The organism is Streptomyces sp. NBC_01092 (assembly GCF_045039535.1).
In the GTDB taxonomy this organism is placed as follows: Bacteria; Actinomycetota; Actinomycetes; order Streptomycetales; family Streptomycetaceae; genus Streptomyces.
On the sequence record NZ_CP108659.1, the window covers coordinates 6,200,991 to 6,315,455 of the forward strand.

Sequence of the window (114,465 nt, forward strand, 5' to 3'; positions counted from 1 at the left end):
GGCCGGGTCGACGTGCGGTTCACGCCGCACAATCACGGGCCGGGCGCGGTGCCGGACTCCATGGTGCGGATCGGCTGGTCGCAGCCGCTGGCGGACGGGCAGACGCTGCCCGTGGGGTGTGCGCGGGAGGGGGAGCGCGCGGTGCTGTGCCGGACCGGGGCCCTGGGTGCGGACGACGTGGGCGAGCGGATCGGTCTTCAGGTACGGCTGCAGGGCGCGCCGTCGGAGGTGCTGCTGGAGTTCGACACGGTGGCGAGCGACGGGGCGGTGGCGGTGGACGAGGACCGGGTGGACGAGCGGCAGCGGGTGCTGGTGCTGGACACGGGGGACACGTACTACTTCTGACGCCCGCCCGGTGCCGCCCGGCGCCGTCCTGCGCCACCCTGCGCTTATGCGTCGGGGCCGTCGGCGTCGTAGCGCTCGCGGGCCCGGTGGACCTCGTCGAAGTGGGTCTCCGCCCAGGCCTTCACGGCCGTCAGCAGCAGGGCCAGGTTCTGGCCCAGCACGGTCAGCTCGTAGTCGACGCGGACCGGGACGGACGGGGTGACGGTGCGGGTGAGGAGGCCGTCGCGTTCGAGTGAGCGCAGGGTCTGGGTCAGCATCTTGGGGCTGACGCCCGCGATCTTGCGGCCGAGGTCGCTGTAGCGCATGGGGCCGGCGGCGAGGGCGGCGACGACCAGGCTGACCCACTTGTCGCTGATGCGGTCCAGGAGCTGGTTGGTGGGGCAGCTCTTGACGAACGCGTCGTACTCGATACGGGCCTGCTCGCGTCGCTGGGCCGCCGTCGTGGTCGCCATGGCTCACCCCTGGGGTAGGTACGCACTCTCAGGTAACTACTTACGAATGGATAGTAACTCTTCCTAGGGTCGTTCGCAGTGGCCGGGAGAGCGTCCCGCCCACACGCTGACGAACAAGGAGAGTCGCTGTGCGTGCTGTAGTGGTGAATTCGTTCGGCGGGCCGGAGGCCGTGGAGGTCGTGGAGACCGACGTGCCGGAGCCCGGTGCGCGACAGATACGGATCAAGGTCTCGGCGGCCGCGCTGAACCCCGTGGACGCGGGTGTGCGGGCCGGTGGCTTCGGAGGTGCGGGGCAGCGGATCGGGTTCGGCTGGGACGTCGCCGGGACGGTGGACGCGGTGGCCCCGGGGGCACCGTGGAGTGTGGGCGACCAGGTGGTGGCCCTCCACTACGGGCCGGTCAAGCCGCTGGGCACCCATGCGGAGTACGTCGTCGTGGACGCGGACGCCGTCGCGGCGGCCCCGGCGACGGTGGACGCCGTGCACGCGGCGACGCTGCCGCTGAACGCGCTCACCGCCGCGCAGGCGCTGGACCGGCTGGAGCTGGAACCGGGGCAGTCGCTGCTGGTGACGGGGGCGGCGGGTGCGGTCGGCGGGTACGCGGTGCGGCTTGCCGCGCACCGGGGGATACCGGTCAGCGCGCTGGCGCGGGAGACGGACGAGGAGTTCGTACGGTCGCTGGGGGCGGTGGGGTTCACGGCGGGCGATGTCGAGGCGGGCAGCTTCGACGCGGTGCTGGACGCGGCGTTCCTGGGGGAGCCGGCGCTGGAGTGGGTGCGGGACGGGGGTGCCTACCTGGGCGTCATTCCGCATGCTGAGCCGGCGTCGGTGCGGGGGGTGCGGACCGGGGCGGTCGAGGTGAGTGCCGATGGGGCGCGGTTGGCGGAGCTTGTGCGGTTGGTGGAGGACGGGGTGCTGACGACTCGGGTGGCGGAGACGTTCTCGCTCGACGACGCGGCGAAGGCGCATGCGCGGCTTGCGGAGGGTGGGGTTCGGGGGCGGTTGGTGCTGGTGCCGTGAGGGTCGGTGCCGGTGGGGTGGGTACTCCGCGGCCCGGGTTGGACGCGGCTGGCTACGCCGGTTCCACTCCCTGTGCGTAAGTCGTCGGCGGTACCCCCACCGTTGCCGTGAAGTCGCGGACCAGGTGGGCCTGGTCGGCGTAGCCGAGGTCGGCGGCGAGGGTGGCCCAGTCGACGTCGCTGCGGGTGCCGGCGCGTTCCAGGGCCTCGTGGATGCGGTAGCGCAGGATGCACCACTTGGGGCTGACGCCGACGTAGGTCGAGAAGAGCCGCTGGAGTGCCCGTACCGACAGGCCCTGTTCCTCGGCGAAGTCGCCGACGCGGCGGACCGTGCGGTCGGCGCGGATGTGCCGGACGAGGCTCATGGCCTGGTCGGCCTGGGGGTCCGGGGCGCAGGGGAGGGCCAGGAGGAAGGTGTTCAGGGCAGCCACGCGGGCGTGGTCGTCGGCCGGGGTGACGATCGTGCGGGCGGTGTCGGCCGTGGCCGGCGGGAACACCTCATGGGCGGGCAGCGCGCGGCCCGTCCAGCGGGACACCGGGGCCTCGGGGGCGTACGGGCGGAATCCGCCGGGCCGGAACTTCACCCCGCAGACCCGGCCCCGTCCGGTCAGCTTCCGGGTGTACAGGCCCAGCGCGACGCCGGTGACCTCGGCGTACGGCGGTCCCTCGTCCTCGTCCCACTGGAAGGTGAGATTGACGGCCGGGTGCGGGACGACGTGGGAGGCGTAGGGCAGGGGCAGGTCCCAGTCGATGAGCCAGTACCACTCGACGTACCGGCGCAGCGGCTCGGCGGGCTCGTGCCGGCGGAACCGTACGCGGTTCAGCAGCCCGGACGGGTCGACGATCCCGCGGGTGTCGTGGCGGGGTGCCTCCATGGCCGGATCGTACGTCGGGATTCGCCGGGCGGGGCGTCGCGTTTCTTCAAGAAGGGGCGGGGGCGGATTTCCTACGGTCGAGGCATGGATACGAACGGTGTGAAGACGTACGACATCGGTGAGCTGCTGGCGATGGCGCGCGAGCGGGCGGTTCCGGTGGTGCGCGGCATTCCCGACGAGACGCTCGCCGCGCCCACGCCCTGCGCGGAGTACGACGTGAAGGCCCTGGTCAATCACCTCTTCCAGGTGATCGTGCAGTTCCAGCGGCTGGCCGCGAAGGAGGCGTCGGACTTCGGCGACGCCCCCGACCGGGTCGCCGACGGCCCCGAGTGGCGCGAGCGGCTCGCGGACGAGGCGGACCGGCTGGTGGCGGCCTGGTCCGCGCCCGGTGCCGAGGACGGGACGACCGGCGCGTGGGACATGCCCGCGCGGCTGGTCGGCTCGATGGCGCTGCTCGATCTGACCGTGCATGTGTGGGACCTGGCGCGGGCCACGGGCCAGGACTACCCGGGTGCCGACGAGGCGGTCGTGGCGGAGCTGGCCGGCGCGGTGGACACGCTGGCGCCGACGGCCAGGAAGATGGGGGTGTTCGGGGAGCCGGTGGCGGAGCCCGAGGGTGCGTCCGGGTTCGAGCGGCTGCTCGCCCGGACCGGCCGGGATCCGCACTGGCGGTAGTCATGGCGGGCCGGGAATAGTCCCTGGCCGGTCGCCGTTCTCCGGGTATAGTTGAACCGTCAACAATCTGGAGGATGAGCGACCATGCAGTTCGGGATCTTCAGCGTCGGCGACGTGACACCGGACCCCACCACGGGCCGTACGCCGACCGAGCGCGACCGCATCAAGGCCATGGTCGCCATCGCGCTGAAGGCCGAGGAGGTGGGTCTCGATGTCTTCGCCACGGGTGAGCACCACAACCCGCCCTTCGTGCCCTCGTCGCCGACGACGATGCTCGGCTACATCGCGGCGCAGACGGAGCGGCTGATCCTCTCCACCTCCACCACCCTCATCACCACCAACGACCCGGTGAAGATCGCCGAGGACTTCGCGATGCTCCAGCACCTGGCCGACGGCCGGGTGGACCTGATGATGGGCCGCGGCAACACCGGCCCGGTCTACCCCTGGTTCGGCCAGGACATCCGCGAGGGCATCAACCTCGCCATCGAGAACTACGCCCTGCTGCACCGGCTGTGGCGCGAGGACGTCGTGAACTGGGAGGGCAAGTTCCGTACGCCGCTGCAGGGCTTCACGTCCACGCCGCGGCCGCTGGACGGGGTCGCGCCCTTCGTCTGGCACGGCTCGATCCGCTCCCCGGAGATCGCCGAGCAGGCGGCGTACTACGGCGACGGCTTCTTCCACAACAACATCTTCTGGCCGGCCGACCACACCAAGCGGATGATCGACCTCTACCGGTCCCGGTACGCCCACTACGGCCACGGCACGGCCGAGCAGGCCATCGTGGGGCTCGGCGGTCAGGTCTTCATGCGGAAGAACTCCCAGGACGCGATCCGTGAGTTCCGGCCCTACTTCGACGACGCCCCGGTCTACGGGCACGGCCCGTCGCTGGAGGAGTTCACCGAGCAGACCCCGCTGACGGTCGGTTCCCCGCAGCAGGTGATCGAGAAGACGCTGAGCTTCCGCGAGTACGCCGGTGACTACCAGCGCCAGCTGTTCCTGATGGACCACGCCGGGCTGCCGCTGAAGACCGTCCTGGAGCAGATCGACATGCTCGGCGAGGAAGTCGTACCGGTGCTGCGCAAGGAGTTCGCCGCCGGACGCCCGGCCGAGGTGCCGGACGCGCCGACCCACGCTTCCCTGCTGGCCGAGAAGGAGTCGGAAGAGGTGACCGTCGCATGAAGCTCGTCGTCGTGTCCGCGGGGCTGAGCGTCCCGTCCTCCACGCGGTTGCTGGGAGACCGGCTGGCCGCGGCGGTGGTGGGGCGCAGTGCCGACACGGTGGACGTCGAGGTCGTCGAGCTGCGCGACCTCGCCGTGGAGATCGCGCACAACTTCACCAACGGCTTCCCCGGCCGGCGTCTTGCCGCCGCGATCGACGCGGTGACCTCGGCGGACGGGCTGATCGTGGTCACGCCGGTGTTCTCGGCGTCGTACAGCGGGCTGTTCAAGTCGTTCTTCGACGTGATCGAGAAGGACGCCCTGGCGGGTATCCCGGTGCTGATCGCCGCGACCGGCGGTACGGCCCGGCACTCGCTGGTCCTGGAGCACGCGCTGCGTCCGCTCTTCGCCCACCTGCGGGCCGTGGTCGTCCCGACCGGCGTGTACGCCGCCTCGGAGGACTGGGGCGCGGAGGGGCTGGACGGGCGCGTCGAGCGGGCGGCGGGGGAGCTGGTGGGGTTGATGCAGGGGCTGTCGGGAGTCAGGACGGCCGCCGCGGACGACCTCACGGTGGTGCCCTTCGCCGAGCAGCTGGCCGCGCTGAACAGCCCGTCCGGCGATTGAGGACGAGGCCGTTCAGGCCGAAAAGGGGGTCTGGGGGCGGAGCCCCCAGGGGCGGCCGTGTGAGGGTGTGAGCCCAGTAAGAAGGGCAACTGCAGCGCAGCCCACCCGGCCGAACCGCCGGAGGCCTTGGCAGACTGAACCCGTGTCCCAGACTGTTCTCCTCGCCGAAGACGACCGCGCCATCCGCCACGCCCTGGAGCGCGCGCTGACCCTGGAGGGCTATCAGGTCACCGCGGTCGCCGACGGCGTCGAGGCGCTGGCGCAGGCCCACCGCACGCCGCCGGACGTGCTCGTCCTGGACGTGATGATGCCCGGCATCGACGGACTCCAGGTCTGCCGGGTGCTGCGCGCCGAGGGCGACCGCACCCCGATCCTGATGCTGACGGCGCTCGTGGAGACCCAGGACCGCATCGCGGGCCTGGACGCGGGCGCCGACGACTATGTGGTGAAGCCCTTCGACGTGGAGGAGGTCTTCGCCCGGCTGCGCGCCCTGCTGCGCCGCACCAGCGAGACGAACGGCGCCGCCCCCGTCGACGTACCGAAGCAGGCCCCCGAGACCACCGGCCGGCTGATCGAGGCGGCCGGGCTGCGGATGGACCCGCAGGCGCGGCGGGCCTGGCGGGGCGGGCGGGAGCTGGAGCTGACGCGGACCGAGTTCGAGCTGCTGGAGCTGCTGGTGCGCAACGCCGGCATCGTCCTCGACCACTCCACCATCTACGACCGTATCTGGGGCTACGACTTCGGTCCCGGCTCCAAGAACCTCGCCGTCTACGTCGGCTATCTGCGCCGCAAGCTCGACGATCCCGGCGCGCCGCAGCTGATCCACACGGTGCGCGGGGTGGGTTACGTGCTGCGGGAGGACTGAGTGGGCGGCCCCGCGCGCCGTCGGCTCGCCCGGCTGCTGACCGGACGGCGGCGGACCGGGCTCGTCTCGCTGCGCTCCACCTTCGCCGTGTCCTTCGCGGCCGTGACCGCCGTGGTCACCGTCCTCGTCGGGCTGCTGTCGTACACCGCCGCCGCCCGCCTTGTACGGGTGGACCAGGAGTCCGTGTTCGACGAGGTCGTGCAGGACCTGCGCGGCGAGGTGCGCCAGCGGCCGATGCTGCCGGAGGACTTCTCCTCCTCGGCGCCGGGCCACGATCTCGTACGGCCCGCCCGTACCGATGTGCAGGTGCTGGGCCCCGATGGTGCCGTGGTCGACCCGGGGCGGCCCGGGCTGCCGGTCACGGGCGCCGACCGGCGGATCGCGGCCGACGGGACGGCCGGGCGGATGGTCCAGCACCGGGACGTCGACGTCGGCAGCGACGTCTACCGCGTCGCCACCGTCGCGCTCGGCGGCGGGCGGGGCGCGGTGCAGATCGCGCAGGAGTTCAGCGACACGGAGGACCTGCTGCGGGCGCTCCAGCAGCGGACGCTGCTGCTGATGTCGGCCGTGGTGACCCTCGCGGGGCTCTTCGGCTGGTGGCTGGCCCGGCGCATCACCCGCCGCCTGGTCGTCCTCACCGACGCGGCCGAGGACGTCGCCCGCACCCGGCAGCTCGGCATCCAGGTACCCGTCACGGGCTACGACGAGGTCGGCCGCCTCGGCCGGGCCTTCGACCGCATGCTGGGGCGGCTGGCCCAGTCGGAGGAGGACCAGCGGCGCCTCGTGCAGGACGCGGGCCACGAGCTGCGCACGCCGCTTACCTCCCTGCGTACGAACATCTCCCTGCTGCGCCGCATCGACGAGCTGCCGCCCGAAACCCGCGGCGAGCTGGTGGCCGACCTGGGCCAGGAGGCGCGCGAACTGACCGACCTGGTCAACGAGTTGGTCGATCTGGCGGCCGGGCAGTCCGACACCGAGCCGGCCCAGCGGGTGGACCTCGCCGACATCGCCGAGGACGTCGCGGTCGTCGCACGGCGGCGGACCGGGCGCCGGATCCTCGTGCGCGCGAGCGGGGAGACGGCGACGCAGGGGCGGCTCGGGATGCTCCAGCGGGCGGTGACCAACCTCGTCGACAACGCGGCGAAGTTCGACCGCGACGGCACCGCGCCGATCGAGATCAACGTCGCCGGCCCGGCCCGCCCGGGCACGGTCCGCGTAGAGGTCCTCGACCGGGGGCCCGGCATCGCCGAGGACGACCTGATTCGCGTCTTCGACCGCTTCTACCGCGCCGCCGACGCGCGTTCCCTGCCCGGGTCCGGGCTGGGCCTGTCGATCGTGCGGGAGGTGGCGCTGGCGCATGGCGGGGCGCCGTTCGCCTTCCGGCGGGACGGGGGTGGGACGGCGGTCGGGTTCACGGTGGGTGGTTCGGGTTGACGGGAAACTCCCCCAAGCTCTTCGAGCAGGGGACCCCCAGACGGGCTGGAGGGTGCGGGCCTGCGTCGAGAGGTGACGACGGCCAGGGGCCTACCGTGTGGCCGAAGCGGAGCACCATCGAGGGGAGGAGCGGCATCGTGCTGAGTGACGTGGAGCGCGCCGTACTGGCGGAGATCGACGACGCCGGGATCGGGCGGACGCTGCTGGAGTTGATCTCCGTGCCGAGTGTGACCGGCAGTGCGGCCGAGTCGGAGCTCCAGCATCTGCTGGCCGGGCGGCTGGAGCGGCTCGGTCTGGACGTCGACCTGTGGTCCATGGACCTGGACGCGCTGCGTGCGGACCCCGCTTTCCCGGGGACGGAGGCCGAGCGGGACGAGGCCTGGGGGCTGGTCGGCGTGACGGAGGACGGCGGCGACGGGCCCACCTTCGTGATGCAGGGCCACGTGGACGTCGTACCGCCCGGGGATCTCGACGCCTGGGACGGCGATCCCTTCGTGCCGAGGGTGGTCGGGGACGTCGTACACGGGCGCGGTGCCTGTGACATGAAGGCCGGGCTGGTGGCCCACCTCGCCGCGCTCGCGGCGATACGGGCCGCCGGAGTGCGGCTGCGCGGGCGGGTCGGCGTGCACTTCGTGGTGGGCGAGGAGGACGGCGGACTCGGCGCCTTCGGCACGCTGCGGCGCGGCCACCGCGGCGACGTCTGCGTCATCACCGAACCGACGGGCGGCGCGCTCGTCACCGCCAACGCCGGTGCGCTGACCTTCCGCCTCGCCGTGCCCGGCAAGGCGGCGCACGGCAGCGCCCGCGACCAGGGTGTCAGCGCGATCGACGGGTACCTGCCGTTGCACCGGGCGCTGGCCCGGCTGGAGACCGAGCGCAACCGGGACCCGCATCCGCTGATGGCCGAACACCCCATCCCCTACGCCCTGTCGGTGGGCACCGTGCGCGCCGGGGACTGGGCGAGCAGCGTGCCCGATCTGCTTGTCGCCGAGGGCCGGTTGGGCGTACGGCTCGGCGAGGACCCGGCGCAGGCGCGGGCCGCGTTCGAGCGGTGCGTCGCCGAGGCGTGCGCCGCCGATCCGTGGCTGCGGGACCATCCGGCGACGGTGACCTGGCCGGGCGGGCAGTTCGCCGGCGGCCGGCTGCCGGAGGGGCATCCGCTGCCGGAGCTGATCCGCGGCGCCCACGCAGACACCGGGGGAGCCGCGGACCCGCGCGAGTGCGGGGCGCCGTACGGCAGTGATCTGCGCCTGTACGCCGGGGCGGGGATCGCGACCTTGCAGTACGGGCCGGGGGACATCCGGGTCGCGCACAGCGAGCGGGAGCGGGTGTCGGTCGCCGAAGTGGTGGAGGTGGCAAGGACGTTGGCGGTGACGGTGCTGCGGACGGTCGGCACGAAGTGAGCCGGGACCCTGAGAGGGTCCTGTGCTCGTCCGTATGAAGTCCCGTGAAGGCAGTCACTGTTGGCCCAGGGCTCCGTACACTCCGTGACCGTGTTGACGTTGAAGGCCGGGCACGAAGTCGCCGGCCGCTACCTCCTCAGGGAACCCATCGGCAGGGGCGGGATGGGCGTCGTGTGGCAGGCGTGGGACGAGACGCTGAAGCGGACCGTCGCGGTCAAGTGCGCCCGCCCGGACGACGAACAGGCCGCCAGGAGACTCAAGAAGGAGGCGCAGTACGCCGCCCGGCTGCACCATCCGAACATCGTGCCGGTCTTCGACTTCGTCGAGGAGCCGGAAGAGGGGTCCGGCCAGGGGGCCGGCCAGGGGTCAGGCCAAGGGCCCGGCGGCGGATCCGGTGAGTCCACCTGCTGGATCGTCATGGAGTACGTCCCCTCCCGCAGCCTCGCCCAGCTCGTCGCCGAATCCGGCCCGCTGTCGCCCGAGGACGCCGGGTCCGTCGGCTGCCAGATCGCGGCCGCGCTGGCGAAGTCCCATGCCGAAGGCGTGGTGCACGGCGATGTCACGCCGGAGAACATCCTGGTCACCGAGGACGGCGTCGCCCGGCTGACCGACTTCGGCATCGCACGGGCCCTGTGGAGCGACGTCACCCAGACGCACACGCTCACGGCGGGCGTGGTGCGCGGCAAGCCCAAGTACCTCGCGCCCGAACTGGCCAAGGGCCGGCCCGCCGACGAGAAGGCCGACGTGTTCTCCCTCGGCGCCAGCCTGTTCGCCGCGGTCGAGGGCCACTCGCCGTACGGCGAGGTCGACCACCCGATGGCCTACGTCGCCCGCGCTGTCCAGGGCCACCTCGAACCCGCCGAGCGGGCCGGCCTGCTCACCACCCCGCTGACCGCGCTGCTGGAGCTGGACGCCCGTCGCCGCCCGGACGCCGCCGAGGCGCACCGGCTGCTGACGCGGGCCGCCCCGCCGCCCCCGGAGATCCAGGGCAGGCTGCACGACCAGCACACCCTGCACCTCGCCTCGCTCACCCTCCGGCTGCCGCGTGCCGTACGGCGTCGGCGGCGCCCGCTGGCGATCACGGCGGGGGCGCTGGCCGTAGCGGCCGCGGTCACGGCGGGGATCCTCGTCGCCACGTCGGGCGGCGACCCGGACGACACCCCCCGCGCCCCTGACGCGAAGCCCCCAGCCACGGCCGCCGCGCAGGCCGGCGCCATCGGCGACATCCGTACGGCCAACCCGTGCGGGCTGCTCGACGCCGCCTCGCTGAGCCGCTTCGGGGACACCGAACTCGACCCGGACTACGGCGAGTTGGACCGCTGCGACGTGCTCGTACTCGGCGCCGACGGGGACGAGCTCGCCGGTGTCGAGGCCAACTTCCTCAGTGAGGCCCGGGAGTTCGACGGCGGCCTGTCCGTCCGGCGGGTCGGCAGCGTCCAGGTCGCCGGCTTGGCGCGCGTCGGCGACCACTGCGAGCGGTACATCCGGACCTCCGACCGCCGGGGGATCATCGTCCGCGGGGAGCGGCGGGAAGCCGGCGCCCCCGATCCCTGTGCCCTGGCCGACGCCGCCACCGACTACGCGGTCACGGTGCTGGACCAGGGCCCGGTGCCCCGGCGCGCGGAGTCCTGGCCGGCCACCTCGCTCGCCCGCCTCGACGCCTGCAAGCTGCTCGACACCGCCGCGCTGAGGCGCGTACCGGACCTGGGGACCCGGCCGTCGGACTACGGGTTCGCCAACTGGGACTGCGAATGGGCGAGCGCGGACGGCGACAAGGCCTTCGTGGAACTGTCGTTCACCCGGGACAACCAGCTGGAAGACAACGGACGGCCGACGTCCGTCGCCGGAACGACGAGCTATGTCTCACCGGAGGAGGAGGGCGAGGGCAGCTGCGTCGTGTACGCACCGCACCGGACGTACACCAACTCCGTCGGCGACCGCACGACCGAGCTGTTCCGGCTGACCGTACGCGGGCAGCGGCCGGTCGAGCAGGAGTGCGCCACGGCCGAGGCCCTGTCTGCCGCCGCGGTGAGGAACATCGCCGCGCAACTGCCGGAGGGGACATGATCGTTGGCCAACGCCCCATGAACAACGGCCACACCCGTCCCGTCCCCGGCGGTGGCCGTGCCCTGCCGCCCACCCACGGCAGCCTCGCCCGGGGCGCCTCGGCCCCCGTCCCCGGCACGCTCTTCGCCCTCGCGCTCGGCGGTGGCATGGCGCTGGGCCCCGGCGAGGGCCGCGAGGTGCTGTTCGGGCGCAACCGGCCCGAGGTGCACATCTGTCTGGGCGAGGACGACCCCCAGGTCAGCCGCCATCACGGCACCAAGCTGGACGGCACCTGGGGCTGGACCCAGGCCCGCGCCAGGGCGACGTACGACGACCAGGGCGAGCCCCAGCGGATGATAGGCGTGAGGTCCTCAGTCCGTCGGGGGCTGGGTGCGCCGGGCGTACGCGCGGGCCGCGCGCGCCCGGTCGCCGCAGCGGGTGGAGCACCAGTGGCGGCGGCCGTGGCGCAGCAGGTAGCGGTTGCAGGGGGGTGAGCCGCAGGCCGTGAGGCGTTCGGCGTCGGGGGAGGTGAGCAGGTCGGCGGCGTCGGCGGCGAGGGTCGCCAGGGCGTGGTCGACGATCTCGGTGGTGGGGTGCGGGGCCGCGCGGTAGGGGCCGCCCTTCTCGTCCCACTGGAGCAGCGGAGCCGTGGGCACCCTGGTCAGCGCGTCGTTCACGGCGTTCAGCGCGGCCGGCAGCGCGGGCAGCGCCGCGACCCGTGAGTCGAACAGCGACCGGATCTGTTCCCGCAGCGCCCGCAGTTGCGCCGCGCACATCTCCCGCATCCCGGCGTCGACGGGAGCGAGGTCGCGCTCGACGAGCCACTCGTTCGCCGCGGCCGCGGTGCCGAGCTGATCCACGAACTGCCCGCCCGGCAGCGCGATGACGCTGTTGGCGAGGGCGAGCGACGGGTACTGCTCCGCGCCCGGCGCGGGCGGAATCGGCGGCTCGACGGTCTCCTTCGTGGCTCTCATGGCGCTCATGCCTCTCATGGTACGGAGTGCGGGAATCCGTGAGAGCGAGCCCGGCGCGACTCCGGGGGTCGCGCCGGGCGGGGGGAGGGAGGCTCGGCTCACATGTGCACCACCGGTGCCGCGGCCGCGGCCGCGTCGGTAGCCGGTGCGCCGCGCCGGTAGAGGACGACGCTGACGACCAGGCCGACGGCGAAGAAGACGGCCGACCACCAGTAGGCGGTGGAGTAGGCCTCCAGGCCGGCCTGCGCCTGGACGGCGGGGTCCCTGGGGTCGTGGCCGGCCAGGTAGTCGGTGGCGGCGCCGGTGGCCAGGGTGTTGAGCAGGGCGGTGCCGATGGAGCCGCCGACCTGCTGCATGGCGTTGACGGTGGCCGAGGCGACCCCGGAGTCCTTCGCGTCCACACCGGCGGTGGCCAGGCTCATGGCGGGCGCCATCACCAGGCCGAGGCCGAGGCCCGCCACGATCAGCGGGGGCAGCACGTCGGAGGCGTAGCCGCTGCTCAGGTCGAGGGCGGTCATCCAGACCATGCCTGCGGCGGCCAGCCCCATGCCCAAGGGCACGACCGGCTTGGGGCCGATGCGGGGGATCAGCATGCTGGAGGCGAGCGTGGAGGTCAGCATCAGCGAGGCCACCATCGGCAGGAAGGCCAGGCCGGTCCTGATGGGCGAGTAGCCGAGGCTCTGCTGGAGGTAGTAGGTCAGGAAGAGGAAGACCCCGAACATGCCGGCGCCGCTGATCAGGACGGAGACGAAGGAGGCGCCGCGGTTGCGGTCCAGCAGGATCCGCAGCGGCAGCAGCGGGTGCGCGGCGCGCGTCTGCCACCAGGTGAAGGCGGCGAGCAGTACGGCGCCGGCGGCCAGGTAGCCCCAGGTGGCGACCGAGCTCCAGTCGTGGCTCTCGGCGTTGGAGAAGCCGTAGACCAGGCAGAACAGTCCGGCGCCGACGAGGGCCGCGCCGGGGATGTCGATGCTGACGCCGCGGTCGCGGGTGGTGCGCCGGAGCAGGACGGCTCCGCCGGCGAAGGCCACGGCGGCGAAGACGAGGTTGACGTAGAGCGTCCAGCGCCAGTCGAGGTGCTCGGTCAGGACACCGCCCAGGAGCAGGCCGATCGCGCCGCCGGCGCCGGCGATGGCGCCGTAGACGCCGAAGGCCTTGGCGCGTTCCTTGGCGTCGGTGAACGTCGTGGTCAGCAGGGACAGCGCGGCCGGGGCGAGCAGCGCGCCGAACAGGCCCTGTGCGGCGCGGGCGACGACGAGCATCTCGAAGCTGCCGGCGGCGCCGCCCAGAGCGGAGGCCCCGGCGAAGCCGACCAGCCCCACCAGGAAGGTCATCTTGCGGCCGAAGAGGTCGGCGATACGGCCGCCCAGCAGAAGCAGGCTGCCGAAGGCGAGGGCGTAGGCGGTGACGATCCACTGCCGGTCCCCGTCGGAGAACCCCAGGTCCTTCTGGGCCGAGGGGAGCGCGATGTTCACGATCGTGCTGTCCAGCACGACCATCAGCTGGGCCACGCCGATCACGGCGAGGATCCACCAGCGATTCCGGGGTGGTGCCTCGGCGGGCGGGAGGGGTGAGGTGCTGACGGGGGTGTCGGTGGAGGGGTGGGACATGACGGGCTCCGCTTCACGAGGGTGTCCGGCGAGGGTGGGGATGCTGCTCCGGCCGCCCTGACGGCTGTCAGATTCCCCTGACATCTGTCAGATTAGCTTCCGTCTGACAGGTGTCAAGTAAACTGTCGGCGACCCCGGAGGCTCGGGGCAGGCAGTGAGGGAGGCAAGGTGGGCGCGAGAGCCGAATCCGCTCGGCGGCCGGGACGCCCCGGCGCGGACACACCTGCGGTGCCGGAGGAGGAGAGCATCCTGCAGCGCGGGCTCGAAGCCTTCGCCGAGCTGGGATACGACCACGCCTCCGCGCGGGAGCTGGCCCGCCGCCTCGGCGTCAGCCACAACTTCATCAACGACCGCTACGGCTCCAAGGCCGCCTTCTGGCGCGCGGTGGTCGACTACGTCCTCGGGGGACACCTGGGCCGCATGCCCGAGGTGGATCCCTCGCTGGACGACGTCGAGCAACTGCGGCTGATCATCACCGGCTTCTACCAGGGCGCGGTGGACTCACCGCTGGTCGGGCGGCTCTTCGTCGAGGAACTCAACCGCGACACCGAGCGGTTGGACTACCTGTACGAGCGTTACATCACGCCGATGCTGGAGATCCTCGCCCCCAGCATCGAGCGGCTCGTGGCCTGCGGACGCATGGCGCCCATCCCGATGGACGTGCTGTTCTTCGCCGTCATCCCGCCGGTCTCCGGAATGGTGGAGGTGCCCCTGGCCCGGCGCCTGGGCAGGCCCGAGCACCCCTCGCCGGAGCAGCAGACCGCCACGGCCGAGACGCTGGCCGCACTGGTGGTCAACGGGCTGCTGGCGAGCGGGCCGGTGGCGCGGAGCTGACGTATCCCGGGTGGGGTCAGGAGGCGGCCGGCCCCCGCCCGACCCCGAGGACGTCGAGCATCGCCCGGGTTGCCGGGCTGGGGTTGAAGCGGCTCCACACCAGGTGCTCCAGGCGATGCGGCCCGTCCAGCACACGGACCAGCGCCAGTTCGGGATCGCCGGCCGCCAGGGGGCGGACGTATGCCGACGGGAGCAGCGCGATGCCGAGCCCGCGCGCGACCAGCCGGGAGATCAGCTCGACGACGCCGGCCTCGTAGGCGACGTCACGGACCAGGCCCGCCGCGGCGAAGGCCTGGTCGGACTGGGCGCGGGCGGGCGTCCCGGCCGCGAAGTCCACGAAGGTCTCCTCGGCGATCTCCGCCAGCGTGACCCGGGACGCGCCCGCGAGCCGGTGCCCGGCCGGCACAACGAGGGCGTGCTCGTCGTGATCGAGGACGAGGGCCTCCACGCCGGACGGCCGCTCGCCCTCCGGCAGGCCGAGGAAGGCGATGTCCAGTTCCCCGTCCCGCACGGCCGCGGCCAGCTCGTCACTGCGTCCGGAACGCAGGACGACGCGCACGTCGGGATACCGGGCGCGATAGCGCTGCAGCAGCTCGGGTACGTCCACGGCGGCCGTCGTGACGATCACGCCGACGGCGAGCCGGCCCCGCACCACCCCGGTCGCGGCGGCGGAGTCGGCGACCGCACGGTCGGCAGCGGCCAGGCACTCGCGCGCGGCGGCCACGAACGCGAGCCCGGCGCTGGTTGGTTCCACCCGGCGACTGGAGCGGGCGAACAGCTTGACCCCGAGCTCCCGTTCCAGACCGGCGATCCGGTGGCTCAGGGACGACTGCACCACAAAACACCGCTCCGCGGCACGGGTGAAGTTACGGGTTTCGGCCACGGCGACGACGTAACGCATCTGCTGGAGATCCACGGATGCATGGTTTCTGCTCATGGCTGCCATGACAACCATGCGTTGGAGTCATGAGGGCAGGCTGCGGAGACTGCTTCTCATGCATCCCTCGACCGAACGGTCATCGGGCCCGCCGCGGATCTCCCGCACGCAGCCACTGGCAACCGTCGCACTGACCGCCTTCGCTCCCGCGGCCTGGGGCACCACCTACGCCGTGACCACGGAACTCCTCCCGCCCGGCCATCCGATGTTCGCCGGGCTCGTCCGCGCCCTGCCCGCCGGGCTGCTGGCGCTGGCGATCACCCGCGTGCTGCCGCGCGGCGACTGGTGGTGGAAGGCCGGTGTGCTCGGCGCGCTGAACATCGGCACGCTGTTCCCCCTGCTTTTCCTGGCGGCCGAACGACTCCCCGGCGGTGTCGCTGCCACCCTCGGCGCGACCCAGCCGCTGCTGGTCGCGGGCCTGGCCATCGGGGCGCTGCACGTCCGGCCGACGGTCTGGCGCTGGGTCTGGGGGGTGCTCGGCCTGGCGGGCGTCGGCCTCGTGGTGCTCGGTCCGGAGGCCCGGCTGGACACCGTCGGGGTGCTCGCCGGGCTCGGCGGTACGACCGCGATGGCCGCCGGGACCGTGCTCACCAAGCGGTGGGGCCGGCCTCCGGGCGTCGGTCCCCTGACCCTCGCCGGTTGGCAACTGACCGTCGGCGGCGCGCTGTTGCTCCCGCTCACCCTCGCGATCGAGGGGGTGCCGCAGCGGATCGACGCCGGGGCGGCGGCCGGATACCTGTGGCTCGGCAGCGTCGGCGGGCTGATCGCGTACACGCTGTGGTTCCGCGGCATCGGACAGCTGTCGGTGGGCGCGTCCGCACCGCTGGTGCTGCTGTCTCCGCTGGTCGCGACCGTCATCGGCATCGCACTGGGCGAGTCCCTGAGCCTGCCCCAGTCCCTCGGCTTCGCCCTCGCCCTGGCCGCGTTGCTGGCGGCACAACTCGAATCCCCGACGGTGCCGGCGCGGGTGCTGATGCGGGGTGGGCGGGGCCTGGGGAGTCGGGGGCGGGGGGAGCGGGTTGGGGGAGGGCGGGTTCGGTGACGGTGGGGCGGGCTGGGGCGGGGTTCGGTGACGGTGGGTTCGGTGTCGGTGAGGTTGGGGGCGGGGGTTCGGTGACCGTGGGTTCGTTGGCGGCGGGGGAAAGGACGGCAGGCTCGATGACGGAGACTTCGACGACGGCGTTGGAAGTGGCCACGGGTTCGACGGCCGCGGAGGCGGCGACCACAGCTTCGGCGACGGCGGGTTCGACGACGGCGGTTTCGGTGAAGCCGCGCATGACGATCGCCGTGCTCGGCGCCACTGGCATGGTCGGCAGCCGGGTGATCGCCGAGGCGGCTGCACGTGGACACCGGGTGCTCGCCCTGTCCCGGAACCCCGGGGCCTTTCGGCATCCCCGGGACGGCGACCCGAACGTGACCCCGCTCGCGGTCGGCGCGAGCGACCCGGACGCCGTACGCGAGGCACTCTCCACCGCCGCCCCGACGGGCGCCCCGGACGCCGTCGTCCTGTCCGTGCGGACCTTCCCGCCCGACAGCGAGTTCCTGGTCGACGCCACCCGCACGGTGCTGGACGCCGCCGCCCGCCTCGGCACGCGCGTGCTGGTGGTCGGCGGTGCCGGCGCCCTGCGCAGCCCCGAGGACCCCGACCTGCCGGTGGCCGGCAACCGGGCGTATGTGCCCGCCGAGTACCGGGAGGTGGCGCTCGCCGGAATCGCCCAACTGAGAACCTGCCGGGCCCACGCCGACGCCGACTGGGTCTACCTGAGCCCGCCCGCCCTGCTCGAACCCGGCGAGCGGACCGGCCGCTACCGGCGGGGCACCGACACCTTGCTCACGGACTCGGACGGCCGATCGTGGATCAGCGCGGAGGACCTGGCAGTGGCGCTGGTCGACGAAGTCGAGACCCCCGGCATGGAGCGCCACATCACGGTCGTCCACCGGACCTCTGGCCGCTCAGGGAATCAGAATGCCGACCAGCAGGGCGAAGGGCAGAAAGATCAAGGGAACCGACATCAGCCAGCCCATGCGCGAGGACGTTCGTGAGCCGATGAGGAGGCAGAACGGCCCCATGAGGAGCAGGTAGAAGAAGAACACCGGAAAGACGATGAAACCCGCACCCGACCCCAAAGCGCCCTCCCCGGCTCCGGTATGTCTCTCGTCCCCGCACCTCGTAATTTGAACACGTTCAAATGCGACCTGTCCAGGACGCCGGCGCAACACAAGGGGCGGGGAAGGTGCGCCAAGGGCTCGCGCCGTCCAGCCGGGCAGCCTGGTCGATGCTCGGCGGGATCGAGCGGCAGAACGTGTGGAACTGGTATATCGAGAAGGCGTTGGCGATCAAGTCGGATGTCCGGGCGGCCTGTTGTGCAATCAGACCGCCCCGCAAGCCACATGCTGCGGACCAGTACGACGGCCGATGGCCGAGGCGTCCGGCAAGCGCTGATGGAGTGTCGTGGACGGATATCACAGGGAGGTACCGGTGCCGCAGCATCAGATGACGGACGAGCAGTTCCAAGACGCAATGTTGATCTGGAGCCATCACCAGATGGGCCACAGTCCGCGTCCGTGCTCGGCGGCGATCGGCCTGGGCAGCCACGATCTGGGTGTGGCCACTACTGCCGCTGATCTCTACCGCGCCGGCCTTTTCCCCGTCGTGGTGTTCAGCGGCGGCAACAGCCCCACAACCCGTGCCCGTTTCCCGCGAGGCGAGGCCGTCCACTACCGCGAGCACGCGCTGAGCCAGGGCGTGCCGGACGACGCGATCCTGGTCGAGCCGAAGGCCGCGAACACCGGCCAGAACATCACCTTCTCCAGAGAGTTGTTGGCCGAGGCCGGCGTGGAGGTCGAGTCGTTGCTGTTGATCTCCAAGCCGTACATGGAGCGCCGCTCGTACGCGACGTGCCGCAAGCTCTGGCCCGAGGCGCAGATCGTGTGCGCCTCCGAGCCGCTGGAGCTGGAGGACTACATCAAGTCCATCGGCGACGAGAAGCTCGTCGTCGACATGCTCGTCGGTGACTTGCAGCGGGTGATCGAGTACCCGAAGCTCGGCTTCGCTGTCGAGCAGGACGTACCGACGGATGTGTATGACGCATACGAGCGGCTTGTGCATGCTGGCTTCGACAGCCGACTCGCCGCTCTCTGATGGCGGTTCAGTCCCGAAGGTCTTGGACCATCACCGCGAACAGCGGTGAGTCGGCGAAGGGCTGCCGTTCGCCGACCTTCTTGTATCCCCACGACTCGTACAGTGCCTGCACTTTGGGGTGGTCCACGTCGACCAGAAGTACGGCGAGGTCTTCGGCGCGACCCTTCAACAGCGCTTCGTGCAATCGCTCGGAGATGCCCTGCTTGCGCCACCGGGGGCGCACCATGACCTCGGACACTGAATACGTGGAGGTGCTGCCCTCGCTTGGTTCGTACCCGCAGTCGCGCCACCACTCCCGACCGGATGTGGCCGGTGCGCCGTAGGCGAACCCTGTCGGTTCGCTTCCGTCGTACGCCACGACGCACGTGAAGCCCTCTGCGCTCGACCAGTGGTCGACGAACCAGTCGAAGCGCTGGTTGAACGGGTCGTCCATGTCGTCGGCGTAGGCGTCGGCATGGACGTCGATGAGCAACTGCCGGAAGCCCCCGGGGAGGTTTCCGTGCCGGAAGTGACGTAGGTCAATCACGCTCGACTCCATTCGGCTCGCAGGCGGTCCGACCAGTCTCGTGCGTAGGTGATAGAAGGGGCCAGGGTGAAGAGGTCCCGGTGGAAGTCGCCGATGAGGGTGCGCATACGGCCAGGGAGAGGATCGCCATCCATGATTGTGAAGACATCGGTGGCCGTGGCGATGGCTTCTTCGGCGTCTCCTTGATGGAGTTGGGCCAGGGCGAGTTGGGCGGTCGCCAGTGCCCTGTTGCGGCGGAAGCCGGGCGGGATCTTGGCCAGGGCGCGGTGTGCCATGGCTTCGGCGTGGGTGTGGCGTCCGCTGCGGTTGTTGACGATGGCACCGAGATGGTCGAGTTCAGCCTGACCGTAGAAGGCTGTCCAATGCGGACGTTCCCGCTCGCTGGCCTTGGCGAAGGCTTCTTGGGCTGACCCGAGCGAGCGAAGGGCGTTACGGCTCTCGCCGAGCGCCGAGTAGGCGAGAGCTGAGCGAACACGCCCCAGTGAATCGAAGAAGGGGTCCCTGCGGGCCGCCGTAGAGGCTTGTGCGGCCTGAGCTGCTGCGAGGGCTTCGTGCCAGTTGTGTCGTTGTGCGGCGAGGATCGCCAGGCTGACCCACACACTCATCTCCGTCGGCCCGTCCTGAGAGAGGCCGGCATACGTGGCGGATTCGTTCAGGTATCGCTGTGCCTGTTCGAGATTGCGGGCGTCGGTACAGGACCAGGCCGCCGCATCGGTGTACTCGGCGGCCAGCGTGTACAGGGCGCGGCGCACGCGTTCGCTGGCGCAGCGCTGCTGCAACTCAAGGGCGCTGTCGCGCCCCTTGAGGGCGGCTTTCTCCAGGTCTGCGTGGCCACCTTGATGCTGGTCGGCCGCGACAAGGGCGTTCAGTCCGGCGGCGACCCGAGCCACATCTGACATGCCGACGGCGCGGCGCTGGGCGACCAGGGGAACCGCGGGCGGCTGCGGTCCCGGTGGCCGAGGCAATGAAGGTGCGACGCCGCACAGGGTCCTCCTGCGGGTGGTGCATGGTGCGTGGTGCGCTGAACCCTAAGTCCTTGACTGGGCACCCGAACACCCGCTCCAGCGCCGCGCATGTACGGCCGATGGGGCGGCGGGACGTTCCGTTGAGCAGGTTGCGGACGGTGCGGGCGGAGACATCGCCGGGCCTGCCGGTGATCTCTGCCAGCGCAGTGTTCATCCGACCAGCCAATTCATCCTGGGTGAGCCCGAGTTCCTCCATCCGGCTCTTGAGGATGGCGTTCGCTCCCATGCCACCGACCGTAGACCGGCAGTCACCGACCGAACCAGACCCCAGGTCACGGGAACGCAAAGTCTTCCGGTTCGGGGCGGCCGGTGGGAGCTCGACCCTTCCTGTTCCTCTCGGGCCACAGGCCGTTGACTCGGTATCAGCCCGTCGAGGGCCTGATTCCCCGTCCTCGACGGCTTGGAGGAGAGCCCGCCCCGGCGCCACCCCGTCGCGGGGGCGGGCGTCCGCCCCGGAGGGATGTTCCTGTGACCATGACCGCAGCCCGACCTACTGCGACCGGTACCCCCGGTTATACGGAGACGATGCCGTGCGAGCCGGAGTCCGCTCGCCGGGCCCGCACGCTCGTCTCCGCCGCCCTGAGCACTTGGGGCATAGGCGAGTTGGCTGAGGCTGGGGTGCAGATCGTGGCCGAGCTGGTCAACAACGCCATCGACCACACCCGGTGCCGGAACGTCCGTGTCCTGGTCACGCGTCCAACCCAGGGCGTGGTGCGGATCGGCGTCGCCGACACCTGCAGTGAAGGCCCCGAGCTGGGCAGCCCCGACGACGACGCCGAGGAGGGGCGCGGCCTGCTCCTGGTCGAGGCCCTCAGCTGGAGATGGGGATACGACCGAAAGCGCTGGGGCAAGGTCGTGTGGGCCGAGCTGGAGGTCCCGGCGAAGTGCTGAGGCGCCGCGTGTCCTTACGGCTGATGAGGGCCGATGAGTTGGTGGACGACCCCAGCCCGGAGGCGTACGTGGAACTCTCCTCGATCCCATCGGCTCGATGGATGACCTCGGCGTCGCGGAATTCGCTGAGCCCCTCCGCATGACCCCCGCGGACCTCCTCCGGCTGCACATGGAGTCCTACCTGGCGCTTGGAGCAATCCGCGCCGAAGCCATGCGGGCGGAGATCGCTTGGCAACCTGATCCCCTCCCGCGAGGCCGGTGCTTCACAACTCCCGCTGGGCGACTCGGTGTCCGAGGTGTCGGGCGGGCAAGCAAGGCAGTCGATACACAGCCACCTTCCGCAGCGAAAGGAAGACCGTGTTCAATCACATGGACCGATTCCCCACTGGCAGCCCACTGCCGCAGGGCCATCTGACCGTCGCTCCCTGGGGCCTTCGCCGCATCGCCCCGTACCCGCCCGTCGAGGCTCCCGACTACGCGAGGGTGGAACTGGACCCGGCCACGCAGACCGCCCGTTACCTCGACGCATCCGGGGCGCCGACCATGGCACCAGGGCACGGCACCTCCTCCGGCACGAACCCGGCGACCGGCACGACAGGTCAGGGCGACCGCAACAGCGATTCCCCGGACAGCGACACCGGGAACGACACCGACCAGTGACGAACGACGAGCGTCCGGTCCTGGTCGTCACCAACCTCGACGACCCGACCGCGGACACTGTGATCGCTGAGCTGCACGACCGGGGCGTCCCGGTCGTGCGGTTCGACTCCGGAGACTTCCCCGCCACCCTTTCGTGCTCGGCCGCCATCGGCGAGACCGACAGCTGGCGAGGAAGATTGCAGACACCGAGCCGACGGGCGGAGCTGGGTTCGGTGCGCTCAATGTATTACCGGCGCCCGTCCGGGTTCACGTTTCCGCACCTCGACAGGCAGGACGAGCGGTTCGCTGTGGCACAGGCTCGCTACGGGCTCGGCGGCATTCTGACGTCACTGCCCGGCTGCCTGTACGTCAACCACCCCCACCGCATCGGCGACGCCGAGTACAAACCGGCAGGTCTTGCCGCCGCGGCGGCGGCAGGCTGCGTACTGACACCCACGCTGATCACCAACGTGCCCGACGATGCCAGGGCGTTCATCAAGAAGCACGGCCCTGCCATCTTCAAGCCGATCTCAGTTCCGCTCTATTTGGTCGACGCCAAGGCCCAGACTGTCCCCGTGACCGAGGTGACCGGTGACGAGATCGACGAGGCTGTCACGGGCACCATGCACCTCTTCCAGAAGCGTGTGGGCAAGGCTGCGGACGTCCGGGTCACGGTCATCGGCGAGCAGACCTTCGCGGTGCGGATCGACTCCGGCCTCCTCGACTGGCGCACCGACTACGGCACCCACACCTACACGCCCGTGACCGCACCGCCCGCAGTGGAACGAGCGATGCGTGCCTATCTTCGTCACTTCGGGCTCGTTTTCGGGGCGTTCGACTTCGCCCTGACCGACTCCGGCGAGTGGATCTTCATCGAGTGCAATCCTTCCGGACAGTGGGCATGGCTGGAGCCGCCGACCGGTCTGCCGATGGCAGCCGCACTCTCCGACCTCCTGGAAGGAGGACTTCATGGCCAGTGAGCCCGGTATCGAGACGGCCGCAGCCGGTCTCCGGCGGCAGTTGGCGGACCTGCTGGAGAAGGACCGCCGGCTGCTGTCGCCGCAGTGGCGGGCCGCCGTCGAGAGCGTGCCGCGCCACGCGTTCATCCCCCGCTTCTACCGGGAGGGCGACGCCCCTGGTGTCACCGCCTGGGAGCCGGTCACACCGGAGGGCGTCGGTCAGGAGGAGTGGCTGCGGCTCGTCTACTCCGACGAGACGTGGATGACCCAGTTCGACGGCCAGGACGTCGACTGGACCGATCCGAAGCCGATCAGCAACGCGGCTCCCACCTCGTCGTCGACGCTGCCGAGCCTCGTGGTGCGGATGCTCGAAGACCTGGATGTGCACGAGGGCATGAACGTGCTGGAAATCGGCACGGGCACCGGCTACTCGACAGCACTGATGTGCCACCGGCTCGGCGACGAGAACGTGACCTCGATCGAGACGGACGAAGGTGTGGCACGTCGAGCTCGAAAGGCCCTCACCACGTGCGGCTACCATCCTCGCCTGCTGGTGGGGGACGGCCGCGCCGGCTACCTCGACGGGGCCCGCTACGACCGGCTGATCGCCACATGCGGTTTCCGCAACATCCCTCCGGCCTGGCTGGAGCAAGTGTTGCCCGGCGGCGTCATCCTCACCACTCTGCGCGGCTGGCTGCGTTCCCTGGGGCTGGTGAAGCTCACCCTCACCAGAGACAGCGCGAGCGGGTGGTTCAGCGAGGACGGGCCGAGCTTCATGATCGCCCGCCAGCAGGACGCTCCCGAGAGCTTCGGTATGGTGCCCGATCCCGAAGACGGAACGACGCGGAAAGCCACGTACGGGCCGGATGTCCTCACCAGCTCCGGTCCAGGCTTCCTGGCGCAGCTCGCGGCGCCGGACGCGCGCTTCTTCTCCATGCCGGTCGAGGGCGGAGCGATCAGCACGTTCGTCCTGGACAGCGTCACCGATTCCTTCGCCGTGCTCGCTCCCACGGACAACGGCTGGCAGGTCCGCCAGGGTGGTCCGCGTCGGCTCTGGGACGCGGTCGAGTCGTCGGTAGCCATCTGGGAGGAGTACGGCTCACCGAGCACCGCTGCGTTCGGCGTGACGGCTTCCCGCGATGCCCAGGTGGTCTGGCTCGGGAATCCGAACGGCCCGCAGTGGCCATTGCCCTCTTGAACCCGGACCGTCTGCAGCCCGCCTGAGGCACGAAAAGGGCGGGACCCGACAGTCCCGCCCGCTCCTACGAACCCCAGCTCAGGGCCAAACAAGGCAATAAGGCTGATGCCCAGCCTCATGCAACCGATGGCTGAAGTCCTGCCACTCATGCAGCAGTTGGTACACATTGAACGCGTCCCGGGGCCCGCCCCGATCCGGCACCGTCGACCAGATGAACGCGGCCGCGCCGACCGCTTCCTCTCCTATGCCCCGCAGCGGGTCGACGACCGTCATCGGGAGCTTGACGACCGCGTAGTCGGGGTGCAGGACGACAAGCTCCAGCGGGGGCACCTTGTGCAGGGGCACGCCCTCGATGCCCGTCAGCACCATCGCCGCCATGGTCTCCGGCTTGATCTTGGTGAACATGCCGTTCATGCCGAGCTCGTCGCCGCCCAGCTCCTCGGGACGCATCGAGATGGGGACGCGGGCCGCGGTGGCGCCGTCCGGCGCGCCGAAGTACTTGTACGTCACCCCCACCCGACCACCATTCCTGCTCCCTGCCCGAAGACGGTCGACCTGGCCGTCGATCCGCCGGTCGAACTGCTCGTGCTCACTCGGTACACCCGTTGCATCTGGCATACCTGGTACAACGTGTCCCTGGCGTGCTTCGTTCGAATCCTCCGCGTCGCGCCGGTGCTTTCCCCCTCGGGCACGTCGAGGACCCAGGTCATCAGTCCCCTCGCCCAGTCCGCCACCGCGATGCATATCTCCACCCGACTGCTTTTCTAGGACGCGCAGGCCCCGCCGCGCAACCCGATCATCGTGTCAGTGACCTCCCCCACGGCCGCCCGCCGAAACGTGCGCTGAAACACCTGTCCGCGGGATCTTTTCAGTCCCCGACCACCACGCCCCGCATGAGCTGTGTGTATCACGTCCAGTCTCGCAGATTCACGGAGAGGTGACGGCGGGGAAGGGCGGGACGGGAGGGGCGGGGGCCAGGGGCCGGGGGAGGATCAGGGGAGGGACGGGGGAGGACCGGGGTAGGACCGGGTGACCGGTTCCCCTGGCGGTAGCGCCCCGCTGTCGTCGTCGCCCGCTGGCCTACCCTGAGGAGGTCACTGGCAACCGGAGTCCGAGATCATCGGAGTAGGTCAGAGAAGGTCGGAGTAGTCGCAGGCCATGAGCGAAGCGCCCTCTTCAGGAACGCCCTATCCATACGATGCGCCTGCCTCGCAGGCTCTGTTCGACCGTGCGGCCGCCGTCACGCCGGGCGGCGTGAACTCCCCGGTGCGCGCCTTCCGTGCCGTGGGCGGTACGCCCCGGTTCATGGTGTCCGGCACCGGTCCGTACCTGACCGACGCCGACGGGCGTGAGTACGTCGACCTCGTCTGCTCCTGGGGACCCATGATCCTCGGGCACTCCCAGCCGGACGTGATCGCCGCCGTCCGGGACGCGGTGTCCCGCGGTACGTCCTTCGGTACGCCCGGTGAGGGCGAGGTCGCGCTCGCCGAGGAGATGACCGACCGGATCGCCCCGCTGGAGCAGGTGCGGCTCGTCTCCAGCGGCACCGAGGCCACCATGTCCGCCATCCGGCTCGCCCGCGGGTTCACCCGGCGGACCAAGGTGATCAAGTTCGCCGGCTGCTACCACGGGCACGTCGACTCGCTGCTCGCCGCGGCCGGCAGCGGCGTGGCCACCTTCGCCCTTCCCGACACGCCCGGCGTCACCGGCGCCCAGGCCGGCGACACGATCGTGCTGCCGTACAACGACCTGGAGTCCGTGCACGAGGCCTTCCACCGCCACCCCGGTGAGATCGCCTGCGTCATCACGGAGGCCTCGCCCGGCAACATGGGCGTCGTCCCGCCGCTGCCCGGCTTCAACCAGGGACTGAAGGACGCCTGCCACAAGAACGGCGCCCTGTTCATCTCCGACGAGGTCATGACCGGCTTCCGGACCAGCCGCGCCGGCTGGTACGGCGTCGACGGGGTCGAGCCCGACCTCATGACGTTCGGCAAGGTGATGGGAGGCGGCTTCCCCGCCGCGGCCTTCGGCGGTCGCGCCGATGTGATGGCCCACCTCGCGCCGGCCGGCCCCGTGTACCAGGCGGGCACCCTGTCCGGGAACCCGATCGCCACCGCCGCCGGACTCGCCCAGCTGCGGCTCCTCGACCAGGCCGCCTACGACAAGGTCGACGCGGTGTCGCAGACCGTCCAGACCCTCGTCACCGAGGCCCTCACCAAGGAAGGCGTCGCGCACCGGCTGCAGAACGCCTCCAACATGTTCTCGGTCTTCTTCACCGACCGTGAGGTCCGCAACTACGAGGACGCCAAGCGGCAGGAGTCCTTCCGCTTCACCGCCTTCTTCCACTCGATGCTGGCGCAGGGCGTCTATCTGCCGCCCTCGTCCTTCGAGTCCTGGTTCGTGTCCACGGCACACGACGAGCAGGCGGTCCAGCGCATCGCCGACGCCCTCCCGGCGGCGGCCCGAGCGGCGGCGGAGGCCACGGCGGCATGACCGACAACCCCATCACCGACAACCCCATCACCGACAACCCCATGACCGAGAGCGCCGTGAACGAGAGCACCATGAACGACGGCGCTCCGACCGACGACGGCGACATCACCGTCGTGCACGTCCTGCGGCACGGCGAGGTGGCCAACCCGGACGGGATCCTCTACGGCCGTCTCGCGGGCTACCACCTGTCCGAGCTCGGCCGGCAGATGGCCGACCGGGTCGCCGAGCACCTCGCCCCCCGCGACGTCACGTACGTCTGCGCCTCCCCGCTGGAGCGGGCGCAGGAGACCGCGACGCCGATCGCCAAGGCGCACGGGCTGGACCTCGCGACCGACGGCCGTCTCATCGAGGCCGGCAACGTCTTCCAGGGCAAGACCTTCGGCGTCGGCGACGGCGCCCTGAAGAAGCCGGCGAACTGGAAGCATCTCGTCAACCCGTTCAGGCCGTCCTGGGGCGAGCCGTACGTCGAGCAGGTCATCCGCATGATGGGCGCGCTGGACGCCGCCAAGGACGCCGCGCGCGGGCACGAGGCCGTGCTGGTCAGCCATCAGCTGCCGATCTGGATCGTGCGCAGCTACGTCGAGCGGCGGCGGCTGTGGCACGACCCGCGCAAGCGGCAGTGCACGCTGGCGTCCCTGACGACCTTCACGTACCAGGGCGACAAGATCGTGTCCGTCGGCTACACCGAGCCCGCCATCGATCTCGTGCCCGCCCACCTCCGCGCCGGCGCCAAGCCGGTGAAGGGGAAGGACAAGGCCTTCGGCGCCTAAGACACGTTTGTGACATTTGTTGCGAATCCTCCGTGATCAGGAGGAACCTCCTCGTTCGTCGTGCCCTCTGACTGGGTGACCACCAGAGCAAGCACGACGGACGGGGCAGCAATGCGCAACTTCAGCCGAAGGGGAGCCATCGGGCTCGGTGCCGGAGCGGCCGCCGGCCTCGGACTCGCGGGGTGCGGCACCCTCACCTCGTCTGACGGTTCGAACGGGTCATCGGGTTCCGGGGATGGCGCAGGAAACAAGCCGGGCCCCCAGACCGACCGCGCCCGCCCCATAGGCGACGGCTCCACCTCCTACACCGGCAAGCAGCCCCATCAGCCCGGCAAGCCGGAGCCGTTGGAGCCCGGCCAGGAGCCGCCGCAGTTCGTGATCTTCTCCTGGGACGGTGCCGGCGAGGTCGGCAACGGCCTCTTCCCGCGCTTCCTGGAGCTCGCCAAGGAGAACGAGGCGCACATGACCTTCTTCCTCTCGGGGCTGTATGTGCTGCCCGAGAGCAAGAAGCGGCTCTACGACCCGCCGAACAACCCGCGCGGCGCCTCCGACATCGGCTACCTCACCGACGACCACATCAAGGCGACCCTGAAGGGCGTCCGCCAGGCCTGGCTCGACGGCCATGAGATAGGCACCCACTTCAACGGCCACTTCTGCGGCGGCACCGGCACCGTCGGCAACTGGACCCCGAAGCAGTGGCGCAGCGAGATCGACCAGGCCAAGTCCTTCGTCAAGGAGTGGCGGACGAACTCCGGCTGGACCGATCTGCCGTCCCTGCCCTTCGACTACGACAAGGAGCTCGTCGGCGGCCGCACGCCCTGCCTCCTCGGCCAGGACAACCTGCTGCCCACCGCCCGCGAGCTCGGCTGGCGCTACGACGCCTCCTCGCCCGGCGGCCGTCAGGTGTGGCCGACGAAGAAGCAGGGGCTGTGGGATCTGCCGTTGCAGCAGATACCTTTCCCCGGACGTTCGTTCGAGGTCCTGTCCATGGACTACAACATGCTCGCGAACCAGTCGGTCAACTCCACGAACGCGCCCAGCCACAACTACCCGGGCTGGCGTGAGCAGTCGGCGCAGGCGTACATCCAGGGATTCGAGCGGGCATACGAGTCAAACCGTGCACCCTTCTTCATAGGCAACCACTTCGAGCAGTGGAACGGCGGCATCTACATGGACGCCGTCGAGGAGGCACTCAAGCACATCGCGCGGGAGAAGGAGAAGGGCGGCGACGTCCGGCTCGTCTCCTTCCGGCAGTTCGTGGACTGGATGGACGCACAGAAGCCGGACGTTCTGGACAAGCTGCGCACTCTGGAGGTCGGACAGGCGCCCGCCGGCGGCTGGAACGCCTTCATGAAGGGCGGCTCCACGGGCTCGCCCTCCGGCTCCTCCGCGAACTCCGCGGACAGCACCCAAAACGCCGCCTGAAATGCGCGTTTAGGTCCGGGAGGGGGGTGCGCAAGATCCCCGGAACGGACATGCGAAACTTTTCACATGAGTGCCGCCAGTCGCGCCCGTAGCCGTACCGCCCTGCTCTCCGTCACCAGCGCCGCAGTCGCCGCGCTGACCCTTTCCGCGTGCAGTTCGGGCGGTACGTCCGGTGGCGGCGGCGACACCAACTTCGTCACCGGCAGCAACGGCATCGACACCGCCGCGCAGGGCAAGCGCGCCACGGCGCCCGAGCTGTCCGGCCAGACCATCGACGGCAAGCAGCTCAGCACCGCCGACTACAAGGGCAAGGTCCTCGTCATCAACGTATGGGGATCCTGGTGCCCACCCTGCCGGGCGGAGGCGAAGAACTTCCAGACCGTCTACGAGGACGTCAAGGGCCAGGGCGTCGAGTTCGTCGGCATCAACACCCGGGACACCAGCACCACCCCGGCGAAGGCCTTCGAGAAGGAGTTCGGGGTCAGCTACCCGAGCCTGTACGACCCCACGGGCAAGCAGATGCTCCGCTTCGGCAAGGGCACGCTGAACCCGCAGGCGATCCCCTCCACGCTCGTCATCGACCGGCAGGGCAGGATCGCGGCCCGCGCGCTGATGCCCCTCGGCGAGGACACCCTGCGCAGCATGATCAAGCCCGTCCTCGCGGAGAAGTGACGTGAGCGCACTGACCACGCTCGCCGAGGGCGCGGGCTACAACGGCACCGTGATGCACGGCGCCCTGCTGCTCGCGCTCCCGATCGCCGTGCTGGGCGGCCTCGTCTCCTTCTTCTCCCCGTGCGTCCTGCCGCTCGTCCCGGGCTATCTCTCCTACGTCACCGGAGTCAGCGGCACCGACCTGGCCGAGACCCGGCGCTGGCGGATGGTCGCCGGTGCCTCCCTCTTCGTGCTCGGCTTCACCGTCGTGTTCGTCTCCGGCGGGGCGCTGTTCGGCTACTGGGGCTCGACCCTCCAGGAGAACCGGGACGTCCTGAACAAGATCCTCGGCGTCCTCATGATCCTGATGGGCGTCTTCTTCATGGGCATGATGCCCTGGCTGACCCAGCGGGAGTTCCGCTTCCACACCAGGCCCGCCACCGGACTCGCCGGCGCCCCCCTCCTCGGTGCCTTCTTCGGCATCGGCTGGACGCCGTGCATCGGCCCGACCCTGTCCTCCGTGCAGACCCTCGCCATCAACGAGGCCAGCGCCGGACGCGGCGCCATACTGACCGTCGCCTACTGCCTCGGTCTGGGCATTCCGTTCGTCGTCACTGCCGTAGCCTTCCGCAAGGCGCTCGGCGCCTTCGCCTGGATCAAGCGCCACTATGCCTGGGTCATGCGGATCGGCGGCACCATGATGATCGTGACCGGTGTGCTGCTGCTGACCGGTGCCTGGGACCGCATCGTGCAGGAGATGCAGGTCTGGTCCAACGGCTTCACTGTGGGGATCTGATCGATGAGCAACACGACCGACAAGGCCGCCCCGGCCGCCCCCGAGGGCCAGGACGAGGAGCTGGGCGCCGCCGGCTCCCAGCTCTCCACCGCCCCCACCGAGGACGCACCCAACCTGCCCTCCCTGGGCGTCATCGGCTGGGCCCGCTGGTTCTGGCGGCAGCTCACCTCGATGCGGGTCGCACTGCTGCTGCTCCTGCTGCTGTCGCTCGGCGCGATCCCCGGCTCGCTCATCCCGCAGAGCGGCATGGACGACACGAAGGTCGCCGAGTTCCGCCAGGCGCACGAGACGCTCGCCCCGGTCTACGACAAGCTCGGCCTCTTCAACGTCTACAGCTCGGTGTGGTTCTCCGCGATCTACATCCTGCTGTTCGTCTCCCTCATCGGCTGCATCGTCCCGCGTACCTGGCAGTTCGTCGGCCAGCTGCGCGGCCGTCCGCCGGGCGCCCCGAGGCGCCTGACCCGGCTGCCCGCCTACACCACCTGGCGCACCGAGGCCGAGCCCGAGCAGATCCGCGAGGCCGCGCTCACCCTGCTGAAGAAGCGCCGCTTCCGCGCGCATCTCGCGGGTGACGCCGTCTCCGCCGAGAAGGGCTATCTGCGCGAGGTCGGCAACCTCGCCTTCCACATCGCGCTGATCGTGATGCTGATCGCCTTCGCTTGGGGCCAGCTGTTCAAGTCCGAGGGCAACAAGCTGGTCGTCGAGGGCGACGGGTTCTCCAACACGCTCACCCAGTACGACGACTTCAAGTCCGGCAGCCTCTTCTCCCAGGACGACCTGGACCCGTTCAGCTTCACCCTGAAGAACTTCAAGGGCACCTACGAGGCGACCGGCCCCAACCGCGGCACCCCGCGCACCTACGAGGCCGACCTCACCTACAGCGTGGGCGCCGAGGGCAAGGACGAGAAGACCACCGTCAAGGTCAACGAGCCGCTGGAGATCGGCGACTCGAAGGTCTATCTCGTCAGCCACGGCTACGCCCCCGTCATCACGGTCCGCGACGGCAGGGGCAAGGTCGTCTTCCACGACGCCGTGCCCCTCCTCCCGCTGGACGGCAACGTCACCTCCACCGGTGCGGTCAAGGTCATGGACGACTACCGCGACGCCAAGGGCAAGTGGGACCAGCTGGGCTTCCAGGCCTTCTTCCTGCCCAGCTATGTCAAGGGCAACGAACTCTCCTCACAGTTCCCCGCGCTGCTGAACCCGGTCCTGAACCTGGAGGCCTACCACGGCGACCTCGGTGTCAACGCGGGGCTGCCGCAGAGCGTGTACCAGCTCAACAAGAAGAACCTGAAGGGCTTCAAGGACTCCAAGGGCGCGCAGCTCCGGGAGAACCTGAACCCGGGCGAGACGATGAAGCTCCCGAACGGCGCCGGCTCGATCACCTTCGAGAAGGGCATCAAGGAGTGGGCCGGCTTCCAGGTCGCCCGCCAGCCCGCCAGTGGGTGGGCGCTCGCGGGCTCGCTCGCCGCGATCTTCGGCCTCGCCGCCTCCCTCTTCATCCAGCGCCGCCGCGTCTGGGTGCGGGCCACCACCGGCACCGACGGCGTCACGGTCGTCGAGATGGCTGGCCTCGGCCGCAGCGAGTCCGCCAAGGTGCCCGAGGAGCTCGGCGACCTCGCCGGGATCCTGTACGAGCAGGCGCCGGGGGCTCCCGACCCCGACGACGACCCCGCAGATTCCGAAGCTTCCCCCGACCCCCAAGTCGTACCCGCTGAAGGGGCTGAGAAGTGACTCTCGCCGCCGCAACCGATCTGGCCGCCGCCACCAACGAGAACCTCGCCAGTATCAGCAACACGCTGATCTACTCGTCGATGGCCGTCTACACCCTGGCCTTCTTCGCCCACATCGCCGAATGGCTCCTCGGCAGCCGAAGCAAGGTCGGCCGCACGGCCGCCGCGCTCACCCCGGCGAAGGCCGCCAAGGCCGCCGCGCCCGCCGTCACCGTGAAGAAGGGCGGCTCCACCGCCGTACTGGAGCGGCCTAAGGTCGTCGTGCGGGCCACGGCCGGGCAGCGGGACGTGCCGGACGGGCCCGGCGCGCATGGCGGGGACGAGCAGGGCGACCTCTACGGGCGTATTGCCATCTCCCTCACCGCCCTCGCCTTCCTGATCGAGTTCGGCGGTGTGCTCACGCGGGCTCTGTCGGTGCAGCGGGCGCCGTGGGGCAACATGTACGAGTTCAACATCACCTTCTCCACGGTCGCCGTCGGGGTGTACCTGGCGCTGCTCGCGCTGAAGAAGAACGTGCGCTGGCTCGGGCTGTTCCTGATCACCACGGTCCTCCTCGATCTCGGCCTCGCCGTCACTGTCTTGTACACCGCCAGCGACCAGTTGGTTCCCGCCCTTCACTCGTACTGGCTGTACATCCACGTCTCCACGGCGATCTTCTGCGGCGCGGTCTTCTACGTCGGCGCCGTCTCCACGCTGCTCTACCTCTTCAAGGACAGCTACGAGAACAAGCTGGCAAGCGGTGGCACCCCGGGCCGCTTCGCCAACTCCGTCCTCGACCGGCTGCCCGCCGCGGCCTCCCTCGACAAGTTCTCCTACCGCGTCAACGCCGCCGTCTTCCCGCTGTGGACGTTCACGATCATCGCGGGCGCGATCTGGGCGGGCGACGCCTGGGGCCGCTACTGGGGCTGGGACCCCAAGGAGACCTGGTCCTTCATCACCTGGGTCGCCTACGCCTGCTACCTGCACGCCCGCGCCACGGCCGGCTGGAAGGGCCGCAAGGCCGCCTACCTGGCCCTCATCGCCTTCGGCTGCTGGCTCTTCAACTACTACGGCGTCAACATCTTCGTCTCCGGCAAGCACTCGTACGCCGGGGTGTAAGTCCCCTGCCGCGAAGGCCGGTTCCTGTGACCTGTGTCATGGGAACCGGCCTTTGTCGTGCGGACAGGTAGGGGAAGTGGATACGAATCTGCGGAAACGCATCCGCGCGGGGGATCACGGCGCATTCGCTGAACTCTTCGACGCGTACGCACGCTCCGTCTACAACCACGCCTTCCGGCTCACCGGGGAGTGGTCGACGGCCGAGGACGTCGTCTCGCTGACCTTTCTGGAGGCCTGGCGGCTGCGCGAGCGGCTCGACGAGGAGGGCGGCTCCCCGCGCCCCTGGCTGCTGGGCATCGCCACCAACGTCACACGCAACCTCCGCCGCGCGACCCGCAGACACGTGGCCGCCGTCGCCCGCCTGCCGCGCGACGAGGCGGTACGGGACTTCGCCGACGAGGTCGCGGACCGCATCGACGACGCCGCGCAACTGGCCCTCGTACGCACCGCGCTGGCCGAGCTGAGGCGGGCCGAGCGTGAAGTGCTGGCGCTGTGCGTGTGGGCGGGGCTGGACTACCGGGCGGCCGCGGAGGCGCTCGGGGTGCCCGTCGGGACCGTACGGTCGCGGCTCTCTCGTGCGCGGACAAAACTCGCGAAATATATGGAACCGCCTTACCAGGACGGACAGATGAACGGTGACCGCGGCACCGCGGTCAGGCCCATCAGGGAGGGAAAACGATGAACCAGCTTCCCGAACACGACCTTCCGCCGGGCCGTCACCGACTCCTCAAGGAGCATCTGATGGCCGAGATCCGGCGCGAAGAAGAACCCGCACGCCCCGGCGCCAAGTGGCTGCGCCCCGCGCTCGCCGCGGCCGCCGTCGTCACCGCGGCCGCCGTCACCTTCGTCGTCCTGCCGTCGTCCGGCTCGGGCGGCGGTGCGAGCGCTCAGCAGCCCGCCAAGACCGCCGTGTCGGTGCTGGAGGACATCGCGCTGGCGGCCGAGGACGCGGGTGGCGCGTACGGCGAGATCCGTGACGACCAGTTCGTGTACGTCGACAGCAAGGTGTCGTACTCAGGGTCCGAGGCGGGGAAGCCGACGGTGATCCAGCCGCTGCACCGCTCGGAGCAGTGGACGTCTGTGGACGGCACCCGCAAGGGGCTGGTCCGGGAGGCCGGACGCGGGCACTGGCCCACCGACGCCGACCCGGCCCCGGGCAAGCCCGGCTACGACGTCTCCACCAACTACCGCCACCTCGCCACGCTCCCCACCGACCCGGACGAGATGTACGAGTGGCTGGAGAGGGTGGGCCCCGGCAACAGCGGCCAGGAGCTTCACCAGGCCATGTTCGTGCTGGTCGGCGACCTGATCCGGGACGCATTGGTGCCGCCGGAGCAGGCGGCGGCGCTCTTCCGTGCGGTCGCGCGGATCCCCGGCGTGAAGGTGGTGGAGAACGTCGTGGACGCCGCCGGCCGGCGTGGCGTCGCGATCACCCGGGACGACCCCGACAACCCGACCCGGGACGAGTGGCTCTTCGACGCGAAGACCCATGAGTTCCTCGGCGAGCGCGCGGTGGCCACCGACGACTACTCGGACATCAAGAAGGGCCAGGTCACCAGCAATACCGCGATCCTGGACCGGGCGATCGTCGATCGCGCAGGTCAGCGCCCGTAACAGGTGCGTTTCGGCCCCGGCGGGGTCAGGCTGGTGTCATGACCGGTTCCATAGAACAGGGCATCAGCCAGACCCACGGGAACACGCACGTCCTGCACTTCCTGGTGCGGCTTCCCCGGTCCACGGACGCGGTCTGGCCGTGCCTCGCGACCCCGGAAGGGCTCACGTCCTGGTGCACTCCGGTCGACACACTCGAACCGCGCCTGGGCGGCGAGGTCGACCTGCGCGACTTCGGCAGCGGGCAGATCACCGCCTGGGACGTGGACCGGGTCGCCGAGTACACGGTGGACGGCGGCCGGATCCGGTTCCACCTGGAACGGGACGGCGAGAAGGGCGCCGCGCTCCGCTTCACCCACGAGTTCCAGGGCGAGGCGGAGACGGAGCAGCGCTGGCGGGCCCGCTTCGAGAGGCTGATCGAGGTGCTGGAGAACGGCTCCTGAAGGGCCCCTCGGCTACTTGACGGTCGAGGCGATGACGTCCCGCAACCGCTCCACGTACAACCGCATGTTCTTCTGCGCGACATCGGTGTCCGGGTAGCGGCTGGCGAGCCACAGGCCCTCGTGCAGCCGGGTCACCCAGGCGCACACCTGGTCGCCGTACGACACCCTGATCAGGCCGTACGCCTTCTGCTCGGTCCACTGACCGGATCCGGCGATGCCCCGGGTGTCGACGTAGGAGACGATCGAGTACCGGTCGGGTGACGTGGGGCGGAAGTCCGCGCCGAGCAGGTGGAGCACCCGGGCGAGCGGCATGCGGGCCAGATGCCGGCCGGCGTGCAGGGCGGCGCGCACCGTGCGCAGGGCGCTGGGCAGGTCGTACGCCTGCTCCACGGGGATCTCGATGGGTGCGCCGCCGACGTACCAGCCCACGGAGTCGGACCAGCGCGACTTCGCCCGGGTGTGGAACGGCACGACGGTGCGGTAGACGGACTGTCCGCCGATCTCGTGGAGGATCAGGGCGGTGGCGGCCAGGACGCCGACCGAACTGCCGCCGTAGGGACGGCAGTACGCCTCGAACGCGGCGGCGGTGTCCGGGCCGGTGAGCTCCTCGCGCAGGAGTTTCTGGGCGGGCAGCGGACCTTCGGGGTCGAGGCCGAGGTCGACGGGGAAGTTCGGCAGCCTGCCGTCGCAGCGGCGGATGAACTCCCGCCAGCGCGCGACGATCTCGTGGCTGTCGTCGATCCGGTCGGCGTCCGTCCGCTCGATCTCGCAGAAGTCGACGTAACTGCTGGCCGGCGCCGGTTCCAGGGCCTCGCCCGCGAGCTGCGCCCCGTAGAGCTCGTGGATCTCGGCGGGGATGCGGTGGATGGAGTGGGCGTCGACGTTGCTGTGGTCGAAGGCCATGTACACGCTGGTGGAGTCGTCCCGGACGACGGCCGTGTAGATCAGGTTGGGCCAGCGCAGCGCGTCCGCCGTGACGTCGAAGCGGTCCTGGAGGTGGCGGACGAGGGCGGCCGGGTCGGTGAAGTCGCCGACCTCCGTGCGGTGCAGGGACACGGCGTCGGCGTCGAGCGTGAACCGGCGCATCTCGTCGCCGGATTCGCCGGACCAGCGGAACCCGCTGCGCAGCGTCTCGTGCCTGAGCGTCCAGCCGCGCAGGGCCACCTCCAGCGCTTCGAGGTCGGCCCGGCCCGGGATGTCGAAGGCGGTACCGAGCCAGGTCGGTACGAACAGGCCGTCCTCGCGCACGGACCGGGCGGTCCTGATGTGCGACTCCTGGATGTACGCAGGTGGCCGTGAGTCCTCCGGCAGGCCTGACGCCGTCGCGACAGCCGCCGGACTGAACGTCCATTCGACGAGTCGTCCGGGCCGGACCTCGCAGCGCTGGATGTCAGTCATTCGCACGGGCGGCTCCATTCGCGGCGGGGGACACACCCGAAAGGGTGGTATCCCGCCCAACGAGGCAACCCTTCCTCAGAAACGGTTCGGTGATCGGCCGCGGGCTCAGTCGACGGTGATCGAGTCCAGTTGCCGGCGCAGGTACACATGCGAGTCGAACGGCTCGTACGCCACCCGGCCCACCGGAGCCGGCACGGACTCCACGAGCGTGCCGGGCGTGCACTCGCCGAAGTACACGAGCGACATCAGCTCCTCGGCGGGCGCGTCCGCGGGCGGCGGCAGCACCCGGTGCCGGCCCGACCGCCACCGGTCGCCGGTCCAACGGGCCATCAGGTCACCGATGTTGATGGTGAACGCCTCCGGGTCGAACGGAGCGTCCTCCCAGCCGCCGTCGTCGGTGTAGACCTGCAGGCCGCCCCTGCCCGCCTGCCGGTCGAGGATCGTGACCGTGCCGAAGTCGGTGTGCGGGCCGATGCGGAACTGGCCGGGCTCCGGCTCACCGAGCACCTCCCGCGCCGGATACCAGTTGATGTTGAAGCCGTACGTCGGGTGGTCCATGTGCCGGGTGAAGAAGTCGGGTTCGACGCCGAGCGCCTCGCCGAGCAGGGAGAGGAGCCGGTTCTCCAGCTCGCCCATCCGTGCGAGGTACTCCTCGCACAGCGGCCGCAGTCCGGGCACCTCGGCCGGCCAGACGTTCGGCGCGTACCACTCGGCGTTGACCGCCGGGTCGTCGAAGGGTTCGTGCGTCGCGAAGCTCAGCGACTCCTTCAGGTCCGGCGGGGTCTCGGTGCCCTCCGAGTACCCGTTGGCCTCCGCGCCCGGCCCGAGCCAGCCGCGTCCGCCGACCTTCACCGCGTACGCCTGCTTGGCCTCGGCGGGGAGCGTGAAGAAGGTGCGCGCGGCCTCGCGGATGCGGGTGCGCAGGGACGGGTCCACGCCGTGGCCGGTGACCAGGAGGAACCCGGCGGTCCGCAGGGCCTCGTCGACGGTGCGGGCGATGGCGGTACGGGCCTCGGCGTCGCCGTTCAGCCAGGGCCGGAGGTCGATCGTGGGGATGCGGGGGGTGCGGGGGGTGCCGGGGTTACGGGGGTGGTCACTCACCGATGTCCTCGTTCCACAGGTCGGGATGGTGCTCGATGAAGGCACGCATCATGTCGATGCACTCGGGATCGTCGAGAAGCACGATCTCCACACCATGCCCGGCCAGCCAGTCGTGCCCGCCGTGGAAGGTGACCGCCTCACCGATCACCACCCGGGAGATGCCGAACTGGCGGACCAGGCCGGAGCAGTACCAGCAGGGGGAGAGAGTGGTGACCATGGTCGTGCCGCGATACGAGCGCCGGCGTCCCGCCGCCCGGAACGCGGCCGTCTCCGCGTGCAGAGAGGGGTCACCGTCCTGCACCCGCCGGTTGTGGCCCCGCCCGAGCAGCTTCCCGTCGGCCCCGTACAGCGCGGCACCGATCGGAATGCCACCCTCGCCGAGCCCGGCGCGGGCCTCCGCGAGAGCGGCCCGGAGCCACCCGCGTGCCTCTGACTGATCCATGCCCTCACTCTCCAGCGGCGGGGCGGTCGCGGGCAACGGCGGGAAGGGGCGAGTCGGCTCGGCGGCGAGGCGTGACGCGGCGCTCGCCCCTTCCCGCCGTTGCCCGTGTGGGCGTCACCGACAACGCCGGCGCCGGGCACGCCCCCGGTAATTCGGTGGCGGGCCTGTGGTGTCCAGGTGTTGTGTGGCGTGGCCCGGTGATCGCCAGGAACGCCGGGGTGGGGAGGGTCGATGGTGTGGAGGGACCGGGCTTGGCGGATTGCCGAGTTGCGGCAGAGGGGTGTCGCGTTGGCGGCGTTCGTGGGCGCGTGCCGTGGGCGTGACGACGAACGGGCCCGGGAGGCAAGGGAGTTGGCGGCGCGGGTGTGCGCGCTCGCGTATGACGGGGGAGACCTCGAAGCGGCCGAGGACGTCGTCCTGACGCTGGAGGAGTGGGCGGACGAGCTCGTGGACCACCCGTACCATCCCGGCGTGCCCCGCCCCGACGAGGCGGACAGGCTGACGCGCGACCACCTCAAGGATGTGCTGCGCGACGAGCTGACCACCCCGGCCCGCGACTGGATGTCGGGCACCCAGCTCTCCCTGGACGTCGACTTCAACGCCCTGCGACGGACGCGCGGCCTGGACCGCCGGATACGCGAGGACGCCTTCTACGCCTATGGACGCGGCACCATGGCCCTCGACCTCGGCCATCGCGCGGCCGCGCGGCGTGAGGTGGCGCGGCTGCGGGAGCTGAGGGACACCTACGCGAGCTAGGGCACCTGCCCGATGCGCTGGGGGGCGGCCTCTCCTTCCCCCTTCGCGGGCCAGGCGCCTTCCCCCTACGCGGGCCAGGCGCCCCCGCCCGTCACGGCGGCTACCCGCCGACCCGCAGCAACAGCTTCGCTCGCGTTGAGGGTGACGTGCCCGGCGCGCCCGGTCAGGGCTCGTCGCGCTTCTTCTTGTCGTCGTCGTCCTCGTCCAGCGACTTCAGGAACTCCGGGTTGTCGTCCGGCGCGACCCACTGCTGCTGCCGGCGGTCCCGTACGCCGGACCAGCCCTCCGCGGCGGGGCTGCGCTTCTTGCCCGCGATCAGCCAGGAGATCGAGCCGACCAGCGGGAACACCAGCACGAGGATCGCCCACAGCGGCTTGGGCATGTGGCGGATGTCGTCCTCCTTCGTGCTGATGCAGTCGATGAACGCGTACACGCTCAGCGCCAGTGGCACGAGGAACATCAGCACCCGGAGCATGGGCCCTCTCAGCGAAACGGTCGGCGGACCGGGGGCACGGCCCCCGGGTCAATGGCCAGGGTAGCCGCTCGGGGATACTTGACCCCATGGCTTACGACGATCTTCGTTCCCTGCTCAGGGCGCTGGAGCGCGAGGGCGACCTCAAGCGCATCAAGGCCGAGGTCGATCCGTATCTGGAGGTCGGGGAGATCGTCGACCGGGTGCAGAAGTCCGGCGGTCCCGCGCTGCTCTTCGAGAACGTGAAGGGCTCCTCGATGCCCCTCGCGATGAACGTCTTCGGCACCGACCGGCGACTGCTGAAGGCCCTGGGGCTCAAGTCCTACGGCGACATCTCCGACAAGATCGGCGGGCTGCTCAAGCCCGAGCTGCCGCACGGGTTCGTCGGGGTGCGCGAGGCCTTTGGGAAGCTCGGCTCGATGACGCACGTGCCGCCGAAGAAGGTGAAGTCGTCCGACGCGCCGGTGCAGGAGGTCGTGTTGCAGGGCGACGAGGTCGACCTCGACCGGCTGCCGGCCCTGTTCACCTGGCCCAAGGACGGCGGCTCCTTCTTCAACCTGGGCCTCACCCACACCAAGGACCCGGAGTCCGGCGTACGGAATCTCGGTCTGTACCGCCTCCAGCGCCACGACAAGCGCACCATCGGCATGCACTGGCAGATCCACAAGGACAGCCGCAACCACTACCAGGTCGCGGCGAGGAGGGGCGAGCGGCTGCCGGTCGCCATCGCCTTCGGATGTCCGCCCGCCGTGAGCTACGCGTCCACCGCCCCGCTCCCCGGTGACATCGACGAGTACCTGTTCGCCGGCTTCGTCGCCGGCAAGCGGATCGAGATGGTCGACTGCAACACCGTCCCGCTCCAGGTCCCGGCGCAGGCCGAGGTCGTGCTGGAGGGGTGGCTGGAGCCGGGGGAGATGCTGCCGGAGGGCCCCTTCGGCGACCACACCGGCTTCTATACGCCGCAGGAGCCGTTCCCGGCCCTGAAGATCGACTGCGTGACCATGCGGCGCCGACCCCTGCTCCAGTCGATCGTCGTAGGCCGGCCGCCGACGGAGGACGGCCCCCTGGGTCGTGCGACGGAACGCTTCTTCCTCCCCCTGCTGAAGATCATCGTCCCGGACATCGTGGACTACCACCTGCCGGAAGCCGGCGGCTTCCACAACTGCGCGATCGTCTCGATCGACAAGAAGTACCCCAAGCACGCCCAGAAGACGATGCACGCGATCTGGGGCGCGCACATGATGTCCCTGACCAAGCTGATCGTGGTCGTCGACTCCGACTGTGACGTGCACGATCTGCACGAGGTCGCCTGGCGGGCCCTCGGCAACACCGACTACGCCCGCGACCTGACGGTCGTCGAAGGTCCCGTCGACCATCTCGACCATGCCTCCTACCAGCAGTTCTGGGGCGGCAAGGCAGGCATCGACGCGACGAAGAAGTGGCCCGAGGAGGGCTACACCCGCGACGGCGGGTGGCCCGACATGGTGGAGTCCGACCCGGAGACGGCGGCGAAGGTCGACCGCCGCTGGAAGGAGTACGGCCTGTGAGCAGCGCCTCCGCCGCGATCCCGCAGCCTGGACGGACGAAGGCGTTCCTCCGCCTCGTCATGATCGAGCACTCGGTGTTCGCGCTGCCGTTCGCGTACATCGCCGCGCTGACGGCGATGTTCCAGCTCGACAGCAATATCCACTGGGGGAGGCTGCTCCTGGTGACGATCTGCATGGTCGGCCTGCGCACCTTCGCGATGGCCGTGAACCGGATCATCGACCGCGAGATCGACGCGCGAAACCCCCGGACCGCGCACCGGGAGCTGGTCACGGGCGCGATGTCCGTACGGCACGCCTGGACCGGCGCCCTGATCGCCCTGGTGATCTTCCTGGGCTCGGCGGCCCTGCTGAACCCGCTGTGTCTTGCCCTCGCCCCCATCGCGGTGATCCCGATGGTGGTCTACCCCTACGGCAAACGCTTCACGAACTTCCCGCAGGCCATCCTGGGTCTCGCCCAGGCGATGGGCCCGGTCGGCGGCTGGCTGGCCGTCACCGGAACCTGGTCCTGGGACGCGGTGATCCTCGGCCTCGCCGTCGGCATCTGGATCGGCGGCTTCGACCTGATCTACGCCTGCCAGGACGTCGAGACCGACCGCGAGATCGGCGTCATGTCGGTCCCGGCACGCTTCGGCATCCCGGCGGCGATCTGGGGAGCCCGGGTCTGCCACACCGTCACCACGGCCCTGTTCGCCTGGTACGCCGTGGCCACGGACGCGGGTGCCTTCTTCTGGCTGGGTCTGCTGATCGTCGCGGGCGCGTTCCTGTACGAGCACTCGATCGTCCGCCCCCATGACCTGTCCCGCCTCAACCGGGCGTTCTTCAGCGTCAACGGGTTCATCGGGATCGCCCTGTTCGTGTGCGCGCTGCTCGATCTGCTGGTGCGCGGACTGACCGTCTAGTGGTGAGCGGACCGACCGTCTAGACGGGCAGCTCCGCACGCGGGTCGGCCTCGCGGCGGCGGAACACGAACGCCGCCGCCACCCCCGCGACCAGCCCCACCAGATGCCCCTGCCAGCTGACGCCGGACTGGGTCGGGGCGAGGCCCGCCAGGATGGAGCCGCCCCAGACCGCGGCCACCAGCACGCCGGCCAGCACGCCGAGCGGGCGCCGCTCGACGAACCCGGTGACCAGCAGGAAGCCGAAGAGGCCGAAGATCAGGCCGGAGGCGCCTGCGGTGTTCGTGCCGGACGGGGATATCAGCCACACGCCCAGCCCGTCCGCGACGATGATCAGCGCACACAGCGCGGCGAACCGGCGTATGCCCCCGAGCGCCGCGAGGAACCCCAGGACCAGCAGCGGCACGCTGTTCGCGGCGACATGGGCGAAGCCGAAGTGCATGAAGGCGGCCGGGACGACGTCCACCAGCTCGGACGGGGTGCGCGGGACGATGCCGAAGCGGTCCAGCGCGTGTCCGCTGATCACGTCGGCCACTTCCAGCAGCCACAGCAGCGCCACCCAGCCCAGCATCAGCTTGGCCGCGGTCAGCGCCCGCTCACCTCGCGACCACTCGCGCTCAGCACTCCACACACCCGGCATGGCAACCCCCACCGACCAACTCGTCCCCAAACGGGAACGCCTGGCCCCCCTTGGTCGGTTCCCACCCCGCCACGCCGGATAGGCTCGGTGTCGTGAACCCAGTCAAGCCAGGAGAGACGGCGCGTACGCCTTGGATCGTAGGGGTGTCCGGCGCTTCCGGCACCCCATACGCCGCGGCCGTCCTGCGCGCGCTCCTCGCCGCCGGGGAAAGCGTCGATCTGGTCGTCAGCCGGGCGTCGCGGCTCACCCTGCTCGACGAGACGGGGATCTCGTTCCGGGACGGCCACTGGCAGGACGACCTGCGGGAGTGGCTCGCGCGCGGCGCCGACGGCAAGCCCGGGACCTTCGACGTGGACATCGAGGACGTCCGGTACTGGAACGCCGGGGACCTCGCCGCCGGACCGTCCTCGGGGTCGTACGCCACGAAGGGCATGCTGATCGTGCCCGCCTCCACCGCCTGCGTCGCCGGGGTCGCGCTCGGGCTGTCCAAGGACCTGCTGCAGCGGGCGGCGAGCGTGACCCTGAAGGAGGGGCGCGGGCTCGTCGTCACCGTCCGGGAGACGCCCCTGAACGGGCAGACGCTGCGCCACCTGGTGACACTGGACGACGCGGGCGCGACCGTCGTGCCCGCCTCGCCCGCCTTCTACGCGGGGGCCACGCACATCCAGGACCTGGTGGACTTCGTCGCCGGACGCGTCCTCGACGCGGCGGGTGTCGAGCACCGGCTCTACCGCCGCTGGAAGGGCGAACTGGGCGGCGGCGCCCGTTCCACCTGACCGGCACGCCGCCGCAGCACGCGGTACCAGCAGAACCCATCACTTCAAGGCTCAGTTCAGCAAGTACGTCAGACCTCTTCAGCGGAAGGCTTCGAATCGCATGGACGCGGTGGACAGGCAGCTCATCCAGGCCCTGAGGGAGAACGGCCGGGCCTCCTACGCGGAGCTGGGACGCCTCGTCGGACTGTCGGGTCCCAGCGTCACCGACCGCATCAACCGGCTGGAGGCGGCCGGCGTCATCACCGGCTACCGCGCCACCGTCGACGCCGCCTCGCTCGGTCTCGGCGTCACCGCGCTGATCGGCATCTCGCTGTCCGACGCCACCGACCACGAGGACGTGGCGAACCGCCTGCGGGACCTGGGCGAGATCGAGGACTGCTGGTTCATCGCGGGCGACGACTCGTACATGCTCAAGGTGCGGGCGGCGGACGTGGACGGCCTGGAGAAGATCATCCGACGGCTCAGCGGGACGACGGGCGTGTCCCGGACCCGTACCACCATCGTGCTCTCCACGAAGTGGGAGAACCGGGTGGGCGAGCTGCCCGAGGAGTACTAGGCGCGTAGCGCCGTCCGGGGGGCGCCGCCCGTCCGGAGGGTGGGGGAAGTACGGTTTACGAAGGCTGTCTGAGAGAGGTGTACGCATGGACGTCGGGCTCAAGCGCGAGCTGGAGGAGAAGGTCCGCTCCGGTGAGCGGCTGACCCGCGAGGACGGCATCGCGCTGTACGCGTCGGACGACCTTGCATGGCTCGGCGGTCTCGCCCACGAGGTACGCACCCGCAAGAACGGCGACGTGGTCCACTTCAACGTCAACCGTCACCTCAACATGACCAACGTCTGTACGGCCTCCTGCGCGTACTGCTCCTTCCAGCGCAAGCCGGGCGAGAAGGACGCGTACACGATGCGCATCGAGGAGGCCGTCAAGCTCGCCAAGGCGATGGAGTCGGACAACCTCACCGAGCTGCACATCGTCAACGGCCTGCACCCGAACCTGCCGTGGCGCTACTACCCGCGCTCGCTGCGGGAGCTGAAGGCGGCCCTGCCGCATGTGTCGTTGAAGGCCTTCACCGCCACCGAGATCCACCACTTCGAGACGATCAGCGGGCTGAGCGCGAGCGAGATCCTCGACGAGCTCATCGACGCGGGGCTCGAATCCCTCACCGGCGGCGGCGCGGAGATCTTCGACTGGGAAGTGCGTCAGCACATCGTGGACCACCGCACCCACTGGGAGGACTGGTCCCGCATCCACCGCCTGGCGCACGAAAAGGGTCTGAAGACCCCGAGCACCATGCTGTACGGCCACATCGAGGAGCCGCGTCACCGCGTCGACCACGTCCTGCGCCTGCGTGAGCTCCAGGACGAGACGAACGGCTTCCAGGTCTTCATCCCCCTGCGCTACCAGCACGACTTCGTCGACATGAAGGACGGCAAGGTCCGCAACCGCCTCCAGGCCCGCACCCAGATGGCGACCGGCGCCGAGGCCCTGAAGACCTTCGCGGTCTCGCGTCTGCTGTTCGACAACGTCCCGCACGTCAAGGTCTTCTGGGTCATGCACGGCGTCCAGACCGCCCAACTGGCCCTCCAGCACGGCGCCGACGACATGGACGGCTCGGTCGTCGAGTACAAGATCACCCACGACGCGGACAACTTCGGCACCCCGAACAAGCTGACCCGCGAGGACCTCCTGGACCTGATCCGGGACGCGGGCTTCCGCCCGGTCGAGCGCAACACGCGCTACGAGATCATCCGCGAGTACGACGCCCCGGACCCGCTGCGCCGCGAGTCCCCGCAGCCCATGCGCGTGTGATGCGACCGACATGAGGACGCGGGGCCCGTAAGGCATACGCTGGCCCTGTGTCCCTTACTTTCACTCTCGACCCTGCCGTCACCCCCACCCTTCGTGACGGCATCCTCGATCTGTGGACGGATGTCTCCAACGCGGGCGGAGCCGTCGGGTTCGTGCCGCCGGTGGCGCGCGAGGAGATCCGGCCGGAGCTGGTTCGGCACTTCGTGGCGATGGCCGAAGGGCGCTGCCGGCTGCTGGTCGGGCACGGCGAGGCCGGCGAGGTCGCCGCGACGGCGTTCTTCACCTTCAACACGCACCGGCTGATGAAGCACTGGGTGTGGCTGTACACGGTGCAGGTGCACCCCCGGCACCAGGGCAAGGGCTACGGCCGCGACCTGCTGGCCGCCGCCGAGGAGTCGGCCCGCACCTTCGACGGCATCGACGCGATCCGGCTCACCTGCCGGGCCGGCCTCGGCCTGGAGCGCTTCTACGGCTCCTGCGGCTACAAGGAGGTCGGCCGGATCCCGGACGCCATCCGGGTCGCGCCGGGCGACGACCGCGACGACGTGATCATGCTGCTGCCGCTCCACCGGACCCCGTCCTGACCCCCTTGCAGGATCGGCGGCCCTCCGTGCTTCACTGGGCAGTGGCCCTTTTTGGAATCGGAAGAGTGGATTGAGATGCTCCGCTACACACTGATGCGCCTCGGGATCTTCGTGGGCTGCCTCGTGGTCGTCTGGGGCCTTGTCTACTCCGGCGTCGCCCCGCGCGGCCTCGGTGACTCCAACGGCATGTGGATCGTCCTGCTCTCCCTGGTGCTGTCGGCCCCGATCAGCTTCGTCGTCCTGCGGGGGGAACGCGACCGCGCCTCCGCCGGGATCGTCCAGCGCGTCGACCGTATGAAGGCAAACCTGGACGCGAGCCGCAGCCAGGAGGACGTGGCCGACGACACGACCCGCGCGCAGGGCCAGACCTCCTAGGGCCTGTCGTTTGGATCATCCTGGCGTCGCGGGGCCTGGCACGGACTCCCCCGAGCTCTTCGAGCAGGGGGGACCCCCAGCCGCGTTGTCGTCGGTTGCCGACGTCCCCCAGCCTTCGGCCGGGAGGTGCCCCCACCGCGTCGACTCCCTCCTCCGCCTTGCAGCTGCACACACCAGGCCCCGCTCGGGTCGGCTGAAAGGCGCAGCTTCTCTCAGCCGGCCTGATCCAAACGACAGGCCTAGCGCGCCGCAAGCCGCCCCGGCGCGTACCGGCGACGAGACCTGTCGGTAACCGCGCAGGCCAGCCCCTTACGCTTGTCCGGATCCACGTCGGTGGAACGGCTGTTCGCACCGGCATTCGTGACGTAAGGGGGAACCGTGGCACGAGCGCGCGCGCAGGCGGAAAAGAGCGCACGACGCGTTGCCGAGGCCGTCGTGACCGGAACCGATCCGCGGTCGGCCGCGCAGGACGAACTGCGCCGGCAGATCGGCGGACGGGGGACACGGGGAGACGGCGGCGAGGAGTACGACCTCCAGGGCCAGGGCATCGACCCGGCCGACTTCCCGGCCGCCCGGGAACAGGGCGGCTCCACGGCAACCGTCATGCGGCAGAAGACCGTGCCGCTGGACGAGGCCGGGGAGGCGCTCGGCCGCAGCGAGCAGGTGCGCGAGGGCACCGGGACGGTGCACGCCATCTGCCCGATGGTGATCCCCAAGGGCCGCTCGATCTTCTCCATGCTGCCGGTGCTGACGCTGCTCCTGCTGGGCGCGGTCGGCGCGGGAATCGTGGCGGCGTCCGGTGCGGACGTGCTGACCAACCCGCTGTTCGGCGTGCACTACTGGGTCATCGCGGTGTGCGCGATCGCCTTCGTGTGGTGGCGCCAGGGCATGGTCATGGTCCCCGACGGCTGCCAAGCGATGATCACCCGCTTCGGCAAGCTGGAGAAGGTCGTCGGACCGGGCCGCATCGTGCTGCTGAGCCCGTGGAAGCGGGTGTCGTACATCGTCAACACCACGATCGAGTACCCGTTCAACGCGCCGGTGCGCGAGGCACCGACCAAGGGCGGCGTGAAGGCGTCGATCGACCTGTTCATCCAGTTCCGGATCAGCGACCCGACCGAGTTCGTCTACACGCTGGGCGCGGTGCGCGGCTTCGAGGAGAAGCTGAGCAACGCGGTGAGCGAGACGATCCGCACCCTCGTTTACGAGCAGGAAGCCGCCGGCATCTACGACATGGTCGGCGAGGACACCGGCCGCCTGCTGGACCTGCTCAACCAGCAGTTCCGCCCGGCCGTCGAGCTCACCAACGCCAACATCACCCACGCCGAGCCCTCCGACCAGCGCTACCGCATGGACCTGGCGGCGCCCGAGATGGTGCGCGTGGCCAAGGAGGCGTACACGCACGAGTACGCGCTCCAGCTCCGCAAGGAGCAGGACGAGGGTGACCTCACCCGCGAACTCGCCTCCAGCCACGAGACGCTGTCCGCGATCCAGGCCGACATCGCCCAGTACCAGGCGCAGATGGACACGGCCGTGGAGCGCGAGACCAACCGCGCCGAGGCGCTCGCCCGCCAGCGCTACGTACAGGCCGAGTCGGAGGCGAAGGCCAACGCGGCCCTGCTGGAGGCGCAGGCCCTCGACATCCGCGCGGTGACCACGGCCCAGGCGCCGGAGATCCTCGAGTACCGCTACCAGCAGCAGGTGCTGGACACGCTGGAGCAGGTCGCCGACCACCTGCCGCGGCTGGTGCGCATCGGCGGCGCGACGGACGCCGGCGGCGGCGCCGGCATCGACTTCCTGGAGCTGGCCCGCGAGTTGGTCGGCGAGCGCGGCACGGAACTCTTTACCGACGCGGACATGGCCGCCGTACGGGAGCGTCTCGGCGAGGTGTCCGAGCGGATCGCCGCGCGCGAGACGGAGATCGGCGTGCTGCTGGCGGCGGACCGGCCGACGGTGCCGCAGGTGCCCGAACAGCCCGAATCGACCGACAGCTCCGACGGCTCCGGCAGCCCCGACAGCTCCATCAGCTCTGACGTCTCCGAGGGGGCCGACCAGTGAGCACCGCCCGTTCCTCCCACCGCCGGTCGGTCATCTCGGAGAAGGTCGCCCCCTGGAGCGACATCGCGCGGCTGCTGCGCGGCGGCGAGGCCGACACCCTGATCCCGGTCATCATCCCGCGCCACCGGCGCCGCCTGTGGTGGATGCTGCCGCTGTGGCTCGGCGTCTACGCCCTGCTGATGGGCCTGATGCTGACGCTGGGCGCGGTGGACTCCGAGTCGGTCGCCGGGGACCTCGCCTACGGCACCCTGGCCACCCTCTCCTACATCGGCGGCGCGCTCCTGCTGGTGATCGGCGCGCTGTGGTGGTGGCGCTCCTCGATCGTCGAGATCGAGCAGGGCACCAACGGCGTGCTGACCCGCTACGGCGCCGTCACCCGCACCCTGGACGCCGGCCGCCACTACCTGTGGCACCCCTGGTCCAGGGTCGACTTCGTCGTCGACACCGCCACCGAGATCCCGTACTCCGCACCGGTCATGGCCTGCCCGACGCAGGAGAACGTGCCGCTGCGCTCCATCGAGTTCTTCCTGAAATTCCGCATCAACGACGCCGTGCTGTTCGTCCGCACGATCGGCGCGGGCAACTTCGACCTGGTGCTCTCCAGCGCCGTACAGGACGCGATCCGGCAGCGGGCGCGCAAGATGCGCACCGAGCGGGCGTACGACCTGCGCGGCTCGGACGTCGCCGACATGCAGGAACTGCTCAACCGTCAGCTGTCCGGCTACGGCGTGCGCATCACCGGCTCCAACATCCCGGACGTGCAGCTGCCGGCGCAGTACCAGCAGCACCTGGCCACCCGGGAGCGGGTCGCCAAGGAGCGCACGGCGTACGAGCAGGAGTGGGGCCTGATCCGCAAGCGCCGGATCGACCAGCTGGGTATGGACATCGAGCGGGCCAAGAAGGTGCGGGACGCCCGGATCGTCGAGGTCAGGGCCGCGCTGAACCGGGCCCGTGAGGAGGTCGCGCAGCTGCTGGAGGAGCAGGAGACCAACGCCCAGCGGGTGCGGTTCGAGATCGAGACGCGGGGCCGCAGCGGCCTGATCGCCGCCGAGAACGAGGCCCGCGCCCAGCGTGCCCTCGCCAAGGCCTACCGCGACAACCGCGCCGTCCTGCAGTACGAACTCGCCCGGCGTCGCCTGGAGGTGGGCGCGAAGCTCGCCGGCAGGGCCCCGCAGCCGGTCGTCGTACGGACCGACGGCACGAACGCCGACACCTCGGCCCTGTCCACCCTGCTCGCCGCGCAGTTGCTGCCCCGGATGACGGCCCTGCCGTCCGGGGACGGGCAGCAGTGGGCGGACCGGGTGGCGCGGTTCGCCGACGACGTGAGCGGCGAGGAGTAGCGCAGCGGTTCGCAGCGGGCCGGGTGGGATCTGCCTCCCGGCCCGTACGCTGAGCGCCATGGGTGCCGTGAAGACCAAGCGGATGCCGCGGGCCGTCCGTGAGCAGCAGATGCTCGATGCCGCCGTGCTGACCTTCGGGCAGCGCGGGTACATGGCCGCGTCGATGGACGAGATCGCCGAACTCGCGGGCGTCTCCAAGCCGTTGGTGTACCTGTACCTGAACTCGAAGGAAGACCTCTTCACGGCCTGCATACGCCGCGAGGCGGCCGCCCTCACCGCCGCCGTGCGGGCCGGCGTGCGACGCGAGCTGCCCGCGGACCGCCAGCTCTGGGAAGGCCTCGGCGCGTTCTTCACGCACACCGCGCAGAACCCGGACGGCTGGTCCGTCCTGCACCTCCAGGCCCGCACCCACGGCGAGCCGTTCGCCTCCGAGGCCGCCGCGATGCGCGCGGAGATCGTGGCGTTCGTGACCCAGCTGATCCTCGCGGCCGCCCGGGAGGCGCACCGCGACCCCGACCTCCCCGAGAGCGAGGTCGCAGGTCTCGCCGAAGCCCTGGTCGGCGCCGCCGAGTCGCTCGCCGCCTGGGCCAACGCCACGCCGGGCGTGACGGCGAGAGCGGCGGCGGCGACCTTGATGAACTTCGCCTGGTCTGGGCTGGGCAACCTCATGGACGGCCGGCGCTGGACGCCGCCGGACGCCGCTCACGAAGTGAGCGGATAGACCTCCCCGGCCAGGTGCAGCCGGTCCGCGCCGCTCCGCAGTTCGAACCGACCGCCCTCCGCGGCGTACGTCACGGTCCCCGGCAGGAGCACCGGCGCCCTGAACTCCGCCTTCACTTGCGCCCGTTCGGGCACACCGTGTGCGGCGAGACAGCGGGCCACCGTCCACATGCCGTGCGCGATGGCACGCGGAAAGCCGAACAGGCGGGCGGTGAAGGGGTGCAGGTGGATGGGGTTGCAGTCACCCGAGGCGGCACCGTAGCGACGGCCGACATCCCCGGCGATGCGCCATTCGGCGACGTCGGGCAGCGGCTTCCCCGCCTCCCGAGCGGACTCGGGGGCCTGGTGCCGGGTGCGATGCCGGGCCAGATAGGTGCTTCTCGACTCCCATACGGTCTCCTCGCCGGCCCGTATCGCAGTGCTCACGGCGGCCTCCGTACCGCGCCGGTGCGGCGTCAAGCCGTCGACGCGCACGGTGAGTTCGTACTCCCCGGTGGCCGCCACGGGCCGGTGCTGGGTGATCGAGATCGACGTGTGGACGAGACCGAGCAGCGGCAGCGGAAACTCCCGGCTGCTCATCAGCCGCATCGCCAGCGGAAAGCCCAGCACATGCGGGTACGTCACCGGTAGGGCGTCCTCCCCGGTGGGGAACCCGCACACCCGCTCGTACGCGGCGAGCCGGGCGAGGTCCACCCGCAGCCCCGGCAACACGAGCCGGGTGCGCGGGAACTCCGCGTCGGGGCTCGGGCGTTTGAAGGGTGACAGCAGGGCGCCCCGGGTGAGCAGGGGCGGAAGGGAAGGAGCAGCGGTGAGCACGAGATCCATCAGGCCCCCAGCAGGCTCTGGCCGCATACGCGTACGACCTGGCCGTTGACGGCCCCGGAGCCCGGATCCGCCAGCCAGGCAGTCGTCTCGGCGACATCGACCGGCAGCCCGCCCTGCGCGAGGGAGTTCATCCGGCGCCCCGCCTCCCGGATGAACAGCGGGACCGCCGCGGTCATCTTCGTCTCGATGAAGCCGGGCGCCACCGCGTTGACCGTCACCCCGTGCTCGGCGAGCGCGCGCGGAGCCAGGGCACGGACCAGGCCGACCACGCCCGCCTTGCTCGCGCCGTAGTTCGTCTGGCCGGCGTTCCCGGCAAGCCCCGCGATCGACGCCGTCGCCACGATCCGGCCGCCCCGCCTCAGGGCCCCGCTCGCCAGCAGCGCGTCCGTCGTGCGCAGCACGCTCGCGAGGTTGACGTCCAGGACCGAACTCCAGCGCTCGGCGGGCATGTTGACCAGCCGCCGGTCGCGGGTGATCCCGGCGTTGTGGACCAGCACGTCAAGGCCGTCGGGCAGCGCGGCCGCGATGCGCTCGCCCGCGTCGGGGGCGGTGATGTCGAGCGCGAGGGCGGTTCCGCCGAGCCGGTCGGCCAGGCGCCGCGCGTCCTGCTCGGCCTGCGGCACGTCCAGGACGACGACCCGGGCACCGTCCCTGGCCAGCGTCTCGGCGACCGCCGCACCGATGCCGCGCGCGGCGCCGGTGACCAGGGCGGTGTGGCCGGTCAGAGGGTGGTCGGGGTCGTCGGACGCGGCGCCGGTGACCGGTGCCGGACCCACCTCGACGACCTGTCCGCTGACGTAGGCCGACTTGGGTGAGAGAAGGAAGTCCAGCGTCGACCGGGCGGCGCGCGCGTCCGTCAGCCGGACCAGATTCACCGTTCGGCCGCGGCCGATCTCCTTGCCGAGCGAGCGCGTGAAGCCCTCCAGGGCCTGCTGGACGGCCGCCTGGTGGTGGTCGGCGGGGTCGAGGGGCGCGCCGAGGACGACGACGCGGCCGCTGTCCGCGACCGACCGCACGACCGGGTGCAGGGCGGCGTGCACCTCGGACAGCGACTCGACGTCCCGGACTCCGGTGGCGTCCAGCAGGACGGCGGCCGGCTGCTCGGCGGCGCACGTGAGGTCCAGGCCCGTGCCGGCGAGGTCGAGGTCCGACTTGCCGGCGGTGAGGAGGAGCCGGTCGCCCTCCAGGGCGGGGCGCTGCGGCGACCAGCGTCTGAGGGCCGTCGGCTGGGGCAGCCCGAGGCGGCGGGTGAGGAAGCGGCCGGGCGCCGTGCCGGTGAAGCTGAGATAGCGGTCGGCCATGGCCCACTCCCAGTGCGATCCAGTACTGACTCCGGAGTAAGGTTACCGGAGGTAATCCCATGCTGTACGTGAGGAGTGGGTGGAGATGAGCTCCCTGTTGGCGCCGGCGGTCCGGCGCGTCGCGATCATCGGCGGCACCCGGGTCCCCTTCGCGCGCTCCGACGGCTCGTACGCCACCGCGTCCAACCAGGACATGCTCACGGCCGTGGTCGACGGCCTCGTCGAGCGGTACGAGCTGGGCGATCCGGGCGCGGTCGGGGAGTTCGTCGCCGGGGCCGTCCTCAAGCACAGCCGCGACTTCAATCTCGCCCGCGAAACCGTCCTCGGCTCGAAGCTGGACGCGCGCACGCCCGCGTACGACATCCAGCAGGCCTGCGGCACGGGACTGCAGGCCGTCATCGCCGCCGCCAACAAGATCGCGCTCGGTCAGACCGACTCGGCGATCGCCGGTGGCGCGGACACGGCGAGCGACGCGCCTCTCGGCGTCAACGACGAGCTGCGACGCATCCTGTTGGAGGCGCGGCGGGCCAGGTCGCTCGGCGGTCGGCTCAAGGCACTCGCCCGCGTACGGCCCTCCCACCTCGTCCCGGACATCCCGCGCAACGCCGAGCCGCGCACCAAGCTCTCCATGGGCGAGCACGCCGCCGTCACGGCACGGGCGTGGGGCGTGACGCGCGAGGCCCAGGACGAGCTGGCGGCGACGAGTCACCAGCGGCTGGCGGCGGCGTACGAACGCGGCTTCTTCCAGGACCTGGTGGTGCCCTTCCGGGGGCTGGACCGGGACCAGAACCTGCGCCCGGGCTCGACACCGGAGAAACTCGCCGCGCTGAAGCCGGTGTTCGGCCTGGACAGGCCCGAACCGACGATGACGGCGGGCAATTCGACGCCGCTGACGGACGGGGCGGCGCTCGTGCTGCTGGCGAGCGAGGAGTGGGCGCAGAGCAGGGGGCTGGAGCCGCTGGCCTACCTCACCGCCTACGAGACGGCCGCCGTGGACTTCGTGCGGGGCGATGTGGCGGACGGCGAGGACGGGCTGCTGATGGCACCGGCGTACGCCGTTCCGCGCATGCTGGAGCGGGCCGGACTCGCCCTCGCCGACTTCGACTTCGTCGAGATCCACGAGGCCTTCGCGTCCCAGGTGCTGGCCACGCTGGCGGCGTGGGAGAAGCGGGGGCTCGACCCCGTGGACCGCGCCCGCCTCAACGTCACCGGCTCGTCCCTGGCGACCGGTCACCCCTTCGCGGCGACCGGCGCGCGGATCGTGGCGACACTGGCCAAGTCGCTCGCTCAGAACGGCGGTTCGGGGCGCGGGCTGATCTCGGTCTGCGCGGCCGGCGGACAGGGCGTGACGGCGATCCTGGAGCGGAGGTAAGGATGGGGTGAGACGAAGCTGAGTACTCCTCACATAACCCCCGAGGTTGCACATCCCCGGCCCCGGACCACCGCCGAACCCGCACAACCCCCACACGCGCGAGCCGTACGATCGCCTGCCTAACCAGCGGTAACCCTTTTCCGCCGGCCTCCGCAGGTGAACGCCACGGTGCGCGAGGTACGTACGTCATGCAGCAAGCGTTCCCTCGCTGCACGCCCGTCGCAGGAGCCGCCCGTGTCCACCTCGCTTCCCTCCTTCGCCCCCTCGGCGGCCTACGACGACGCTCCCGGACCGCACCTGGTACAGCCCGAGACGCGGCGGCTGGACGGCGTCGTCAGGGAGGCGTACGTACCGCCCTTCGCGCCGCCGGTCACCCACGGCTCCCTCGCGGACCTGCCCTTCGACAACGCGGACGCGGCTCCCGACGCCGTGGTCCTCAGCCGCAAGGGCGAGGACGGGCGCTGGGCGGACGTCACGGCGGCGGAGTTCGCCGACCAGGTGCAGTCGGTGGCGAAGGGGCTGATCGCCGAGGGGCTGGTGCCCGGGGACCGGATCGCCGTCATGGCGCGCACCCGCTACGAGTGGACGCTCCTCGACTTCGCCGCATGGGCGGCCGGGCTGGTGACCGTCCCCGTCTACCCGACCTCCTCCGTCTTCCAGACCCGCTGGATCCTCCAGGACTCCGGCGCGGTGGCCCTGGTCACCGAGACCGCCGCCCAGGCCGCCGCCCTCGGCCCCGAGCTGGACCGGGTGCCCGACCTGCGGCACATGTGGGTGATGGACAAGGGCCATGTGGAGCGCCTGGAGGAGTTCGGCGCGCAGCAGCCGGACGGGGAGGTCGGCGTGCGGCGCGGCATGCTGGTGCCGGACACGCTGGCGACGCTCATCTACACCTCGGGCACGACCGGGCGCCCCAAGGGCTGCGCGCTGACGCACGCCAATTTCTTCGCCGAGGTGGACAACGCGATCGAGCTGCTCTACCCGATCTTCAAGGCGCGGACCAGCGAAGAGGCGTCGGTGCTCCTCTTCCTGCCGATGTCGCACGTCTTCGGGCGGATGGTGGCGGTGGCCTGTGTACGGGCCAGGGTGCGCCTCGGCCACGCGCCGAGCCTGAAGGCGGAGGACCTGCTGCCGGACCTCGCCGCCTTCCGCCCGACCTGCCTGCTGACCATCCCCTACATGCTGGAGAAGATCTTCAACTCCGCCCGCGCCAAGGCCGAGACGGGCGGCCGTGTCTCGTCCTTCGACCGCGCGGCATCGGTCGCCGAGCGCTACGGCGAGGCGCTGGAGGCCCGCGCGTCCGGGACCGGCGGCGGCCCGAACACGGCCCTCAAGACCGCCCGCGCCTTCTACGACCCGCTGGTCTACCGCCGTATCCGCAACGCGATGGGCGGCCGCGTGAGGTACGCGATCTGCGGCGGCTCCCCGCTCGGCCGGCGCCTCGCCGCGTTCTACGCCGGAGCGGGCATCGAGATCTACGAGGGCTACGGCCTCACGGAGACGACCGCCGCGGCCACCGTCACGCCCCCGCTCAAGCCCCGCCTGGGCACGGTCGGCTGGCCGCTGCCCGGCACCCGCGTCCGCATCGCCGCCGACGGCGAGATCCTCATCGCCGGCGACCAGGTGCTGCGCGGCTACTGGGACCCCTCCGCGGGCGGCGTCGTCCCGGCGGCGGCGGACGGCTGGCTGCCGACCGGGGACATCGGCGCCCTGGACGACGAGGGCTATCTGACGATCACCGGCCGCAAGAAGGAACTCCTCATCACGGCGGGCGGCAAGAGCGTGGCCCCGGCACCCCTGGAGAACTGGCTGCGCTCGCACCCCCTGATCTCCCAGTGCATGGTCCTGGGCGACCGCCGCCCCTACGTCTGCGCGCTGATCACCCTGGACATGGACGGCGTCACCCACTGGCGCCGGATGAACGGCAAGCACTCCGTACCCGCCGAACTCCTCGTGGACGACCCCGAGTTGAGGGCGATCCTGCAACGAGCGGTGGACGAGGCGAACAAGCTGGTGTCCCGGCCGGAGTCGATCCGCCGTTTCGCGATCCTGCCGACGGACTTCACGGAGATGGCGGGACATCTGACGCCGTCGATGAAGCTGCGGCGAGAGGCGGTCATGCGGGACTTCGCGACCGAGGTGGAGGAGCTGTACGCCAAGTAGCGGCGGGCGTGGCCGACGGGACGCGGAACCGTGAACGGAGCAAACGGTTGCAGTCTCGTTACGACAACCGCTTGACGTGACATGCCGTCCCCGCGTTGGCTACCGCCACACCGGGTAGCAACGCCGCTCCTCAGCTCGGAAGGCCCAGTAGTGAACGCTCGCACCCCCCGTATCGCCGCCGTACGCCGTGTCGGCACAGCCCTGCTCGCCTCCGCCTCGGCGATGTCGCTCACCGCGTGCGGCGTCATCGACGGCATCGGGGGCGGTGACAGCTCGGCGTCGCCGGAGAAGGGTGACGACATCACGGTGGGCCTGCTGCTGCCCGACAAGGACACCGCGCGCTTCGAGAAGTTCGACTACCCGCTCATCAAGAAGGAAGTCGGCACCCTCACCGACGGCAAGGGCAAGGTCGTCTACGCCAACGCCGAGGCGAGCCCCGAGAAGCAGAGCGAGCAGTTCCAGCAGATGATCGACGACCAGGTGGACGTCGTCCTGGTCGACGCCGTGGACGCCAAGGCCATCGCCTCGGGCGTGCAGAAGGCGAAGGACGCGGGCATCCCGGTCATCGCCTACGACCGCCTCGCCGAGGGGCCCATCGACGCGTACGTCTCCCACGACAACGAACTCGTCGGCGAGGTCCAGGGCCGTTCCCTCGTCGAGGAACTCGGTGACAAGGCGGCGAGCAGCAAGGTCGTCATGATGAACGGCGACCCCGCCGACCCGAACACGGACCGGTTCAAGGAGGGCGCCCTCGCGGAGCTCGACGGCGCGGTGAACATCGTCAAGAAGTACGACACCACGAAGTGGTCGCCCGACGTCGCCAAGGCCAACATGGCGAAGGCGATAGCCGCCGTCGGGCTCGGCGACATCGGCGCCGTCTACTCGGCGAACGACGGCATGGCCGGCGCGGTCATCGACGCGCTCAAGGAGGCGGGCGCGAGCAAGATCCCGCCGGTGACCGGGCAGGACGCGAACCTGGACGCGGTGCAGCGGATCGTCGCGGGCGAGCAGTTCATGACCGTGTACAAGCCCTTCCTGCAGGAGGCGACCAACGCCGCGAAGATGGCCGTGTACAAGGTGCAGGGCCGCGACCTGGAGTTCGACTCGCTGACCCAGGAGTCGGTCGACAGCCCCACCGAGGACGACATCCCGGCACACCTGGTGGCGGTGGTCGCCCTGACGAAGGCCAACATCGAGGAAACGGTGATCAAGGACGGCGTCTACACCGCCGACCAGATCTGCACCTCCGCGTACAAGGCGGACTGCGAGCAGCAAGGCCTGGAGTAGTCAGCCCCGGCGGCCCGGGGCGCGGTGACTCTCCACCAGATCCGCGAACGCCCGGGCCGGCGGGCTGAGCGCGTCCCAGCGGCGGACGGCCCAGCCCACGGGCAGCGGACGCAGCGCGGGGAGGGGGATCAGGCGCAGGCCGCCGTCGCCGGGGACCGCCAGCCCCGGCAGCGCGGGCACGACCGCCCGCCCGACTCCCAGCTCGGCCAGCAGCAGCGCCGTGTCCCAGTCGGCGACGCTGGTGTCGTGCGCGAACCGCACACCCAGCTCGGCGCAGGCGGCGTCCAGATGAGCCGCGGAGGCGGAGTTCGGCGGCAGCCGGATCAGCCGTACGCCGTCCAGGTCGGCGCCGGCGTCGACGTACGGCCGCTCGGCGAGCGGATCGTCGGCCCGCAGCGCCAGCACCCACGGCAGCTCCACCACCGGCCGCTGCTCGATGCCGCGCACCGGCGGGCCGAGGGTGATCCAGGCCAGGTCGAGCGTGCCGTCGGCCAGCGCGTCGAAGCTGCCCCGGCCCGAACTCACCGTCCGGAACTCCAGGTTGACCCGGGGATGCCGGCGCCGGTACGCGACGACGGCCTCCGACATGAAGTGCCGTACGGTCGTCGCGCCCGTCGCCACCCGCACGTGCCCGCTCTCGCCGTCGACGAGATCCCGCAGCCGCCGTACCGCCAGGTCCAGCCCGGATATCCCCTCCGCGGCCGCGGCCTCCAGCACCCGTCCCGCCTGCGTCGGCACGACTCCCCGGGGCTGGCGCTCCAGCAGCGCGACGCCGGTCTCCCGCTCCAGCCGCTTCACGTGCTGGCTCACGGCCGACTGTGTGCATCCCAGCTCCCGCGCCACCGAGCTGAGACTCCCGGCCCGGCACACGGCCACGAACACCCGCAGGTCATCCAGGGTCATGAGACCCAAGTAAACACTTGGGTACGGCGACAAATCCCAAGGATTGACTGGGCTTTGCCCGATGTACGACGATCCTGGACGGGCCCGGGCGGCAACCCGCTCCTCGCCCCCGCCGGAGTCCGGACCATGGCGGGGAGGGAGCGGGTGCCGACCCAAACACGTACGACTCGGACCACAACTCCCTTGCCCGGCGCTTGACTTCACCGGGCATTCGCGTCACATTCGCATTTCTGACACACCCTCAGAAATGTGGAGCCGTCCAGGCGGGAGCTGCCTCCATGACCACCAGCGCGCACCCTTCCAGGAGACACGTCCTCGCCGGCGCCGCCGCGGGTACGGTCACGGCCTCCCTCGGAGTGACGGCCGCTCATGCGGCGGACGTGCCTCTTCTCGGTACCTACGACGTCGTGGTGATCGGCTCGGGCGCCGCCGGCATGACCGCCGCCCTTACCGCCGCCCGGCAGGGCCTGAGCTGTGTGGTGCTGGAGAAGGCGCCCACCTTCGGCGGATCCGCGGCCCGGTCCGGTGCCGGGATCTGGATCCCCAACAACTCCGTGCTCCTCGCGGCGGGCGTGCCGGACACCCCCGCGAAGGCCGCCGCCTATCTGTCCGCCGTCGTGGGCCCGGACGTGCCCGCGGACCGGCAGCAGGCCTTCCTCGCCCACGGCCCGGCGATGCTCTCCTTCGTCATGGCCCACAGCCCGCTGCGCCTGCGCTGGATGGACGGGTACAGCGACTACTACCCCGAGCTGCCCGGCGGCCTCCCGAACGGCCGTTCCGTCGAACCCGACCAGCTCGACGGCAACCTCCTGGGCGCCGAGCTGGCGAACCTGAACCCGCCGTACATGGACGTGCCCGCCGGGATGGTCGTCTTCAGCGCGGACTACAAGTGGCTGGCCCTGGCCGCGGTGAACGCCAAGGGGGCCGCCGTCGCGGCGCAGTGCCTCGCACGCGGTACGGCGGCCGCCCTGCGCGGGGAGAAACCCCTGACCATGGGCCAGTCGCTGGCGGCCGGGCTGCGGCTGGGGCTGCGCTCGGCGGGAGTGCCCGTGTGGCTCGACACGCCGCTGACCGACCTGTACGTCGAGGGCGGCGCCGTGAGCGGGGCGGTCGTCACCCGGGACGGCGCTCCCGCCCTGGTGCGCGCCCGCCGCGGGGTGATCGTCGGCTCGGGGGGCTTCGAGCACAACGCGGCCATGCGCGAGCACTACCAGCGTGCGCCGATCGGCACGGACTGGACGGTCGGCGCGAAGGAGAACACCGGCGACGGCATCCGGGCCGGGCAGCGGCTCGGCGCCGCCCTCGGTCTCATGGACGACGCCTGGTGGGGCCCGGCGATCCCGCTCCCCGGCCAGCCGTACTTCTGCCTGGCCGAACGCACCCTCCCCGGCGGCCTGCTGGTCAACGCCGCCGGCGCCCGCTTCGTCAACGAGGCCGCCCCTTACAGCGACGTCGTCCACACGATGTACGACGTCAACGACACCAGCCCGGCCATCCCGTCCTGGCTGATCGTCGACCAGCACTACCGCAACCGCTACCTCTTCAAGGACGTCCTGCCGACCCTGCCCCTGCCCGGCGCCTGGTACGACTCGGGCGCCGCGCACAAGGCCTGGACCCTGGACGCGCTCGCCGCCTCGATCGGCGTCCCGGCGGCAGCGCTGCGGACCACGGTGGACCGCTTCAACTCCCAGGCGCTGAAAGGCAAGGACCCCGACTTCCAGCGCGGCGACAGCGCCTACGACCACTACTACACGGACCCGTACGTGCTGCCGAACTCCTGCCTGGCCCCGCTCTGGCTGCCCCCGTACCACGCCTTCCGCATCGTCCCCGGCGACCTCGGCACCAAGGGCGGCCTGCTCACGGACGCCCGCGCCCGGGTGCTGCGGGAGGACGGCTCGGTGATCCGGGGGCTGTACGCCGCCGGCAACGCGAGCGCGGCCGTCATGGGGCACAGCTATGCGGGCGCGGGCTCGACGATCGGCCCGGCGATGACGTTCGGGTACATCGCGGCGAAGGACCTGGCGGGGGTCCTTTAGGCCGCCGGTTTCCGGGCGATCAGGAACGCCTGCTGAGACGTCTCGTCGAGCGCCGGGTCCGCCTCGCGCACCGTCCGGGAGACGAGGGCGAAACCGGCACCCGTCAGCAGCTCGGCCATGTCCTCCGGCCGGCGCCGCTGGAAGGTGAGCGCGACCGGGTGGCCGAACGGCCGGTCGTGGTGCCGGTGCTCGTCACCGGCCTGGAAGGCGACGAGCAGCGGCGCGCCCGGGGCCAGCACGCGGTGGAACTCGGCGAAGAGGGCCGGGAGCCGGTCCACGGGCGTGTGGATGGACGAGTAGAAGGACATGGCGCCGGCCAGTGTGCCGTCGGGCAGGTCCAGCTCCAGCATCGAGCCCTGCTCGAAACGCAGCCCCGGGTTCTCGCGGCGGGCGATCGCGAGCATCGACTCCGACAGATCGACCCCGAACATGGGCAGCCCCAGCGCGGCGAGGCGCGCGGTCGTCCGACCGGGACCGCAGCCCAGGTCGGCCACCGGGCCGTCTCCGTCGACGAGTTCGGCGAACACCGCCAGGACCGCCCGCTCCACGGGCCTGCTCTTCAGCTCGTCCTGGAAGAGGGTCGCGTAGTCCTCGGCGATGGCGTCGTAGAAGGTGCGGGTGGTGGTGAGGAAGTCGGCTTCGGTCATGGCCGGGGACCCTAGCGAAGCCGGTGACTATTCGCCGCTCTCCTCCGGCTCACCCGTCCGCGTCCGGCCGACCCCGATCGCCGTCCCGACGGCGCTGCCCAGCGTCATGCCCAGGGCGAGCCCGAGCGCCAGGTTGTCGAAGATGAACATTCCGAAGACGAGCCCGATGCTCGTGCCGAGGGCAAGGCCGACCGACAGGCCCATCGCCAAACTGTTGTCGGCGGGAGTCCCGCCCTCTGCCCCGTTGTTGTTCTCGTTACTGCTTGTCACCTGGGCATTCTCCCATGGGGCGCCTCACGCCAACCCCGCCGCCCGCAGCAGCGCGGTGGCCCCGGCCGCCCCGAGCACCACCACCGGGAACGGCGCCCCGCGCCACGCCAGTGCACCCGCGACCAGCACCCCGATCGCCCGCGCCCACCCCGCGAAGCCGCCGCCCTCCGTGAGCCCGCCCGTCGCCAGCAGCGCGACCAGCAGCACCACCGCGGCGGCGGCCAGCAGTTCCTGGACACGCGCGGGAAGGGCGACCCGCCCGTGCAGCACCGGGCCGACCAGCCGGAAGGCATACGTCCCCACCGCCAGCGCCAGAATCATGGCGACCGTGGCATTCACGCCGAGACCTCCTTACGGCCGTACAGGACCAGTCCCGCCAGCGCCAGCACCACCGGTACTCCCGCCGGGACGGCTGGCGTCACCGCCAGGGCCAGCGCGGCGCCGATCAACGCGCACCGCCGTATGCGGGCGTCCGTGCGCAGAGTGGGCAGGACCAGTGCCACCAGGACGGCCGGGAAGGCGGCGTCGAGGCCGTACGTCGCCGTGTCGCCGAGCGCTGTTCCGGCGAGCGCCCCGGCCAGGACGCCGGTGTTCCAGGCGGCGAACAGGCCGAGCCCGTTCACCCAGAACGCCGCCCGGCGCCGTACCGGATCCGGCTGGGCGAGGGTGAAGGCGACCGTCTCGTCGGTGACGAGGTGGGCGCCGAGGAGGCGGGCGGCCCGGCTCCGGCCGCCGATGACGTCGGCCACGGCGAGGCTGAAGGCCGCCGTGCGCGTGTTCAGCAGCAGTCCGGTGGTCACCGCGGCGAGCGGCCCGCCCCCGGCCAGCAGCACGCCGACCGCGCTGAACTGCGCCGATCCCGCGTACACGATCAGCGACATCACCACCGGCACCCAGACGGGCAGCCCGCCGGCCACCGAGATCGCGCCGAAGGAGATGCCGACGACACCGCTGGCCAGCCAGACCAGTGCGCTGTCGCGGACCAGGGGTGCCATCATCGGTGTTCGGAGTGGCGAACGCATGTTTTCCAGAATGAACAAGGGTCGACCGTTCGTCAAGACGAACGAACGTACCTGTATAGCGAACAACGGGAGGGAACCAGGATGAGCGAGCCGCTCACGTGGATCGCCGCCGCCCTGCGCCGCGAGCGCACCCGGGCCGGGCTGTCGCTGTCGGAGCTGGCCAAGCGGGCCGGGATCGCGAAGTCCACGCTGTCCCAGCTGGAGGCGGGCAGCGGGAACCCCAGCGTGGAGACGCTGTGGGCGCTGGGTGTCGCGCTCGGTGTGCCGTTCAGCGCGCTGGTGGAGCCGCCGGCCACGTCGGTTCACGTGATCAGAGCCGGCGAAGGGCCCACCGTCGCGTCGGAGCGGGCGGACTTCGTGGCCACCCTGTTCTCCGCGAGCCCGCCCGGCGCCCGCCGGGACCTCTATCACCTGAGCGTGGAACCGGGCCCGGCCAGGGAGTCGGAGCCACACATTCCGGGGTCCGTGGAGCATCTGATCGTCAGCACGGGGCGGGTGAAGGCGGGGCCCCTGGGTGAGGAGGCCGAGCTGGGGCCCGGCGACTACATGACGTATCGCGGGGATGTGCCGCACTCGTACGAGGCGCTCGCGCCCGGGACGACGTTCGTGCTGGTCATGCAGCACATCTAGCCCTCGCGAGGGGATGCAAAGGCAGGAGCCCCGTTGCCTTGCGGCACGGGGCTCCTTGGGTACTGCTATTAGTTCCGGATCAAAGCACCAGGCTCCGAGACCGAATGATCAGACTGATCGAACTGATCAGACGGGGGTGACGTTCTCCGCCTGCGGGCCCTTCGGGCCCTGGGTCACGTCGAAGGAGACCTGCTGGTTCTCCTCCAGCGAGCGGAAGCCGCTCGCGTTGATCGCGGAGTAGTGAACGAAGACGTCGGGGCCGCCGCCTTCTTGGGCGATGAAGCCAAAGCCCTTTTCGGCGTTGAACCACTTCACGGTTCCGGTAGCCATAAGCCCTCCTTGGGCCCAAAGGGTTGCCCTGCTCCAGAACCCTGCAAGTGTGAAAACAAGTGCTGCACAACTGCATACGTCTGAAAACGACGAGAGCCCGCGGTTACATGCTCCGCAGGCTCTGTACTGCAAGGGAAACCAAACTGCAACTTGCGGCGAGCCTAGCACGTGGGCAGCCGAAAGCAATAGAGGTCAAGATCACGCCACTCGGACGTTTGAAGGGCCCGTTTCGGGTTGACGGGGGAGTCATATGTGTCGGGACGACGGAGTGGATCCGACACCAGGGTGACGAGAGGTTGTGACGCTGGTGTCACGCCCCTGAAGGATGCACGCTACCCCATGGGGTCTACTGTCGCGATGTGGACAATTCTCGCACCCGGCCGCGCGTAGGCCACATCCAGTTCCTGAACTGCCTGCCCCTGTACTGGGGGCTCGCGAGAACAGGCACCCTGCTCGACTTCGAGCTGACCAAGGACACGCCGGAGAAGCTGAGCGAGCGGCTGGTGCGGGGCGACCTCGACATCGGCCCGATCACCCTCGTCGAGTTCCTCCGCAACGCCGATGACCTGGTCGCCTTCCCCGACATCGCTGTCGGCTGCGACGGTCCGGTGATGTCCTGCGTGATCGTCTCGCAGGTCCCGCTGGACCGGCTGGACGGCGCCCGCGTCGCCCTCGGCTCGACCTCGCGCACCTCGGTCCGCCTGGCCCAGCTGCTGCTCGCCGAGCGCTACGGCGTCCAGCCCGAGTACTACACCTGCCCGCCCGACCTCAGCCTGATGATGCAGGAGGCGGACGCGGCCGTACTCATCGGAGACGCGGCGCTGCGGGCGAACCTGCTGGACGGGCCGCGCTACGGCCTCGACGTGCACGACCTCGGCGCCCTCTGGAAGGAGTGGACCGGCCTGCCCTTCGTCTTCGCGGTCTGGGCCGCGCGCCGGGACTATCTGGAGCGCGAGCCGGTCATCACCCGCCAGGTCCACGAGGCGTTCCTGGACTCCCGCAACCTCTCCCTGGAAGAGGTCGGCAAGGTCGCCGAGCAGGCGGCCCGCTGGGAGGCCTTCGACGAGCAGGTCCTGGAGCGGTACTTCACCACCCTCGATTTCCGGTTCGGCGGCCCGCAGCTGGCGGCGGTCGCCGAGTTCGCCCGAAGGGTGGGGCCGACCACCGGATTTCCCGCGGATGTGAAGGTGGATCTGCTCCAGCCGCACAGCGCGGGGTGACGCGGGCGTGCCGCGGGGGGATTCCGCACTAATCTGCTGACGGTTCCTACGGGGGAGGGTGGACGTCCATGCAGCCGCTCGGAGTTGACGAGCCCACGATCGTCGGGCCGTACCGGCTGCTCGGCCGGCTCGGGTCCGGCGGCATGGGGCGGGTGTACCTGGGGCGCAGCGCGGGCGGCCGTACGGTCGCGGTCAAGATCGTGCACCCGCACTTCGCCCTCGACGAGGAGTTCCGCGCCCGCTTCCGCCGCGAGGTGGACGCGGCCCGCCGGGTGGGCGGCGCGTGGACGGCGCCCGTCCTCGACGCCGACCCGGAGGCAGCGGTGCCCTGGGTGGCCACCGCCTACGCGGCGGGACCGTCGCTGACGTCCGCGGTCGCGGACTCGGGCGCGCTGCCCGCGCATTCGGTACGGGCGCTGGGGGCGGGGCTCGCGGAGGCGCTGGCGGCGGTGCACGAACTGGGCCTTGTGCACCGGGACGTGAAGCCGTCGAACGTCCTGCTGACGCTGGACGGCCCGCTGCTGATCGACTTCGGCATCGCGAGGGCCATGGACGGTACGGCGTCCCTGACGTCGACCGGCGTCTCGATCGGCTCCCCCGGCTACATGTCGCCCGAGCAGATCCTCGGCAAGGGGGCCACGGGCGCGGCGGACGTCTTCTCGCTGGGCGCCGTGCTGGCGTACGCGGCGACCGGGGAGCCGCCGTTCACCGGGGACTCGTCGGCGGCGCTGCTCTACAAGGTCGTCCACGAGGAGCCCGAACTCGACGCGCTGGACGGCGAGTTGCGGGAGCTGGTGGCGGCCTGCCTGGCGAAGGATCCGGGTGCGCGGCCCGCTCCGGGGGACGTGGCCCGGCGGCTCGCTCCGGACGGTGCGGCCCGGCTGGTCGCGGGCGGCTGGCTGCCGGGGACGCTGGTGGAGCAGGTCAGCCGGGGTGCTGTGCGGCTGCTGAACCTGGAGGCGGGGCCCGACGTCGCGTCAGGGCCAGTGGCGTTCAGCGCACCTTCGGATGGGGTGCCCGAGACGGCGGGGGCGGACGCTCGCGCGGCGACTGCCGGGGAGTTCGGGCCGCCGCCGGTGATGCCGGCGCCCCGGACCGAGGCTCCTGCCGCCGAACCTGAACCCCGTGACGCCGTGCCGGCGGCAGAGGACCGCCCCGGCAAGCTCTCCCTCTCCGTCGCGGCGGCCTCGACGCCGGGGGAGGGCGGTCGCGGACGGAGGATGAGCTGCACTGTGGCGCTGGCGGTCGCGGGCGCGTTGGCGGCGGTGACCGTGGGGTCGGTGTTCGTGTTCGAGCTGTTGCCGGACGACGGCGACGGCAACGCGGGCAGCTCCGACACCGGCGCCTACTCGCCGACACCCACGGCCAGTTCGAGCAGCGCCGACGGCGCCGGAACCGCCGTCCCCGAGCGTTACCTCGGCACCTGGGAAGGCAAGGCCACCGTCCTGGACGGCGCCCTGTCGGCCGGTACCTTCCGGCTCACCGTGCACAAGGCCGACGTGGGCGACGAGGTGGGCACCCTGCGCCAGACCGACCTGCTCGGCGGCGTCTGCAACGACGTACTGACGCTGAAGCAGGTGACGGCCAAGGAGCTCGTCGTGACGTCCGTGGGCCGCAAGACCAACCACGGCGGGTGCAACCCGACACCGCACACCGTCCGCATCGCAGCGGCCGGCGACGACCTCGTGTACCGCTCGGAGAGCGATGACGAGGGCAATCCCGTGGCGCGGCTGTCGAAGGCCGAGTAGGAAAGGCCGAGTAGGGATGGACACGCTCGTCGTGATCGGTGTCGCCCTGCTGTGGGGCGCGGCCGCGGGGGCCCTGCTGCCGCGGGCCGCCTACCGGTTCTCCGTCGAGGCGGAGGAGGAGTGGCGGGAGCTGTGTCCGGGCGGACATCGCGTCCCGGGATGGCTCGGGAGGGCACGTTGCCCGCAGTGCGCCACGACGTACGGCCCCCGCACCGTGCCCGTCGCCCTCACCACCGCGCTGCTCTGCGCCGCGCTCGCCGCCGCGACCGACACCCGTCCCGAACTGGCCGTCTGGCTGCTGCTCACTCCAGTGGGCGTGCTGCTCGCGCTCGTCGACCTCCGGGTGCGGCGGCTCCCCGACGTGCTGACCCTGCCGCTCGCAGGCGCCGCGCTCGGGCTGCTCGGGGTGGTCGCGCTGGTGCCGGAACACGCGGGTGACTGGCCGACGGCGGTGTGGGGCGCGCTCGCACTCGGCGCCGGATACCTCGTCCTGCACCTCATCAACCCGGGCGGCATGGGATTCGGCGATGTGAAGCTCGCGCTCGGGGTGGGCGCGGTGCTGGGCTGGTACGGCTGGGCGACCGTCATGCTCGGCACCTTCGCCGGGTTCCTGTTCGGCGCGCTCTACGGCGGTGTCCTCGTCGCCCTGCGGAAGGCGGGACGGAAGACGGCGATCGCGTTCGGGCCGTTCATGATCGCGGGGGCGTACGCCGGGCTGCTGATCGGCGCGTACACGGCCTGACCTCAGGTCCGCGAAAACGCTGGCGTAGGCTGGTCCGGTCCGTCTCATCCCCTTTCGAAAGGGCCGCCCGGTGACCGAGAAGGCCGACCTCCAGTCCGTGCTCGACCGTGCCGCTGCGGGCGGGCGGATCAGCCCCGAGGAAGCGCTCGACCTCTACCGCGACGCCCCGCTGCACGCGCTGGGCGCCGCCGCAGACGCCGTACGCCGCCGCAGGTACGCGGGCACCGAGCACATCGCGACGTACATCATCGAGCGCAACATCAACTACACGAACGTGTGCGTCACGGCGTGCAAGTTCTGCGCCTTCTACGCCGCCCCCAAGGACACGGCCAAGGGCTGGACCCGCGACCTGGACGACATCCTGCGGCGCTGCGCCGAGACCGTCGAACTCGGCGGCACCCAGATCATGTTCCAGGGCGGACACCACCCGGACTTCGGCGTCGAGTACTACGAGAAGCACTTCGCGGCCATCAAGAAGGACTTCCCGCAGCTCGTCATCCACAGCCTGGGGGCGAGCGAGGTCGAGCACATGGCCCGGATCTCCGGTGTGTCGGTCGAGGAGGCCATCACCCGGATCCACCAGGCCGGCCTCGACTCCTTCGCGGGCGCCGGCGCCGAACTGCTGCCCGCGCGGCCGCGCAAGGCCATCGCCCCGCTGAAGGAGAGCGGTGAGCGCTGGCTGGAGATCATGGAGATCGCGCACGGGCTGGGCGTGGAGTCGACGTCGACGATGCTGATGGGCACGGGCGAGACCAACGCCGAGCGCATCGAGCACCTGCGGATGATCCGTGAGGTCCAGGACCGCACGGGCGGCTTCCGGGCCTTCATCCCGTACACCTACCAGCCCGAGAACAACCACCTGAAGGGCCGCACGCAGGCCACGATCTTCGAGTACCTGCGGATGATCGCCATCGCGCGCCTCTTCATGGACAACATCGCCCACATCCAGGGCTCCTGGCTGACCACCGGCAAGGAGATCGGCCAGCTGTCGCTGCACTACGGCGCGGACGACCTCGGCTCGATCATGCTGGAGGAGAACGTCGTCTCCTCCGCCGGCGCCAAGCACCGCTCCAACCGGATGGAGATCATCGACCTCATCCGCAAGTCGGGGCGGGTGCCGGCGCAGCGGACGACGACGTACGAGCACATCGTGGTCCACGACGACCCGGCGAACGACCCCGTCGACGAGCGGGTCGCCTCCCACATCTCCTCGACGGCGATCGAGGGCGGGACCGCGCACCCCGAGCTGAAGATTCTCGCCTCCAACTGACCTGCCTGTGCTGACGATTCACGCGGATTCGAGGGGGCGGGCGCTCGCCGTCAAGGGCGCGTGGATCGCCGACGCGGGGGAGTTGCCGGAGCTCGTCGCCGCGTATCCGGGGGCGCGGGTGCGGCAGTGGCCGGGCATCCTCACGCCCGGGCTGATCAACCTCCACGGCAACGAGCTGCTGGAGGAGGCGTACCATCCCGATCCGCGCGAGGCCGACGAACTGGGCACCGAGCCGCTGACCGGCGACGCGCTTGCGGCCCTCGCCATGGACGACGCCCGCTGGGGTGCGAGCGCCCGGCGCGGGGTCCAGCGGATGCTGGCGCACGGCACGGTCCGCGCGGCCTGCGAGGAACTGCGCAACCGCGCGGTACGCGACGCCGTGCACCGCTCGGGGTTGGCGGTCATGGGCAGGATCGGCCGCCCCGGCGGAACCCCCGCGCTCGACCCGTACGACGCCGGGTTGCCCGTGGAGTTCGCGGCCGAGCGGGCGCGTGACTCCGCCGCGCGGTTCGCGGTGTTCGACGTACGGGACGAGGCCGAGCTTGCGGAGCGCGGGGCGGGGACGTGCGTGGCGACGGTGGCGGACGGACGGATCGTCTATCGCCGACGGTGAGACAGCGCCCTGTCTTTCAGGGGCGCGGGGCTGTGTCGATATGCGGCTCCGCCGCGTGGGCGTGATCAACCACGAACGACCCGCGGCCCGCGTACTGCATTCGCACCCGAGCTCACCCGGAAAACGCCTCGGCGAACGCCCCATTCTCCTGGTCGACTCCGCTGCAGTTCGTCAGCGCGTCATCCGAAGACGAATCGTCACCACACTCCTGATCCCGGAACGTCGCCCACATCGACACCCATCCGATCCTTTTCTCGTCGGCGAATTCCCGCACCTGCGCCGCGTCATCGAGTGAGAACGTCTCGTTGTCGACATCGTTCGTGCCGAGCATCGACGTCAACGCCATCGCCTTCCACGCGGTCGCGTCCGACGTACCGAAGACCTCCTTCAGCTGAGTGTGCGTGGCCTTCGCCGAGGTGAGCGCGTAGTCACCCATGTCACCGGTGTACGACTCGCCGTAGTTCATCGTCATGATGTTCACCGTGGAGACCTGAACGTCATGCTCGTTGGCGGACTCCAGCAGCGCCACGCCGTCGTCGTCCAGACCGGACGGCATCACCGGCAGCGTGAAGGAGACCTCCAGGTCGCTCCGCTCCTTCTGCAGCAGCGCGATCGCCTCCGAACGCAGGTCCACCGACTCGGAGTCGGTCAGCTCGTCGCCCTCGATGTCGAAGTCGGCCTGCGAGGAACCCGCCGCGTCCAGCGCCTTCCCGTACGCCTGCGCCAGCGCCGACGCGCTGTCGCAACTCGCCGCCAGCTCCTTGCCGGAGGCCCCGCCGAAGGAGACGCGGACGGTGGCACCGCCCTGAGTGAGCTTGGAGATACGGGACTTCACGGCCGAGTCCGAGAGGGCGGTGGCGCCGTTCCACTTGGGCGTGCAGTCGCTGCCGTCCGAGATGACGAAGGCCAGGTTGTACGTCGCCGGGGAGCCGGCGGAGTCGTTGGCGGACGCGGCGGTGGCGCTGACGTAGGGGGCGTACGAGGTGCTCGCCGAAGCAGACGTGGGCGTCGGCGACTGCGGTGCCGCGTCAGCCGTACCGTCGGAGCCCGCGGAGCACCCCGTGGTCAGCGCGAGCAGGCAGGTGAGTCCGGCCGCCGATTTCCCTGAGTACGTTTGCATGCTGGAAATCTCTCACCTTTGCGGGGCCGTTGCCGAAAACTCTCAGGGAGCGCACAGGTTAAGGCGTTTCTCATATGCGTCTCACATGGATACCGAGTTTGTGGCACATAAAGGCTCCCTAACATCCAGGGAATGCATTCCGAGCCTGCCATCGAAAACCGCGCCGCCGAACCTCGTGTGCGCGGTCGCCGCCGCAAACGCGGCAACGGGTCCGCCGACGGGCCCGTGTTCGTTGACAACTCCGGACGCCGCTCCAAGCTGCTGCGGCGCCTCGGCGTGTTCCTCGGCGTCGCCTGCCTCGGCTACGCGGTCGTGCTGGGCATGGCCTTCATGGGCGTCGGCACCTCGCTGAGCCCGTCCCAGCTGCTGCCCTTCGCCAACGGCCAGGGCGGCCCCGGCGGCGCGGGCCCGGGCAGCGAGCCCCAGGGCGGCCGCGGCAACCCGGTCGCCCCGCCCAGCGGCACCCCGTCGGCGCCGCCCTCGGGTGCCCCCGCACCGACTGCGTCCGCCGACGCGTCCGCCAACTGACCGGAGCGCAGCCCCCTCATGACTACGACGACGCCCTCACGTCGCCGCCGCCGCGCCCCCACCCGGATCGAGCGGGTGGCGGGGAAGGCCGCGGCCCTGCAAAAACCACGGGTCATCCTCGCCGGACTGCTGCTGCTCGCGCTGACCAGCGTCATGCTGCTCGACGGCTATCTGCGCGCCGAGGTCGGCGGCGACCAGCGGGTGCGCACCGGGGCCAGCGCCGGCAACGTCCCCGACAAGGTCCTCGACGGCGGTCCGATCCTCACCTTCCGGGGCGGTCAGGCCACCACCGTCTCCGTGCCGGAGAAGACGATCGCGCTCACCTTCGACGACGGCCCGAACCCCACCTGGACGCCGCAGGTCCTGGCGATCCTGAAGAAGTACGACATCCCGGCCACGTTCTTCGTGGTCGGCTCGATGGTCTCGCGCTACCCGTCGATCGTCGGCGACATGGTCGAGCAGGGCAACGAGGTGGGCATCCACACCTTCACGCACGTCGACCTGTCGTACCAGAGCGACGCCCGCATCAGGCGTGAGATGACGCAGACCCAGCTCGCGCTCGCGGGCGCGGCCGGCATCACGACGACCCTGTTCCGGGCGCCGTACTCCTCAGAGACGGACGCCATCGACAACTACAGCTGGCCCGTCTACAAGAAGCTCGGCGAGGACGGCTACACCAGCGTCTTCGTCGACACCGACAGCGACGACTGGAAGCGGCCGGGCGTCTCGAAGATCATCAAGTGGGCCACTCCGGAGGACGGCGAGGGTGCGTCCGTCCTGTTCCACGACGCGGGCGGCGAGCGGTCGCAGACGATCAAGGCCCTGCCGGCGTACATCGAGAAGATGAAGGCGAAGGGGTACACCTTCACCACGATCAGCGGCGCGATCCAGGAGGAGGAGTCGGCGGGCGGCGGTCAGGCCGGCGGCGCTCGGGCCGGTGCCGGAGGCATGGGGCCGTCGGGGATGTCGGGGACGGCGAACCTGCAGGCCGCCCACCGCGAGGCGTCGGGCACGACCCTCTACGAGGGCAAGGCCCTGATCGGAGCGGTGGCCGTCGCCGAATGGACGGTGCCCGTGCTCTCCGTCGGTCTCCTCGTCGTCGGTGTCGCCGTCATGGGCCGCTTCGGCATGATGCTGCTCCTCGCCCGGCGCCACTACCGGCAGCGCAACAAACGCCGGTTCAGCTGGGGGCCGACGGTGCACCAGCCCGTGAGTGTGATCGTCCCGGCGTACAACGAGAAGGAGTGCATCGCCAACACGCTTGAGTCGCTGTCCAAGAGCACCCATCCGATCGAGGTCATCGTGGTCGACGACGGCTCGACCGACGGCACCTCCGAGATCGCCCGGAACGCCGCCCACGAACTCGGCATGACCAACGTCCGCGTCATCCGCCAGGAGAACGCGGGCAAGCCGGCCGCGCTGAACAACGGTGTGCGCAGCGCCAGTTACGACATCGTCGTGATGATGGACGGCGACACGGTCTTCGAGCCGGACACCGTACGGCAGCTCGTGCAGCCCTTCGCCGACCCCGAGGTCGGCGCGGTCGCCGGCAACGCCAAGGTCGGCAACCGCAACACGATCATCGGCGCCTGGCAGCACATCGAGTACGTGATGGGCTTCAACCTCGACCGGCGCATGTACGACCTGCTGCGCTGCATGCCGACCATCCCGGGCGCCATCGGCGCGTTCCGTCGCGAGGCGGTCCTGGAGGTCGGCGGCATGAGCGAGGACACCCTCGCCGAGGACACCGACATCACGATCGCGATGCACCGGGCGGGCTGGCGGGTCGTCTACCAGGAGCACGCGCGCGCGTGGACGGAGGCGCCCGGTTCGCTGAAGCAGCTGTGGTCGCAGCGCTACCGGTGGTCGTACGGCACCATGCAGGCGCTGTGGAAGCACCGCAGGTCGCTGACGGACAAGGGTCCTTCGGGCCGCTTCGGCCGGGTCGGCATGCCGCTCGTCGTCATCTTCCAGATCGTCACGCCGGTCTTCGCGCCGCTCATCGACGTGTTCACCGTCTACTCGATGATCTTCGTCGACTTCAAGGCGGCCCTGTTCGCGTGGCTGGCGGTGCTCGCCGTGCAGCTGTTCTGCGCCGCGTACGCCTTCCGCCTCGACCGTGAGAAGTACCGCTACCTGCTGATGATGCCCCTGCAGCAACTCGCCTACCGGCAGATGATGTACCTGGTCCTCATCCACTCCTGCATCACCGCGATGACGGGCGGCCGCCTGCGCTGGCAGAAGCTGAAGCGCACCGGCGAGGTCGGGACGCCGGCAGGGGTGAGCTGATGAGCTGGGAGCAGCAGGGGTACCAGCCACAGCAGCCGCAGCCGTATCAGCAGACGGGCTATTCCCAGCCGTATCAGCAGCCGGGCTACCAGGAGGGATACGGTCAGGGGTACGGGTACTCGGGGTATGCGCCGGAGCCGTATCCACAGGAGTATGTGGAGTACGCGCAGGGAGCGTCACAGGCGACTGCCCCGTTGCCGGTGAGGGAGCCGGAACCGGAGCCTGAGCTCGCGGTTGGGGCGCCTCCCACAGACGCCGAGGCGGAGGAGGAGAAGCCTCCGCCTCGGCCCCCGGGCCGCGACCGCTACTTCGACACCCTGCGCGCCGTCGCCCTCGTCCGCGTCGTCACCTACCACACCTTCGGCTGGGCCTGGGCGGGCATGGTCTTCCCCTCGATGGGGATCATGTTCGCCCTGGCCGGCACCCTCATGGCGAAGTCCCTGGAGCGGCCCGCGCTGAAGGTGGTGCGCAGCCGGATGCGCCGGCTGCTGCCGCCGTTCTGGTTCTGGGGCTTCTTCGTGGTCGTGGCGATGCTGATCCACGACTGGATGCCGGGCCGGCAGATCGTCTACTGGATCGTGCCGCTCGGCGACCCGCCGGGCAACGCGTGGGCCGAGCAGGCGTGGGAGATCCTCTGGTACCTGCGGACGTACCTGTGGTTCGTCCTGCTCTCCCCGCTGCTGCTGAAGGTCTTCCGCCTGGCCCCGGTGCCGGTGCTGCTCCTGTCCTTGTCGCCGGTCCTGATCCTCCACTTCGCCTGGGATCCCCCGGACGACCGCTTCGGCAGCGCGCTCACCGACCTGGCGACCTTCCTCTTCTGCTGGATCCTCGGCTTCGCGCACCGCGACGGCGTGCTCCAGCGGCTCAGGCCGTTCGCCGTCGTCGTCCTCTCGCTCGCCGCGATCGGCTACGGCGGCTGGTACGCCTTCACCCACCAGGCCGAGACCGGCTCCTACGACCTGGACGACATCCCGCTCGCGCAGGCCTTCTGGTCGGCGGGCTTCGTGACGCTGCTGATGTACGCGAAGGCGTTCTTCCGCATCGACTTCGCCTGGCTCACCCGCTTCCGTCGCACCGACCGCCTCGTCACGGTCTTCAACTCCCGTGCCGTGACGATCTACCTCTGGCACGAGATCGCCCTGATCCTCGCCGTCCCGCTGATCGACCAGTTCTGGAACGTGCCCGCGTTCGAGAAGTACCTGCCGCTGGAGAGCCAGTGGTTCATGTTCGGCGTCGGCTGGATCCTGATCGCCGTCTTCGTGCTGCTGTGCGGATGGGTGGAGGACGTGGCCGGGAAGAAGAAGCCGAGGCTCCTCCCTTGAGGCCGTACTGCCACGTGGTGCGGTGCGGCCGTACTGCCACATGGCGCCTGCGGCCGTACTGCCACAATGGGCCCGTGACCCGCGCATCCCTGGACAAGCAGCCGCACGAAGTCGCTTCGATGTTCGACAACGTGGCGGAACGGTACGACCTGACCAACGACGTGCTGTCGCTCGGCCAGGACCGCAGATGGCGGGGGGAGGTCGCGAAGGCCGTCGACGCCCGCCCCGCGCAGAAGGTCCTCGACCTGGCCGCCGGTACGGCCACCTCCTCGCTGCCCTTCGCGCAGACCGGCGCGTACGTCGTGCCCTGCGACTTCTCCCTCGGGATGCTCCGGGTCGGCAAGCGCAAGCACAGCTGGCTGCCGTTCACGGCGGGCGATGCGACGAGGCTGCCGTTCAAGGACGACACCTTCGACGCCGTGACGATCTCCTTCGGACTGCGCAACGTCCAAGACTTCGACGCCGCGCTGCGCGAGATGTACCGGGTGACGCGGCCCGGCGGCAGGGTCGTGATCTGCGAGTTCTCGCATCCGACCTGGGCGCCCTTCCGCACGGTCTACACCGAGTACCTGATGCGTGCCCTGCCCCCGGTCGCGCGCAAGGTGTCCTCGAACCCCGACGCGTACGTCTACCTCGCCGAGTCCATCCGCGCCTGGCCCGACCAGCCGGCCCTGGCGGAGCGCCTGCGCAAGGCGGGCTGGTCGAAGGTGGCCTGGCGGAACCTGACGGGCGGGGTCGTGGCCCTGCACCGCGGGTTCAAGCAGAGCTGACCACGGGGTACGGGTCGCCGGGCTCGTCGAGTTCGCGTTGCATTCCGCCCGAGGGCGGCCGCGGTATGCGCGGTTCGCGTACGCCTCCGCCGCCCTCGCCTTCGCCGAAGTCGAACCAGATGTAGACCATCGAGTCCCGCGGCACCTCGGCACCGGGCTGGGGATACTGGCGTACGACGTAATCGACGACGGTGAGATGGAAGTCCGGCCGGTCCGGTGCGTTGAGGATCAGGCCGTGCGACTTCGCTTCCTCGCGCGCGTCCATGGCCATCAGTCCGACGAGTTTCGGTACTCGCACCTCGGGTGTTTTGGGTGTTATGCGCACAGATGTCACCCCCAGCGGTACTGGCAGGGTAACCGCCCGGGGGTGTCGCCCGGAAGCTTCAAGTACCTTTCTGTAACAGTCGATTACGTACGGTCACTAATTCGGAGTCGGGTCATCCGGATAGCCGGGTCATTCGGATGTCGGACACCGGCATGTGTGTCACAGATCGAGCCGGTAGCAGTGCCCCTTCTGCCGCGCCTCGGGCGTCGTGAACACCTCGACGAGCCGCATCCCCAGCCGCCGCGTCACCGCGATCGACCGCTCGTTGCGCGCGTCGACCATCGCCACCACACCCGGAACCCCGGCCGCCCGCAACCGCTCCAGCGTCATCCGGGCGGCCGCGCTGACGTACCCCTTGCCCCAGTGCTCACGTCCGAGCCGCCAGCCGATCTCGATCTCTCCGGTCGGACCCCACTGCCGTTCCCAGGGCTGGGCGCCGGTGAAGCCGATGACCTGCTCGTTCTCGTCGAGCATGGTCCACAGGCAGTACCCGCGCTCGGCGTCGTGCCGCCGCTGGCGCGCGGTGAGTTCCTCGTAGACGGACAGCTCCGCGGCCCTGCCGCCGTGGAACTCCATGACATCCGGGTGGGCGAAGACCCGGTGCCAGGCGACCGCGTCCTCATCGGTGGGCACACGCAGCCGTACTTCGGGGTGAGCTCGGTTCACAGGGCAGCCCTTCAGCCGGGTGATCAATTCTGCTGAATAGACTGCCCATGTCCAGTGCCGGTCGGCACGCAGATTTCGAACCCGGGGAGATCCAGCCGTGACCGTCGTGACCGAGCCCCACTCCTCGCCTCTCTCCGAGAACACCGCCGACGTGATCGTCGTGGGCGCGGGGCCGGCCGGCTCCGCGACGGCGTACCACCTGGCCAAGTCCGGCCTCGACGTCCTGCTGCTGGAGAAGACCGAGTTCCCGAGGGAGAAGGTCTGCGGCGACGGCCTGACCCCGCGCGCGACCAAACAGCTCGTGGCCATGGGCATCGACATCTCCGAGGAAGCGGGCTGGCTGCGCAACAAGGGCCTGAGGATCATCGGCGGCGGCGTGCGCCTCCAGCTGGACTGGCCGGATCTCGCCTCCTTCCCCGACTACGGCCTCGTCCGCAAGCGCGACGACTTCGACGAGCAGCTCGCCCGCCAGGCCCAGAAGGCAGGCGCCCGCCTCTACGAGCGCTGCAACGTCGGCGCTCCGATCATCGACGACCGCACCGGCCGCATCACCGGCGTCCACGCCAAGCTCGGTGAGGAGAAGCGCGAGGTCACCTTCCACGCGCCCCTGGTGGTGGCCGCCGACGGCAACTCCACCCGGCTGTCCCTGGCGATGGGCCTGCACCGCCGCGAGGACCGCCCGATGGGCGTGGCCGTGCGGACGTACTTCGAGAGCCCCCGCCACGACGACGACTACCTGGAATCCTGGCTGGAGCTGTGGGACCGCCGCGGCCCCGGCGAGGACCGCCTCCTGCCCGGCTACGGCTGGATCTTCGGCATGGGCGACGGCACGTCCAACGTCGGCCTGGGCGTGCTCAACACCTCCGACTCCTTCAAGGAGCTGGACTGGCGCGAGGTCCTCAAGGCCTGGTGCGCCTCCATGCCGGAGGACTGGGGCTACACGCCGGACAACATGACGGGCCCGATCCGCGGCGCCGCCCTGCCGATGGCCTTCAACCGCCAGCCGCACTACACCAAGGGCCTGCTGCTGGTCGGCGACGCCGGCGGCCTGGTGAACCCCTTCAACGGCGAGGGCATCGCCTACGCCATGGAGTCCGGCCAGATCGCCGCCGACGTCATCGTCCAGGCCCACGCCCGCTCGACCCCCGCGGGGCGCGAACTGGCCCTCCAGCGCTACCCGCGCGTCCTGAAGGACACCTACGGCGGCTACTACACGCTGGGCCGCGCCTTCGTGAAGCTCATCGGCAACCCGAAGGTCATGAAGATCGCGGCCCAGCGCGGCCTGACGCACCCCATGCTGATGAAGTTCACCCTGAAGCTGCTCGCGAACCTCACGGACCCGACCGGCGGCGACGCGATGGACCGCATCATCAACGGCCTCAGCAAGGTGGCCCCGAAGGCGTGAACTAGCTCTTCAACGCCTCGATGTTGGCGGCCCGGCGCGCGAACACCTCCTCCCGCCGGTCCGCCACCTGCCGCAGCGCCTCCTTCCGCTCCCGCTTGGAGAGCCGGTCCAGATAGACCTGTCCGTCGCAGTGATCGGCCTCGTGCGCGAGGCAGCGGGCGAAGTACCCGGTGCCCTCGATCACGATCGGCTCGCCGTCCTTGTCGACGCCGCGCACCACGGCCCGGTCCGGACGCGGTACGTCCATCACGGCGCCCGGCACGGACAGGCAGCCCTCCGAGTCGTCGAGGAGCCGCCTGCCCGACGCGTCGAGCGGCTCCAGCACCGAATTGACGACATGCCCGACATGACGGACCCCGTCGTCGTCCGGGCAGTCGTACACGAACAGCCGCAAATCGACCCCGACTTGGTTCGCTGCCAGCCCCGCCCCGTCGGCGATGTACATCGTCAGGAACATGTCGTCGATGAGCGCGGCGAGATCGGGCCCGAACTCGGTCACGTCCCTGCACGGCTTGTGCAGCACCTCCTCGCCCACCTCGGTGATCCTGCGCACCGATCCACGCCGGGCCTCGGGCGCGAGCGGCGGATACGACTCCACGGGCCTGCCTTGCACGAAAACGCTGGGCATCGCATTTCTCCTCTTCTGTCCTTGTGCCGTTGCGGGTTGTGAGGATGCTGTGGTCGGCCGGGAAACAGGCTTCCGACCTCGGCGGACCCTCCCTACCCTCCGGGATTCATGACAACAGAACACACGCAGGAGCCCCAGGAGAAGACAGGTCACACGCCATCCGGCCACACGCGCAGACGCTTTCTGGCCGGTGCCGGGTCGGCGGCCGGCGCCGTCGCGTTATGGCCCGCGGGAACCGCGAAGGCGGCCTCCGGCAGACGCGTCGCCGTCCTCGGCGGCGGAGTCTCCGGTCTGAGCGCCGCCCACGAACTCGCCGAACGCGGCTACGCCGTCACCGTCTACGAGTACTACGACGTCCTCGGCGGCAAGGCCCGCTCGATGCCCGTCCCGGGGACGGCGGCCGGCGGCCGCGCCGACCTCCCCGCCGAGCACGGCTTCCGCTTCTTCCCCGGCTTCTACCGGAACCTGCCGGACACCATGCGCCGCATCCCCGTCCCCGGCAACGCGCACGGCGTCCACGACAACCTCGTCAGCGGCACCGAGGCCCTGTTCGCCCGCGCCGGCGGCCGTCCTGACCTGCACTTCCCGCTGCGCCGCGCCACCACCCCGCCCCGCCCCGGCGACCTCACCCTCGGCTGGATCCGCGACCAGCTCCTGTCGGTCCTGGACCTCGGCACCCGCCTGCCCGCCCACGAGGTGGCCTACTTCGCCGACCGGCTCCTGGTCCACCTCACCAGCTGCGACGCCCGCCGCGAGGAGCAGTGGGAGAAGGTCTCGTGGTGGGACTTCATCCGCGCCGAGGACATGAGCGAGGAGTACCGGACGCTCCTCGGCATCGGCCAGACCCGCAACCTCGTCGCCACGCGCGCGGAGGTGGCCTCCACCCGGACCGTCGGCCGCGTCATCATCGAGGCCCTGCTGCTGTGGGGCCTGCTCGGCCGCGGCATGGACGGCGACGCCGACATCGACCGCGTCCTGAACGCCCCCACCAGCGAGGCCTGGATCGACCCCTGGGAGGCCCACCTGCGCTCTCTCGGCGTCGCTTTCGCCCTCGGCGCCCAGGTCCGCGAGGTCCGCTACGACGGCGGCCGCGTGAGGGGCGTCCGCGTCTCGGCCCGGGACGGCAGCGACGAACGCACCATCACCGCCGACCACTACATCAGCGCGCTGCCCGTCGAGCACGCGCGCGGAACGTGGGGCCCGGCCCTGCGCGCGGCGGATCCGCAGCTCGCACGCTGCGACGCCCTCCAGGCCGACTGGATGACCGGCGTGATGTTCTACCTGCGCACGCCCACCCCGGTCGTGCACGGCCACATCAACTGCCTCGACTCGCCCTGGTCGGTGACCGCCGTCGGCCAGGCCCAGTTCTGGGACGGACGGGACTTCTCCCGCGACTACGGCGACGGGCGCGCCCGCGACTGCCTGTCCGCCATCATCTCGGAGTGGGACAAGCCGGGCATCCTGTACGGCAAGACGGCCAAGGAGTGCACCAAGGAGGAGGTCGTCGCCGAGCTCTGGGCCCAGCTGAAGGACGGCCTCAACGACGCCGGGAAGGCCGTGCTGCGGGACGAGGACCGTCTCGGCTGGTTCATGGACCCGGCGGTGACGGGTCTGGGCGGCCCTGACCCGCAGAACCGCGAGCAGCTCCTCATTCACCCCACGGGCACGCTCTACAACCGCCCCACGGCCCGCACGAGGGTCCCGAACTTCTTCCTCGCGGGCGACTACGTCCGCACGGACGTGGACCTCGCGACGATGGAGGGCGCCAACGAGTCGGCCCGCCTCGCGGTCAACGCACTCCTGGACGCGGACAATTCGGACGCCGAGCGCTGTGGGATCTGGGAGCTGTACCGGCCCCCGGAGATGGAGCCCCTCAAGCGGATCGACGCGCTGCGCTACAAGCTCGGCCTGCCCAACACCTTCGACCTCGGATGAGACGTATCGGACAAGACGTAAGGGCCGCTGCCCCCGAGCGGCTGCGGCCCTTACGGTGATCCCTGTGCGTCAGAGGACGCGCACCGCGCCCGACGCCGGGTAGCCGGACAGGTCCTGGATGACGACACCCTTGGAGGGGTTGGCCGCGTCCAGGTACTGGCCGTTACCGATGTAGACCCCCACATGGTAGGCGGAACCCTTGCCGCCCCAGTAGAGGATGTCGCCGACCTGGATCTGCGACAGCGGGATGTCGGTGCCGGACATCGACTGGTCCTGCGAAACGCGCGGCAGGTCGACGCCGACCTGCTTGAACGCGGCCTGGACCAGGCTGGAGCAGTCCCACGCGTTGGGGCCGGTGGCGCCCATGACGTAGGCGTCGCCCACCTGCGCCTGGAGGAAGGCGATGACCGTGCCGACGCTGCCGCTGGCGGGAGCGGGCACGTCGACGTTCGTGTCCGCGGAAGCGGACAGGGTGGCCCGCTCCGCGCTGCGCGAGGCGGCCTCCTCGGCGGCGGCCCTGCGGGCCTCCTCCGCCTTCTTCTTCGCCTCGGCCTTCTTCTTGGCCTCTGCGAGGTCCTTCTTGGCTTCCTTGGCCGCCGCGGCGGCGGCCGCGTCACGCTCGGCGTCGAGCTCGTAGTTCGCCGCAGCCAACTGGGTGGCGTCGGCGGACTGGGCGAGCTGGTCCGCCAGGTCACCCGTGAGGGTGGGCAGTTCGATGGTCTGCGTAGCCGGCTCGGCGGCGTGCGCCGTGGCCGCAGCGCCTGCCGCTGCCATGCTGAGGACGCCACCGGCAACTCCGGCGCGCATCGCGATGGTCGTCGACGCGGTGCGGCGGGGCTTCCGGTGGCTACGTATGTGAGCGGTGTGGGACATGAGAACAACGGGTATCAGGGGCTCCTCCATACCTTCAAGGAACGTGTGCTGCGCCACAGTTGTTCAATCGGCGCTCCAAATTCCTGTCCGACCGCCCTTTATTGACGCCCTAACGGACATTGCGGACGCCCGCTACCCTGCCCGTGATCACGGCCTTTCATCATTAAGTCCGAATTGCCCAGCGCTTACCACTTGTTGGGACCGGTGGCCAAGCCCGGTTCTCAGAGGTCTCTCATCGATGTGGCAGAGGTCACGCAACGGTTACGGCAGTGTGCGCGTCCCGTGCCCGGATCGCGCCCGGCATCGCTCGTGAACGCGTGCACGCGTCCACATCCGCTCCCGACTCTCCCTCTGATGTGTGAACGGGGTCCTCTATCAAGGCGTCCCGTCCAGCACCAATTTGCATGCAAGAGAACTCTCTTGATATTGAGACGACCCCTCCGAGCTGCGCCGACGAGCGAAAATGTCACCTCTGGTGATCACCTGGACGCTTCTCGTGTGAAGATCACCGCTCATCCATGTTCATGATCCTTCGTCAGGTGGTGGAGATCACAAAGCTTGTGTAATACCCCGTGTCGCAGATCACAGAGCGGCGGGCATAGGATGCGAGGCAGTTGGGCTTGTGACCTGCTTCACATGTTCTCGATCTTCGCCGGGACGAGCGGGGCTCGTGGGACTGGTGAGGCGGCTGTGAGCCCAGTGCAACCGCCAGCAGTCAGTGCCGACTGAGAGGAGCGAGGAGCGGTGAACGCGTATGCGCCCATCCTCGTACTGGGAGCCCTCGGGGCAGGCTTTGCGATCTTCTCCGTGGTCATGGCCACGCTGATCGGTCCGAAGCGGTACAACCGGGCCAAGCTCGAGGCCTACGAGTGCGGAATCGAGCCGACCCCCACGCCGGCCGGCGGCGGGCGCTTCCCGATCAAGTACTACCTGACGGCGATGCTCTTCATCATCTTCGATATCGAGATCGTCTTCCTCTACCCCTGGGCCGTCACCTTCGACTCCCTGGGGATTTTCGGGCTCGTGGAGATGCTGCTCTTCGTGCTCACCGTCTTCGTCGCGTACGCGTACGTATGGCGGCGCGGCGGCCTGGAATGGGACTGAGGGGCCTTTAACGACATGGGACTCGAAGAAAAGCTGCCGAGCGGATTCCTGCTGACCACCGTCGAGCAGGCCGCGGGCTGGGTGCGCAAGGCGTCCGTCTTCCCGGCGACCTTCGGCCTCGCCTGCTGTGCCATCGAGATGATGACCACCGGTGCCGGCCGATACGACCTGGCGCGCTTCGGCATGGAGGTCTTCCGCGGCTCGCCGCGTCAGGCCGACCTGATGATCGTCGCCGGCCGGGTCAGCCAGAAGATGGCGCCGGTGCTCAGGCAGGTCTATGACCAGATGCCGAACCCCAAGTGGGTGATCTCCATGGGGGTCTGCGCCTCCTCGGGCGGCATGTTCAACAACTACGCGATCGTGCAGGGCGTCGACCACATCGTCCCGGTCGACATCTATCTGCCGGGCTGCCCGCCGCGGCCCGAGATGCTGCTGGACGCCATCCTCAAGCTGCACCAGAAGATCCAGACCTCCAAGCTCGGCGTGAACGCCGAGGAGGCGGCCCGCGAGGCGGAGGAAGCGGCGCTCAAGGCCCTGCCCACGATCGAGATGAAGGGGCTGCTGCAGTGAGCGACGCGAACGGAACCAACGGGGCGAACGGGTCCAACGGGGTCAACCCCGAGAAGGACCTCTCCGCCTCCAACCTCCCCGGCCAGCGCGGCCAGGGCGGCGAGGAGATCCGTGTCCAGCGCGGCATGTTCGGCGCCACCAACGGCGGCGACACCTCCGGCTACGGCGGCCTCGTCCGCTCCGTCCGGCTCCCGGGACCGGCGAACCGCCCCTACGGCGGCTGGTTCGACGAGGTCGCCGACGAACTCGAGGGCGCCCTGGAGGAGCAGGGACTCCTGCCCGGCAACGCCATCGAGGCGACGGTCGTCGACCGCGGCGAGCTCACCTTCTACATCGAGCGCGAGCACCTGGTCCGCGTCGCCCGCACCCTGCGCGACGACCCGGCCCTGCGCTTCGAGCTGTGCACCGGGGTCAGTGGCGTCCACTACCCGAGCGACAAGGGCCGTGAGCTGCACGCCGTCTACCACCTGCGCTCGATCACCCACAACCGGCTGATCCGCCTCGAAGTCAGCGCCCCGGACAGCGACCCGCACGTCCCGTCGCTCGTCTCCGTCTATCCGACCAACGACTGGCACGAGCGCGAGACCTACGACTTCTTCGGCATCGTCTTCGACGGTCACCCGGCCCTGACGCGGATCATGATGCCGGACGACTGGCAGGGCCACCCTCAGCGCAAGGACTACTCCCTCGGCGGCATCCCCGTCGAGTACAAGGGCGCCCAGATCCCGGCTCCGGACCAGCGGAGGTCGTACTCGTGAGCACGCAGTCAGCATCTGCCCGTGAGACCACCGAGGGCACCGTATATACGGTCACCGGTGGCGACTGGGACGAGGTCGTCCAGGCCGCGGCCCGCGCCGACGACGAGCGCATCGTCCTCAACATGGGTCCGCAGCACCCCTCCACCCACGGTGTGCTCCGCCTGATCCTGGAGATCGACGGCGAGACCGTCACCGAGGCCCGCTGCGGCATCGGCTATCTCCACACCGGCATCGAGAAGAACCTCGAGTACCGGACCTGGACGCAGGGCACCACGTTCGTGACGCGCATGGACTATCTGACGTCCTTCTTCAACGAGACCGCCTACTGTCTCGCCGTCGAGAAGCTCCTCGGCATCGAGGACCAGATCACCGAGCGCGCCAAGATCATCCGGGTGCTCCTGATGGAGCTGAACCGACTCTCCTCCCACCTGGTGTGCATCGCCACCGGCGGCATGGAGCTCGGCGCCACCACGATCATGATCTACGGATTCCGTGATCGTGAAATGATTCTCGACATCTACGAGCTCATCACGGGCCTCAGGATGAACCACGCGTACATCCGCCCCGGCGGACTCGCCCAGGACCTGCCGCCCGGCGCGGTGGACCAGATCCGCGAGTTCGTGAAGAAGATGAAGAAGAACCTCCCGGAGTACGACAAGCTCGCCACCGGGAACCCCATCTTCAAGGCCCGCATGCAGGACGTCGGCTATCTCGACCTGGCCGGCTGCATGGCCCTCGGCGCCACCGGCCCGATCCTGCGCTCCACCGGCCTGCCGCACGACCTGCGCAAGACGCAGCCGTACTGCGACTACGAGACGTACGACTTCGAGATCCCGACCGCCGACACCTGCGACTCCTACGGGCGCTTCCTGATCCGCCTGGAGGAGATGCGCCAGTCCCTCGGGATCGTCGAGCAGTGCCTGGACCGGCTCCAGCCCGGCCCGGTCATGGTCGCCGACAAGAAGATCGCCTGGCCCGCCCAGCTCGCCCTGGGACCCGACGGGCTCGGCAACTCCCTCGACCACATCAAGAAGATCATGGGCACCTCCATGGAGGCCCTGATCCACCACTTCAAGCTGGTCACCGAGGGCTTCCGCGTCCCGCCGGGACAGGCGTACGCGGCCGTCGAGTCACCCAAGGGCGAGCTCGGGGTGCATGCCGTGTCCGACGGCGGCACCCGCCCCTTCCGGGTCCACTTCCGCGACCCGTCCTTCACCAACCTGCAGGCCATGGCGGCGATGTGCGAGGGCGGCCAGGTCGCCGACGTCATCGTCGCCGTCGCGTCCATCGACCCCGTGATGGGAGGCGTCGACCGGTGACCACCTCTTCTTCCGAGCGGGGCGTCAGCCTGGGCATGCCCGAACTGCCCGCGCCCGGCTACCCGGACGACGTTCGAGCCCGACTGGAGGCCGACGCGCGCGAGCTCATCGCCCGCTACCCGGACTCCCGGTCCGCCCTCCTGCCGTTGCTGCACCTGGTGCAGTCGGAGGAGGGCCATGTCACGCGCACCGGGATGCAGTTCTGCGCGGACGTACTGGAGCTGACCACGGCCGAGGTCACCGCGGTCGCCACCTTCTACACCATGTACCGGCGCAAGCCGAGCGGTGACTACCAGGTGGGCGTCTGCACCAACACGCTGTGTGCGGTGATGGGCGGCGACGCGATCTTCGAGGAGCTCCAGGAGCACCTGGGCGTCGGCAACGGCGAGACCACGGGCGACGGCAAGGTCACCCTGGAGCACATCGAGTGCAACGCGGCCTGCGACTTCGCGCCGGTCGTGATGGTCAACTGGGAGTTCTTCGACAACCAGACCCCGGCCAGTGCCAAGCGCCTCGTCGACGATCTGCGCGCGGACCGGCCCGTGGAGCCGACGCGCGGGGCCCGGCTGTGCACCTTCAAGGAGACCGCGCGGATCCTGGCCGGCTTCCCCGACGAGCGGCCCGGGGCCGTCGAGGAGGGCGGCAGTGCGGGACCGGCGTCGCTGGTGGGCCTCCGCCTGGCCAAGGGAGAGGTCGCACCCGCGCGCGTGGTCCATCCGCGGGTCGGCGGCCCGCACGACGAGCCGCAGGGCAAGGCAGCGCACCAACCGTCGTCGGCTGAACACCTCAGCTCGCACGACGCGCCGCAGGAATCGTCCGCGTCCGACCCGGCCCACCCGGCAGGGCCTGTCGCCGAGGAGGGGGAGTGATGACGTTGGCACCAGAGCTGAAGGAAAACAGCCCCGAGAAGCTGCTCGCACCCGTGCTGTCGGCCTTCTGGGACGAGGACAGGTCCTGGACGCTCGACGTCTACCGAAGGCACGAAGGATACGAGGGACTCCGCAAGGCGCTGGCCATGTCGCCGGACGACCTGATCGCGTACGTCAAGGACTCCGGTCTGCGCGGGCGCGGCGGTGCGGGATTCCCGACCGGAATGAAATGGCAGTTCATTCCGCAGGGAGATGGAAAGCCGCACTATCTAGTTGTCAACGCCGACGAATCGGAGCCCGGAACCTGTAAGGACATTCCGCTCCTCTTCGCGAACCCGCACAGCCTCATCGAGGGCATTGTCATCGCGTGTTATGCCATCAGGTCTTCGCATGCCTTCATCTATCTGCGTGGTGAAGTCGTCCCTGTTCTGCGGCGGTTGCACGAGGCCGTGCGCGAGGCCTACGCGGCCGGCTTCCTCGGCGAGAACATCCTGGGCAGCGGACTCGACCTCGAACTCACCGTGCACGCCGGCGCCGGCGCGTATATCTGCGGTGAGGAGACCGCACTGCTCGACTCGCTCGAAGGCCGCCGTGGTCAACCGCGGCTCCGTCCCCCCTTCCCTGCGGTGGCAGGTCTCTACGCCTGCCCGACTGTTGTGAACAACGTCGAGTCGATCGCGTCGGTTCCCGCGATTCTGCATCGGGGCAAAGAATGGTTCCGCTCGATGGGCAGCGAGAAGTCCCCGGGCTTCACGCTCTACTCGCTCAGCGGCCATGTCGTCAGCCCCGGCCAGTACGAGGCCCCGCTCGGCATCACGCTCCGCCAGCTCCTTGAAATGAGCGGCGGCATGCGGCCCGGCCACCGCCTGAAGTTCTGGACGCCGGGCGGATCCTCGACGCCGATGTTCACCGACGAGCACCTCGACGTCCCCCTCGACTACGAGGGAGTCGGCGCCGCCGGTTCCATGCTCGGCACCAAGGCCCTGCAGTGCTTCGACGAGACGACCTGCGTCGTGCGGGCCGTCACCCGCTGGACCGAGTTCTACGCCCACGAGTCCTGCGGCAAGTGCACACCCTGCCGCGAAGGCACGTACTGGCTCGTGCAGTTGCTGCGCGACATCGAGGCCGGCAAGGGCGTCATGAGCGACCTCGACAAGCTGAACGACATCGCCGACAACATCAACGGCAAGTCCTTCTGCGCCCTCGGCGACGGCGCCGCCTCGCCGATCTTCTCCTCGCTGAAGTACTTCCGCGAGGAGTACGAGCAGCACATCACGGGCCGCGGCTGCCCCTTCGACCCGGCGAAGTCGACGGCCTGGGCCGACCACCGCACGGAGGTGAACGCATGACTGTGACCACCAGCGCTCCCTCCGGAGGGGGAGAGGCGGCGGTCCCGCCGGAGGATCTCGTGGCGCTGACGATCGACGGCGTGGAGATCAGCGTGCCGAAGGGCACCCTGGTCATCAGGGCCGCCGAGCAGCTCGGCATCGAGATCCCCCGCTTCTGCGACCACCCGCTCCTCGACCCGGCCGGCGCCTGCCGCCAGTGCATCGTCGAGGTCGAGGGCCAGCGCAAGCCGATGGCGTCCTGCACGATCACGTGCACGGACGGCATGGTCGTCAAGACGCACCTCACCTCTCCGGTCGCCGAGAAGGCCCAGAAGGGTGTGATGGAGCTCCTGCTCATCAACCACCCGCTGGACTGCCCGGTCTGCGACAAGGGCGGCGAGTGCCCGCTGCAGAACCAGGCCATGTCGCACGGCCAGTCCGACTCCCGCTTCGAAGGAAAGAAGCGGACCTACGAGAAGCCCGTGGCGATCTCCACACAGGTGCTCCTCGACCGCGAGCGGTGCGTGCTGTGCGCCCGCTGCACCCGGTTCTCCAACCAGGTCGCGGGCGACCCGATGATCGAGCTGCTGGAGCGGGGCGCGCTCCAGCAGGTCGGCACCGGTGAGGGCGATCCGTTCGAGTCGTACTTCTCCGGCAACACCATCCAGATCTGCCCGGTCGGCGCGCTCACCTCGGCGGCGTACCGGTTCCGCTCCCGCCCCTTCGACCTCGTCTCCTCGCCGTCGGTGTGCGAGCACTGCTCCGGTGGCTGCGCCACCCGCACCGACCACCGGCGCGGCAAGGTCATGCGACGCCTCGCGGCCGACGACCCCGAGGTCAACGAGGAGTGGATGTGCGACAAGGGCCGGTTCGGCTTCCGGTACGCCCAGCAGCGCGACCGGCTCCAGACGCCGTTGGTGCGCAACGCGGAGGGTGAGCTGGAGCCGGCCTCCTGGCCGGAGGCTCTCCAGATCGCAGCTCAAGGGCTGCTCGCCTCGCGTGGCCGCACCGGCGTGCTGACCGGCGGCCGGCTCACCGTCGAGGACGCTTACGCGTACAGCAAGTTCGCGCGCGTGGCGCTCGACACCAACGACATCGACTTCCGCGCGCGCGTACACAGCGGCGAGGAGGCCGACTTCCTCGCCGCGCGGGTCGCCGGTCACGGCCGCGACCTGGACGGCAGGGGCGTCACCTACACCTCCCTGGAGAAGGCGCCGGCGGTCCTGCTGGCCGGGTTCGAGGCCGAGGAGGAGGCGCCCGGCGTCTTTCTGCGGCTGCGCAAGGCCTGGCGCGGGCACGGCCAGAAGGTCTTCTCGCTCGCCACGCACGCGACACGCGGCCTGGAGAAGGCGGGCGGCACGCTGCTGCCCGCCGCTCCCGGCACCGAGACCGAGTGGCTGGACGCGCTCGCGAGCGGCGTCGGCCTGGACGGAGGCGGTGCGCAGGCGTCCGAGGCGCTGCGCACCGAGGGCGCGGTGATCGTCGTCGGCGAGCGGCTGGCCGCCGTGGAGGGCGGGCTCACCGCAGCCGTACGCGCGGCGACCGCGACCGGGGCCGACCTGGTGTGGATCCCACGCAGGGCGGGGGAGCGCGGCGCCGTCGAGGCGGGCGCGCTGCCGACGCTGCTGCCGGGCGGACGTCCCGCGACCGACCCACGCGCGCGTGAGGAGGTCGCCGCCGTCTGGGGCCTGGCCGAACTCCCGCTCCGCTACGGCCGTGACGCCGGCCAGATCGTCGAGGCGGCCGCCACCGGCGAGCTCCAGGCCCTGCTGGTCGCGGGCGTCGAGGTCGCCGACCTGCCCGACCCGGCACGCGCGCGTGAGGCGCTCGGTGAGGTCGGCTTCGTGGTGTCGCTGGAACTGCGGCCCGGTGAGGTGACCGAGCTCGCCGACGTCGTGCTGCCGGTCGCCGCGGTCGCCGAGAAGGCCGGCACCTTCCTCAACTGGGAGGGCCGGGTGCGCTTCTTCGAGGCCGCGCTCAAGCCCGACCAGATGACCCGCCGCCTGGCGCCGACCGACGCGCGCGTGCTGCAGATGCTGGCCGATGCCATGGACGTACACCTGGGCCTGCCGGATCTGCGCACCACGCGCGCGGAGATCGACCGGCTCGGTGCCTGGGACGGGCCGAGGGCCACCGAACCCCTTGAGGTCGCCGCCACGTTGCCGCGGCCGGCCGCCGGCGAGGCCGTCCTGGCCGGGCACCGGCTGCTGCTCGACCAGGGCCTGCTCCAGGAGGGCGACGAGGCGCTCGCCGGCACCCGGCACGCCGCCCACGCGCGCGTGTCGGCCGCCACGGCCGCCGAGGCCGGCGTGAAGGACGGCGACGTCCTGGCCGTGACCGGCCCCGCCGGAGTCGTCGAACTGCCCCTTCAGATCACGCAGATGCCCGACCGGGTGGTCTGGCTCCCGCTGAACTCCGTGGGCGCCGGCGTCGCCTCCGACGCCGGGGTGCTGCCCGGCTCACTCGTCCGCATCGGCCCGGCGACCCTGACGTCCGAGGCCCCCGAGGAGGTGGAGGCATGAGCCCTTTCCTCGCCGCTGAAGACCTCTCGATGTTCGGCCGCGACCCGTGGTGGCTGGTCGTCATCAAGGCGGTGTTCTGCTTCGCCTTCCTGATGGTGACCGTGCTGTTCTCCATCGTCTGGGAGCGCAAGGTCGTCGCCTGGATGCAGCTGCGCATCGGCCCCAACCGGCACGGCCCCTGGGGCATGCTCCAGTCGCTCGCCGACGGCATCAAGCTGATGCTGAAGGAAGACGTCATCGTCAAACGCGCGGACAAGGTGGTCTACATCCTCGCGCCGATCGTCGCGGCCATCCCGGCCTTCATGGCGATCGCGGTGATCCCCTTCGGCCCGGCCGGCAACGAGATCTCGATCTTCGGCCAGCGCACCACGATGCAGCTCACCGACCTGCCGATCGCGATGCTCTACATCCTCGCGGTCGCCTCGGTCGGCATCTACGGCATCGTCCTTGCGGGTTGGAGCTCCGGATCCACCTATCCGCTGCTCGGCGGCCTGCGGTCCTGCGCGCAGATGATCTCCTACGAGATCGCGATGGGCGCCGCCTTCGCCTCGGTGTTCCTCTACTCCGGTTCGATGTCGACCTCGGCGATCGTCGAGGCGCAGCAGGACCGCTGGTACGTCGTGCTGCTGCCGGTCTCCTTCATCATCTACATCATCACGATGGTCGGTGAGACCAACCGCGCCCCCTTCGACATGCCGGAGTCCGAGGGCGACCTGGTCGGCGGCTTCAACACCGAGTACTCGTCGATCAAGTTCGCGCTGTTCATGCTCGCCGAGTACGTGAACATGGTGACGGTGTCGGCGGTGTCGGTGACGCTCTTCCTGGGCGGCTGGCGGGCCCCGTATCCGATCAGCACCTTCTGGGAGGGCGCGAACCACGGCTGGTGGCCGATGCTCTGGTTCGTGATCAAGGTCCAGCTGCTGCTGTTCTTCTTCATCTGGCTGCGCGGGACGCTGCCTCGCGTCCGCTACGACCAGCTGATGAAGCTCGGCTGGAAGGTCCTCATCCCGGTCTCCGTCGTCTGGCTGATGCTCGTCGCGACCGTGCGGACCCTGCGCAACGAGAACTACGACTTCGCCGACATCGCCCTCTACGTCGGCGGCGGCGTCCTCGCCCTGCTCCTGCTCTCCTTCCTCGCCGACATGTTCCGCGAGAAGGCGAAGGGCGGCGAGGGGGCCGCCGAGGAACCGGCCGGTTTCGACGCGATGGCGGGCGGATTCCCCGTACCACCGCTGCCGGGACAGGAGTTGCCGCCGGTGCCGCGTCGCCGCTCGCACCGCGAGCGGGAGCTGATTGTCAGTGGTGGGCCCGATACTCAGAGTGACGGATCTCTGGATGGAAAGGAGGCGTCCGATGGCTGAGGAGCCCAAGGAGACCAAGCCCGGTTTCCAGAACCCCGTGGCCGGCTTCGGCGTGACCTTCAAGGCCATGTTCAAGAAGCGGCTGACCGAGCAGTACCCGGAGCAGCAGAAGACCACCGCTCCCCGCTTCCACGGACGGCACCAGCTCAACCGTCATCCGGACGGCCTGGAGAAGTGCGTCGGCTGCGAGCTGTGCGCCTGGGCCTGCCCCGCCGACGCCATCTATGTGGAGGGCGCCGACAACACCGACGAGGAGCGCTACTCGCCGGGCGAGCGGTACGGGCGCGTGTACCAGATCAACTACGCCCGCTGCATCCTGTGCGGCCTGTGCATCGAGGCGTGCCCCACGCGCGCGCTCACGATGACGAACGAGTTCGAGCTCGCCGACTCCAGCCGCGCCAACCTCATCTACACCAAGGAGCAACTGCTCGCCGGTCTTGAGGACGGCATGGTCGACAGCCCCCACGCCATCTACCCGGGGACCGACGAGCAGGACTACTACCGGGGCCTGGTGACGGAGGCCGCGCCGGGGACCGAGCAGCAGGTCGCCGTGTCCAAGGGCGAGAAGCCCGAGGATGAGGAGGTGGACGCATGAGCGCGCAGCTCGCCGCCTACTCCACCTCCACGGGCGAGGCCTTCCAGTTCTGGATCCTCGGCACCGTCGCCGTGATCGGCGCCCTGTGCACCGTATTCATGAAGAAGGCCGTGCACAGCGCGCTCTGCCTGGCCGGGACCATGATCATCCTGGCGGTGTTCTACCTCGCCAACGGCGCCTACTTCCTGGGCGTTGTCCAGATCATCGTCTACACCGGCGCGATCATGATGCTGTTCCTGTTCGTGGTGATGCTTGTCGGCGTCACGGCCGCCGACTCCCTGAAGGAGACCATCAAGGGCCAGCGCTGGCTGGCCCTTCTCTGTGGCCTGGGCTTCGGCGCCCTGCTGATCGGGGGCATCGGCAACGCCTCGATCACGGAGTTCAACGGCCTCGCGCAGGCGAACGCGAACGGCAATGTGGAGGGCCTCGCCACCCTCATCTTCACCAAGTACGTCTTCGCCTTCGAGATCACCGGCGCCCTGCTGATCACGGCCGCCATCGGCGCCATGGTGCTCACGCACCGCGAGCGCACCGAGCGCGCCAAGACCCAGCGCGAGCTGTCCGAAGAGCGCGTCCGCGAGGGCAAGCACGTCCCGCCGCTGCCGGCCCCCGGCGTGTACGCCCGGCACAACGCCGTGGACATCGCGGGCCTGCTGCCCGACGGCACCCCGTCCGACCTCACGGTCAGCAAGACGCTGCGTGAGCGCGGCCAGATCCGTGACGTGTCAACCGAGGCGCTCAACGATCTGCGGGCGCTGGAGCAGCGGGCGGAGGAGCGGCTGGAGCGGACCGCCATCGAGCCGTCGACCTTCAAGCGGCCAGAGGAGGCGTCGAAGTGAACCCGGTCAACTACATCTATCTCGCGGCTCTGTTGTTCACGATCGGTGCCACCGGCGTGCTGATCAGGCGCAACGCGATCGTCGTGTTCATGTGCATCGAGCTGATGCTCAACGCCTGCAACCTCACGCTCGTCGCCTTCTCCCGGATGCACGGCAATCTCGACGGCCAGATCATCGCCTTCTTCACGATGGTCGTCGCCGCCGCGGAGGTCGTCGTCGGGCTGGCGATCATCGTGTCGCTGTTCCGTTCCCGCCACTCGGCCTCGGTCGACGACGCCAGCCTGATGAAGCTCTGAGGGGTCGGAAGAAAACGTGGAGAACCTGATTGCGCTGCTGATCGCAGCGCCCCTGCTCGGAGCGGCCGTACTGCTGTGCGGCGGCCGGCGCCTGGACGCCGTCGGCCAGTGGATCGGCACGCTCCTGTCCTTCGTCTCCTTCGCCTTCGGCGTGGTCCTCTTCGCCGACCTGCTCGGCAAGGGCGCCGAAGAACGGACCCTGACCCAGCACCTGTTCAGCTGGATCCAGGTCGAGGGCTTCCAGGCGGACGTCGCCTTCCGCCTCGACCAGCTGTCGATGACGTTCGTGCTGCTGATCACCGGCGTCGGCTCGCTGATCCACCTGTACTCGATCGGGTACATGGAGCACGACGAGCGGCGCCGCCGCTTCTTCGGCTATCTGAACCTGTTCCTCGCAGCGATGCTGCTGCTGGTCCTCGCCGACAACTACCTGCTGCTGTACGTCGGCTGGGAGGGCGTCGGTCTCGCGTCGTACCTGCTCATCGGCTTCTGGCAGCACAAGCCCAGCGCCGCCACCGCCGCGAAGAAGGCCTTCCTGGTCAACCGCGTCGGCGACATGGGCCTGTCGATCGCGATCATGCTGATGTTCTTCTGGTTCGGCACCTTCGCCTTCGGGCCGCTGCTCGGCGGCGAGGGCGGGCCCGGCATGGTCGGGGACGCGAGCGAGGGCAAGCTCACCGCCATCGGCCTGATGCTGCTGCTCGCGGCCTGCGGCAAGTCCGCCCAGGTGCCGCTGCAGTCCTGGCTCGGGGACGCGATGGAGGGCCCGACCCCGGTCTCGGCCCTCATCCACGCCGCGACGATGGTGACCGCGGGCGTCTACCTGATCGTCCGCTCCGGCGCGATCTTCAATGCCGCGCCCGACGCCCAGTTGGTCGTCACGATCGTCGGCGCCGTCACGCTCCTGTTCGGTGCGATCGTCGGTTGCGCGAAGGACGACATCAAGAAGGCACTGGCCGGCTCGACCATGTCGCAGATCGGCTACATGGTCCTCGCCGCGGGCCTCGGCCCCATCGGCTACGTCTTCGCGATCATGCACCTGGTGACGCACGGCTTCTTCAAGGCCGGGCTGTTCCTCGGCGCCGGTTCGGTCATGCACGGCATGAACGACGAGGTCGACATGCGCAAGTACGGCGGCCTGCGCAAGTACATGCCGGTCACCTTCGTCACCTTCGGCCTCGGCTACCTCGCGATCATCGGCTTCCCCGGTCTGTCCGGCTTCTTCTCCAAGGACAAGATCATCGAGGCGGCGTTCGCCAAGGGCGGCACCGAGGGCTGGATCCTCGGCGGCTGCGCCCTGCTGGGCGCCGCGATCACCGCGTTCTACATGACGCGCGTGATGCTGATGACGTTCTTCGGCGAGAAGCGCTGGCAGCCGGACGAGAAGGGCAACGAACCGCACCCGCACGAGTCGCCCAAGGTCATGACGATCCCCATGATCGTGCTGGCCGTCGGTTCGGTGGCCGCTGGTGCGTTCTTCAGCATCGGTGACCGCTTCATCCACTGGCTGGAGCCCATCACCGGGCACGACCACGGCCACGCGCCGATCAGCGCGGGAGCCATCACCGGCGCGACCGTCGCGTGCATGGTCATCGGCGTCGCCATCGCCTACGGCCAGTACGGCCGCCGCCCGGTCCCGGCCGTCGCCCCGCGCGGGTCGTTGCTCACCCGGGCCGCCCGGCGCGACCTGTACCAGGACGACTTCAACCACGTCGTCCTCGTCCGCGGCGGCGAGCACCTCACGCGCTCCCTGGTGTACGTCGACCACACGCTGGTCGACGGTGTCGTCAACGGCACGGCGGCCTCGGTCGGCGGCCTGTCCGGACGGATGCGCAAGCTGCAGAACGGCTTCGCGCGGTCGTACGCGGTCTCGATGTTCGGCGGTGTGGCGATCCTCATTGCCGCGACCCTGCTGATGAGGGCGGTCTGATACCGATGTCCTTTCCACTGCTGACAGCCACGGCGGTGCTCCCGGCGATCGGGGCGATCGCCACGGCCGCCGTACCGGCCGCGCAGCGCACCGCCGCCAAATGGCTGGCGCTGCTCGTCTCGCTCGGCACACTCGCCCTCGCGATCACCGTCCTGGTCCGCTTCGACCCGGACGGTGACCGCTACCAGCTCACCGAATCCCACGCCTGGATCGCGGAGTTCGGGGTCCGCTACGAACTCGGTGTGGACGGCATCGCGGTCGCGCTCATCGCGCTGACGGCGCTGCTGATCCCCTTCATCGTCCTCGCGGGCTGGCACGACGCCGACCCGCTGGAGACCGGCAGCAAGAGGTGGCGGCCGACGCAGGGCTTCTTCGCCCTGATCCTGGCCGTCGAGGCGATGGTGATCATCTCCTTCGAGGCCACCGACGTCTTCCTCTTCTACATCTTCTTCGAAGCCATGCTCATCCCGATGTACTTCCTCATCGGCGGCTTCGGGGACCGTGCCCACGAGCACGGCGAGAAGGTGGCGTCGACGCAACGGTCGTACGCGGCGGTGAAGTTCCTGCTCTACAACCTGGTCGGCGGTCTGATCATGCTGGCCGCGGTGATCGGCCTCTATGTGGTCGCCGGGAACTTCAGCCTCCAGGCGATCGCCGAGGCCCGCGCCAACGGCACGCTCGACATGGCGACGAACACCGAACGCTGGCTGTTCCTCGGCTTCTTCTTCGCCTTCGCGGTGAAGGCGCCGCTGTGGCCGCTGCACACCTGGCTGCCCAACGCGATGGGGGAGGCCACCGCACCGGTCGCCGTCCTCATCACAGCGGTCGTCGACAAGGTGGGCACCTTCGCGATGCTCCGCTTCTGCCTCCAGCTGTTCCCGGAGGCCAGCAAGTGGGCGACGCCGGCCATCATGGTCCTGGCGCTGATCAGCATCGTCTACGGTGCGTTGCTCGCGGTCGGCCAGCGGGACATCAAGCGCCTGATCGCCTACGCGTCGATCTCGCACTTCGGCTTCATCATCATGGGCATCTTCGCGATGACCAGCCAGGGCCAGTCCGGCGCGACGCTCTACATGGTCAACCACGGCATCTCCACAGCCGCGTTGATGCTGGTGGCAGGCTTCCTGATCTCGCGGCGCGGCTCGCGCCTCATCGCCGACTACGGCGGTGTGCAGAAGGTCGCCCCGGTGCTTGCCGGCACCTTCCTGATCGGCGGTCTGGCGACCCTGTCGCTGCCGGGACTCGCACCGTTCGTCAGTGAATTCCTGGTCCTGGTCGGCACGTTCACGCGCTACCCGGTGATCGGCATCATCGCCACCTTCGGCATCGTGCTCGCCGCGCTGTACGTCCTCGTCCTCTACCAGCGGACGATGACGGGCCCGGTGAAGCCGGAGGTCTCGACGATGCCCGACCTCAGGGTGCGCGAACTCGTGGTCGTCGCCCCGCTGGTCGCACTGCTGATCTTCCTGGGCGTCTACCCGAAGCCCCTGACGGACATCGTCAACCCGGCGGTCCAGCAGACCATGTCCGACGTACACAAGAAGGATCCTCAGCCCGAGGTGGAGGCGGCCAAGTGAGCACATCTGCTGTCCACAGCCTGTGGACAACCGCGGCCGACCCGATCTCGAAGATCGACACGCCGAAGATCGAGTACGGGCAATTGTCGCCCACCTTGATCATTCTCGGCGCGGCGATCATCGGAGTGCTGATCGAGGCGGTCGTACCGCGCAAGGCGCGTTACTACGCCCAGGTGTTCGTCGCCGCCGTGGCGCTCGTCGCGGCCTTCGCCGCGGTCGTGGCGCTGGCGGCCGGCGGATACGCCACGACCAAGTCGGGCATCGCCGCCATGGGCGCGATCGCCGTCGACGGACCCGCCCTGTTCCTCCAGGGCACCATCCTGCTGGCAGGCCTGGTCGGCCTGTTCACCTTCGCCGAGCGGCGGCTCGATCCGGCGGCGCACGGCAACCGGGTCGACTCCTTCGCCGCACAGGCCGCATCCGTGCCGGGCAGCGACAGCGAGAAGGCCGCGGTGAAGGCCGGGTTCACCACCACCGAGGTGTTCCCGCTGCTGATGTTCGCCGTCGCGGGCATGCTGATCTTCCCGGCGGCCAACGACCTGCTGACGCTGTTCATCGCCCTGGAAGTCCTCTCGCTCCCGCTGTACCTGATGTGCGCGCTGGCCCGGCGCAAGCGGCTCATGTCGCAGGAGGCCGCGGTCAAGTACTTCCTGCTGGGTGCCTTCGCCTCCGCGTTCACGCTGTTCGGCATCGCCATGCTGTACGGGTACGCGGGCTCCGTGTCGTACGCGACGATCGCGCAGGTCGTCGACGGCACGGTCCCGGATGTCACCCCGGCGCTCGCGGACACGATGGGCAACGACGTGCTGCTGCTCGTCGGCTCCGCGATGATCGTCATGGGCCTGCTGTTCAAGGTGGGCGCGGTCCCGTTCCACATGTGGACTCCGGACGTCTACCAGGGCGCGCCGACGCCGGTGACCGGGTTCATGGCGGCGGCGACCAAGGTGGCGGCGTTCGGTGCGCTGCTGCGGATCCTGTACGTCGTGCTGCCCGGCCTGCGCTGGGACTGGCGGCCGGTCATGTGGGGCGTGGCGATCGTCACGATGCTGGGCGGTGCGATCGTCGCGATCACGCAGACCGACATCAAGCGGCTGCTGGCGTACTCGTCGATCGCGCACGCCGGATTCATCCTCGCGGGTGTCATCGCGACCACGCCGGACGGGGTCTCGTCCGTCCTCTTCTACCTGGCCGCGTACTCGTTCGTGACGATCGGGGCGTTCGCCGTGGTGACGCTGGTGCGCGACGCCGGCGGTGAGGCGACGCACCTGTCCAGCTGGGCCGGTCTGGGCCGCCGTTCGCCGCTGGTCGCGGCCGTGTTCGCGGTGTTCCTGCTGGCCTTCGCGGGCATTCCGCTGACCTCCGGCTTCGCCGGGAAGTTCGCCGTGTTCAAGGCGGCGGCGGAGGGCGGGGCGGGCCCGCTGGTCGTGGTCGGTGTGATCTCGTCCGCGATCGCGGCGTTCTTCTACATCCGCGTCATCGTCCTGATGTTCTTCAGCGAGCCACGGCCCGAGGGCCCGACGGTCGCTGTTCCGTCGCCCCTGACGATGACGGCGATCGGGGTGGGTGTGGCGGTCACGCTGGTGCTGGGTGTGGCCCCGCAGTACTTCCTGGATCTGGCCGGTCAGGCGGGGGTGTTCGTGCGCTGACACGGCGCCGTGTGTACGGCAGCGGCCCGGCTCCCCTTGGAGGGATGCCGGGCCGCTGTCATGTGGGGGAGAGACCAGGCTCGTGATCGATCACTCAAAGGTATCGGTCGATTACGCAAGAGCGCGGTGCAAGCCTGTGGATAACTCCGGCGCTGTCGGCGGTGGCCCCTATCGTGGAGGCAGTGGTCGAGGGACGACGTGCGGGGGACATGGCGATGGGTGTGACGGGTGGGATCAGGGAGATGCCAAGGGTGACCGAGGCGGCAGGGGCAGCAGAGACGGGTGGAAGTGAGGCGCTGGCCGCGCTGCACCGGGTCTTCGGGTACGAGGCCTTCCGGGGCGAGCAGGAAGAGGTCATCGAGCATGTGGTGGCCGGCGGCGACGCCGTCGTGCTCATGCCGACCGGCGGCGGGAAGTCCCTCTGCTACCAGATTCCGTCCCTGGTCAGACCAGGTACGGGCGTGGTCGTCTCGCCGCTCATCGCGCTGATGCAGGACCAGGTGGACGCCCTGCGGGCGCTGGGCGTGCGGGCCGGGTTCATGAACTCCACGCAGGACTTCGACGAGCGACGGGTGGTGGAGGCGGAGTTCCTGGCGGGCGAGCTCGACCTGCTCTACCTCGCACCGGAGCGACTGCGGCTGGACTCGACGTTGCAGCTGCTCTCGCGCGGAAAGATCGCCGTCTTCGCGATCGACGAGGCGCACTGTGTCTCTCAGTGGGGCCACGACTTCCGGCCCGACTATCTGGCCCTCTCGCTGCTCGGCGAGCGCTGGCCGGACGTCCCGCGGATCGCGCTCACGGCGACGGCCACGCATGCGACGCACCAGGAGATCACCCAGCGGCTGAACATGCCGACGGCCCGACACTTCGTGGCGAGCTTCGACCGGCCGAACATCCAGTACCGCATCGTGCCGAAGGCGGACCCGAAGAAGCAGCTGCTGAGCTTCCTCCGGGAGGAGCACGCGGGCGACGCGGGCATCGTGTACTGCCTGTCCCGCAAGTCCGTGGAGGCCACGGCCGAGTTCCTGTCCCGCAACGGCATCGAGGCGGTGCCGTACCACGCGGGCCTGGACGCGGGCATGCGCGCGGCGCACCAGTCCCGGTTCCTGCGGGAGGACGGCCTGGTCGTGGTGGCGACCATCGCCTTCGGGATGGGCATCGACAAGCCGGATGTGCGCTTCGTCGCCCACCTCGACCTGCCCAAGTCGGTCGAGGGCTACTACCAGGAGACGGGCCGCGCCGGCCGTGACGGCCTCTCCTCCACGGCGTGGATGGCCTACGGCCTGGGCGACGTCATACAGCAGCGCAAGCTGATCCAGTCGGGCGAGGGCGACGAGGCATTCCGGCGCCGGGCCGCCTCGCACCTGGACGCGATGCTGGCGCTGTGCGAGACGGCCCAGTGCCGGCGCGGTCAGCTGCTCGCCTACTTCGGCCAGGACCCCGACCCGGTGGGCTGCGGCAACTGCGACACCTGCCTGACGCCGCCGGAGACCTGGGACGGCACGGTCGCGGCGCAGAAGGTGCTGTCGACGGTGGTGCGGTTGCAGCGCGAGCGGGGTCAGAAGTTCGGGGCGCTGCAGATCGTCGACATCCTGATGGGGCGGCGCACCGCCAAGGTGATCCAGTTCGATCACGACCAGCTGTCCGTCTTCGGTATCGGCGACGACCTGATCGAGGGCGAATGGCGGGGCGTCATCCGCCAGTTGCTGGCCCAGGGGCTGCTCGCGGTCGAGGGGGAGTACGGGACGCTCGTGCTGACCGAGGCCAGCGGATCGGTGCTGCGGCGCGAGCGGGAGGTGCCGCTGCGGAAGGAACCGAAGAAGCCGGAGACCTCGCGGTCGGGCTCGGGTTCCGGGCGCGGGGAGCGCAAGGCGAAGGCCGCGGTGGCCGAGCTGCCGGAGGAGCTGGCGCCGGCCTTCGAGGCGCTGCGGGCCTGGCGTGCCGAGCAGGCTCGGGAGCATGGGGTTCCGGCGTACGTCATCTTCCACGACGCGACGTTGCGGGAGATCGTGACCGTCTGGCCCGCGTCCGTGCGGGAGCTCGGCGGCGTCAGCGGGGTCGGTGAGAAGAAGCTGGCGACCTATGGCGAAGGGGTGCTGGAGGTGCTGGCCGCGGTCCGTGGGGAGTCCGGTGCCGGGGCGGCGGTCGACGCGGCACCCGACGCGGCTCTCGGGGCCGATGACGGGGCCGATCACGGGGTGGACGACTGGCCCGAGATGGAGGCGGAGCCGGAGCCGGAGGACTGGGCCTAGGACGTGGGACCTGGCCTCGGGTCTGGCGCCAGGAAAAAGGGGCAGCCGCCGAGCGCCGGCCGCGTGACGCTCAGGTCAGTGCGGTGAGCCCGGGTGCGAACGTGATCAGCAGCGGGAGCAGCGGTACCAGCGCCGCCAGCGTTGTCGTGAGCGCCCGGTCGCGGCGCCCCAGGCGTGGGGGCGGCTCCAGGAGACGGTCGACGCGCTCGCCCAGGAGGCGGTGGGTGGAGGCGCAGGACAACACGCCCCGGTGCTGGTTGAGCTCGATCAGGGCCAGGGCCGTCGTCAGGTGACCGCAGCGGCGGGACGCCGTGTCGTCGGCGGCCAGTTCGACCAGGCGGTGGGTCTGGTCGCAGAAGTGGGCGAACAACGGGATGCGGGGGAATCCGGTGGCAAGCGCGGTGGACAGGTGCAGCAGCCAGTCGTGGCGGGCGCGGGCGTGGCCGCGCTCGTGGGTGAGGACGGCGTCGAGCTGGTGGTCGGTGAGGCGGTGCAGGGCGCCCGTGGTGACGATCAGCTGGGCCGGGCTGCCGGGCATCCACCAGGCGTCCGGATACTCGTCCTCCAGCACCAGCAGCGGACCGCGCGCCGAGCCCAGGCCCGCGGGCAGGTCGGGAGCGCGCTCACGCAGATGGGCCCTGGCCTGGCCGCGTCGCCGGCGCGCCTCGACGACCTCGCGGGCCAGCATCGCGGTCGTCCAGGCCGCACCGCAGGCCAGCAGCAGGGAGAGGGCGGCCGCCCAGGCCGGCGCGGCCGAGAGGTCGTACGCCTCCGTCACCGACGGCGGCGCCGGGGCGAAGAGCTGGGTGCGTACCGCGCCGAAGACGGCGGCGGTGCCCAGGGACAGCGCCGTCAGGCAGCACAGCAGGACCGTGGCGACCAGGCACTGCCACACCCAGAGCGCGACCACGGGTTCGCGTTCGGGCCAGGTGGCCCGGGTCAGCGCTCGGGGGACGGGCACGGCGGCCGTCAGGGCGACGATGCTCAACAGGAGCATGCAGACGGTCATGCCGAGGTCTCCGGATCCTGAACAGGAACGTGCGCGGGCGGCCGTGCGGGGCGGCGGGTCGCGAACGCAGCTTGCGGCTCGCATCCCACCGCCAGCCAGTATGACGGTGACCGTCGGCGGAGTCAGGAGGAAAGACACGCCGAATGCCCTCCCGGCGCCGGTCGCCCGACCGTCCGGAGCCGACGCCGGGACCGCGAACCGTCCTGTGGGACCGGCGAGTTGGCCCGGATCCCGACGTCACCCCGCCGCGATGCGACCCGTGACCTCCCCCAGCCCCACCCGGATTCCGCCCGGCCCCGGCGCCCAGGCGGACAGCGTCACCACATCGCCGTCCTCCAGGAACGTCCGCTTGCCGTCGGGGAGTTCGAGCGGGTCCCGGCCGTTCCACGTCAGCTCCAGCAGTGAGCCGCGCTCGCGTTCCGTCGGGCCGCTGACCGTGCCGGAGCCGTACAGATCGCCGGTGCGCAGCGAGGCGCCGTTCACGGTCATATGGGCGAGCTGCTGGGCGGCGGTCCAGTACATGGAGGAGAAGGGCGGCTCGGAGATCACGTGCCCGTTGACGGCCACCGAGATACGCAGGTCGTAGCCGCCGGGTTCCGTCTCGGAGCCGGAGTCGTCCAGATACGGCAGCAGGGGATGCGTGCGCTCCGGCGGTGCCACCCGCGCCTCCTCCAGGGCGTCCAGCGGGGTGATCCACGCCGACACCGACGTGGTGAAGGACTTGCCGAGGAAGGGGCCGAGGGGGACGTACTCCCAGGCCTGGATGTCGCGTGCCGACCAGTCGTTGAGCAGGCACAGGCCGAAGACGTGCTCCCGGTAGTCGCCCAGTGCCACGGGCTCGCCCCTCCGCGACGGCGTCCCGACCACGAAGCCGACCTCGGCCTCGATGTCGAGGCGAACCGACGGGCCGAAGACCGGCGCCGGGTCGGTGGGGGCCTTGCGCTGGCCCGACGGGCGTACGACGTCGGTGCCGGACACCACCACGGTGCCGGAGCGGCCGTGGTAACCGATGGGCAGATGCTTCCAGTTGGGGGTGAGGGAGTCCGCGGCGTCGGGGCGGAAGATCTGTCCGACGTTCCGGGCGTGGTTCTCGGAGGCGTAGAAGTCGACGTAGTCGGCGACCTCGAAGGGGAGGTGCAGGGTCACCGAGGACAGGGGGTGGAAGAGGTCGCGGATGGCCTCCTGGTGCGCCGGGACCGTCACCCATGCCGTCAGTGCGCGCCGTACGTCGGACCAGGTGGTGCGGCCGGCGGCGAGCAGCGGGTTCAGGGAGTCCTGCGCGAGCAGCGGGGCGTAGGGCGAGCCGAGCGTGTGGGCCGCCTTGCCCGCGTCGAGAACGTGGTCGCCGAGCCGGACGCCGACCCGTCGTGCGGAGTCCGAGCCGGGAAGGGAGAAGACACCGTACGGAAGGTTGTGCGTGCCGAAGGGGTCGCCCTCGGGGAGATCGAAGGGGGGCATGGGGTGCTGCCTCACTCTCATACGCTCCGTATGCCATGTGGTCGGGCCACACGTTACGGGTGAGCCGCCTGCCTTGGCAGTACGGAGATCCCGCGTCGCCGAGGCCGGCGAAACAGCAGGTCGTCACCCTCGGCGCGGGCTCGGGGGTGCTTCGGGGCCACGTGGGAGTGAAATCGCCATGGGCGGAAGGAAGTTGTGCATGCGGAGGCAGAAAGGGAACCGGAACAGGTGTCAACACATGTGAACGCAGCAGCCGTCCGGTTCAGGTCGAGTCGATGGGGCGTCCTGTCCGTATTCTCTGATCATGGCCCCACCCATCGCATATTCACTCATCGCCACTGACCTGGACGGGACGCTGCTCCGAGGTGACGACACGCTCTCCGACCGGACCGTCGACGCGCTCGCGCGGGCGGCGGCTGCCGGTGCCCAGCACCTCGTCGTCACGGGACGGCCGGCGCCCAGAGTGCGGCCGCTGCTCGACGACCTGGGCAGCAGGGGGCTCGCGGTGTGCGGACAGGGCGCGCAGTTGTACGACGCCGGAGCGGACCGTCTGCTGTGGTCCGTGACGCTGGACCGGGAGCTGGCGGAGACCGCGCTCGGCAAGATCGAGGCCGAGGCGGGCCAGGTGTACGCGGCCGTCGACCAGGACGGCGTCGACGGGCTCACGCTCATCGAGCCCGGGTATCTGATGCCGCACCCCACGCTGCCCGCCGTACGCGTCGAGCGCCGCGACGACCTGTGGTGCGAGCCGATCAGCAAGGTGCTGCTGCGCCATCCGACCCTGTCGGACGACGAGTTGGCGGCGACAGCGCGCTCGGTGGTCGGTTCGCTCGCGACGGTCACCATGTCGGGACCGGGCACCGTCGAACTCCAGCCATGCGGCATCACCAAGGCGACCGGTCTCGCGCTCGCCGCCGAGCATCTCGGGCTCGGTCCGCGCGAGACCATCGCCTTCGGGGACATGCCCAACGACATCCCCATGTTCGACTGGGCCGCCCGCGGGGTCGCGATGGCCAACGCGCATCCCGAACTCAAGGCGGTCGCCGACGAGATCACCCTCTCGAACGAGGACGACGGCATCGCCGTCGTCCTCGAGAGACTGTTCGCGGGCAGCCTGGTCGACTTCGCCCAATAGGGGCGAATTGGGCCTAATAGGTACTAAGTCTGTGCCCGGTTTAGTACGGCCCGTTCACGTTGTCGATCGAGCCGTAACGCGCGGCTGCGTAGTTGCACGCGGCCACGATGTTCGCGACCGGGTTGAAGGGGTCGTACACGGTCCCCGGCACGTGGTAGCTCGCGAAGGTGGGGTCGATGACCTGGAGGAGGCCCTTGGAGGGGGTGCCCGCCACTGCGTTGGAGTCCCAGTTGTTGATGGCCAGCGGGTTGCCGGACGACTCACGCATGATGTTGCGGTGAATGCCCTCGTACGAACCGGGGATTCCGTTCTGCCCCATAATGTCCAGAGCGTTGCGGATCCAGCCGTCGAGGTTGTCCGGGAACGTCTTCACGGAGGCCTGGGTGGCCTGGGCGACGGAGGACTTCTTGGCGGGTGCAGACGCATGGTCGGCCGTCTTGCCCGGCGAGCTGACCTTCTTGGTCGTCCGGACCTTCAGCTCGAGGCCCGTGTGGATGAGCCGGGGGTTGTCGCCGATGGCCTTGCGGTTGTCCTTGTAGAGCTGCTTCCAGCCGCCCTGGGCGTCGTAGCGGTCCGCGATGCCGTAGAGCGAGTCGCCCTTCTTGGTGGTGTACGTGACGGACCCGACCGTGGCTGCGGAAGACTCCGCGGCGCCGGCGGTGGTCGCGCTCATCAGGGGGAGGGCGAGGGCGGCGGTGCCGGTACCGGCGACGATGACGCGGCGGGTGAGCGGGTTGGTGCGGGGGCGGCGGTGTTTGCCTCGGGGCATGGCGCTGTTCCTCTCCGGCGCCTGCGAGGTGAGCTGTCGGGTTCGGGCGGGAGATGCCCGGACGCGCCGCCCTGCGGCGGCGCGCCTTCACCCCTAGCCGTGCCGGTGCGCCATCAAGGCGTCCGGTCCGGCGACTTACCTGGGTCCCCCGCTCCTGCCGCGCGTGTGTGTTCGTCGGGGATGACTCGGGCGGCGGCAGGATTCGGCGTCCGCCCGACGAGCGGGAACGTATGCGAGAGCACATGCCCGGAACAAGTGCCATGGGGGGCTGTCATGCCGTTTGACCATGGTCTGGTGTGAATGGGGTGCTTGATCCTTTGCGGTTGCCAACCCTCAACTTACGTTCGGCGCAAGGAGGGAAGGGGGTGTGCCGGGTCGGGTGCCGGACTCGGCCCGAGTGACCCAACTCACTGGTGAGCGCAAGAGTGGCAAATCGGGCAATGCCTCCAACTCACCTTTAACCGGCTGTCCGTGGGGTCCGTTTTTCCCGTGTTCGGCGGTAAAGAACCTCTTCGCCCTTCGTGTGGCTGGCCTCGTTGGGGGGTGGCGAAATGCCCCTTTTCGTGGCTGATTTCCGAGCGTGTACGCACCGTCGTGTCCCACGCGGGCTCCGGCCGGTGCAGCCGGATCGACCACTCCGAGCGGGCGCGGGCCGACAGCGGGTCCGACTCGTCGATCGTGTACGTCTCCAGCGACGACCTGCCCGCGCGCACCTCCGACGTCAGCCGCAGCCGCACCTTCGGCCGTCCCAACACCCAGGTCTCCTCGCCCACTTCGAAGTCGAAGCACGCCGAACGCGCGTCCTCCTCAGGCTGGTCGGGCGGCAGGTCGGCGTCGTTGCCGAAGGGGAAGAAGCGGCCGGCGTCCAGGCGGGTGTGCATGGGGGAGCGCACCAGGGCGGGGGCGCCCTGGAGGGCGTACGTCACGTCGCGCACGTGGGGAGAGGGCGAGGCCGGCTCGCTGACCCAGCTGCCGGGCGGGGCGGCGTACACCGTGGCTGGGCGTGCCAGTCGCTGACGTACGAGCTGAGCAGGGGCTCGGCCATGACGCCCGTGGTCGCGCCCTTCAGTCAGTGGTCCCACCAGCGCAGCGCCTCCTGCAGGAAGCCGATCGCCGGGCCCGGCGGCAGGCCGCGGACCCGGTCGGTCGCGTCTCTGGCGCTCCAACGAGGTGTGGATGAACGGGTCGACGGCCTCCAGCCGCCCCGCCACATGCCCCCGCCACGCGTCGCCGAGGTACCGCGGATCGGGCGGGCGGGAGACGAAGTCGAGCATCGTCGCCGACCAGGCGTGGATGTCGACCGCGAGGGCGGAACCTCCCGTGTAGTGCACGTCGTTGTCATAGCGGTCGTCCGTGGAGCAGACCGTGACGATCGCCTTGAGCGGTTCGGGCGAGGGCCGCGATCTGGAGGGAGTTGAAGCTCCATGAGATGCCGAACATACCGACCTTGCCGTCGCATCAGGGTTGCGCCGCGGGCCAGTTGACGACCTCGACGCCGTCGGCGAGGAGCGCCGGTAGGGGCTCGTTCGTGACAGGGCGCCACGCGCGCGTAGAGCAGGGGCCCGTCCCGGAGCGGGATGCGGAGGTCGTGGTGGGTCGTTCGTAGGGGAAGGACGTACGGATGCGCATGAGCAAGGCCCCCGTCCGGTCAGTGCACCGGGTGCATCGTGCGGCGCAGCCCGCGCGACGCGGCGTCGGAGGAGTGGCCCGAGGTCGGGAGGGCCATCAGCAGGAAGGACAGGCCGCCGAGGGCGACCCCGATTGCGATCACCGAGACGAGGGTGAGCAGGTCGACGAAGCGGTCCATGGGGAGCCGGCCGGCGGCCGCGAGGAGGACGGCGATGGTGGCAGTGCTGACGAGGCCCGTAACGATCGGGCGGATCGCCCGGCGCATGGCGTCGGGGTCCGGCGCGAACTCGGCGGCGTGCTTCCGCCTGGCCAGGCGGCGGCGGCCGAGGACGTACTGGACCAGGCCGAATGTCGTGCCGATGGCGGCGGCCGAGAAGCCCCAGTGCCAGCCCCTGTGGTCGCCGAGCCAGCCGGTGATCAGCGGGCCCGCGAAGACGCCGTTGATCGCCATGGAGTAGAGGGCGAAGCCGGCGTCCCGGCGCTCGTCGTCGGTGCGGTAGAACTTGTCGCCCCACGGCACCGGCGCGGTACGAGCCGAGGATGCGGTCGCCGAGCCGGCCGCCGGCAACGGAGACCAATGGACGAGGGTGCCGTAGGTGGCGGAGACGCCAGGCCGCGGTTCCGGCCGACATGCCCATACCGCCGTGGGCGACCGCTCTCGGGCTCGACGCCGACTTCGGTTCAGGGCAGAGGCGGCTACTTCCCTATAAGTCGATGGATATCCCGCCTTATCACGTGATCAAAAACATACCGGTCGTGATCCAATACTGCCCGTGGTGGACGGGTGGGCGGCATCGGTGATCGAAACCTGACCGGATACGCTGACTTGAGTGATGGCAGCGACCTATCGACAAACCGTGTAACCGCCAGTGGACACCAGCAGACAGGAGACCCCTCGTGACCGTCGTCGGGCCGTTCGGGCTGAGCGTGCGGGACCAGGCTCTGGAAGCCGATGTCCAGGCCGGATTGACGGCTGTCGAGGAGGGATTGCTCGAAGCCACCAAGAGTGAGGTCCCCTTCATCACGGAGGCCGCCCAGCATCTGGTGCGGGCGGGTGGCAAGCGGTTCCGGCCGCTGCTCGTGATGCTCGCTGCCCAGTTCGGGGACACCTACGCGCCGGGGGTCGTGCCGTCGGCGGTGGTCGTGGAGCTCACCCATCTGGCGACGCTGTACCACGACGACGTGATGGACGTGGCCGCCGTACGGCGAGGCGTCGAGAGTGCGAACACCCGCTGGGGGAACTCGGTTGCCGTACTGACCGGCGACTTCCTCTTCGCGCGGGCCTCGCACATCCTCGCCGACCTCGGGCCCGAGGCGGTGCGGGTGCAGGCCGAGGCGTTCGAGCGGCTGGTCACCGGGCAGATCCTGGAGACGGCGGGGCCGCAGGACGGGCGCGATCCCGTGGAGCACTATCTCGATGTGCTCAGCGGCAAGACCGGGTCGCTTGTGGCGGTGTCGTGCCGGTTCGGGGCGATGATGTCGGGCGCCGACGAGAGGGTGGTCGATGTGCTCACGCAGTACGGGGAGCGGCTGGGTATCGCCTTCCAGCTGGCGGACGACGTGCTGGACATCGCGAGCGACTCGCGCGAGTCCGGGAAGACGCCGGGGACGGATCTTCGGGAGGGGATCTCGACCTTGCCCGTGCTGCGGTTGCGGGAGCGGGCCGAGCGGTTGGGGCTGGCGGAGGATGTCGCGCTGTGCGAGCTGCTGGAGTCCGATCTGAATGACGACGCGCGGCTTGCGGAGGCCGTGGCTCAGCTTCGGGTGCATCCGGCGTTGGAGCAGGCTCGGCGGGACACGGTGCGGTATGCGGAGGATGCGCGGGCCGCGTTGGCGCCGTTGCCGGATATTGATGCCAAGGCTGCGTTGATGGAGTTGTGCGACGCGGTGGTGCATCGGGCCGGGTAGGTTTTCGCCCCCGCCGCCCCTACCCGTCCCTCCCCCAAGCTCTGCGAGCAGGGGGGACCCCCACAAGGACTCCGCCCCTTCGACCCCACCAAGGGGCTCCGCCCCCTGGACCCCCAACGGCCCTGAACGGGCCTCGTCCTCAAACGCCGGACGGGCTGAGATGTGCGGGCCGGCGGTGAGAGGTGCGGGCCCGCGTTGGGAGGTAAAGCCCCTGCCGGGTGGGTGGGGGTTGGGGATGGCGAGGGTTGGCTTCCAACGCCAGACAGGCCGACGAGAGTGATGCACGTCACATCGTTGGACTGAGTCCAAACTCAGATCGCCTCCGTATGAATGCCCAGAAGCTGACGCAGGGGGCGTCAGCAGCACTACGGGGAGAAAACAACATCATGGGCATGAAGACGACGTTTTCGAAGCGCCGTAAGAGCCTGATCGTCACCGCTGTCGCGGTGGCTGCCGCCGGTGGTGTCGCCGCCGCGGTGATTCCCGCCTTCGCCGCTGGAGGTGACCGCGCCGACCACGCGGGGCACGCCGCAGGCGACGCACAGGGGATCGTGAGCCAGAGCGGGACCCTCGGTGGCGGCAGCGGGGGCACCGTCCTCGCCGCCAGCCTGCGCGGGGCGAACGAGGTGCCCGTGGCGGGTGGGCCCGCCGTCGGGGACAAGGACGGTGCCGCCGTGCAGTTCGTGAAGGTCAAGGGCGACAAGGTGTCCGTCGCCGTCACCTGGCGCGCCACCGGCAAGCCGACCGCCCTCCACATCCACCAGGGCGCCAAGGGCACCAACGGCGGCATCAAGGTCGACTTCGGCGGCCTCCTCGGCAAGAGCAAGGGGCACAGCGTCACGGGGACCGTCACCGTGAAGGACCCTGTCCTGCTCAACGCCCTGAAGACCGACCCGAGTTCCTTCTACGCCAACCTCCACACCGCCCAGTTCCCGGGCGGCGCCGTGCGGGGGCAGCTCCACAAGGTCACCGTCGCCAAGTTCGACTTCCGTGACGCGCTCCACAACTTCCAGGCGTCCGTCATCAAGGGCAAGCAGATCTACGAGTGCAAGCCGGCCGAGGGCGGCGGGTACGCGTTCGCCCAGCGGGACGTCAGCGCCGTCCTCGGGGGCCGTATCGCGCACTCCTTCGTGGCGCCCAACTCCGGTACGCCGCAGTGGATCGCGCGGGACGGCAGCGCGGTGACCGGGGCCGTCATCTCCAAGACCCCGAACGGCGACAAGAACATTCCCGAGCTCGACCTGAAGGCCACTCAGTCCGGCAAGCACCACGGCCTGCTCGCCGACACCGCGGAGATCCTGCGGCTGAACACCGTCGGCGGCGTGGCCCCGACCGGCTCCTGCACGCCCGGCGCGATCGTCGGCGTGCCGTACCAGGCCGACTACGTGTTCATCAACGGCTGACCGATTCGAGGCACACGGCGGCGTCTTCCCGCATCGACCCCTACGGGTCGGGGGAGGCGTCGCCCCCTTGTGTCATACCGCAGGTGTACGCGGAGTTGGCTCCGAAGGTTGACGAATCTCGCTGGCCGATTTGGTCAGATGGAGACCACGGAAAACACCACTCCTCACCGATTCGGGTGAGAATGGCGGCTCAGGGGTGCGCGCGTGCGGGGTCGTAGGACTCGCGGGCGAGGAACGAGAACAGCCGCCGCCGACGACGGAGGTAGGGCACACATGGCACCGTACGAATCGGACGACAGCTCGAACGCCGAGGAGGCCGACGAGCTGCGCGCGGGCCGGCGCAAGGCCGCGCGGTACGTCGTTCCGGTCGCGGTCGTGGGAATCGCGGCGGCGACCATCGGGCTCGTCCCGGCGATCGCCGACTCCGGCGACCCCGACCTGCCGGAGATCACCGCGCAGCAACTCATCGAGAAGATCGCGAAGTCGGACGTGCAGCAGCTGTCCGGCACCTTCAAGATCACCACCGACCTGGGTCTGCCCGACCTCGGCGGGCTGGGGGCCGGCTTCGCCTCCGGCGCCATGGCGTCGGGTTCGGGTGACGGCTCGTCCGCCGACCCCTCGGCCAAGCTGACCGAGCTGGCGTCCGGCACGCACACGCTGCGCCTGGCCGTCGACGGCGACGACAAGCAGAAGCTCTCCCTGCTGGAGAACGCCTCCGAGTACAGCCTCATCCACAACGGCAAGGACATCTGGGGCTACGACAGCAAGTCGAACGAGGTCTACCACGGCACCGGCGAGGAGGCGCAGGCGGATAAGGGGAAGTCCGAAGAGGCCCCCGGCACGCCCAAGGAGCTCACCGAGGAGGCCCTCAAGGCGGTCGACGACACCACGTCCGTCACCGTCGACGGCACCGCGCAGGTCGCGGGCCGGGACGCCTACCGGCTGCTCATCAAGCCGAAGCAGTCCGGCAGCACGGTCGGCGCGATCACCGTCGCGGTGGACGCCAAGACCGGCATGCCGCTGAAGTTCACGCTGACCCCGTCGAGCGGTGGCTCGGCCGTGATCGACGCGGGCTTCACCCAGGTCAGCTTCGCCAAGCCGGCCGCCTCCACCTTCGACTTCACCCCGCCCAAGGGCGCGACGGTCACCGAGGAGGGCGGCCCGGACAAGGCGGCCCGGGAGCACGGCGGCGCGAAGTCCGAGGACGAGCTGGGCAAGGAGCTGGAGAAGGAGTTCGGCGGCCCGCTGACCGGGGGCGCCCTGGGCCAGGGCGCCGAGGGCGGTCCCGAGGTCATCGGCGAGGGCTGGAACTCCGTGGCCGTCTTCGACACCGGCGGCGAGGGCGTCCCGTCCGGCGCCGAGGTCGGCGGCGACATGGGTGGCTTCCTGGACTCCCTGGGCGACAAGGCCACCGGTAAGTTCGGCTCGGGCACGGTCTTCAGCACCCGCCTGATCAACGCCCTGGTGACGGACGACGGCAAGGTCTACGTCGGCGCGGTCACCAAGGACGCGCTCGTGAAGGCGGCCGACTCGGGCAAGTAGCCCGTCACCGACCGCCCTGCCCGCACCACGAACCGAGGAGCCCGAGGCGCCGATGGAGGAACCGCCCGCCGGGGAGACCGACGAGGCCGGCCGGACCGACGAGGCCGGCCGGGCGGAGGGTGCCGTGCGGGCGGAGGAGACCGGCCCGGCCGACGGGAGTGTGCGGGCGGAGGAGGCCGGCCCGGCCGACCGGAGTGTGCGGGCCGACCAGGCTCACCGGCCTGAAGCGGCGCCGCACTCCGTTCGGACCGTGCCGTCCGGCGAGGCGGCCGGCACCGTGATCGCCACCCACGGGCTCACCAAGCGCTACCGCGGTGGGCAGCTCGCCGTGGACGGTCTCGATCTGACCGTCCCGGCGGGCAGTGTCTTCGGCTTCCTCGGTCCGAACGGCTCCGGCAAGACCACCACCATCCGCATGCTGATGGGCCTGATCGAGCCCACCTCCGGTACCGCGCGCGTGCTCGGGCACCCCATGCCCCGGGCCGCGCGCGCCGTACTGCCGCACGTCGGCGCGCTCATCGAGGGGCCCGCGCTGTACGGCTTCCTCTCCGGCCGCGACAACCTCCTGAGGTACGACGCAGCCGACCCGACCGCCGATCCGCGCACCCGTCGCGCCCGCGTCACGGCCGCGCTGGACCGGGTGGGCCTGACGGCCGCCGGGGGCAAGAAGGCCAAGGCGTACTCGCTCGGCATGAAGCAGCGGCTCGGGCTCGCCGCCGCGTTGCTCCAGCCGCGCAGGCTCCTCGTCCTCGACGAGCCGACCAACGGTCTCGACCCGCAGGGCATGCGCGAAATCCGGTCGCTGATCCGCGAGCTGGCCTCCGACGGCACGACCGTGTTCCTCTCCTCCCACCTCCTCGACGAGATCGAGCAGGTCTGTACGCACGCCGCCGTGATGGCCCAAGGCCGGCTGATCACCCAGGGCGCGGTGGCGGAGCTGGCGGCCGGGGCGCGCGGCCGGCTCGTGGTGACCACGCCCGACACCGGGGACGCGGCCCGGGTGCTCAAGGAGCAGGGTGCCGGTGACGTCGTCATCACCGACGACCGGGTGACCGCCGAGCCCCCGGAGCGCGAACTCGCCGACGTCAACGCGGCGTTGGTGAAAGCCGGAGTCCGCGTCCGCGGCTTCGGCGTCGAGCGGGCCTCCCTGGAGGACGCGTTCGTGGCACTCACGGGGGAGGGGTTCGATGTCGCGGGCTGAAGCGATCCCGCAGGATCGGGCGATCCAGCAGGATCAGGCGATCCCGCAGGCGGGCGCCGTCCGCAGACCGAACCCGTTGTGGACCCTCGGCCTCCTGCGCAGCGAACTGCTCACCACCTTCCGCCGCTGGCGCACCCTCGCGCTGCTCGCCGTCCTGGCCGCCGTGCCGATCCTGGTCGGGATCGCCGTGAAGATCGAGACCGGCGACGGCTCGTCGGTGGGCGGCGGTGGCCCACAGGGCGGTGGCGGCCCGGCGTTCATCTCGCAGATCACCAACAACGGCCTGTTCCTGGTCTTCACCGCACTCGCCGCGACGCTGCCCTTCTTCTTGCCGATGGCGATCGGCGTCATCGCGGGAGACGCGATCGCGGGCGAGGCGAACTCCGGAACCCTCCGCTACCTCCTCGTGGCCCCCGCCGGACGCACCCGCCTGCTGCTCACCAAGTACGTCACCACGATGACGTTCTGCCTGGTGGCCACCCTCGTGGTCGCGGTCTCGGCGCTCACGGTCGGGGCGCTGCTGTTCCCGCTCGGCGAGCTGACGACCATCTCCGGCACCCGGATCAGTTTCGCGGAGGGGCTGGGCAGAGCTCTGCTGATCGCCCTGGTCGTCGCCGCTTCACTCATCGGCTTGGCGGCGCTCGGCCTGTTCGTCTCGACGCTGACCAACAGCGGCATCGCGGCGATGGCGACGACGGTCGGCCTGCTGATCACGGTCCAGATCCTCGACCAGATCCCCCAACTCCACGCGATCCAGCCGTACTTCTTCTCCCACTACTGGCTGTCCTTCGCCGACCTCATGCGCGAACCCGTCTACTGGGACGACCTGGTCAGAAACCTCGGCATCCAGGCCCTCTACGCGGCGGTGTTCGGCTCGGCGGCGTGGGCGAGGTTCATGGCGAAGGACATCACGGCGTAAGTCCCCAGAGGGCTTCAGTCGTTCTCGTACGGGAAGCGCGCGAGCGGCGCCTCCTGCGCGAAGAACGTCTTCGCCCGGGTCAGAGCCTCGGCGTCGGCGAGCACGTCACCGGGCTTGCTGCCATTGCCGAGCAGCACCCCGCCGAAGCGCATCCCCATGTACGCGGCGGAGTTGCTGAGCGTCCCGACCAGCGGGTCGGCGACCTCCTGCTCGTCGTGCGCGAGCGCGGTGACGCCCCACAGGGTGCGCCCGGCCATGGTCGCCTTGAAGTCGATGCCGGGTGTGCGCAGCCAGCCCGACCAGTAGTCGAGGTAGCGCTTGACGGGGGCGGACACCGAGTACCAGTACAGCGGCGAGGCGATCACGACGTCCGTCGCCGCGAGGGTGGCGTCGAGCAGCAGCGCCACGTTCCCCTGCGTGGGGCGCACATGGTCGCTGTCGTGCCGCAGGTCCTCGAAGTCGGGCAGCGGATGGGCGGACAGATCGATCCACTGCTGCTCGACATCCTCGGGCAGCTGCTCGGCGGCCCTGCGGGTCAGCAGCTCGGTGTTGCCCTCGGAACGGCTGCTGCCGAGGACGAACAGGAAGCGGCGGGTCATGGTTCCCCCAGACAGTGGGCCGGCGCAGCGGCCCGTTGGTCGGCGTACGACAACTAATCGCATGTGCATTATATGCGTACGCATGTAGCTGTCCAGAGGTACCTGTCCAGAGGTCTGTCCAGAGGTACCTCTCAGGTACCCGGGCTGCGGGGGGAGCCGCCGGGATCACCAGGGCCCGATGTGCCCCTCGGCCGCGCCTGCGACTCTCAGCAGCAGCGACTCCCCGCCGTGCGCCGCCACCAACTGGAGGCCGACCGGGCAGCCGTCGGGCCCGAACCCTGCCGGGATGCTGATCGCCGGATGCCCGCTCAGATTGAACGCCCAGGTGAGCGCGGTGGAGTAGCGCTCGCCGGGACCTTCGTGACCGTGCGGCGGGATGGGGGCGGTCGGCGTCATCAGCAGCTGGGCGTCGGCGAAGAGGTCGGCCAGGCGGCGATCGTTCGCGGCCCGGATGCGGTGGACCTCGGGGGTCGGCCCCGCGCCCGGGGTCCGCAGGGCGATCCATGCCGGAGCCGGGTCGTGCAGGCGCAGCGCGGTGCGCGGGCGCGCCGTCCGAAGCACCCCGGCCTCGGTGAGGCGCACGGCGGCGGCATGGGCGACGGCGACGACATCCGGGTCGGGGGAGTCGAAGCCGAGGTCGGGGGACCATACGGCGGTCGGGGCGTCGACGGCCGGGCTGTGCTCTGAGCCGGAGCCGGAGCCGGAGCCGGAGCCGGAGCCGGAGCCACATGCCACGTCGGCCGTCTGCGTGCCGCCCCCTGCCACCGCGCCGGACATCACTCTCCAGTACGCCGCCGCATCCCCCACGCACCGCGTCAGCACCCCCGGCACCATGAGCCCCGTGGGGTCGCTCGACGGCAGCCGGCCGTTGCCGACCTTCAGGCCGACGACCCCGCACCACGCCGCCGGGATCCGTACCGACCCGGCCCCGTCGTTCCCAGTCGCGAGCGGCACCAGGCCCGCCGCCACGGCTACCGCCGAACCGGCCGAGGAGCCGCCCGGCGTACGGTCGTGGCGCCACGGGTTGACCGTACGGCCGTAGCGCCCGAGTCCCCAGGTCTGCCAGACGGTTCCCGGTCCCGGCACGGACGTCGCCCCCACCGGCACACACCCCGCCGCGAGCAGGGGACCCGCGGTCCGCAGGCCCCGCCGCCCCTTGACCCCGATCGGTACGCCGGCCAGCGGCAGCCGCTCACCCTCCCCATCGACCCGCGCGTCCACTTCGGCGGCCTGCCGAAGGGCCTCCTCGGGCCACACCTCGATGAAGGCGGACAGGGCGGGGTCGGCCTGCTCGATCCGGTCGAGGGCCTGCGCGACGACGTCAACCGCGCGCAGGGTCCGTGACCGTACGGCGGACGCGATCTCCTCGGCCGACAGGGCGCCTGGCATGGCGGCGGGGGCGGCGGCGGAGCCGGGTGCCACGGGCGTCAGCGAGCCCGCGCGGTCAGCCGCGCCAGCGCCTCGGCCTCCTTGGGCGGCTGCCCGCTCAGTTCGCCGAGCCGCCAAGCGGGCACCCACGGAACCCGGTACACGTCGATCACCGACTCGATCACCTTGACGTGCTCGGCGAGCGGTCGCGGAAGGCGTCCCGGCGCGTCCGCGACCAGCACGACGGCGTCGAGATCGAGCCCGTACGGAGCCTCCCCGCGCCGGAAGACCTCCAGGGCGTTCAGGACGGCCGTCAGCCCTGCCGCATGGGTGCGGGCCACCAGCAGCACCGACGGCGGATCGGCGGGGTCGGGCCAGTCGCGTCCGCAGTCGTGGCCGCCGTAGACCGAGGAGAGCGTGGTGACGCCGGCCCCGCCGTGCACGCCGACCCAGGAGAACCGCCGGGGTGTGAAGGCGGTGGGGGAGGGCGGCGGCTCCTGCGGCAGGGCCACCGGGCCGCGGATCCAGATCTCCGGCCCCGGCTGCGGCCGCTCCTGCTGTACGTGCATGTCAGTCCCCATGCCCGCACTCCTCCCTCGTCACGCCATCGATCTTCCCGCCAGGCATGGACACGCTGTGACGTGGCACAAGCTCCTGGAACGAGTCTGTGACGCCACGGTGACGTCCGTACCGTGCGCGGCCGGAGAGACTCGAGATTACGTGTACGACGTGTCCGACCTGTACAACCGGACCTGGACGCCGG

At 70.3% G+C, this 114,465-nt stretch carries 107 protein-coding genes, 2 pseudogenes and 1 riboswitch (1 of these 110 cut by a window edge); of the genes and pseudogenes, 75 read left to right on the forward strand and 34 right to left on the reverse strand.

Annotated features, from left to right (window positions below; all coding sequences use genetic code 11):
* Window positions 1–345: the 3' portion of a hypothetical protein gene (locus OG254_RS28310; RefSeq protein ID WP_405587044.1), read on the forward strand. 135 nt of this gene lie to the left of the window's left edge; only the last 345 of its 480 coding nucleotides appear in the window; its start codon lies beyond the left edge, outside the window; the stop codon is at window positions 343–345.
* Between the two features lie 44 nt (window positions 346–389).
* Here the strand turns inward: OG254_RS28310 and OG254_RS28315 are convergent, their stop codons facing one another.
* On the reverse strand, window positions 390–797 hold the full coding sequence (locus OG254_RS28315; protein WP_405587047.1) for a winged helix-turn-helix transcriptional regulator: 408 nt from the start codon (window positions 795–797) through the stop codon (window positions 390–392).
* Window positions 798–925: 128 nt separating this feature from the next.
* On the opposite strand from OG254_RS28315, the gene OG254_RS28320 reads away from it, so the two are divergent.
* Window positions 926–1,816, forward strand: a complete 891-nt coding sequence (locus OG254_RS28320) for an NADP-dependent oxidoreductase (RefSeq protein ID WP_405587050.1) — start codon at window positions 926–928, stop codon at window positions 1,814–1,816.
* 52 nt (window positions 1,817–1,868) lie between these two features.
* On the opposite strand, the gene OG254_RS28325 is transcribed toward OG254_RS28320, so the two are convergent.
* The gene (locus OG254_RS28325; RefSeq protein ID WP_405587053.1) at window positions 1,869–2,690 is read right to left on the reverse strand and encodes a DUF6597 domain-containing transcriptional factor; all 822 of its coding nucleotides are present in this window, start codon (window positions 2,688–2,690) and stop codon (window positions 1,869–1,871) included.
* Window positions 2,691–2,774: 84 nt separating this feature from the next.
* Between OG254_RS28325 and OG254_RS28330 the strand changes: the two genes are divergently transcribed.
* From OG254_RS28330 to OG254_RS28360, 7 genes are all read left to right on the forward strand, one after another.
* Window positions 2,775–3,365, forward strand: coding sequence for a TIGR03086 family metal-binding protein (locus OG254_RS28330; RefSeq protein ID WP_405587056.1), 591 nt, complete (start codon window positions 2,775–2,777; stop codon window positions 3,363–3,365).
* A gap of 84 nt (window positions 3,366–3,449) precedes the next feature.
* Complete coding sequence (locus tag OG254_RS28335) at window positions 3,450–4,544, forward strand: LLM class flavin-dependent oxidoreductase (RefSeq protein WP_405587059.1); 1,095 nt, start codon at window positions 3,450–3,452, stop codon at window positions 4,542–4,544.
* Complete coding sequence (locus tag OG254_RS28340) at window positions 4,541–5,146, forward strand: FMN reductase (RefSeq protein ID WP_405587062.1); 606 nt, start codon at window positions 4,541–4,543, stop codon at window positions 5,144–5,146. Before OG254_RS28335 ends, OG254_RS28340 begins: the two co-directional genes overlap by 4 nt.
* Window positions 5,147–5,288: 142 nt before the next feature.
* Complete coding sequence (locus tag OG254_RS28345; protein WP_405587065.1) at window positions 5,289–6,011, forward strand: response regulator transcription factor; 723 nt, start codon at window positions 5,289–5,291, stop codon at window positions 6,009–6,011.
* Complete coding sequence (locus tag OG254_RS28350; RefSeq protein WP_405587068.1) at window positions 6,012–7,445, forward strand: ATP-binding protein; 1,434 nt, start codon at window positions 6,012–6,014, stop codon at window positions 7,443–7,445. It begins immediately after the preceding gene.
* A 137-nt stretch (window positions 7,446–7,582) separates the two neighbouring features.
* Window positions 7,583–8,848, forward strand: coding sequence for an ArgE/DapE family deacylase (locus tag OG254_RS28355; protein WP_405587071.1), 1,266 nt, complete (start codon window positions 7,583–7,585; stop codon window positions 8,846–8,848).
* Between the two features lie 90 nt (window positions 8,849–8,938).
* Window positions 8,939–10,915 carry a protein kinase domain-containing protein gene (locus tag OG254_RS28360; protein WP_405587074.1) on the forward strand — a complete coding sequence of 659 codons (1,977 nt, stop codon included), beginning with the start codon at window positions 8,939–8,941 and terminating at the stop codon, window positions 10,913–10,915.
* Between the two features lie 350 nt (window positions 10,916–11,265).
* On the opposite strand, the gene OG254_RS28365 is transcribed toward OG254_RS28360, so the two are convergent.
* Together OG254_RS28365 and OG254_RS28370 are read right to left on the reverse strand one after the other, a co-directional pair.
* A complete protein-coding gene (locus OG254_RS28365) occupies window positions 11,266–11,868 on the reverse strand; it encodes a CGNR zinc finger domain-containing protein (protein ID WP_405595229.1) in 603 nt (200 codons plus the stop codon).
* Between the two features lie 98 nt (window positions 11,869–11,966).
* On the reverse strand, window positions 11,967–13,475 hold the full coding sequence (locus OG254_RS28370; protein ID WP_405587077.1) for an MFS transporter: 1,509 nt from the start codon (window positions 13,473–13,475) through the stop codon (window positions 11,967–11,969).
* A gap of 168 nt (window positions 13,476–13,643) precedes the next feature.
* On the opposite strand from OG254_RS28370, the gene OG254_RS28375 reads away from it, so the two are divergent.
* Window positions 13,644–14,309 (forward strand): TetR/AcrR family transcriptional regulator, encoded by a 666-nt coding sequence (locus OG254_RS28375; protein ID WP_405587079.1) that lies wholly within the window; start codon window positions 13,644–13,646, stop codon window positions 14,307–14,309.
* Between the two features lie 16 nt (window positions 14,310–14,325).
* On the opposite strand, the gene OG254_RS28380 is transcribed toward OG254_RS28375, so the two are convergent.
* Window positions 14,326–15,225: a LysR family transcriptional regulator gene (locus tag OG254_RS28380; protein WP_405595231.1), complete on the reverse strand. Its 900-nt coding sequence runs from the start codon at window positions 15,223–15,225 to the stop codon at window positions 14,326–14,328.
* A gap of 79 nt (window positions 15,226–15,304) precedes the next feature.
* On the opposite strand from OG254_RS28380, the gene OG254_RS28385 reads away from it, so the two are divergent.
* From OG254_RS28385 to OG254_RS28395, 3 genes are all read left to right on the forward strand, one after another.
* On the forward strand, window positions 15,305–16,288 hold the full coding sequence (locus tag OG254_RS28385) for an EamA family transporter (RefSeq protein ID WP_405587082.1): 984 nt from the start codon (window positions 15,305–15,307) through the stop codon (window positions 16,286–16,288).
* 116 nt (window positions 16,289–16,404) lie between these two features.
* A complete protein-coding gene (locus OG254_RS28390; RefSeq protein WP_405587085.1) occupies window positions 16,405–17,289 on the forward strand; it encodes an NAD(P)-dependent oxidoreductase in 885 nt (294 codons plus the stop codon).
* A gap of 451 nt (window positions 17,290–17,740) precedes the next feature.
* Window positions 17,741–18,388, forward strand: coding sequence for a YdcF family protein (locus OG254_RS28395; protein WP_405595233.1), 648 nt, complete (start codon window positions 17,741–17,743; stop codon window positions 18,386–18,388).
* A 7-nt stretch (window positions 18,389–18,395) separates the two neighbouring features.
* Here the strand turns inward: OG254_RS28395 and OG254_RS28400 are convergent, their stop codons facing one another.
* Window positions 18,396–18,926 (reverse strand): GNAT family N-acetyltransferase, encoded by a 531-nt coding sequence (locus tag OG254_RS28400; protein WP_405587088.1) that lies wholly within the window; start codon window positions 18,924–18,926, stop codon window positions 18,396–18,398.
* Window positions 18,911–19,813 carry an XRE family transcriptional regulator gene (locus tag OG254_RS28405; protein WP_405587091.1) on the reverse strand — a complete coding sequence of 301 codons (903 nt, stop codon included), beginning with the start codon at window positions 19,811–19,813 and terminating at the stop codon, window positions 18,911–18,913. Before OG254_RS28405 ends, OG254_RS28400 begins: the two co-directional genes overlap by 16 nt.
* Before the next feature lie 651 nt (window positions 19,814–20,464).
* On the opposite strand from OG254_RS28405, the gene OG254_RS28410 reads away from it, so the two are divergent.
* The 4 genes from OG254_RS28410 (at window position 20,465) to tgmC (ending at window position 23,626) form a co-directional block, all read left to right on the forward strand.
* Window positions 20,465–20,830, forward strand: a complete 366-nt coding sequence (locus OG254_RS28410; RefSeq protein WP_405587094.1) for an ATP-binding protein — start codon at window positions 20,465–20,467, stop codon at window positions 20,828–20,830.
* Window positions 20,831–21,187: 357 nt separating this feature from the next.
* Entirely contained in the window at window positions 21,188–21,490 is a 303-nt protein-coding gene (tgmA, locus tag OG254_RS28415; RefSeq protein WP_405587096.1) for a putative ATP-grasp-modified RiPP, read from the forward strand.
* Window positions 21,487–22,449: an ATP-grasp ribosomal peptide maturase gene (gene tgmB, locus OG254_RS28420; RefSeq protein ID WP_405587097.1), complete on the forward strand. Its 963-nt coding sequence runs from the start codon at window positions 21,487–21,489 to the stop codon at window positions 22,447–22,449. The genes tgmA and tgmB overlap by 4 nt, the downstream gene beginning before the upstream one ends.
* A complete protein-coding gene (gene tgmC, locus OG254_RS28425; protein WP_405587100.1) occupies window positions 22,439–23,626 on the forward strand; it encodes an ATP-grasp peptide maturase system methyltransferase in 1,188 nt (395 codons plus the stop codon). Before tgmB ends, tgmC begins: the two co-directional genes overlap by 11 nt.
* Window positions 23,627–23,704: 78 nt before the next feature.
* On the opposite strand, the gene OG254_RS28430 is transcribed toward tgmC, so the two are convergent.
* Window positions 23,705–24,142: a hypothetical protein gene (locus tag OG254_RS28430; RefSeq protein ID WP_003974483.1), complete on the reverse strand. Its 438-nt coding sequence runs from the start codon at window positions 24,140–24,142 to the stop codon at window positions 23,705–23,707.
* Between the two features lie 642 nt (window positions 24,143–24,784).
* Between OG254_RS28430 and hemL the strand changes: the two genes are divergently transcribed.
* The 10 genes from hemL to OG254_RS28480 all read left to right on the forward strand — a co-directional run bounded on the left by hemL (window position 24,785) and on the right by OG254_RS28480 (window position 34,646).
* Window positions 24,785–26,119 (forward strand): glutamate-1-semialdehyde 2,1-aminomutase, encoded by a 1,335-nt coding sequence (gene hemL, locus OG254_RS28435; RefSeq protein WP_405587103.1) that lies wholly within the window; start codon window positions 24,785–24,787, stop codon window positions 26,117–26,119.
* A gap of 71 nt (window positions 26,120–26,190) precedes the next feature.
* Window positions 26,191–26,889, forward strand: a complete 699-nt coding sequence (locus OG254_RS28440; RefSeq protein ID WP_405595235.1) for a histidine phosphatase family protein — start codon at window positions 26,191–26,193, stop codon at window positions 26,887–26,889.
* 111 nt (window positions 26,890–27,000) lie between these two features.
* On the forward strand, window positions 27,001–28,314 hold the full coding sequence (locus OG254_RS28445) for a hypothetical protein (protein WP_405595237.1): 1,314 nt from the start codon (window positions 27,001–27,003) through the stop codon (window positions 28,312–28,314).
* A 66-nt stretch (window positions 28,315–28,380) separates the two neighbouring features.
* Window positions 28,381–28,986, forward strand: coding sequence for a TlpA family protein disulfide reductase (locus OG254_RS28450; protein ID WP_405587106.1), 606 nt, complete (start codon window positions 28,381–28,383; stop codon window positions 28,984–28,986).
* Between the two features lies 1 nt (window position 28,987).
* Entirely contained in the window at window positions 28,988–29,761 is a 774-nt protein-coding gene (locus OG254_RS28455) for a cytochrome c biogenesis CcdA family protein (protein ID WP_405587109.1), read from the forward strand.
* A 3-nt stretch (window positions 29,762–29,764) separates the two neighbouring features.
* Window positions 29,765–31,495, forward strand: coding sequence for a cytochrome c biogenesis protein ResB (locus OG254_RS28460; RefSeq protein ID WP_405587112.1), 1,731 nt, complete (start codon window positions 29,765–29,767; stop codon window positions 31,493–31,495).
* Complete coding sequence (ccsB, locus tag OG254_RS28465) at window positions 31,492–32,592, forward strand: c-type cytochrome biogenesis protein CcsB (protein WP_405587115.1); 1,101 nt, start codon at window positions 31,492–31,494, stop codon at window positions 32,590–32,592. The genes OG254_RS28460 and ccsB overlap by 4 nt, the downstream gene beginning before the upstream one ends.
* A 76-nt stretch (window positions 32,593–32,668) precedes the next feature.
* A complete protein-coding gene (locus tag OG254_RS28470; RefSeq protein WP_405587118.1) occupies window positions 32,669–33,274 on the forward strand; it encodes an RNA polymerase sigma factor in 606 nt (201 codons plus the stop codon).
* Complete coding sequence (locus OG254_RS28475) at window positions 33,271–34,206, forward strand: CU044_5270 family protein (RefSeq protein ID WP_405587120.1); 936 nt, start codon at window positions 33,271–33,273, stop codon at window positions 34,204–34,206. The genes OG254_RS28470 and OG254_RS28475 overlap by 4 nt, the downstream gene beginning before the upstream one ends.
* Window positions 34,207–34,244: 38 nt before the next feature.
* Complete coding sequence (locus OG254_RS28480) at window positions 34,245–34,646, forward strand: hypothetical protein (RefSeq protein ID WP_405587123.1); 402 nt, start codon at window positions 34,245–34,247, stop codon at window positions 34,644–34,646.
* A 12-nt stretch (window positions 34,647–34,658) separates the two neighbouring features.
* On the opposite strand, the gene OG254_RS28485 is transcribed toward OG254_RS28480, so the two are convergent.
* The 3 genes from OG254_RS28485 to OG254_RS28495 form a co-directional block, all read right to left on the reverse strand.
* On the reverse strand, window positions 34,659–36,050 hold the full coding sequence (locus OG254_RS28485; RefSeq protein ID WP_405587126.1) for a condensation domain-containing protein: 1,392 nt from the start codon (window positions 36,048–36,050) through the stop codon (window positions 34,659–34,661).
* Between the two features lie 99 nt (window positions 36,051–36,149).
* A complete protein-coding gene (locus OG254_RS28490) occupies window positions 36,150–37,145 on the reverse strand; it encodes an isopenicillin N synthase family dioxygenase (protein ID WP_405587129.1) in 996 nt (331 codons plus the stop codon).
* Window positions 37,138–37,587 (reverse strand): nucleoside deaminase, encoded by a 450-nt coding sequence (locus OG254_RS28495; RefSeq protein ID WP_405587131.1) that lies wholly within the window; start codon window positions 37,585–37,587, stop codon window positions 37,138–37,140. The genes OG254_RS28490 and OG254_RS28495 overlap by 8 nt, the downstream gene beginning before the upstream one ends.
* A 288-nt stretch (window positions 37,588–37,875) precedes the next feature.
* Here OG254_RS28495 and OG254_RS28500 point away from each other — a divergent pair, with 288 nt between their 5' ends.
* The gene (locus OG254_RS28500; RefSeq protein WP_405587133.1) at window positions 37,876–38,343 is read left to right on the forward strand and encodes a hypothetical protein; all 468 of its coding nucleotides are present in this window, start codon (window positions 37,876–37,878) and stop codon (window positions 38,341–38,343) included.
* Between the two features lie 163 nt (window positions 38,344–38,506).
* On the opposite strand, the gene OG254_RS28505 is transcribed toward OG254_RS28500, so the two are convergent.
* Window positions 38,507–38,818 carry a PLD nuclease N-terminal domain-containing protein gene (locus OG254_RS28505; RefSeq protein WP_351196846.1) on the reverse strand — a complete coding sequence of 104 codons (312 nt, stop codon included), beginning with the start codon at window positions 38,816–38,818 and terminating at the stop codon, window positions 38,507–38,509.
* An 86-nt stretch (window positions 38,819–38,904) separates the two neighbouring features.
* On the opposite strand from OG254_RS28505, the gene OG254_RS28510 reads away from it, so the two are divergent.
* Window positions 38,905–40,362 carry a menaquinone biosynthesis decarboxylase gene (locus tag OG254_RS28510; protein ID WP_405587135.1) on the forward strand — a complete coding sequence of 486 codons (1,458 nt, stop codon included), beginning with the start codon at window positions 38,905–38,907 and terminating at the stop codon, window positions 40,360–40,362.
* On the forward strand, window positions 40,359–41,261 hold the full coding sequence (mqnP, locus tag OG254_RS28515; protein WP_405587138.1) for a menaquinone biosynthesis prenyltransferase MqnP: 903 nt from the start codon (window positions 40,359–40,361) through the stop codon (window positions 41,259–41,261). Before OG254_RS28510 ends, mqnP begins: the two co-directional genes overlap by 4 nt.
* A 19-nt stretch (window positions 41,262–41,280) precedes the next feature.
* On the opposite strand, the gene OG254_RS28520 is transcribed toward mqnP, so the two are convergent.
* Complete coding sequence (locus tag OG254_RS28520; protein ID WP_405587141.1) at window positions 41,281–41,898, reverse strand: rhomboid family intramembrane serine protease; 618 nt, start codon at window positions 41,896–41,898, stop codon at window positions 41,281–41,283.
* A gap of 143 nt (window positions 41,899–42,041) precedes the next feature.
* Here OG254_RS28520 and OG254_RS28525 point away from each other — a divergent pair, with 143 nt between their 5' ends.
* From OG254_RS28525 to OG254_RS28560, 8 genes are all read left to right on the forward strand, one after another.
* Window positions 42,042–42,674, forward strand: a complete 633-nt coding sequence (locus OG254_RS28525) for a UbiX family flavin prenyltransferase (protein WP_405587143.1) — start codon at window positions 42,042–42,044, stop codon at window positions 42,672–42,674.
* Window positions 42,675–42,774: 100 nt separating this feature from the next.
* Window positions 42,775–43,230: an Lrp/AsnC family transcriptional regulator gene (locus OG254_RS28530; RefSeq protein ID WP_147995047.1), complete on the forward strand. Its 456-nt coding sequence runs from the start codon at window positions 42,775–42,777 to the stop codon at window positions 43,228–43,230.
* An 85-nt stretch (window positions 43,231–43,315) separates the two neighbouring features.
* Entirely contained in the window at window positions 43,316–44,479 is a 1,164-nt protein-coding gene (mqnE, locus tag OG254_RS28535) for an aminofutalosine synthase MqnE (RefSeq protein WP_351196836.1), read from the forward strand.
* A gap of 47 nt (window positions 44,480–44,526) precedes the next feature.
* The gene (locus OG254_RS28540; protein WP_405587146.1) at window positions 44,527–45,063 is read left to right on the forward strand and encodes a GNAT family N-acetyltransferase; all 537 of its coding nucleotides are present in this window, start codon (window positions 44,527–44,529) and stop codon (window positions 45,061–45,063) included.
* Window positions 45,064–45,138: 75 nt separating this feature from the next.
* Window positions 45,139–45,438 carry a DUF4229 domain-containing protein gene (locus tag OG254_RS28545; RefSeq protein ID WP_405587149.1) on the forward strand — a complete coding sequence of 100 codons (300 nt, stop codon included), beginning with the start codon at window positions 45,139–45,141 and terminating at the stop codon, window positions 45,436–45,438.
* A 378-nt stretch (window positions 45,439–45,816) separates the two neighbouring features.
* Entirely contained in the window at window positions 45,817–47,496 is a 1,680-nt protein-coding gene (locus tag OG254_RS28550; protein ID WP_405587152.1) for an SPFH domain-containing protein, read from the forward strand.
* The gene (locus OG254_RS28555; protein ID WP_405587155.1) at window positions 47,493–48,836 is read left to right on the forward strand and encodes an SPFH domain-containing protein; all 1,344 of its coding nucleotides are present in this window, start codon (window positions 47,493–47,495) and stop codon (window positions 48,834–48,836) included. Before OG254_RS28550 ends, OG254_RS28555 begins: the two co-directional genes overlap by 4 nt.
* A 58-nt stretch (window positions 48,837–48,894) precedes the next feature.
* Complete coding sequence (locus OG254_RS28560; RefSeq protein ID WP_405587158.1) at window positions 48,895–49,557, forward strand: TetR/AcrR family transcriptional regulator; 663 nt, start codon at window positions 48,895–48,897, stop codon at window positions 49,555–49,557.
* On the opposite strand, the gene OG254_RS28565 is transcribed toward OG254_RS28560, so the two are convergent.
* Together OG254_RS28565 and OG254_RS28570 are read right to left on the reverse strand one after the other, a co-directional pair.
* Window positions 49,539–50,381, reverse strand: coding sequence for a MaoC/PaaZ C-terminal domain-containing protein (locus OG254_RS28565; RefSeq protein ID WP_405587161.1), 843 nt, complete (start codon window positions 50,379–50,381; stop codon window positions 49,539–49,541). The two genes, OG254_RS28560 and OG254_RS28565, sit on opposite strands and share 19 nt — an antisense overlap.
* Window positions 50,381–51,682: a 3-oxoacyl-ACP reductase gene (locus OG254_RS28570; RefSeq protein WP_405587164.1), complete on the reverse strand. Its 1,302-nt coding sequence runs from the start codon at window positions 51,680–51,682 to the stop codon at window positions 50,381–50,383. Before OG254_RS28570 ends, OG254_RS28565 begins: the two co-directional genes overlap by 1 nt.
* 85 nt (window positions 51,683–51,767) lie before the next feature.
* On the opposite strand from OG254_RS28570, the gene OG254_RS28575 reads away from it, so the two are divergent.
* The 3 genes from OG254_RS28575 (at window position 51,768) to OG254_RS28585 (ending at window position 56,504) form a co-directional block, all read left to right on the forward strand.
* Entirely contained in the window at window positions 51,768–53,054 is a 1,287-nt protein-coding gene (locus OG254_RS28575; protein ID WP_405587166.1) for an acetyl-CoA C-acetyltransferase, read from the forward strand.
* A gap of 234 nt (window positions 53,055–53,288) precedes the next feature.
* Window positions 53,289–55,217: an AMP-dependent synthetase/ligase gene (locus tag OG254_RS28580; RefSeq protein WP_405587169.1), complete on the forward strand. Its 1,929-nt coding sequence runs from the start codon at window positions 53,289–53,291 to the stop codon at window positions 55,215–55,217.
* 150 nt (window positions 55,218–55,367) lie between these two features.
* The gene (locus OG254_RS28585) at window positions 55,368–56,504 is read left to right on the forward strand and encodes a sugar ABC transporter substrate-binding protein (protein WP_405587172.1); all 1,137 of its coding nucleotides are present in this window, start codon (window positions 55,368–55,370) and stop codon (window positions 56,502–56,504) included.
* Here OG254_RS28585 and OG254_RS28590 read toward each other — a convergent pair whose 3' ends face one another.
* The gene (locus tag OG254_RS28590; protein ID WP_405587175.1) at window positions 56,505–57,407 is read right to left on the reverse strand and encodes a LysR family transcriptional regulator; all 903 of its coding nucleotides are present in this window, start codon (window positions 57,405–57,407) and stop codon (window positions 56,505–56,507) included.
* A 278-nt stretch (window positions 57,408–57,685) separates the two neighbouring features.
* On the opposite strand from OG254_RS28590, the gene kstD reads away from it, so the two are divergent.
* A complete protein-coding gene (gene kstD / locus OG254_RS28595; RefSeq protein WP_405587178.1) occupies window positions 57,686–59,443 on the forward strand; it encodes a 3-oxosteroid 1-dehydrogenase in 1,758 nt (585 codons plus the stop codon).
* Here the strand turns inward: kstD and OG254_RS28600 are convergent.
* Genes OG254_RS28600 through OG254_RS28615 form a run of 4 tightly spaced genes read right to left on the reverse strand, consistent with a single transcriptional unit; the run spans window position 59,440 to window position 61,382 of the window.
* Window positions 59,440–60,090, reverse strand: coding sequence for a class I SAM-dependent methyltransferase (locus OG254_RS28600; protein WP_405587181.1), 651 nt, complete (start codon window positions 60,088–60,090; stop codon window positions 59,440–59,442). The two genes, kstD and OG254_RS28600, sit on opposite strands and share 4 nt — an antisense overlap.
* Before the next feature lie 27 nt (window positions 60,091–60,117).
* The gene (locus OG254_RS28605) at window positions 60,118–60,360 is read right to left on the reverse strand and encodes a hypothetical protein (RefSeq protein WP_405587184.1); all 243 of its coding nucleotides are present in this window, start codon (window positions 60,358–60,360) and stop codon (window positions 60,118–60,120) included.
* A gap of 24 nt (window positions 60,361–60,384) precedes the next feature.
* The gene (locus OG254_RS28610; protein ID WP_405595239.1) at window positions 60,385–60,681 is read right to left on the reverse strand and encodes an AzlD domain-containing protein; all 297 of its coding nucleotides are present in this window, start codon (window positions 60,679–60,681) and stop codon (window positions 60,385–60,387) included.
* A 14-nt stretch (window positions 60,682–60,695) separates the two neighbouring features.
* Window positions 60,696–61,382, reverse strand: a complete 687-nt coding sequence (locus OG254_RS28615) for an AzlC family ABC transporter permease (RefSeq protein ID WP_405587186.1) — start codon at window positions 61,380–61,382, stop codon at window positions 60,696–60,698.
* Between the two features lie 81 nt (window positions 61,383–61,463).
* Here OG254_RS28615 and OG254_RS28620 point away from each other — a divergent pair, with 81 nt between their 5' ends.
* The gene (locus OG254_RS28620; RefSeq protein ID WP_405587189.1) at window positions 61,464–62,012 is read left to right on the forward strand and encodes a helix-turn-helix domain-containing protein; all 549 of its coding nucleotides are present in this window, start codon (window positions 61,464–61,466) and stop codon (window positions 62,010–62,012) included.
* 126 nt (window positions 62,013–62,138) lie between these two features.
* On the opposite strand, the gene OG254_RS28625 is transcribed toward OG254_RS28620, so the two are convergent.
* The gene (locus tag OG254_RS28625; RefSeq protein ID WP_003992177.1) at window positions 62,139–62,342 is read right to left on the reverse strand and encodes a cold-shock protein; all 204 of its coding nucleotides are present in this window, start codon (window positions 62,340–62,342) and stop codon (window positions 62,139–62,141) included.
* 359 nt (window positions 62,343–62,701) lie between these two features.
* Between OG254_RS28625 and OG254_RS28630 the strand changes: the two genes are divergently transcribed.
* The 5 genes from OG254_RS28630 to OG254_RS28650 all read left to right on the forward strand — a co-directional run bounded on the left by OG254_RS28630 (window position 62,702) and on the right by OG254_RS28650 (window position 67,935).
* Complete coding sequence (locus OG254_RS28630) at window positions 62,702–63,562, forward strand: menaquinone biosynthesis protein (protein WP_351196799.1); 861 nt, start codon at window positions 62,702–62,704, stop codon at window positions 63,560–63,562.
* A gap of 68 nt (window positions 63,563–63,630) precedes the next feature.
* Window positions 63,631–65,310: a serine/threonine-protein kinase gene (locus OG254_RS28635; protein ID WP_405587193.1), complete on the forward strand. Its 1,680-nt coding sequence runs from the start codon at window positions 63,631–63,633 to the stop codon at window positions 65,308–65,310.
* Between the two features lie 16 nt (window positions 65,311–65,326).
* Window positions 65,327–66,052, forward strand: a complete 726-nt coding sequence (locus OG254_RS28640; RefSeq protein WP_405587196.1) for a prepilin peptidase — start codon at window positions 65,327–65,329, stop codon at window positions 66,050–66,052.
* 70 nt (window positions 66,053–66,122) lie between these two features.
* Window positions 66,123–67,322 carry a cyclic dehypoxanthinyl futalosine synthase gene (gene mqnC / locus OG254_RS28645; protein ID WP_351196793.1) on the forward strand — a complete coding sequence of 400 codons (1,200 nt, stop codon included), beginning with the start codon at window positions 66,123–66,125 and terminating at the stop codon, window positions 67,320–67,322.
* Between the two features lie 7 nt (window positions 67,323–67,329).
* The gene (locus OG254_RS28650; RefSeq protein ID WP_405587199.1) at window positions 67,330–67,935 is read left to right on the forward strand and encodes a hypothetical protein; all 606 of its coding nucleotides are present in this window, start codon (window positions 67,330–67,332) and stop codon (window positions 67,933–67,935) included.
* Window positions 67,936–68,047: 112 nt separating this feature from the next.
* Here the strand turns inward: OG254_RS28650 and OG254_RS28655 are convergent, their stop codons facing one another.
* Window positions 68,048–69,055 carry a chitinase gene (locus OG254_RS28655; RefSeq protein ID WP_405587202.1) on the reverse strand — a complete coding sequence of 336 codons (1,008 nt, stop codon included), beginning with the start codon at window positions 69,053–69,055 and terminating at the stop codon, window positions 68,048–68,050.
* Between the two features lie 132 nt (window positions 69,056–69,187).
* Between OG254_RS28655 and OG254_RS28660 the strand changes: the two genes are divergently transcribed.
* From OG254_RS28660 to OG254_RS28675, 4 genes are all read left to right on the forward strand, one after another.
* Complete coding sequence (locus tag OG254_RS28660; RefSeq protein ID WP_405587204.1) at window positions 69,188–69,583, forward strand: hypothetical protein; 396 nt, start codon at window positions 69,188–69,190, stop codon at window positions 69,581–69,583.
* Window positions 69,584–69,601: 18 nt separating this feature from the next.
* Window positions 69,602–71,872, forward strand: a complete 2,271-nt coding sequence (locus tag OG254_RS28665) for a bifunctional polysaccharide deacetylase/glycosyltransferase family 2 protein (RefSeq protein ID WP_405587207.1) — start codon at window positions 69,602–69,604, stop codon at window positions 71,870–71,872.
* Complete coding sequence (locus tag OG254_RS28670; protein ID WP_405587210.1) at window positions 71,872–73,194, forward strand: acyltransferase; 1,323 nt, start codon at window positions 71,872–71,874, stop codon at window positions 73,192–73,194. Before OG254_RS28665 ends, OG254_RS28670 begins: the two co-directional genes overlap by 1 nt.
* Window positions 73,195–73,268: 74 nt before the next feature.
* Window positions 73,269–73,964, forward strand: coding sequence for a demethylmenaquinone methyltransferase (locus OG254_RS28675; protein ID WP_405587213.1), 696 nt, complete (start codon window positions 73,269–73,271; stop codon window positions 73,962–73,964).
* On the opposite strand, the gene OG254_RS28680 is transcribed toward OG254_RS28675, so the two are convergent.
* Together OG254_RS28680 and OG254_RS28685 are read right to left on the reverse strand one after the other, a co-directional pair.
* Window positions 73,951–74,262: a PASTA domain-containing protein gene (locus OG254_RS28680; protein WP_351196779.1), complete on the reverse strand. Its 312-nt coding sequence runs from the start codon at window positions 74,260–74,262 to the stop codon at window positions 73,951–73,953. The two genes, OG254_RS28675 and OG254_RS28680, sit on opposite strands and share 14 nt — an antisense overlap.
* A gap of 186 nt (window positions 74,263–74,448) precedes the next feature.
* Entirely contained in the window at window positions 74,449–74,955 is a 507-nt protein-coding gene (locus tag OG254_RS28685; RefSeq protein WP_351196777.1) for a GNAT family N-acetyltransferase, read from the reverse strand.
* Between the two features lie 97 nt (window positions 74,956–75,052).
* Between OG254_RS28685 and OG254_RS28690 the strand changes: the two genes are divergently transcribed.
* Complete coding sequence (locus OG254_RS28690; RefSeq protein ID WP_147995075.1) at window positions 75,053–76,360, forward strand: geranylgeranyl reductase family protein; 1,308 nt, start codon at window positions 75,053–75,055, stop codon at window positions 76,358–76,360.
* 1 nt (window position 76,361) lies between these two features.
* Here OG254_RS28690 and def read toward each other — a convergent pair whose 3' ends face one another.
* On the reverse strand, window positions 76,362–76,988 hold the full coding sequence (gene def, locus OG254_RS28695; protein ID WP_405587217.1) for a peptide deformylase: 627 nt from the start codon (window positions 76,986–76,988) through the stop codon (window positions 76,362–76,364).
* A gap of 108 nt (window positions 76,989–77,096) precedes the next feature.
* On the opposite strand from def, the gene OG254_RS28700 reads away from it, so the two are divergent.
* Complete coding sequence (locus OG254_RS28700) at window positions 77,097–78,923, forward strand: FAD-dependent oxidoreductase (RefSeq protein ID WP_405587220.1); 1,827 nt, start codon at window positions 77,097–77,099, stop codon at window positions 78,921–78,923.
* Window positions 78,924–78,992: 69 nt separating this feature from the next.
* Here the strand turns inward: OG254_RS28700 and OG254_RS28705 are convergent, their stop codons facing one another.
* Complete coding sequence (locus OG254_RS28705) at window positions 78,993–79,826, reverse strand: C40 family peptidase (RefSeq protein WP_351196771.1); 834 nt, start codon at window positions 79,824–79,826, stop codon at window positions 78,993–78,995.
* A gap of 714 nt (window positions 79,827–80,540) precedes the next feature.
* Here OG254_RS28705 and OG254_RS28710 point away from each other — a divergent pair.
* The 15 genes from OG254_RS28710 to recQ all read left to right on the forward strand — a co-directional run bounded on the left by OG254_RS28710 (window position 80,541) and on the right by recQ (window position 98,762).
* Window positions 80,541–80,900, forward strand: a complete 360-nt coding sequence (locus tag OG254_RS28710) for an NADH-quinone oxidoreductase subunit A (RefSeq protein WP_030950624.1) — start codon at window positions 80,541–80,543, stop codon at window positions 80,898–80,900.
* A gap of 15 nt (window positions 80,901–80,915) precedes the next feature.
* The gene (locus OG254_RS28715; protein ID WP_147995079.1) at window positions 80,916–81,470 is read left to right on the forward strand and encodes an NADH-quinone oxidoreductase subunit B family protein; all 555 of its coding nucleotides are present in this window, start codon (window positions 80,916–80,918) and stop codon (window positions 81,468–81,470) included.
* Complete coding sequence (locus OG254_RS28720) at window positions 81,467–82,228, forward strand: NADH-quinone oxidoreductase subunit C (RefSeq protein ID WP_405587223.1); 762 nt, start codon at window positions 81,467–81,469, stop codon at window positions 82,226–82,228. Before OG254_RS28715 ends, OG254_RS28720 begins: the two co-directional genes overlap by 4 nt.
* Window positions 82,225–83,547 carry an NADH-quinone oxidoreductase subunit D gene (locus OG254_RS28725; protein ID WP_351196766.1) on the forward strand — a complete coding sequence of 441 codons (1,323 nt, stop codon included), beginning with the start codon at window positions 82,225–82,227 and terminating at the stop codon, window positions 83,545–83,547. The genes OG254_RS28720 and OG254_RS28725 overlap by 4 nt, the downstream gene beginning before the upstream one ends.
* On the forward strand, window positions 83,544–84,416 hold the full coding sequence (gene nuoE, locus OG254_RS28730) for an NADH-quinone oxidoreductase subunit NuoE (RefSeq protein WP_405587226.1): 873 nt from the start codon (window positions 83,544–83,546) through the stop codon (window positions 84,414–84,416). The genes OG254_RS28725 and nuoE overlap by 4 nt, the downstream gene beginning before the upstream one ends.
* Window positions 84,416–85,765, forward strand: coding sequence for an NADH-quinone oxidoreductase subunit NuoF (nuoF, locus tag OG254_RS28735; protein WP_405587228.1), 1,350 nt, complete (start codon window positions 84,416–84,418; stop codon window positions 85,763–85,765). Before nuoE ends, nuoF begins: the two co-directional genes overlap by 1 nt.
* Complete coding sequence (locus tag OG254_RS28740) at window positions 85,762–88,266, forward strand: NADH-quinone oxidoreductase subunit G (RefSeq protein WP_405587230.1); 2,505 nt, start codon at window positions 85,762–85,764, stop codon at window positions 88,264–88,266. The genes nuoF and OG254_RS28740 overlap by 4 nt, the downstream gene beginning before the upstream one ends.
* The gene (gene nuoH, locus OG254_RS28745; RefSeq protein WP_351196759.1) at window positions 88,263–89,627 is read left to right on the forward strand and encodes an NADH-quinone oxidoreductase subunit NuoH; all 1,365 of its coding nucleotides are present in this window, start codon (window positions 88,263–88,265) and stop codon (window positions 89,625–89,627) included. Before OG254_RS28740 ends, nuoH begins: the two co-directional genes overlap by 4 nt.
* Window positions 89,620–90,222, forward strand: coding sequence for an NADH-quinone oxidoreductase subunit NuoI (gene nuoI / locus OG254_RS28750; RefSeq protein WP_405587233.1), 603 nt, complete (start codon window positions 89,620–89,622; stop codon window positions 90,220–90,222). Before nuoH ends, nuoI begins: the two co-directional genes overlap by 8 nt.
* Window positions 90,219–91,061 carry an NADH-quinone oxidoreductase subunit J gene (locus OG254_RS28755; RefSeq protein ID WP_405587236.1) on the forward strand — a complete coding sequence of 281 codons (843 nt, stop codon included), beginning with the start codon at window positions 90,219–90,221 and terminating at the stop codon, window positions 91,059–91,061. Before nuoI ends, OG254_RS28755 begins: the two co-directional genes overlap by 4 nt.
* Window positions 91,058–91,357: an NADH-quinone oxidoreductase subunit NuoK gene (gene nuoK, locus OG254_RS28760; protein ID WP_107904232.1), complete on the forward strand. Its 300-nt coding sequence runs from the start codon at window positions 91,058–91,060 to the stop codon at window positions 91,355–91,357. The genes OG254_RS28755 and nuoK overlap by 4 nt, the downstream gene beginning before the upstream one ends.
* 16 nt (window positions 91,358–91,373) lie before the next feature.
* Window positions 91,374–93,287, forward strand: a complete 1,914-nt coding sequence (nuoL, locus tag OG254_RS28765) for an NADH-quinone oxidoreductase subunit L (RefSeq protein WP_405587239.1) — start codon at window positions 91,374–91,376, stop codon at window positions 93,285–93,287.
* A gap of 5 nt (window positions 93,288–93,292) precedes the next feature.
* Complete coding sequence (locus tag OG254_RS28770; protein ID WP_351196751.1) at window positions 93,293–94,864, forward strand: NADH-quinone oxidoreductase subunit M; 1,572 nt, start codon at window positions 93,293–93,295, stop codon at window positions 94,862–94,864.
* Window positions 94,861–96,510, forward strand: a complete 1,650-nt coding sequence (nuoN, locus tag OG254_RS28775; protein WP_405587242.1) for an NADH-quinone oxidoreductase subunit NuoN — start codon at window positions 94,861–94,863, stop codon at window positions 96,508–96,510. The genes OG254_RS28770 and nuoN overlap by 4 nt, the downstream gene beginning before the upstream one ends.
* Window positions 96,511–96,725: 215 nt before the next feature.
* A complete protein-coding gene (gene recQ, locus OG254_RS28780) occupies window positions 96,726–98,762 on the forward strand; it encodes a DNA helicase RecQ (protein ID WP_405595241.1) in 2,037 nt (678 codons plus the stop codon).
* Window positions 98,763–98,832: 70 nt separating this feature from the next.
* Here recQ and OG254_RS28785 read toward each other — a convergent pair whose 3' ends face one another.
* Window positions 98,833–99,771 (reverse strand): M56 family metallopeptidase, encoded by a 939-nt coding sequence (locus OG254_RS28785; RefSeq protein ID WP_405587244.1) that lies wholly within the window; start codon window positions 99,769–99,771, stop codon window positions 98,833–98,835.
* 237 nt (window positions 99,772–100,008) lie between these two features.
* Window positions 100,009–101,229 carry a fumarylacetoacetase gene (gene fahA / locus OG254_RS28790; RefSeq protein WP_405587247.1) on the reverse strand — a complete coding sequence of 407 codons (1,221 nt, stop codon included), beginning with the start codon at window positions 101,227–101,229 and terminating at the stop codon, window positions 100,009–100,011.
* Between the two features lie 304 nt (window positions 101,230–101,533).
* Between fahA and OG254_RS28795 the strand changes: the two genes are divergently transcribed.
* Window positions 101,534–102,364: an HAD family hydrolase gene (locus tag OG254_RS28795; protein ID WP_351196743.1), complete on the forward strand. Its 831-nt coding sequence runs from the start codon at window positions 101,534–101,536 to the stop codon at window positions 102,362–102,364.
* A gap of 40 nt (window positions 102,365–102,404) precedes the next feature.
* On the opposite strand, the gene OG254_RS28800 is transcribed toward OG254_RS28795, so the two are convergent.
* The 3 genes and pseudogenes from OG254_RS28800 to OG254_RS28810 form a co-directional block, all read right to left on the reverse strand.
* Window positions 102,405–103,133: a transglycosylase SLT domain-containing protein gene (locus tag OG254_RS28800; RefSeq protein ID WP_405587251.1), complete on the reverse strand. Its 729-nt coding sequence runs from the start codon at window positions 103,131–103,133 to the stop codon at window positions 102,405–102,407.
* A gap of 5 nt (window positions 103,134–103,138) precedes the next feature.
* A riboswitch (cyclic di-AMP (ydaO/yuaA leader) is annotated at window positions 103,139–103,320 on the reverse strand.
* A 270-nt stretch (window positions 103,321–103,590) separates the two neighbouring features.
* Window positions 103,591–104,762, reverse strand: a pseudogene (locus OG254_RS28805) (CocE/NonD family hydrolase).
* Between the two features lie 133 nt (window positions 104,763–104,895).
* A pseudogene (locus OG254_RS28810) lies at window positions 104,896–105,415 on the reverse strand (MFS transporter); the annotation flags it as partial.
* A 244-nt stretch (window positions 105,416–105,659) separates the two neighbouring features.
* On the opposite strand from OG254_RS28810, the gene OG254_RS28815 reads away from it, so the two are divergent.
* From OG254_RS28815 to OG254_RS28835, 5 genes are all read left to right on the forward strand, one after another.
* On the forward strand, window positions 105,660–106,670 hold the full coding sequence (locus OG254_RS28815) for a polyprenyl synthetase family protein (RefSeq protein ID WP_405587254.1): 1,011 nt from the start codon (window positions 105,660–105,662) through the stop codon (window positions 106,668–106,670).
* A 392-nt stretch (window positions 106,671–107,062) separates the two neighbouring features.
* The gene (locus OG254_RS28820) at window positions 107,063–108,073 is read left to right on the forward strand and encodes a CHRD domain-containing protein (protein ID WP_405587257.1); all 1,011 of its coding nucleotides are present in this window, start codon (window positions 107,063–107,065) and stop codon (window positions 108,071–108,073) included.
* Between the two features lie 273 nt (window positions 108,074–108,346).
* On the forward strand, window positions 108,347–109,615 hold the full coding sequence (locus tag OG254_RS28825) for a LolA family protein (protein WP_405587259.1): 1,269 nt from the start codon (window positions 108,347–108,349) through the stop codon (window positions 109,613–109,615).
* A 52-nt stretch (window positions 109,616–109,667) separates the two neighbouring features.
* Window positions 109,668–110,816, forward strand: a complete 1,149-nt coding sequence (locus tag OG254_RS28830; protein WP_405587262.1) for an ATP-binding cassette domain-containing protein — start codon at window positions 109,668–109,670, stop codon at window positions 110,814–110,816.
* Window positions 110,803–111,735 (forward strand): ABC transporter permease, encoded by a 933-nt coding sequence (locus OG254_RS28835; protein WP_405587264.1) that lies wholly within the window; start codon window positions 110,803–110,805, stop codon window positions 111,733–111,735. Before OG254_RS28830 ends, OG254_RS28835 begins: the two co-directional genes overlap by 14 nt.
* A 14-nt stretch (window positions 111,736–111,749) precedes the next feature.
* Here the strand turns inward: OG254_RS28835 and OG254_RS28840 are convergent, their stop codons facing one another.
* The 3 genes from OG254_RS28840 to OG254_RS28850 all read right to left on the reverse strand — a co-directional run bounded on the left by OG254_RS28840 (window position 111,750) and on the right by OG254_RS28850 (window position 114,283).
* Complete coding sequence (locus OG254_RS28840) at window positions 111,750–112,334, reverse strand: flavodoxin family protein (protein WP_405587267.1); 585 nt, start codon at window positions 112,332–112,334, stop codon at window positions 111,750–111,752.
* Between the two features lie 165 nt (window positions 112,335–112,499).
* A complete protein-coding gene (locus OG254_RS28845; protein WP_405595243.1) occupies window positions 112,500–113,723 on the reverse strand; it encodes an amidase in 1,224 nt (407 codons plus the stop codon).
* A 38-nt stretch (window positions 113,724–113,761) separates the two neighbouring features.
* Window positions 113,762–114,283: a DUF6668 family protein gene (locus OG254_RS28850; protein ID WP_405587269.1), complete on the reverse strand. Its 522-nt coding sequence runs from the start codon at window positions 114,281–114,283 to the stop codon at window positions 113,762–113,764.
* Window positions 114,284–114,465 lie beyond the last annotated feature (182 nt).

Coding starts and splice junctions, on each gene's coding strand:
- OG254_RS28315 (WP_405587047.1), bottom strand. CDS start 797: ATGGCGACCACGACGGCGGCCCAGCGACGCGAGCAGGCCCGTATCGAG.
- OG254_RS28325 (WP_405587053.1), bottom strand. CDS start 2,690: ATGGAGGCACCCCGCCACGACACCCGCGGGATCGTCGACCCGTCCGGG.
- OG254_RS28330 (WP_405587056.1), top strand. CDS start 2,775: ATGGATACGAACGGTGTGAAGACGTACGACATCGGTGAGCTGCTGGCG.
- OG254_RS28335 (WP_405587059.1), top strand. CDS start 3,450: ATGCAGTTCGGGATCTTCAGCGTCGGCGACGTGACACCGGACCCCACC.
- OG254_RS28340 (WP_405587062.1), top strand. CDS start 4,541: ATGAAGCTCGTCGTCGTGTCCGCGGGGCTGAGCGTCCCGTCCTCCACG.
- OG254_RS28365 (WP_405595229.1), bottom strand. CDS start 11,868: ATGAGAGCCACGAAGGAGACCGTCGAGCCGCCGATTCCGCCCGCGCCG.
- OG254_RS28370 (WP_405587077.1), bottom strand. CDS start 13,475: ATGTCCCACCCCTCCACCGACACCCCCGTCAGCACCTCACCCCTCCCG.
- OG254_RS28385 (WP_405587082.1), top strand. CDS start 15,305: ATGCATCCCTCGACCGAACGGTCATCGGGCCCGCCGCGGATCTCCCGC.
- OG254_RS28390 (WP_405587085.1), top strand. CDS start 16,405: ATGACGGAGACTTCGACGACGGCGTTGGAAGTGGCCACGGGTTCGACG.
- OG254_RS28395 (WP_405595233.1), top strand. CDS start 17,741: ATGACGGACGAGCAGTTCCAAGACGCAATGTTGATCTGGAGCCATCAC.
- OG254_RS28400 (WP_405587088.1), bottom strand. CDS start 18,926: ATGGAGTCGAGCGTGATTGACCTACGTCACTTCCGGCACGGAAACCTC.
- OG254_RS28405 (WP_405587091.1), bottom strand. CDS start 19,813: ATGTCAGATGTGGCTCGGGTCGCCGCCGGACTGAACGCCCTTGTCGCG.
- OG254_RS28410 (WP_405587094.1), top strand. CDS start 20,465: ATGCCGTGCGAGCCGGAGTCCGCTCGCCGGGCCCGCACGCTCGTCTCC.
- tgmC (WP_405587100.1), top strand. CDS start 22,439: ATGGCCAGTGAGCCCGGTATCGAGACGGCCGCAGCCGGTCTCCGGCGG.
- hemL (WP_405587103.1), top strand. CDS start 24,785: ATGAGCGAAGCGCCCTCTTCAGGAACGCCCTATCCATACGATGCGCCT.
- OG254_RS28440 (WP_405595235.1), top strand. CDS start 26,191: ATGAACGACGGCGCTCCGACCGACGACGGCGACATCACCGTCGTGCAC.
- OG254_RS28445 (WP_405595237.1), top strand. CDS start 27,001: ATGCGCAACTTCAGCCGAAGGGGAGCCATCGGGCTCGGTGCCGGAGCG.
- OG254_RS28450 (WP_405587106.1), top strand. CDS start 28,381: ATGAGTGCCGCCAGTCGCGCCCGTAGCCGTACCGCCCTGCTCTCCGTC.
- OG254_RS28460 (WP_405587112.1), top strand. CDS start 29,765: ATGAGCAACACGACCGACAAGGCCGCCCCGGCCGCCCCCGAGGGCCAG.
- OG254_RS28475 (WP_405587120.1), top strand. CDS start 33,271: ATGAACCAGCTTCCCGAACACGACCTTCCGCCGGGCCGTCACCGACTC.
- OG254_RS28480 (WP_405587123.1), top strand. CDS start 34,245: ATGACCGGTTCCATAGAACAGGGCATCAGCCAGACCCACGGGAACACG.
- OG254_RS28495 (WP_405587131.1), bottom strand. CDS start 37,587: ATGGATCAGTCAGAGGCACGCGGGTGGCTCCGGGCCGCTCTCGCGGAG.
- OG254_RS28505 (WP_351196846.1), bottom strand. CDS start 38,818: ATGCTCCGGGTGCTGATGTTCCTCGTGCCACTGGCGCTGAGCGTGTAC.
- OG254_RS28510 (WP_405587135.1), top strand. CDS start 38,905: ATGGCTTACGACGATCTTCGTTCCCTGCTCAGGGCGCTGGAGCGCGAG.
- OG254_RS28520 (WP_405587141.1), bottom strand. CDS start 41,898: ATGCCGGGTGTGTGGAGTGCTGAGCGCGAGTGGTCGCGAGGTGAGCGG.
- OG254_RS28530 (WP_147995047.1), top strand. CDS start 42,775: ATGGACGCGGTGGACAGGCAGCTCATCCAGGCCCTGAGGGAGAACGGC.
- mqnE (WP_351196836.1), top strand. CDS start 43,316: ATGGACGTCGGGCTCAAGCGCGAGCTGGAGGAGAAGGTCCGCTCCGGT.
- OG254_RS28545 (WP_405587149.1), top strand. CDS start 45,139: ATGCTCCGCTACACACTGATGCGCCTCGGGATCTTCGTGGGCTGCCTC.
- OG254_RS28560 (WP_405587158.1), top strand. CDS start 48,895: ATGGGTGCCGTGAAGACCAAGCGGATGCCGCGGGCCGTCCGTGAGCAG.
- OG254_RS28565 (WP_405587161.1), bottom strand. CDS start 50,381: ATGGATCTCGTGCTCACCGCTGCTCCTTCCCTTCCGCCCCTGCTCACC.
- OG254_RS28570 (WP_405587164.1), bottom strand. CDS start 51,682: ATGGCCGACCGCTATCTCAGCTTCACCGGCACGGCGCCCGGCCGCTTC.
- OG254_RS28575 (WP_405587166.1), top strand. CDS start 51,768: ATGAGCTCCCTGTTGGCGCCGGCGGTCCGGCGCGTCGCGATCATCGGC.
- OG254_RS28590 (WP_405587175.1), bottom strand. CDS start 57,407: ATGACCCTGGATGACCTGCGGGTGTTCGTGGCCGTGTGCCGGGCCGGG.
- kstD (WP_405587178.1), top strand. CDS start 57,686: ATGACCACCAGCGCGCACCCTTCCAGGAGACACGTCCTCGCCGGCGCC.
- OG254_RS28600 (WP_405587181.1), bottom strand. CDS start 60,090: ATGACCGAAGCCGACTTCCTCACCACCACCCGCACCTTCTACGACGCC.
- OG254_RS28610 (WP_405595239.1), bottom strand. CDS start 60,681: ATGATTCTGGCGCTGGCGGTGGGGACGTATGCCTTCCGGCTGGTCGGC.
- OG254_RS28615 (WP_405587186.1), bottom strand. CDS start 61,382: ATGCGTTCGCCACTCCGAACACCGATGATGGCACCCCTGGTCCGCGAC.
- OG254_RS28620 (WP_405587189.1), top strand. CDS start 61,464: ATGAGCGAGCCGCTCACGTGGATCGCCGCCGCCCTGCGCCGCGAGCGC.
- OG254_RS28625 (WP_003992177.1), bottom strand. CDS start 62,342: ATGGCTACCGGAACCGTGAAGTGGTTCAACGCCGAAAAGGGCTTTGGC.
- OG254_RS28635 (WP_405587193.1), top strand. CDS start 63,631: ATGCAGCCGCTCGGAGTTGACGAGCCCACGATCGTCGGGCCGTACCGG.
- OG254_RS28640 (WP_405587196.1), top strand. CDS start 65,327: ATGGACACGCTCGTCGTGATCGGTGTCGCCCTGCTGTGGGGCGCGGCC.
- OG254_RS28655 (WP_405587202.1), bottom strand. CDS start 69,055: ATGCAAACGTACTCAGGGAAATCGGCGGCCGGACTCACCTGCCTGCTC.
- OG254_RS28660 (WP_405587204.1), top strand. CDS start 69,188: ATGCATTCCGAGCCTGCCATCGAAAACCGCGCCGCCGAACCTCGTGTG.
- OG254_RS28665 (WP_405587207.1), top strand. CDS start 69,602: ATGACTACGACGACGCCCTCACGTCGCCGCCGCCGCGCCCCCACCCGG.
- OG254_RS28670 (WP_405587210.1), top strand. CDS start 71,872: ATGAGCTGGGAGCAGCAGGGGTACCAGCCACAGCAGCCGCAGCCGTAT.
- def (WP_405587217.1), bottom strand. CDS start 76,988: ATGCCCAGCGTTTTCGTGCAAGGCAGGCCCGTGGAGTCGTATCCGCCG.
- OG254_RS28700 (WP_405587220.1), top strand. CDS start 77,097: ATGACAACAGAACACACGCAGGAGCCCCAGGAGAAGACAGGTCACACG.
- OG254_RS28705 (WP_351196771.1), bottom strand. CDS start 79,826: ATGGAGGAGCCCCTGATACCCGTTGTTCTCATGTCCCACACCGCTCAC.
- OG254_RS28715 (WP_147995079.1), top strand. CDS start 80,916: ATGGGACTCGAAGAAAAGCTGCCGAGCGGATTCCTGCTGACCACCGTC.
- nuoF (WP_405587228.1), top strand. CDS start 84,416: ATGACGTTGGCACCAGAGCTGAAGGAAAACAGCCCCGAGAAGCTGCTC.
- OG254_RS28740 (WP_405587230.1), top strand. CDS start 85,762: ATGACTGTGACCACCAGCGCTCCCTCCGGAGGGGGAGAGGCGGCGGTC.
- nuoH (WP_351196759.1), top strand. CDS start 88,263: ATGAGCCCTTTCCTCGCCGCTGAAGACCTCTCGATGTTCGGCCGCGAC.
- nuoI (WP_405587233.1), top strand. CDS start 89,620: ATGGCTGAGGAGCCCAAGGAGACCAAGCCCGGTTTCCAGAACCCCGTG.
- OG254_RS28755 (WP_405587236.1), top strand. CDS start 90,219: ATGAGCGCGCAGCTCGCCGCCTACTCCACCTCCACGGGCGAGGCCTTC.
- OG254_RS28770 (WP_351196751.1), top strand. CDS start 93,293: ATGTCCTTTCCACTGCTGACAGCCACGGCGGTGCTCCCGGCGATCGGG.
- recQ (WP_405595241.1), top strand. CDS start 96,726: ATGGGTGTGACGGGTGGGATCAGGGAGATGCCAAGGGTGACCGAGGCG.
- OG254_RS28785 (WP_405587244.1), bottom strand. CDS start 99,771: ATGACCGTCTGCATGCTCCTGTTGAGCATCGTCGCCCTGACGGCCGCC.
- fahA (WP_405587247.1), bottom strand. CDS start 101,229: ATGCCCCCCTTCGATCTCCCCGAGGGCGACCCCTTCGGCACGCACAAC.
- OG254_RS28795 (WP_351196743.1), top strand. CDS start 101,534: ATGGCCCCACCCATCGCATATTCACTCATCGCCACTGACCTGGACGGG.
- OG254_RS28800 (WP_405587251.1), bottom strand. CDS start 103,133: ATGCCCCGAGGCAAACACCGCCGCCCCCGCACCAACCCGCTCACCCGC.
- OG254_RS28820 (WP_405587257.1), top strand. CDS start 107,063: ATGAAGACGACGTTTTCGAAGCGCCGTAAGAGCCTGATCGTCACCGCT.
- OG254_RS28825 (WP_405587259.1), top strand. CDS start 108,347: ATGGCACCGTACGAATCGGACGACAGCTCGAACGCCGAGGAGGCCGAC.
- OG254_RS28830 (WP_405587262.1), top strand. CDS start 109,668: ATGGAGGAACCGCCCGCCGGGGAGACCGACGAGGCCGGCCGGACCGAC.
- OG254_RS28835 (WP_405587264.1), top strand. CDS start 110,803: ATGTCGCGGGCTGAAGCGATCCCGCAGGATCGGGCGATCCAGCAGGAT.
- OG254_RS28840 (WP_405587267.1), bottom strand. CDS start 112,334: ATGACCCGCCGCTTCCTGTTCGTCCTCGGCAGCAGCCGTTCCGAGGGC.
- OG254_RS28845 (WP_405595243.1), bottom strand. CDS start 113,723: ATGCCAGGCGCCCTGTCGGCCGAGGAGATCGCGTCCGCCGTACGGTCA.
- OG254_RS28850 (WP_405587269.1), bottom strand. CDS start 114,283: ATGGGGACTGACATGCACGTACAGCAGGAGCGGCCGCAGCCGGGGCCG.